The following is an 81,592-nucleotide window of genomic DNA, read 5'->3' as shown; positions in this document are numbered from 1 at the left end:
AAGAAGGTTCCGTTTGTTCAATGTAATGGACGATTTTAACAGAGAATCATTGGCTATTGAAGTAGATACGTCATTGCCGTCTCTTAGGGTAATCAGAGTGCTGGAAAGACTGATTGCACAAAGGGGTAAACCTGCAAATATCCGTTGCGACAATGGTCCTGAATTTATCAGTCATAAGCTAGAAGAATGGTGCAGTGATGAGCGTAGACAGATAACGATTCAATTTATTCAACCGGGGAAACCTACCCAAAATGCATACATCGAAAGAAAAAATGGAAGTATCAGAAGAGAAGTATTAAATGCTTACCTGTTTTATCGTTTATCGGAGGTAAGGGAACAAACAGAAGAATGGAGAATGGATTACAATACCGAGAGACCGCATAAGTCATTGGGCTATTTATCACCAATACGATATGCAAACAAATGGGAGGAAAAACAGAAAAATATTACCTTAGAAAACTCTAACTAAACGTGGCACTAAATTATGGGGAGCTTACAGCTGTATGATCAATATGGGTAGATGTTTTACCCAATATCATCAAATCATTTTTATCTTTTGTATCCAATAAATGGAGATTCATTTTGATGACAGATAATAGCGGACCCAGATCATCATGAAGATCAGAAGCGATACGCCCTCTTTCGGCTTCAAGCAATTCAACTTCCATTCGTAATCGGTCCTCGTATTGCCTTGACCTTTTTTTATGTTGTCGAATAACGGTCACAAGAAAAAAGGCGAGAATCGTACCAATTATCAGGGTGGTAATCAGTATCGTAAGGTAAATTCTTGCTTCGCTGGAATACATAGTACTGCTAATGTATATACCAAATGTGCTAAAAAATTCACAATAACCATGATATAATATACTCCTCTAAAGAAATCATTACTGAATTCCTGTTGAAAAAGGAATAAACTCTCAATAAAAATACGATAACTATAATAAACAATTGAAGTGACACAGATCAAAAAAACGGCATTTTTCCAGAGCGTAATATCATCCTGAAAAATCACTTTGTTGAGTTGATTGATAGAACAAAGAATAAGTACTGCAGAATAATAAATCCTATAATAAGAATTTATTTGAAAGATACTGTTCAGGATCAGATTATCAAATATCCAGATCACTACACCGGCTAGAAATAGTCCAATGAAAAAAATCTTATTGTTTCGGGAACTCCAATTATAAAAGAGCCATAAAAAAATGGGAAATTCAATTAAAACATAGCAATTGCTGATGAGTGGACTTTTATAGCCTAAGTGAATAATAGTCTTAATCAATAATTCAAATACAAATGCCACAATCATATAGACGTAAAACGGTCTATAATAGACCCCCATCCTTTTTTTGCGGATGATGGCATATATTACCCCTAAGGCCATCACAATTACTAAACCGTACGATATTATTTGTCTGATCTGGTCTGCCATTCAAATTAACCGTTCAATGGTGAAGACATAGGAGGACAAAACGGTGGGCAGCGGGCACCCTCCTCTAAAATAAGATCGGATGTTTGAATCATGTCTGCCCCTTGTTCATCAACGCCCACTAATATCGTATGGATCGTATCATCTGTTTGTTTACCATAATAAACTCTAAGAGATACACATCCGGGTTGACTTAATAAGGCTGAGACTGCTTCTTTATGAAATGTTTCTGAGTTCACCATACCTGCGGGAACATCTGCTTGGTATCGAGCAGTCATATCAATAGCTTCCTGTAAGGAAATTAAGTGTTGCATTTTCTCTAATTACTATGATTTGTAAATATATGGGAAGAGTAGATAAAACAGGAGCGGGCTGATCCCCCCATGAACCGACCCGCTCTTGAAATGCCCGGTTTGATGTCATAAACAGTTAGCCGGTATTTCAATAATATCCTGTTAGTTGATGAGTATTCTTCTGATGTCCTGGAAGAAATAGAAGCACTCTTTCAATACAATATTATTCCATAGTTAAAAAATAGCACTACGTAGAACTACGCAAAATGAGCGTATCTCTACGTTTTTTTGCATGATAACTACCAAATAATCAATAAATTAAATTAATTGAACATATAAATTGGGTGCCTCAGAAGTGAAATAAGCAACTTGAGATTGGGTTGGTCGCGTATGGTTCATGGCTTATGGTCCGTAGTCGATGATAAAACAAAGAGGCTGCATCCGATTTTTGATACAACCTCTTGATAAATTATGTGACTTGGTTTGATTAGAACGGCAAATCATCCATGGGCTCTGTTAATTCATTGGGTGAGGATACGACCGGTTGACCTCCATAGGCAGGTGTTTGTGGTGTATAACCACTGTTACCGGAGGCGGGGTTGCCACTAGCTCCTTCACCCCCTTTGGTTCCTATCAATTGAATACTCAACACCCGCAAAGTAAGAGAAGCTCCGTTTCTACCATCTTGAGTAGTATAGGTTCTCACATCCGGATTACCCTCTACATACACTTGCGTTCCTTTTTTCAGGTATGGAACTACACCTGTGCGGTCTGTCCAATAAGAACAATCCACCCATACGGTGCGGTCTTTTTGTACACCCTGAGCATCTTTATATTTTTCAGTATGTGCTACCGTAAAATTGATCACATTCTTTCCGTTCACATTGTTCAAAATGGCATCTTTTCCCAGATTGCCGATCACCAATAATTTTATCATAGCTTAATAGTTTCGGTAAATATCGGCAAAATGACTAATCGTGGATACCGTATTTACCGCAAATTTTCAACGTTGTTTAATCAGGTAAGGAATTTGGTTTAACAAGCTTTCCAATTATCAATACCTGATGATAAATTGTTTACCATATGCAGGGATTACAATTAACCATTCCAACCTTACAAGATCACGGCCCTATCGTTGAAGCTGAAATTCATACGGATGAAGAAACTTTTTTGAATGTCAAAAACTTCAATGGATTCCATACTTATATCACCACCCGCTTATTGATAGATACCGGTTCGAATATTTCCGGACTAGACAAATCCATCATCGAACGCCTACAATTGAATCGATATCGTGATGATGCTACAGTTGATGGTGCAGGAGGACGATATGAACTCAAACTATTTCGTGCGATCCTTTACCTACCCATTTTCAGGGAAAAAGCCTTACCGATTGATCTGGTAGAAGGCGATTACAGCAATGCCCCCTATGACGGTATTATCGGCAGAGATGTGCTTCGGTATTGCAGTTTTGTGTATGACGGGTGGAGCGACACTTTTAAGTTAATGGCGGTAGACCTGTGATTTTTCGTTATTCGAAACCCCGTTTGGCACTGAAAAGCCGCTACACACCCCTGAATTCCGGCGCTTACTGTATTTTTGCAGACTAATTCAAATTACATGAGCCGTAAAGGAAAAGTGTTGGTGGCGATGAGTGGCGGTATAGATAGTACCGTTACGGCACTCATGCTCCATAATGAAGGATATGAAGTGGTAGGTATTACCATGAAAACATGGGATTATGCCAGCAGTGGCACCAGCTCTAAAGAAACAGGTTGCTGCAATATTGATTCTTTCAACGATGCCCGTCAGGCAGCAGTACATCATGGATTCCCCCATTTCATTCTTGATATCCGTGAAGAGTTTGGAGATTTTGTGATTGAAAATTTTGTGGAGGAATATCTTGCAGGACGTACACCCAATCCATGTGTCATGTGCAATACGCATATTAAATGGCGCGCCTTACTCAAAAGAGCCAATGCTTTGAATTGTGATTTTATCGCAACAGGGCATTATGCAGAAATCAGACAACATACCAACGACCGCTATGTGATCAGCAAAGGCTTGGACGCTACCAAGGACCAGAGTTATGTATTGTGGGGACTGGATCAGGAACTGCTCAGTAGAACCATCATGCCTTTAGGTAAATACCACAAAAAAGATATTCGCCAAATGGCCATGGATCTGGGCTATCCCGAACTCGCTAAAAAAAGCGAGAGCTATGAAATATGTTTTGTTCCCGATAACGATTATCGTGGTTTCTTAAAAAGAAATGTAGATGGACTGGAAGAAAAAGTGAACGGCGGATGGTTTATAGATAAAAACGGGAAAAAATTGGGGCAGCATAAAGGCTATCCTTTTTATACCATTGGTCAACGAAAAGGTCTAGATATTGCTTTGGGGAAACCTGCATATGTAACGGCTATCGATCCTGATACAAATACAGTTGTACTAGGCGATGAAGAAGACTTGGAACAAAATGATATGTTGGTCACCAAAATGAATTGGATCAAATACGATGGTATCTCTGATGGAATGGAAGTAATGGCGAAAATCCGTTACAAAGATCAGGGTGCACTTGCCAACTTATACAACCATGAAAATGGAATTCGCGTTCGCTTTTACGAAAATGTAAAAAGCATTGCTCCCGGACAAAGTGCCGTATTCTATGAAGGGAATGATGTGATTGGTGGTGGGATTATTCAGCGGGGTGATTTGATTGCACTTTAATGCTTTCTTCTTAACAAAGCTGCAAACATCGTATCCGATTTTTGATGATACCCTGTCATCAGTTGCTGCACAACCAATTCAAGCGAATGATTCTGTTCTAGTAATTGTTTTACGATCTCTTCATTTTCTCTTCTGAACAAAGAACAGGTGATATACAACAGATATCCGCCGGGTTGTATTGTTGTTGCCACATTCTGCGTGATCTTTCTTTGCAGTGCTGTGTACAATGTTATTTTATCGGTACTGAAAAAAGCAAGTTGCTCCGGTGTTCTTGACCATGTACCACTGCCGGTACAGGGTGCATCACAAATGACTAGATCATAAGGTTCACCGGTATAAGTAAAAGTGGAGACTGATAAATCTGCAATAAAAGCATCATACTGATCAATACCTGCTCTTTCAAATCGTTGCTTCAGATTGTGGAGAATAGAAATCCTGGCATCTGATACAGTTAGTGACACATCTCGCAAGTGATCATACACTAAAATAGATTTACCCCCACTGGCAGCACAACAATCCCAAACCCGAACAGGTGATGGTAGCTGTGCCGGTAATAATAATTTTACTCTTTGGGAATTCAAATCCTGTATCACTACTTCCTTATCGATCTCAAGAATGGTATCCAGTTTTGTTCCATTGGATAATGCCAGTGTAGCATCAGATAATTCCTGAAAAGGAATGGCTGCATCACTCAGTTTTGTTCGGACAACAGTTTCAAATCCGGGTCTCACACGAATAAAAAGATCAGGTTGTGTAAACTCACCAATGCTTAATTCAGGAAGTTCTACTCCTTCACTCATTTCCTCTTTCCATGGATAAATATGCTGGATGCTAAAAACAGGATAGAGTTGTTCAATAAAACCGACTCTTTGCTCTAAATCTGCATTCCAATTTTTTATCCATTCAGGTTTATACAAGCCGGACCAATACCCGGGTGTTTTTTCTGCAAAGAATAGGGCGATTTTCAATCGCTCTTTTATCGTTAACTCTTTTAGTGCATGTCCGAGCCGATAGTAACTATAACAAAGGTGAGTGATGTATTTTCTATCCTTAGCCCCATGTTTTTTTTCTTGGGCAAAATATGCTTTCAGATAATGTACCAAAGGCTGCGATCCATTATACCCTTGAATTAGGGACACGGCAGTATTGAAGTATGACTGGAATCGCATCATAGGGTATGAGGTTACATCAGCGCACCTGGAAACATACCTCGTTTCAAGCGAGCTCTGTTTCCAGATGTGCCTTAATGAATTTACATTAAATTTTCGAAAACTATACTTCCAGTAATGTTTTCACCGGGTCTTTCCCGAAGAGCAACAATTCAGGATTTTCAAGCAGTTCCTTTACTCGTACAAGGAAGCTAACGCTTTCACGTCCGTCAATGATGCGGTGATCATAACTCAGGGCTAAATACATCATCGGACGAACCACCACTTGTCCGTTTATAGCCATTGGTCTTTCCTGGATTTTGTGCATTCCAAGAATTGCACTTTGTGGGATATTGATGATAGGAGTACTCATTAAACTGCCAAATACACCTCCATTGGTGATGGTAAATGTTCCTCCTTGTAATTCTTCGGCTGTTAGTTTGCTGTCGCGGGCCTTACCTGCTAATTCCACTACTTTCTTTTCGATATCAGCCATGCTTAGACTTTCTACATTACGCATAACAGGTACTGTTAATCCACGTGGAGTACTAACAGCGATACTGATATCCGCATAATCATGGTATACCAATTGGTCTCCATCAATGTACGCATTTACAGATGGCCATTCACCTAATGCAATAGCACAAGCTTTTGCAAAGAAGCTCATGAAACCGAGGTTCACACCATGCAGTTCTTTAAACTTGTCTTTGTATTGTTTACGCACGTCCATGATGCGTGTCATATCCACTTCATTAAAAGTGGTGAGCATCGCTGTTGTATTCTTGGCCTCCACCAAACGTTTGCTGATGGTTTTACGAAGATTGCTCATCTTCTCCTGACGTATATTTCTGCTGTATAACTCTCCGCCCGAAAATGCTTTTTTACCCGGATTGGCCAAAGCTTCCAATACATCGTGCTTTACAATCTTTCCTCCGGCACCCGTTGGTTTGATATTAGAAGGATCTACTTTTTTATCAGCGATAATAGCTGAAGCAACAGGTGTTGCTTTGATATCATTAGACACAGCTGTTACTGGCGCTTCATTTTTCACAGGCACTGCTGTTGCCGCTTCTTTGGGTGCAGGAGCAGCGGCGCCTTCCGGCTTAGCTACAGTTTCATCAATTTTTGCCAGCACATCTCCGATATTGAGTGTGTCGCCTTCTTTACCCACAGTGGTAAGTATACCTGCTTGTTCCGCATTTACTTCAAAAGTGGCTTTCTCACTTTCCAATTCAGCGATCACTTCATCACGCTCAACCCACTCGCCGTCTTTTTTCGTCCACTTTAACAAGGTTACTTCGTTAATGGACTCTCCTACTGTTGGTACTTTTATCTCAATCATCGGGGATACCTGTTTATTACTTTATAATGATAAGGTTGTAATTCAATTATTTAAATATCAAATGCTGTATTGATGATCTCTGCTTGCTCTGCTGCATGCACTTTTGCATAACCTGTAGCTGTTGCAGCACTTGCATTACGGCTGATCACTCCAAAATTGATATTTTTTAAATTCATTTGAAGGAATGATGCTGCTCCCATATTCAATGGCTCTTCCTGAACCCAGAACCAGGTAGCTTTATTGTATTTCTTGTGCAATGCTTCCAATTGCTTTTGTGGCAATGGATATAATTGCTCCAAACGAACGATCGCAATATCTTTTCTGTTTTCTTTTTGCTGTTTATCAGACATCTCAAAGAATAGTTTTCCGGTACACAACAACACTTTTTTCACTTGCGTTGGATTCTCAACGAATACATCGTCAATGACTTCCTTGAAACCGCCTTCCGATAACTCAGTAATGCTGCTATAAGTTGCCGGATTTCTAAGATTAGCTTTCGGTGAAAAATTGATCATCGGCTTACGGAAATTCCAAGCCAGTTGTCTACGGAATGCATGGAATAGGTTCGATGCAGTTGTGATATTGGTAATGACCATATTCAATTCTGCACACATTTGCAGAAAACGTTCCAGTCTTGCACTACTATGTTCAGGGCCCTGTCCTTCATAACCGTGTGGTAATAACATCACCACTCCATTTTGACGCTGCCATTTTTGTTCACCTGCAGCAATAAACTGGTCGATCATGGTTTGTGCACCATTACAGAAATCTCCAAACTGCGCTTCCCAAATGACCAATGCATTGGGGTTCGCCATCGCATAACCATATTCAAAACCTAAAACACCATATTCACTCAACAAAGAATTATAGATACGGAATGACTCTTGGTTTTCGGTAAAGTGATTCAAACGATTGTAACCTTTATTGGTATTCTCATCACGCAGAATCGCATGTCGATGACTGAATGTTCCTCTCTGAACATCTTGTCCGCTCATACGAACGATATTCCCATCCATTAAAATAGAGCCGTATGCCAACAATTCAGCTGTAGCCCAGTCTATTTTGTGTTCTGTCTCCAGCAATTTTGTTTTATCCTGCAATAACTTCTCTACTTTCTTCAGTGGTTTGAATTCAGCAGGCCAGCTCATCAACTTACCAAACATTTGCTGGATCTGTTCTTGGGGAACGGCTGTAACAGGCGACTGATCAAAATCTTCTTCTGTGGCTTTGCGCATACTTTTCCAAACCAATTCAGGGGTTTGGTATTTGTAAGGAAGCGGATTTTGTTTCACTTCATCCAAACGCTCTTGTAAATCGGCCCAGAATTTTTTCTCCATTTCTTTGGCCAATTGCTGTGCGTCCGGTTCTCCGTTCTGTATCAAATATTGCGTATAGATCTCGCGCGGATTCTGGTGTTTATCAATCAGCGCATACAACTGTGGCTGGGTATACTTGGGATCATCTCCTTCATTGTGTCCATGTTTGCGGTAACAAACCATGTCAATGAAAATATCCGAGTTGAACTCCTGACGATAACGTGTTGCGATCTCTGCACATTTTACCACAGATTCTGCATCATCTCCATTTACATGCAATACAGGTGCCTGCACCATCGATGCAATCGATGTACAATAATCAGCACTTCTTGCATCATCAAAGTCTGTCGTAAATCCGATCTGGTTATTGATGACATAGTGAATGGTTCCACCTGTATAATAACCACGCAGATTACTCATTTGCAACACTTCATACACAATACCTTGTCCGGCAACCGATGCATCACCATGAATGAGTATGGGAAGTATTTTATCAAAATCGCTGTTATACAATACATCTGCCTTTGCTCTGGCAAAACCTACTACTACCGGATCTACTGCTTCCAAATGTGAAGGATTAGGCATGAGTTTTAAGTGAATGGTCTTTTGATCAGGTGTCTGAATTTCACTTCCATAACCCATATGGTATTTCACGTCTCCACTGCCCATGGTTTGATCCATTACAGCGGTTCCTTCAAACTCACTGAATATTTGTTCATAGGTTTTACCCATGATATTCGCCAATACGTTCAAACGTCCACGATGCGCCATTCCAATCACTACTTCCTGCACTTCATGATTGGCTGCTACATTGATAATGGCATCCAATGCTGCAATCGTAGTCTCACCACCTTCTAATGAGAAACGTTTTTGTCCGATATACTTTGTGTGCAAGAATTTTTCAAACATTACCCCTTGGTTCAGTTTTTCAAGCACACGCTTTTTCTTATCAAGTGAAAGTGGCTGTACAAACTGCTGCTCCATTTCACGGGTCAGCCAATCAATTTTTTTCTGATCACTGATGTACTTGAATTCAATTCCTACATTCGAAGCATAACAGTTATTGAGGTGCTGTAAAATATTTTTTAATGTAGTAGCTCCCAATCCAATCAGATTACCTGCCTGATAGGTAGTATTCAAATCCGCTTCTGAAAGACCAAAGAATGAAAGATCAAGATTAGCCCCTCTGTCTTTACGCTGACGAATTGGATTGGTTTTAGCAATCAGATGACCTTTGTTACGATATCCGAGGATCAATCGATACACTTTGATCTCCTTCATCCAGTCAATACTCTCCGCCGCTGTGATTTGACCATTGCTACTCACAACAGTGCCGGAAGCATTGGACACAGCAAAATCAAAACCTTCGAAAAACTTTTTTAAGTCCGGATCAACAGACTCAGGATTCTGAACAAATTCCTGATAAAGACTCTCGATGTATGCAGGATGGGAGTTTGTGATATACGAAAAATCCTTCATGTGTAAAGATTGTACAACTGGTTTGATAAACAGGTTGGCAAATATCGGTCATTGAAGGCAGAAAAAATGTCTAAATTTTGACGAAAATCTATTGAGTACTTCGGCACAAGAATCAAGGTACCGGTGGGCAAGTTGCAGGGTGTATGGAGCTCAAAATGAGGCTTCTTGGAGTTTTTTTTATAAAAATTTCCTCTTTTGGTTTCAAGTCCTTACCTTTGCCGTCCTGAAAAAAAAGAACAATGGCAAATCATTCAGCTACTAAGAAAGATGTGAGACAAGCTGCTAAGCGTCGCGATCGTAACCGTTATTATGGTAAAACTACCCGTAACGCCATCCGTGACTTGAAAGCCGGTACTGACGTGAAAGCGTATACCGAAGAGCTGCCTAACGTTATTTCTATGATCGATAAGTTAGCAAAACGTGGTATCATCCACAAAAACAAAGCTGCTAACCTGAAGAGCAAATTAGCAAAGAAAGCAAACGTAACTGCTTAATTATTAAGCTTTTCGTTAGAAAATAGTAAACCAGCCATAGGCTGGTTTTTTTATGGGGTAGCTTTTGGTAGCGTAACAGTAAACCGATTTATCTGATTGGGCATGGGCGTATAGGTCAAACTGCCTTTATGCATATTCAGGATACGATGCACAATGGTTAATCCCAATCCCACACCGGAAGCTTTTTGACGTGCTTGCTGCCCCCTGAAAAAAGGAATCATTATTTTTTCTCGCTCTTCTTCACTGAGATGCTCTCCTCTTGTCTCCACATGCACCAGAATATCGTTTTGAACAAATTCGAGTATGATCTCTACTTTTTTATTCATGGAATAGAGATAGCCATTCCGAATAAGATTACTGAACATTGATTTTAGTAAGGCTTCATTACCTCGAACATTCAGGTCGCTATCTGATGAAGGTGTATTCTTAAAAACCAATGATATACCTATATCGGGGAACATTTTCACGCTGATACTGATCTTATCATATAATATCTCATCTACCCTGCAAACAGGCCATGCTTTATCAAAACTTTGTTGTTCAAATTGAGAGATCAGTAAGAGTGAATTGGTGAGTTCAATCATACGTTCTTGATCCTGTTGCAAGGAAGCCAATACAGTTCTATATTCCTCTTCACTCAATTGATTTTTTAAAGCCGACTCAGTATGAGATAACATGGTTGCCAATGGTGTCCTCAATTCATGTGAAGCGTGATGAACAAAACTTCGTTGAAACTCAAATGTCTTTTCCAGTCTAGCAAGCATCGCATTAAATTTTCCTGCGATCAAATTAACTTCTGCGATTTGAGCATTTTCCGGAATTCTTTTCTTCAAGTCACTACCAGTAATATCACCCATTTGTTTACCCAGTTCAAGCAGTGGTGCGGTGAACGACCTGCTCAACCAATAAGAAAGAATAGCCGTTACCAATAATGCCAGTGTAAACCCTAAAGCCAAAATCCAAATTAATCTAGATAATTGTTGCTGTCCCACCAGATCAATACCTGAAATCAGAACATTCACTTTGTCAGATGGGAAATATACGTTGGCATAAAATCTCTCTCCTATCATCCGTTCAAGTTCCTTATTGGCTTGAAGATCATTGATCATTTTTTGATAGGGGGCTAGCTGTATCGTGGTAGGGTAGGTAAATATGGCTTTTTGTATGGAATCCAATATCACAATTTCTTCTCCTGCAAGAATATTCTTCTGGATCTCATTAAAAAAAACCAACTCTACCGGTGATTTATACTGAATTTGTTTTTGATAAAAACCATAGAACTCCTCTCCTTCATGATGTAATCTCTTAGTAAATTCTTCTTGACGGAAGTTGGCATACAAAAAATAAATAGCGATAAAGCAACTCAGCAAGATGAATGCCACTACGGCTGTAAAACGAAGGGCAAAACGGAGTTTGAAACTCATCCTGGTATTTATTTGATGTAATAACCAAATCCGGGTTTGGTATGGATCAGTTTATGCTCAAAAGGCTTATCAATTTTATTCCGAAGAAAACTGATATACACCTCAATGGTATTGGTACCTGTATCAAATGTGAGGTCCCATACTTTTTCCAGAATTTCTTGTTTGGAAATCACCCTCTCTCGGTTTCGCGCCAACAAAGTAAGTAATGTAAACTCTTTAGCTGTAAGATTAATATTCATACCTGCCCTTACTACCGACTTATTTTTCATATCAATCGTAAGATCATCGACAATGATTTTTTCATCTTCCTGTCCTTTATCTGTTCTTTTGAGCAGGGCTTTAACTCGAACAAATAATTCTTCAAAATGGAAAGGTTTTACGAGATAATCATCCGCTCCCAGATCAAATGCTTCTACTTTGTCCTGTATTTGACCAATGGCAGTCAACATGATAATAGGAATCGTTTTATTAGCCGCCCTGAATTCTTTGCAGAGCTCCAGTCCGCTTTTGTAGGGAAGATTTACATCGAGTAAAACAATTGAATATAATTTGTTTTGAAATGCCTCTTCTGCTTCTTTTCCGTCTATTGCCAGATCTACCAAGTATCCTTGACGCCTGAGTTCATCCCTGATAATTGGACCAAGTTTGGCTTCATCTTCAACCAGTAGAATACTATGCGGGTTTTCCATTACTTTGAATAAATTTTCAAATTGAAAATAATGAAAAAATTACTGCTTCTCCTACAACTATTTATGTTTCAACAATTATTTGCACAGAAATGGCAAACAGTTTTTGAACAATCAGCAGGTAAACAGACCGTTACCTATGAAGAATGTATACGCTACTATACAGCATTGGATGCTGCTTTTCCTACCATCCAGATTAAAGAATTTGGACTTACAGACGCTGGATATCCCTTACATCTGGTGCTGTTCAGCAATGATAAAACCCATGACCCTTCCATCTGGCATAAAAAAAATAAACTGGTGATCATGATCAACAATGGCATTCATCCCGGAGAACCGGATGGTATTGATGCCAGCATGATGTTTTTAAGAGACTTGGCCACGGGTAAAATCAAAGCTCCTGATAATGTAGTATTAGGAATCATTCCTGTTTATAACATTGGCGGAAGTTTAAACAGAAATTCCTTTTCCAGGGTCAATCAAAATGGACCGGAAAGCTATGGCTTTAGAGGCAATGCTCAGAACCTTGATCTGAATCGTGATTTTATTAAAAACGATAGTCGCAATGCCAAAGCGTTTGCAAAGATTTTTCATTACTTGAATCCGGATATATTGGTAGACAACCATGTGAGTGATGGTGCCGACTACCAACACACCATGACATTACTGACATCACAACATAATAAGTTGGGCCCAATTATGGGTGCTTATCTACATGATGTTTTTGAGCCTTCCTTGTACAAAGGAATGGAACAGAAAAACTGGAACCTGATTCCGTATGTAAGTTTTGAAGGAGGAAATCCGGAAAGAAACTGGACTGCTTTTTATGATGCACCTAGGTACAGCAGCGGTTATGCTGCTTTGTTTCAGACAATGGCCTTTATGCCTGAGACACATATGCTGAAACCCTATGACCAGCGCGTGAAAAGTACTTATGATTTGATGCAAACATTTCTCGAAGAAGGATCCAAACAAGTTGTGGCTATTAAAGCAACCAGAAAAAAAGCCATTGAAGCTGTAAAACAGCAACAGGAATTTCCACAAACCTATCGAGTAGATACCACTCGATTCGATCAAATCAAATTCATGGGATATACTTCTGCTCAAAAAATCAGTGAAGTAACCGGAATGAACAGGATGTATTATGACCGATCAAAGCCATATACCAAGGAAATCAGGTACTATAACTATTTCACAGGCGAACAATTGGTGAGTAAACCTAAAGCCTATATCATTCCACAAGGATGGCATGAAGTAATTGACAGATTAGCCATCAACAACGTAGAAATGCAAAGACTGAAGAAAGATACAATAATTGAAGTGGAAGTATCTAGAATCACGGATTACAGAACAGCTACCAGATCATTTGAAAAACATTATCGCCAGTCAGGCATCCGTGTATCACAACAAAAAGAAAATATCCGTTTTCTAAAAGGAGATTACGTTATTAATACCGGACAACCTGCCGACCGATTCCTGATTGAAACCCTGGAAATTGGAACCGATGACAGCTATTTCTCCTGGAATTTTTTTGATGCCATCCTCCAACAAAAAGAAGGCTATAGTAATTACAGATGGGAAGATGTTGCAGCTACGTATTTACAAGCACATCCTGAACTCAGAGCCGAACTCGAAGCCAAAAAGAAAACAGATGAAAAGTTTGCTGCATCCGCCAATGCACAACTAGATTTTGTATATAAGAAATCACCTTACTATGAGCCTGCACATATGAGGTATCCGGTGTTTAGGTTGGAGTAGACCATAGTCGATAGACCATGGTCCATGGACTATCGACTATGGTCTATCGACTACTGCTCGTATCCCTTCAACTTCTTCGCAACAAAAACTGAAAAAAGTACAATCACTATGCTGAGATAACCTACCCAAGAGTAATGAACAATGGTATGATCAGGTTTGCTGATGACGATCATTCCTGCAATGAGTGAGGCAATTCCTGAGAATAATTGTTGAATAGAACCATTAAAGCTCATGAAACTACCTCTTTGCTCTGCCGGTACCACATTACTGATAATAGCTTGTGCAGGAATACCTCTACCTGTGCTTAATACAAACCAGACCCCGGTTACTATCAACACGTAGTAATATTTGATAGCAGGCATATTGGTGATCAGGAATATGGGAATAAGCGATACCAATGCAAAGAACATGAAAGTATTATGCTTTCCATATTTATCGGCCATCTTACCTATGAATGGAGAAGTAATGAAAGTAGCGATACCTCCTACCATATAGATCATATTACGTTGTGTATCTGTAAATCCTACATTGAATTCCATATAGGGATTCAAAAAAGGGATGATCAGAAAATGCCCCAGCATCAATGCAGCAGATAAACCCAATGCCACCAACTGCATTCTACTGGTCATCACATTTTTTAGCATCACGATGGGCTTTACCCTTTGCCCATGAATATGGGAAGACATGGAAGGCAGGTAACGCATCAACAGTACTGTTATAATGATACCCAAACCTCCAATGGATAAGAAGGGTGAATGCCATCCTAACCATCCGGCCAAATACAAAGCAGAAGGAACACCTACAATGGAAGCCAAAGAAAAAGCAGAGAATAATATACCCATGGCTTGTCCCCTTTTCTCGTAAGGGAAACTATCAGCCACGATACTCAATACCTGTGCACCGATCAATCCACCAAACAAACCGGCAGTGATTCTTGCAAGTAACAATAACAGATAAGAAGGAGCGATACCGCAGCAAAGCGTACCAATCGTAAATCCGATATAGCCAAATAGCAATACTTTTTTTCTATCGTAGCCATCTACATAAAAGGCAGCAGCAAAGCCTGATACAGCAGCACTTATGCTATAAGAAGCTACGATCACGCTGAATTGTCCGGGTGTAATATTAAAATAAGGCATCAAAAAATTACCCAATGGCATCATCACCATGAAATCGAGAATATGTGTAAAGTTGACGCTTGCCAGTAAGATCAATAAAATCCTTTCTTTCCAATTCATAATCAGCTTTTAAAAATTCCGGGAATAAGGTTAATAACCTTACATAAAAAAGGTAACCCGATTGAGTTACCTTTTTTAATTTATTACTGCAGCTTTTTCACTTCTCCGCTACCACTTACTTTTTGGGATACTACTGCTTCTCCTTTGTAATAAACTGATCCAATACCACTAATGGAGACATCCAATTTATTATCTGCAAATATTTTGACATCTCCACCGCCTGATATCTTTACAGAAGCATTCTCAGCCTTCAGCTCTTCTGCATTACAATCTCCTATACCACTGATTTGAATTTTCGCATCGCGGGTTTCACCTGAAAGTACAAGAGACCCACTACCGCTGATTTTCGCATCCAGTTCGGGGGTATTGGTTTCTAAACGCAGATCGCCCACCCCGGAAACACTTACTTTCAACCGATCAGATCCGGTAAATTTATTCATGCCAATAATGCTTCCTGAACCTGATAACTTTAACTGCTCGAGTTTAGGAGTGGTGATATATACTTTCAGTTTTTCACTGGTTATAAAGTTGATATTTCCTCTCATCTTTACTACTAGTTCATCTCCCTCCATTTCTGTAATAATATATTCCTGAAGATTTTCGTCAGCTTCTACTTTTACTATTGTTCCCTCTCCTTGGGTAAGTTCAACATCCATAAAACCTTTTAAATGAATTCTCTCTGCGGTAAGTCCCGATCTTTCCTCAACAGTAACATTTCCATTCCCTTTCACTCGTTTTGACCCGATAAATACACAGGAACCGAGCAGGGAAACAATGGCCACTGTGATGAAAAAAATTCTCATGTTGTTGGTTTAAGACTTCGAAATTATCAAAAAGGACCCTGAATCCATCACCATTCCTGTGGATTTTATGACCATTTATACGCTCCCAAGACCACCAAATTTCATTTACCTTCGCGCCATGACAGAAAAAATCCTCATTCTTGACTTCGGTAGTCAGTATACCCAACTGATAGCTAGGGCTGTTCGTGAAGCCAATGTGTATTGTGAGATCATCCCTTTTCATAAGCCCTTTCAATATGAAAAAGGCTTAAAAGGTATCATTCTAAGTGGTTCTCCTTTCAGCGTCAATGAAGAGAATGCTCCCAATGTTGATATCGCCAATATGATCAGCCAATTACCTGTATTGGGAGTTTGTTATGGGGCACAACTGACGGCTAAGAATTTTGGAGGACGTGTAGATAAATCAAATAAAAGAGAATATGGTCGTGCAAAGATGGAAGTGCTAAAAGAAGACCAATTATTGATGGGTGTGGCTAATGGATCACAAGTATGGATGAGTCATAGTGACTCGATTGTTGCGCTACCTGATGGCTTTGAAATCACTGCAGTAACAGAAAGTATTCCTGTGGCTGCATTCAAAAAAAATACTACAGATACCTTTCCCTTATACGGCATACAATTTCACCCGGAAGTATACCACTCAACGGAAGGCAAAAAAATCATCCGCAACTTTTTAGTCAACATCTGTGGTTGCACACAAGACTGGACGCCGGCTTCATTTGTTCATGAAACAGTGGAACAACTGAAAGAACAGATTGGCGACCATCATGTGATCATGGCGCTGAGTGGTGGTGTAGATAGTACGGTGGCTGCTACATTGATCAGCAAAGCCATTGGTAATCGATTGCATGGAATATTTGTAGACAATGGCGTGTTGAGAAAAGATGAATTCCAACAAGTTTTAGATACTTATAAAACGATTGGACTAAATGTTACTGGTATAGATGCCAGTCAGCGCTTCTATGATGAGTTCAAAGACAAAACCGATCCTGAAGCGAAAAGAAAAGTTATTGGTCGATTATTCATTGATGTATTTCAGGAAGAATCAAAAAAAGTAGCCGGTGTAAAGTTTCTCGGACAGGGCACTATTTATCCTGATGTGATTGAAAGTGTGAGTGTACATGGTCCATCTCAAACCATCAAATCGCATCATAATGTAGGAGGCTTACCGGATACCATGCATTTAGATCTGGTGGAACCTTTGCGTTATCTTTTTAAAGATGAAGTGAGAAAAGTAGGATTGGAATTGGGTATCCCTGCGGATATGATCAATCGTCATCCGTTCCCCGGACCGGGTTTAGCCATCAGAATTTTGGGAGAAGTAACAGCTGAAAAAGTAACCCTACTCCAAGCGGCTGATGATATTTATATCAAGGCATTGAAGTCTCATGGTCTTTATTCGCAAGTGTGGCAAGCCGGAGCCATTTTATTACCTGTTAAAAGTGTCGGTGTAATGGGTGATGAACGTACTTATGAATTCACAGTTGCCCTTAGAGCTGTTACTTCTGTTGATGGCATGACAGCCGATTGGGCCCATTTACCTTATGAATTCCTGGCACATGTTTCCAATGAGATCATCAATAACGTTCGAGGTATTAATAGAGTGGTGTATGACATCAGCAGTAAACCTCCTGCAACCATTGAGTGGGAATAGGCATTATTTTTGAATAGTTAAGATCACTTATGCGTATACTTAGAAAGTTCATACTTGTATTCATCATTCTGATCAGTCACTATTCTGCTTCTGCTCAAGAACAACCAAAAGTTTGGAAAGTAGCGGTATTTGCACCTGTATACCTTGACTCGGCTTATACACAGGATGGCGACTATCGTCTTGGTAACCAGATACTTCCTCGCTATATGATGCCGGGTCTCGATTTTTACAATGGTATCATGTTAGCCGTTGATTCCCTCAACGCAGAAAAATTACCGATTGAAGTCGTTTTCTACGATTCAAAAAGTATGAAAGGCAGCACTCAAAACGTGATCCTTGATTCCTCACTTGCAGATGTTTCATTGATCATTGCTTCTTTCAATAATAGAAATGAGATCAAGCCCTTGGCTGATTTTGCCTTGGAACATGAAATACCACTCATCTCAGCTACTTATCCAAATGACGCAGGGATTACTGAAAATCCCTATTTCATTCTGATCAATCCAACACTAAGAACACATCTGGAAGGTATCTATAGTTATTTGCAAAGAGTATACCCTACCAGCACTATGACGATGTTCAGAAGAAAAGGTGTAGTAGAAGATATGATTCAGAACAGTTTTGCAGAGATTGCTAGGAGTTCAACATCAGTTCCCTTAAAAATCAAAACTGTTGAGCTGACAGACAGCTTTACCACAAGCCAGGTTATCAGCTATTTAGATAGTAGTCGTCAAAATATTGTGATCTGTGGTACATTGAATGAAGTTTTCGGAATCAATCTTGTAAAATCATTAAGCGAATCAAAAAAATATAGGAGTATCGCCATTGGAATGCCTACATGGGATGCTTTGAGGGGTATTGATAGAAACGTAGAGATCGTATATACCACACCGTATCATTTCATTAGAACAGATAAGATTGGATTGGATATTACCAATACCTATCGAAACAAATTTTCCGGTAGACCCAGCGATATGGTTTTTAAAGGATTTGAAGCCATGTATCGTTTTACCAAACTACTGATTAAGCATGAGGGTTCTCTGATGAAAAATTTATCTGATAAAAGTTTGAAGCTTTTTAACGAGTTTGATCTACAGCCTGTAAAACCTTACAGCAATAACCCCAACGCTGTAGATTATCTGGAGAACAAAAAATTGTATTTTATCCGAAAAATGGATGGTCAGATTCGTTCAGTCAACTAAATGCCAACAAAATATTGGTCTACTTGTTAAGACTGCATGAAAGATTTCAAAGGCAACAAATCTTCCTTACCCTCAAAGATATGTGTCACCTGCCAACGACCTTTCTCCTGGCGTAAAAAATGGGAAAAGGTATGGGAGGAGGTTAGGTACTGCTCTGATAGATGCAGAAGAAAGCCACAAGCTTCAAGCAACAGGCTACAAGGAAAGAGTTGAAAGCCACAGGCTGCAAGAAGATATTTTTTTGATAATTTTTTTGATAAATATTCAAAGTAAGACTTGTAGCTTGAGGCTTGTGGCTTGAAGCTTACATCTCATCATGGCACTTATAACATTTACAGATCAAGGTCTCTATTGTGAAGCAGGACAATTTTATATTGATCCCTGGCGTCCTGTTGATCATGCTATTATTACCCACGCACATAGTGATCATGCAAGATGGGGATCGGGGCACTATCTCTGCCATCACGATACTTTACCGATTCTTCGTTTGAGATTGGGGAAAATACAAGCGCAATCTGTTGCTTGGGGTGAAGCGGTTTATAAAAACGGAGTGAAAATATCACTACATCCTGCCGGACATATTATTGGTTCTTCGCAAATAAGAATTGAGTACAAGGGAGAAGTGTATGTTGTAAGTGGAGATTATAAAACAGAACCGGATGGCATTAGTGGAAGTTTTGAGCCGATTCGTTGTCATACATTTTTGACAGAATCCACTTTTGCACTTCCGATTTACCAGTGGGAGCCACAGGAAACCATGTTTAACAAGATCGGTAAATGGATAACAAATAACCGGCAAGAAGGAAAAACCAGTGTATTAATTGCTTATAGTTTAGGAAAAGCACAAAGAATACTACAAGCTATTACACCTGTAACACAAAATATATTCGTACACGGTGCTATCTGGAACACGCATAAAACATTGCAGGATTATGGTATTCGTTTACCGAATGTGCAGAAAGTGACACCTGATATTCCTAAGGAAAAATTTCGTTCATCGGTAGTCATTGCCCCACCCGGCGCTATTGAAAGTACCTGGATGAAAAGATTTCAGCCTTATTCTACAGCAGTTTGCAGTGGATGGATGCAGGTTCGTGGCAACTTCAGAAGAAATAATACCGATGCGGGTTTTGCACTTAGTGATCATGCGGATTGGAAAGGATTACTCAGTGCCATTGAAGCAACCGGCGCCACCAAAGTTTTTGTGACCCATGGATTTCAATCTGTATTAAGCAGGTACTTGAATGAAAAAGGTATCGAAGCAGCAGAGGTAAAAACAGCTTATGGTGAAGAAGAAACAATATCGCTCACAGAAAATGCTGATGAGTTATGAAAGCCTTTGCTTCATTGGTTCAGTTATTGGGTAATGCTACCGGTACGCTCGAAAAACTACACGCCTTATCTCATTATTTTTCAACCGCAGATCCAAAAGACAGGGTTTGGGTGATAGCTATTTTTAGTGGCAGAAGACCAAAAAGAACAATTTCCACTTCGCAGTTAAAACAATGGTGTATTGAATCAACAGATTTACAAGAATGGCTTTTCGAAGAATGTTATCATACAGTGGGCGATCTCGCAGAAACAATCGGACTCTTACTTCCACCCACATCATCCACAACAGAAAACTTACCACTACACTATTATATTGAAAGATTAATTCAACTTCAAAATGAAGATGAAGAACAAAAAAAGAAATTCATCACACAAGTATGGCAAGAGTTGGAAAGAGATCAACTTTTTGTATTTAATAAGCTGATCACTGGCGGATTTAGGATTGGGGTTTCGCAAAAAATGATGGTGAATGCTTTAGCAAAAGCTACGAAACAAGATGCTTCTTTGGTAGCACATAAAATCAGCGGTAATTGGGACCCTCAAATAATTTCTTTTGATCAATTATTATTACATGACCATGGTAATAACGATGACTCTAAACCCTATCCTTTCTACTTAGCGCATGCACTTGATGGCGAACTGCATGAGTTAGGCGACCCCTCTGAATGGCAGGCGGAGTGGAAATGGGATGGTATTCGAGGACAAATCATTAAAAGAAATGACACACACTATGTTTGGAGTCGCGGTGAAGAACTCATGACCGATAAATTTCCCGAATACCTCTCTTTTATTGATTCCATACCGGATGGAACAGTCTTAGACGGAGAGATCATGCCGGCCAAAGACGGACAACCACTTCCCTTTAGTGTTTTACAAACCAGAATCGGCAGGAAGACCATTACAAAAAAACAATTAGTAGAAGCTCCCATTGCTTTTTTTGCATACGATCTCTTAGAGTGGGAAGGAAAAGATATCAGACATGTTACTACTGATGAAAGAAGAGCATTGTTAGAAGATCTTATCACTTCGATTCAATATCAACCCAATATATTTTTATCACCGTCAATTCGTTTCAATAACTGGAATGAACTCATTACCGCTCGAGAAAATGCACGGGAGAAACATGCTGAAGGATTGATGCTTAAAAGAAAAAAAGGACCTTATCAAGTAGGAAGAAAAACCGGAGATTGGTGGAAATGGAAAATAGATCCATTAACTATTGATGCGGTGATGATCTATGCACAGAAAGGACATGGTCGCAGAAGCAATCTTTATACCGATTATACTTTTGCGGTAAAAAATGGAGACAAACTAGTGAGTTTTACCAAAGCCTATTCGGGACTTACCGATAAAGAATTTGCACAAGTAGATGCTTTTGTAAAAAACAATTCAATAGAAAAGTTTGGACCTGTAAGAACCGTAAAACCGGAACTGGTTTTTGAAATCGCTTTTGAAGGAATTGCTGCTTCTAGTAGACATAAAAGCGGCGTCGCTTTACGTTTTCCCAGAATTAACAGATGGAGAACAGATAAAAAGCCTGATGAAATCAATACATTAGATGATCTAAAGCAGCTGTTGGCTGTGTATGGGAAATGAATATTACAGAAACGCATGGATATAAAGTGGTAACAAATTGGCTATCCTCGAAAGGATACAGTCCGTTTGCATTCCAGGCTGAAACATGGGAACATATTTTCCAACATCATTCGGGTTTGGTGAATGCACCCACCGGTTGCGGTAAAACTTTTTCTGTATTTCTGGGTGCTGTTATTCAATTCATCAACCAACATCCCGAAACATTCAGATCATCAAAGAAAAATGGACTTCAATTATTATGGGTTACTCCTCTACGTGCGCTCGCCAAAGACATTGGAAGGGCCATGGAAGAAGCGATCCATGAAATAGGTATATCCTGGCAAGTAGGTATTAGAAATGGAGATACTGATACTTCAGAAAGGCAAAAACAAAAAAGAAATATGCCTGAAGTATTGATCATAACTCCGGAAAGTTTACATCTGTTACTTGCACAAAAAGGATATCCTGAAACATTCAAATCGCTTTCACTCATTGCTATAGATGAATGGCATGAATTAATAGGAGGCAAAAGGGGCATATTGGTTGAACTGGCAGTATCACGTTTGGTAGCATTATCAAAACAAAAAGGAACCCATCTTTCCATATGGGGCATTAGTGCCACTATTGGCAATTTAGAACAGGCGATGGAAGTATTATTGTATGCTTCAAAAACGAAGGGGTATATCATTAAAGCCAATATTCATAAACCCATTGAAGTACTTTCAGTGATTCCTGATGAGATTGAAAAATATCCATGGGCAGGGCATCTGGGTATCAAATTAGCGGAGAAGGTAGTTCCCATCATTGAACAAAGCAATACCACACTAATTTTTATCAATACCAGAGGAATGAGTGAAACCTGGTATCAAACCTTGTTAAATGTTGCACCACAATTAGCAGGGGCGATTGCCTTGCATCATGGAAGTATTGAGCAAGAATTAAGACTTTGGGTAGAAGATGCTTTACATACCCAAAAATTAAAAGCAGTTGTTTGTACAGCGAGCTTAGATTTAGGTGTTGATTTTCGTCCCGTTGACACGGTCATCCAAGTGGGATCACCAAAAGGTGTAGCGAGGTTCTTACAAAGAGCCGGAAGAAGTGGACATCGGCCGGGTGAAATCAGTAAAATTTATTTCTTACCTACACATTCACTCGAACTTGTTGAAGCCGCTGCTTTGAAAAAAGCAATCGGTGAAACAGCCATCGAAACAAGAGAACCATTGTTGCTTTGTTTTGATGTATTACTGCAATATCTCTGCACACTAGCTATCAGCGAAGGTTTCAAAGCCATTGAAATGTTTGAGGAAATTAAAACAACACATTGTTTTAGTGACATGAATGAGCAAGAATGGCAAGAAGTGCTTTTACACATCACACAAGGAGGAACTGCTTTACAACAATATGATGAGTATCGAAAAGTAGAGATAGAGAATGGTATGTACAAAATTAAAAGTCGAAGAATTGCGATGCGTCATCGGATGCATATTGGCACCATTGTTAGTGACGCAATGTTAAAAGTAAAACTGATGAATGGAAAATTCATTGGTGTCATTGAAGAATGGTTCATTAGTAGACTAGAGCCCGGCACAGTATTCACACTGGCAGGAAGAAATTTGGAATTGATTGGCATAAAAGAAATGACCGTTACAGTAAAACCTTCCTCCTCAAAAAAGTCAATTGTACCCAGTTGGATGGGTGGAAGAATGCCATTGACTGCAAATCTGGGCTTGATGTTGAGAAAAACATTAGATGTAGCCTTAACCAAAAAAGCCAAAGAGCCGGAATTAAAAGCACTCACACCCTTGTTTGAATTACAAGAAACATTATCCCATATACCCAAAGAAAATGAGTTACTGATAGAGCATATTGAAACAAAAGATGGATTTCACTTATTCGTGTACCCATTTGAAGGACGTTTGGTACATGAGGCTATGGCGGCTTTATTAGCTTGGCGTATCAGCAGAAAAATACCTATCACCTTCTCCTTTGTTATGAATGACTATGGCTTTGAACTTTTAAGCGATCAGCCTATTCCGGTAGATGATAGTAATGTGTATGAACTATTCAGTATTGAAAATTTGATGAATGATATTACACAGAGTGTCAACTCAGTAGAAATGGCAAAAAGAAAATTTAGGGATATTGCTGTTATCGGGGGATTGATCTTTCAAGGATACCCAGGTGAACAAAAAAAAGCAAGACACTTGCAATCTTCTGCATCGCTTTTGTTCAAAGTGTTTTCAGATTACGAGCCTGATAATTTATTGCTTCGTCAGGCTTATCAAGAAGTATTTGATCAACAAATGGAAGAAGTGCGACTTAGAAATGCTTTATCGAGAATATTGAAAAGCAAGATCATCATTCAATTCCCACAACAATTAACGCCATTCTGTTTTCCCATCAAAGTAGACAGTATGCGTGAGAACATGTCGTCCGAACAATTGGAAGACCGTGTTAGAAAAATGCAACAACAATTACAATAGGTTTGTTGCCTTGATCAATATCTTTGCCCGTTATGACAGCTCCCATACTTCATCAACTTTTCAATCAACATTTCTGGTTATCACCGGAAAGGGTTTTGTTTTGGGAGCAAGAAAAAACATTGATCGTTTCAGATCTTCACTTTGGGAAAACGGGACATTTTAGAAAAAGTGGTATTGCTGTTCCTCAATCTGTATATAAAGAAGATCTTCAAAGACTGTTTGCTCAAATCAGTTTTTTCAAAGCCGAACAATTATTGATTGTTGGAGATCTTTTCCATAGTATCGTTAACAGGGAAATGGATTTTTTTTTGAAATGGAGAAAAGATATTTCACAGCTACCGTTTCTATTAATCAAAGGGAATCATGATATTTTACCAAGCAACTGGTATCAAGAAGCTTCGATAGAAGTCAAAAATGAATACCAAATACATCAGTTCAGTTTTATCCATGATCCAAACGAATCTGTGACAACTACAGAAGATAGATCATTTATTTTTTCCGGTCATCTACATCCGGGTATAATTGTAAGAGGCTTGGGCAAACAAAGTCTTCGCTTCCCTTGTTTTTATTTCACAGAAAAACATGCTATCCTACCTGCTTTCAGTCATTTTTCAGGTTTAGCCTCAATTGAACCAAAGAAAAAGGATCAGGTATACGCTATTGTGAACCAGTCTATTTTACAGATACAATGATTCGGATTGCCTTTGACCCTATTTATGCACATCCCCTACCGGAAGGTCATCGCTTTCCGATGTTAAAATATGAATTGATACCCGGACAACTATTACATGAAGGATCTGTTTCAAAAGATCATTTCTTTTCTCCAACTATGTGTGATGAAAACATTGTACTTCTTACACATGAGAAAACATATCTAGATAAACTCCTATTACAAACATTAAGTACATCCGAACAAAGACGTATTGGATTTCCGCAATCACCCGAACTTACCAAACGAGAACTCATCATCACACAAGGAACGATTGACTGTTGTGACTTTGCTTTTGAAAATGGTGTGGCTTTAAATGTAGCCGGCGGCACACATCATGCATTTGCTGATAGAGGTGAAGGATTTTGTTTATTGAATGATATGGCTGTTGCTTCCAATTATTTACTGCATCAAAAAAAAGTCAATAAAATCCTGATCATTGATTTGGATGTACACCAAGGAAATGGCACTGCTAAATTATTTGAAAAGAATCCGTCGGTTTTTACATTTAGCATGCATGGTGCACACAACTATCCATTTCACAAAGAACAATCTGATCTTGATATTCCATTAAAAGATGGCACTAGCGGACAGCAATATTTACAAATATTGCATGATACGCTCCCGGAATTAATCAAGAAAGTAAACCCTGATTTTGCATTTTATTTATCAGGTGTAGATATTCTTGAAACAGATAAATTCGGAAAACTTAAAGTAACACTTGAAGAATGCAAACAAAGAGATGCTTTTGTTTTTAGGACATTACAAAAGAATAATATTCCCGTCGTAGTAGCCATGGGTGGTGGATATTCTCCTGATGTACGTATGATTGTAGAAGCACATTGTAATACATTCAGACTTGCCGCTGACCTATATTAAATATCTTTTCTCTTTTTCTGTAAGGTGAGATAGTCAATAAAGTAAATGAGTCTAAATGTAATCTCATTACCCAATGGCTGCTGAAATACTTGTCGCAGGTTATCTACATAACTCTTGTGTGAAGTTCCTGATATCGGAAAATCTGTACCTAACCAATTCTTCCACCCAATAATAAACCGACTACCATATTTAAAATCCCAGGTATAGAACATATCCATATTGAAAGCATTGAAGTTTTGATCTCTACTCGAAATAAAAGGTCTTGGAGTAAGCCATCCATCGGATGTAACATCAAAAAAGCTGACGTATTGAACCTGACTCCAGTAATGGCGTGTACGTAAAGTGAGATTCATTCTGGGAGTAAAGTTGTAAACACCATTGATGAGCGTAGTAAAGTTGGTAATCTTTCTTCTACCTGCGACGGGTTCTCCATTGGTATCTCTGTAGGCATAACCAAACTGTCCGTTGTCACGATCACGCCTTGTTTCAATATCCAAACTAAAATGTTCATTAAAACGATATCGTTGCCCTATACCGGTCACAATAAAAGGATCATTGGGTATGGGCGATTCTGCAAAGCCGAGATTAAATCTGAAAAAATATTTTTTTCGACTATCGCTGCTTCCACTCACACCGGTATACCAATAAGGTGTTTTACGGATCATTCTTCCCGGGGTACGCAAGTCAAAATAATCGCGTTGCCAGTCGGGTTGCCAATTGAAGTTGATACTCAGGTCCCAGAAATTTTTGAAAAACCAGAAAGCCCTTGTTTGAATGATAAAATTGGAATAGGCATTGGGCTTATACAAATAAGTAGGAATCAGGGTAAGACTATAGTTGTAGCTCAGGAATTTTTTAGTAGGTGTAAATTGATTATAACTCAAACGTGCAGTAGCAGTAATTTCATTGGGTGCTTGCAAAAAGCCGAGATCATTGGGGTCATATCGATCGGATTCAATGACATTCTGAAACAGGTACTGAATTCTACCACTTACTTTTCCATACGATAATACATTCGTGAATCCATTGTAATTTTCCTTACCTGTAATATGACTGAACCTACCACTCCATTTGAAGTTCGTTCGATTATTTTTATCAAATAAGTTCACATCCATGGAACTCACATTCGAATTTCTACTACCTCCACTTCTCCATACATTGGCATTGGTAAACGTTATAGAAGATCGATTCGTCAATGCCTGATCCAGAACAAAAATATTATAGTTAGCCAACGGCTCAGTTTCAATTCTTGTTTGTTTACCGGTGGTCTTATCTTCAATTACAGCATGCATAGGCGCACCTATTGCATTGAATACACCGATACCCAATTTCTTTTTATTTCTTCCGGAAAATTTGGATGCATTGTACAACTGTGTAATCCCTGGATTAGAAATAATATTCAGGTTCGGATTATTGTTCACCATACTCCTGATTGCATTGTATCCCGCGGGAGTATTCCCTACCCTTCTGGAGTAAAATAATCCCGCCTTATTGAATAACTCGATTCCTTCTGTAAAAAAAGGTCTGTTCTCTTGAAACTGAACTTCAAATGCAGAAAGGTTGAGTACCACATTATCAGAGATCACTTGTCCGAAATCAGGGATCAGTGTTGCATCCAAGGTAAAGCTCTCATTGATACCGTATTTGAGATCCATTCCTCCATTTCGTAAAAATTCTGTTTTGGTTTTACCATTGGCATAAGGAACAATCCGCGTACCGGCAGTGACATAAGGAAGAAAAGATAATCGTAAGGGAGGAACAATATTTTTTATATCCTGTAAATTTCCAAATTGATTCACAAACCCGTTTTGATTGGGATCAATTTTATTCCAAAATGAACTCTCATTGTTTCGTCTACTGTATCGTTGAAAATTCACGCCCCAGTCTTGTATCTCTTTTTGTGAAAATCTAAGTGCAGAATAAGGTATTTTCATTTCTACCGTCCAACCATCTTTCTGTATTTGTACTTTACTTTCCCAAACAGCATCCCAACTATAATCTGAGGGAGGACCAAACTGAGAATTCAAATTCGGCAATAAACGACCATCTGATTGTACATTTCGTGATGTAACAAGGAATTGAAATCCGTTCTGATCATCATTGTATGTGTCAAAGAAAACACTGAAATAATCAACATCATTGCGTTGTTCTCCATCACGTGAGGTCAATTGTTTACGAATCAGAGATGGCTCATCATATAAATACGCCCCAACATAAATGGCCTGATCGCTGTACAGTACTTTGACAACTGAACGCTGACTGGCAGGATCACCAAATTTGGGACTATTCAAAATAAAATCTTCTGCTGCCGCTGCTTCTTTCCAGATGGATTCATCCAACTGACCGTCTATTTTAATGGGTACATCAATTTTTAAAGCTTTGAGACCTCGTTCCTGAGCGAACAAAAAACTAGTCAATGAGCAAGCAATAGATAGCAGCAATGTCTTCATGTAAATAAAAAGTGCCGCAAAAATAGCGGAATCAGATTGCGATGACATTAAAATTGTACAGACGGAACAAGAAAAGAGGAAGTCTCAAAAGTAAAAAGAAGGCTTTGAGAATCGCCTAAATGAAAACTTTCTCCATCAGGTACCCGAATAAAAAGAGGCTGTATCGGACTTTTGATACAGCCTCTTGAAAGCTATTTTAATTCAGTTTCTTTTTCAAAGTACTCACTTGTTCCTGTAAGTTATTGACCATACCTGCCAATTGATTAACGTCCCATCGAGGACCGGCATTGGCTTTTTGAAGAATATAGACAGCTTTCCATACTTCCAACACATCTTCTGAATTTACATTGTAGGGCTCATACTGTGGATTATCACTGATTAGCGTAATCTTATTTTTTACCCTATTATTTTTCATGATGCGTTTATATACGACCCCTTCATTTCTGGAAAGTACCACGTAGGTGTTACTGTTTTTCACATCTTCTAGGTCTTCCACTTTTTCTCCAACGATCACACTTCCACTCGGAGTAGGTAGCATACTATCTCCTACTATTTCAAAAGCACGGTATTGTCCAGGAGCGAGCATGGGTAAAGTGAAGGTATTCAACTCATCCACAAATTCAGGATCCGCATAGCCTGCCAAATAGCCTGCTGCCGCTTTAACCGGCACAAAACGAACTTCCGCTACTTCTGCCACCATTTTCATCTGACGTCTCTTCTCGAGATAAGAACCACCTCCCTTGGTAGCAGTAAGATCTTTAAGCAAGAAATCTTCTAGACTCAGCTTAAAAATATGACAGATCTCTTTCACCACTTCCAGCCTAGGCTCAGCACGTTCTTCTTCATACGCACCTACCAGTGATCTTTTGATCTTAAGCTTATTGGCGAATTCCTCCTGCGTCCAGCCACGTAGCTTGCGCAGGTGTCTTAAATTCTTTCCGGCGTTTGACATAGCTAATTGATTTAGTTGCAAAATACTAAATTTTTTAGTTCTGCCAAATTTATTTTATCTGCCTCCCCTTCCCCTCCCTACCAGGGAGGGGTGACGAGCGGTAGCGAAGTCGGGGAGGGTTCGTATCTTGCGTGTATGTCGAAATCAGTTAAAAAAGAAAACAAACCCGTCATTTTAGTGACCAATGATGACGGTATTAACGCACCTGGTATTCGTGCTTTGGTAGATGCAGTAAGAGGTCTGGGTAAAATTATTGTAGTAGCACCCGATAAGCCGCAAAGTGGAATGGGACATGCCATTACGATCGGACAATTGCTCCGTTTACAAAAGTCGAATGTATTTGAAGGTATTGAAGCCTATAGTTGTAGTGGCACACCGGTAGATTGTGTGAAAATAGCTGTAGACAAGGTTTTACACCGTAAACCGGATCTGTGTATCAGTGGCATCAATCATGGTTCCAACCATTCTATCAATGTGATATATTCGGGTACCATGTCTGCTGCACTGGAAGCATCTATTGAAAGTATTCCCAGTATTGGTTTTAGTTTAACAGACCTGAGTATTGATGCAGATTTCACAGCAGCAGGTAGATATGCACGTATTATTGTTGAAAAACTCTTGAGTGGAAAAGCATTGGATAAACATTTATGCCTCAACGTCAATATTCCTGCAGTGAGTGAAAAATTGATCAAGGGTATCAAAATATGCAGACAAGCATATGCCAAGTACCAGGAAGAGTTTGATGAGAGAAAAGATCCACATGGGAAGAAATATTATTGGCTCACCGGAGAGTTTGTAAATTTTGATAAAGGAAAAGATACCGATGTGTGGGCTTTGAAAAATAATTATGTGAGTGTGGTTCCTGTTCAGTTTGATTTGACCAATTATCAACTGAAGCAGCAACTGGAAACCAAATGGAAATTCTGATGCTGAAAAAAGACAATCTCAAACTAGGAATCATATTAGGCTTTCTAGCACCTGTATTGGGCTTCTTTGGTTATTACCTGATTAAATTCAGGCTTTTTAGTTTTCAAGAATTTTTGCATGTACTACGTGTACAGCCCTCATTGCTAACAGCCATTATAAGCTTGGCATTGATCGCCAATGCTGTTGTGTTTACAATTTATGTGAACCAGCAAAAGGATCAAACAGCAAGAGGCATTTTTATCGCTACTTGTATTTATGCATTGATTACTTTAACCATTAAGTGGTTATTATAAATATTAGCCACAGATTCGCAGATTAGTAATCTACGAATCTGTAGCTAACAATTCATATCATTCCATCTATTAATATCAGTGAAACAATCATACTATTCACTCTTCTGATATCGTAAAAGTTACTTTTCTTTCTACAAAGGAAGCAACTGTCTTTTGTTTATAGATAGCAGGTCGCCAATTAGGACCTTTTGTAAAAATTCTTGTCACTTCTTCAGCTGTACCAAAGCCAGGGTCCTCTTTTACTTTAAAATCTTTGATGACACCATTTGGCTGAACAATAAAAGTAACTTTTACAACATACTTACCGGGAGGTGCTCCTTTCTCAATGGGAATATTTAAATTAATATTCTTTTGCAAATATTTCTGCCATCCTATTTCTCCCCCGGGAAAATCTGCTGGGTGTTCGACCTGTGTTGGTAATGTACTTGGTTGTATATTTTGGGGTTCAGCTTTTGAAGGATAATAATTTGCTGCATCCTTAACAAGTTTGTCAACTCCTTGCTCACCTGCAAATTTTCTGGCAAATTCGTTCCTGCTTGCAGGATCTTTTAAATCATACCCTTCAACAGTTGGAGGATCAGTATGTAAATACAATACTTTTACCACATTATGAATTGGTTTAGTATGAGAAATTGTAATCACATAATTCGGTGATCCATTTTCTTGTATCTCAGCACTTTTAGTCGTTATTTGCACGATACTTTTTATCGCTTCATCTGTTAACGCTTTTATCGAAACAGGATCCTTAATCACAGTTATTTCTTGTATCATATCAGAATTCAATCTATTAAACTGATCATAGCTGATTCTTTTCCCATCTAGCAATAATAATAAGCCTTCCGATGATTTATAAATATCCCGAAATTTGAGATAAGGGTTGTCCACCAATTTTAGTGATTGAAGATTTCCTGCTTTGTCTTCTTGAACTTCCACTTTACTAGCTCCAAATTCAAAAAGAGGATTTACATTATTCAACGGATCTAAATCACCTTTTATTTTTTGATTCTTCTCTTTAGTAGCTAAAAATTGTTCAACACCCTGTAAAATGGATAAAGCCATTTTACTTTGATAAGACTCATCTTTTAATAATTTCAGTTCCTCTTTATTACTAATAAAACCAGTTTCAATTAAGACAGATGGGCACTTCAATTTTTGTAAAACATATACTCCTTTTTCACGCGATTTGATACCCAGAAAAGGATTAGCTACACTGCTCATCATATTGCCTACCATATTTGCGAACTGATAATTATTTTCATAATCATAGGCCTTATCTTTTGAAGCAATATACAATTCCGCTCCTTTTGAAGGGTTTTCCTTTGTTTTGCCATGTAGAGATTTTATAGGGGGTGCATTGTTCGCATGCACAGAAATAAATAGATCGGGAGAAAATTGTTCTGCTATTTCTGCTACCTTAACTACCGTGTTAAATACATCGGTCTCTCTTGTCAATATCACTTTAATATTCGGGTTTGAATTTAACTCCTTGATTTTCTTTGCAAAAGCAAGACTCAAATCCGATTCCTTGGTTCCATCATATCCTCTGGCTCCAACGTCTTCTCCCCCATGACCCGGATTGATCACGATAGTATATGTTTTATTGAAGAAAAAAGATTTAAAAGGTATAGCAGAGAAAGTCTTTTTGGGGTCACCAATAACATGGGCTCTAAAATCACCTACTACATTTTCAACCACCGATGCCACTGAAATAGGTTTATCGATCCTAGATTGTTTACTTCTAAAGGCGAATAGAACAATAAGTACTGCAAGCAGAGGTAATGCTACCAGTCTGCGTAGATAACTGAATCTTGGGTTTTTATGATTTGTCAACATTTGTAACCTCCTTTTGATGGGTGAAAAAAAGAATGGATGCGTTAGTGGAAATTGTTGCTGTGGATATACTGCCGTCAACAACATCTTCGCTAATGCCGCCGTATCACCATCACGTACCGATCGCTTATCTGCAATGAATTCGTGGATCATATCCATTTCCTTTCTCAATAACCAAAAGAAAGGATTGAACCAACCTGCAACAAGTATCAACTGTATCAGCATTTTGTCAACCGAATGACGTTGCTGTACATGTGTGAGTTCATGCTGCAGGATCTGCTTACCCGATGCGCTTCGGATATCGATCTCATCATTCCAGAAAATATATCGGAAGAAGGAAAAAGGCGTCCCCTTTGCCTGTGTGATGATCAGAAATATGTCTTCAATTTGTCTGCATGGATTCTTTTTCAATAACTGATAAATTCGATACAATGCATGTAGCATCGTGATCAATAAAAATCCACCTACAGAAACATACAGAATGGATAATAAACTTTCCGTACTCCAGTGAAATCCCTTTGATTTCACAACAGACTCTAACTCTGTGTTATTATCTGCTACTACTGTTAAAAAACGAATCACTCGCTCGTTGTCACTAAAACTACTGGTCCATTGAATTTTGATCAAGGGCACGATCCATGATAATAGGGCTACACTCAATAAATAAAAGCGATTGTACTGATGAAATTTTTTATTACGCAGCACTATCCAATAATAGCCCATCATAATAGCGCTACACAATAAGACTTGCAGAAAATAATATGCAGTACTCAGCATAAATTACTTTTTAGCGTTTTTAATTTCTTGCAAAAGCATTTCCAATTCACGAATACTAATATCTTTTTGCTTTACCATAAAGGATACCGCTTCACTAAAAGAACCTTCAAAATAGCCTTCCACCAATGTTCGTATCGTGCTCGATGAATACTCCTCTTTTGATACCAATGGATAGTAACGGTGCATACGTCCAACAGGAATGATGCCAACAAAACCTTTCTCTACCAGTATTTTTAAGATGGTAGCCACCGTGTTCGAATGGGGCTTGGGTTCGGGCTGCAGCTCCAAAATATCCTTCAGGAATGCTTCTTCCAGTTTCCAAATGCTTTGCATGATCTGCTCTTCCGCTTTTGTCAATGGTTTCATGGGGTAATTTTTAATGACAAAACAAACCTAAAACTAATTTTTTAGTTTTACAACTATTTTTTTAGTTATTCTAAAAAAATTGTCAGAATGCCTCAGGGGAATGTATTTTGTGTGCGTGAATGGTGAATGGTCAATGGTCAATAATGTTTTATATGATTATCCGATTCACAACTCACAATTGACAATTGACAAATCACATGAAATACTACCTCATATCCGGTGAAGCCAGTGGCGATTTACATGGCAGTAACCTTATTAAGGAGTTACAAAAAGAAGACGCGAACGCAGATATTCGATGCTGGGGTGGTGATTTAATGGCTGCCGCCGGAGCCACTTTGGTGAAGCATTATAAAGACTTAGCCTTCATGGGTTTTGTGGAAGTGATCAAAAATCTGCCTACCATTTTACGCAATATCAAATTTTGCAAAGAGGATATAGCAGCGTATCAGCCCGATGCATTGGTATTGATCGATTATCCCGGTTTTAATTTAAGAATTGCTGAATGGGCGCACAAACAGGGCTATAAAGTGGTTTATTATATCTCTCCACAAGTATGGGCATGGAAGGAAAACAGGGTAAAACAAATGAAAAAATGCATCGATCTATTGCTTTGTATTCTCCCTTTTGAAAAAAATTATTATAAAACCAAATGGAACTGGGAAGTTGAATATGTTGGACATCCTTTGGTGGAAGTGGTGGAGAGGAAGAAAAAGTTGACAGTTGATAGTTTACGGTTGACAGGGGGGGAAGAAAAGTTGACAGATGATAGTTTACTGTTGACAGGAGAGAATACAGAGATTTCAACAACACTGTCAACTGTCAACTATCAACTACCAACTAACATCATCGCACTCCTACCCGGTAGCCGAAAGCAAGAAATTGCCAAAAAGCTACCCATCATGTTAAGTGTGGCTTCACATTTTCCTGAATACACATTCATTGTGGCGAAAGCACCCGGATTGGAAGATGAATTTTATACTCCTTTCTTAGATACTGCAACCAATGTAACCAGCGTTCGTAATCAAACCTATGATCTACTGATGAAAGCTGATGCTGCACTGGTAACCAGCGGGACTGCTACGCTTGAAACAGCATTATTTGGTGTACCGGAAGTGGTTTGTTACAAAGGAAATAGTATCAGTTATCAAATCGCCAAACGATTGATCAACATCAAATACATTTCACTTGTTAATCTAATTATGGATAAACAGGTGGTAAAAGAATTGATTCAACAGGAGCTCACCACAGAAAATTTGGTGACGGAATTAGCACTCATTCTCAACAATCCATCACATCGGCAAAAAATACTGGCTGATTATTCAACGCTTACTCATCTGCTTACAGAAGGTGGCAATGCATCTGAACAAGCTGCAAAAAAGATTATTGAATTAGTACAATAATTACCCTTTGAATAAAGGCAAGATTACTAATTTGAAAATGATGATCAGAATTGCAATGATGAACATAATCAGGGATATTCTGTTCATGCCATGCATGTATTTCATCCACTGTGTGCGTGGCTCATTGGGATCTTTTTTTCTTAAATAAAGATATTCTGCCATTTGTTTTAGAATGCCCATAGCTCTAATTTAAACAAAAATAACAAGTCTAAATGGATTTGGTTCTCCAAACCTTAATCAGATAGATTTGTAATACCTCAGATGCTATTGCCATGAAAAAATCATTACTCGTCATCAGTTTGTGTGTTGTATCTCTTTTCTGTAAAGCCCAGTTTAACATCAACAAGATTGATATCGTTAGAGACAGCTTTGGCGTACCCCATATTTTCGCCCCTACCGATGCTGAAGTGGCGTACGGATTGGCATGGGCGCATGCTGAAGACGATTTCTCCACCATTCAACAGTCGTATATGGCAGGCAAAGCCATGTTAGGTGCTTATAAAGGAAAAGAGGGGGCCACCATTGATTATATCGTTCATCTTATGCGTATTAAAGAACTGGTGGAAGCTAAATATGAATCGGATATATCTCCTGCTTATAAAAAATTATTGGAAGGATATGCGGCAGGTTTTAATGCCTATGCCAAAGCTCATCCTAAAGAAGTTTTATTGAAACAACTTTTTCCTATTACACCAAAAGATATGTTGCAATACTCTGTATTACAACTATGTGTGTTATCAGGTGCAGATGGTGCTTTGAAATCCATATTCGGAGGCACCGTTCAGGTATTGAATGATATGAAACCCGGCGGCAGTAATGCTTTTGCGTTCAATTCAAAGAAAACCACCGATGGACAAACCTATTTGGCGATCAATTCACACCAACCCCTGGAAGGACCAGTAAGCTGGTATGAAGCACATTTGCAAAGCGAGGAGGGATGGAATATCATTGGTGCTAATTTCCCGGGAGCGCCTACTATTCTTAGTGGTGTCAATGAGTACTTAGGTTGGGCACATACGGTGAATGAACCTGATAAATTAGATGTCTATCAGTTGTCGATCCATCCGAACAACAAACTACAATACCTATTCGACGGAAAATGGGAAACACTGGAAGAAAAAACAGCGAAACTGAAAGTAAAAGTATCCGGTATTCGTATCGGTGTGAAACGAATAGTCTATTGGAGTAAATACGGTCCAACAGTGATCACCGAACGTGGCACATTCTCCATTCGTATGCCCGCGCAAATGGATATTCGCGGACTGGAAGAATGGTATTGGCTCAACAAAGCCAGAAACTTTACCGACTTCAAAAAAGCTTTGAACATGATGGCCATTCCCGGTTATAATATTGTATATGCCGATCGATATGACACTATTTATTACCTCAGTAATGGTCGCATTCCGGTTCGAGACAAATCTTTTAACTGGCGGGGAACCTTACCGGGGAATACTTCTAAGACTTTATGGACAGAGATACATCCATTGGATAAATTACCACAGGTATTACAACCCGCATCCGGTTTTGTGTACAATACCAATCATTCGCCCTTTCATGCAACAGAAGGACCGGAGAATTTCAAACTTGTAGACCCAACGATGGGATATGAAACTTTGGAGAACAACAGAAGTATGCGTTTTGCCGAGTTGGTAAAGCAATATGATAAAGTTTCGTATGAAGATTTCAAACGCATCAAATACGATGGAAGGTATCCTGAAAAATTTTCTTTTGCCATTGATATTGATAGTCTGTTCTTATTAAATGCTGATCAGTATCCTCAACTCGCAGCGCTCATTCAACAACTCAAACAATGGGATTGCAACAGTGATATCCAAAATACAGGGGCTACTATTTTTGCGCATATCAATTACCAAATCTATGCGCTTGCCAGACAAGGAAAAAGACCTCATGTACTCACCACTCCTATTTGCATTGCTTTACTCGAAAACACAAAGAAATATCTATTGCAATATTTCGGTAAAACCAGTGTGCCTTTAGGTGATTATCAAAAACATGTACGTGGCGATAAAGCCATTCCCCTACCCGGCTTACCGGATGTATTGACTGCGATGTATTCGGTAGCTTGGAAAGATGGAATGGTAAAAGGCAACCAGGGCGAGAGTTATATTGAACTGGTTCGTTTTACAAAAGAGGGGCCGATCATTGAAAGTATCAATACCTATGGAGCTTCTGCCAAAAAGGGAAGTCCGCATTATACCGATCAGATGGAAATGTTTGCAGAACAGAAAACGAAAAAGATGAGTTTGAAAAAAGAAGATGCTTATAAAAACGCCATTCGGGTCTATCACCCAAAATAACCACTATCAACTATACACTGTCAACTGTCAACCAGCTACTCAAATGATGACTGATTTGTGCAGTCTCAATAATAAATCCATCATGTCCATAAGTAGAATCGATTTCAACCAAGGTAGCATTGGGCATGTGTTCTTTCATGAATCTTTGTTCGTCTAAAGGACAAAGAATATCACTTCTGATACCCATAATCAGTACAGGTTGTTGGATGCTGTTTAGTGCTTTAATCAAGTCTCCACCTCTTCCTCTACCCAGATGATGCGTGTCCATAGATTTTGTGAGCAACCAATAAGAATAGGCATTGAATCGTTTCACCAGTTTCTCACCTTGGTAGTTGATATAGGATGAAGCCCTGAAATCATCGATCTTCTCAGGATCAGGATCTGTTTGTGCTTGCTGAAAAATTCCATAATTACGATAGGTAAGCATTCCAATAGCGCGTGCTGCTTTTAATCCGGCAGCTCCCGCTTTCTCATGTTTATCCTTCCAAGTAAGATCAGCTTCAATGGCTAATCGCTGAGCTGTATGTATGGCGACACCCCACGCACTCTCAGATGGTGATGTGGCTATAAGAAATATTTTCTGAATGCGTTTTTGTTCCATTATTGCCCACTCCAATACTTGATAACCACCCATACTTCCACCCATCAATAAAAATATCTGTTCAATTTGTAAATATTCACGCAACAGAATATGGGCATTTACCATATCGCGAATGGTAACAGCGGGAAAATCACTGAAATAAGTATCCTGAGTTTTTGGATTTACACTTAAAGGACCGGTAGTGCCATAGCAGGAGCCAAGGATATTTGCACAAACAATAAAATACTTTTCAGGGTCAATCAAACAATCTTCACCTACCAACCCCTTCCACCAATCTGCACAATCTGCACTCGCCGTTAATGCATGACAAACCCATATTACCTTGGTATCAGCACCTTTCCAAACACCATAAGTATGATAAGCAATGGTGATTTCAGGCAACACCACCCCACTCTCTAAAACAAACGGCTGTTTGCTTTCAAAATACTGTAGTTGATTATTCCGCATTTCAACAGCAAAATAAGGGCATGCATGAATTACATTTGTAAAAATCTTTGGATACTTTCTTTGATACCATAAATCCATTGCTCATGCCCCATAAAATAACAGATGCCATCCGCATACAAACAGACAAAACCAATGAGATGGAACATTCCACACCATTGTTCCTAACCAGTAGTTTTTGTTTTGATGATGCCGAATCTATGCGTGCTGCATTTGCTGATGAAACATCAGATAATATTTACAGCCGTTTCAGTAATCCGAATGTGCAAGAATTTATCGACAAAATCTGCGCGCTGGAAGGCGCTGAAGCTGGTTATGCCACTGCTTCCGGTATGAGTGCAGTATTTGGATCTTTTATGGCCTTGATGAAAAAAGGGGATCATCTATTATCGTGCAATTCCATTTTTGGAAGTACCCATACTGTTATCTCAAAATACCTGCCCAAATACGGAATCGATTATTCCTATATAGCTGCCAATGCTTCAGAAGCAGACTGGGAAGCAGCAATTCAACTGAATACCCGAATGATCTATCTCGAAACACCTACCAATCCCGGGTTAGATATATTGGATATGGATATGATCGGCAGGATCGCTCGCAAATATCAGATCATTTTAAACGTGGATAATTGTTTTGCTACACCGGTTAACCAACGTCCCATTGAATATGGAGCTGATCTGGTTGTGCATTCAGCTACCAAATGGCTAGACGGACAAGGCCGTGTATTGGGTGGTGTAATTGTAGGCAAGAAAGAACTGATCCAGGATATCTATTTGTTTTGTAGAAGCACAGGCCCAGCATTATCTCCATTCAATGCCTGGATACTGAGTAAAAGTTTGGAGACCTTAGATGTAAGAATGGAGAGACATGCATCCAATGCCTTGTATATCGCTCAAGCATTGGAAGCGCATCCAAAATTGAGTGGGTTGAAATATCCTTTTTTAAAAAGTCATCCACAATATGCTATTGCTACCCAACAGATGCAAAACGGAGGTGGTATTGTTTGTTTTGAGCTGAAAGGAGGTTTGGAAGCAGGACGCACATTTCTGAATCGCTTAAAAATGCTTTCCTTAACTGCCAACTTGGGAGATACCAGAAGTATTGCTTCTCACCCCGCGAGTACAACCCATGCAAAACTTTCGGAAGAGGAACGTCTGGCAGTGAATATTACACCAGGATTGATTCGTATTTCAGTAGGATTAGAACATAAAGAAGATATTTTGACAGATATCTTACAGGCGCTATCTTAGTATGCTTCTTTTCTTTAAAAGAAGCTGATTCAAAAATCTAAATATCTTTAAGCTCAATAATTGCAATAAGTAGAATGCGTTGGTATGCCCCCCTTTTTATTTTTTGTTGGATGATTTCTTTGCATGTCAATGCTCAGGAAAATTCGTCGGCTGCCACACTCATCAGAGATATTTATAGTAATTGGGTCAATGATCGTCCATTTGCTTATCAGGAATGTGATACTTTTTTTTATTCGGATAAAGTAGATACTGCGATCATCAGTAAGGTAAAGGCAAGTTTTCTATCAGACAAAGAATTCAAAGAATGGGATCCCGATCAGGCAGCCTATGTAAAAAGAAAAACAAGGTTCACCCTGGAAGAACGGAGATATATTGTTGCGCAGCTGGATTTGATTAAAAACATGAAATGGCCGGCAAAAATGTTCCCTTTTGCCTACATGATCCCTTTAGAAAAGGTAGACCCAATTCTTTCCAAAACAGATCAAAGCAAATTAAAACCGCAACAGAAGATTTGCATGGAAGTACATCATTTTTCATCTCCCATTTTTTTAAGAAACAATACACTCTGCTTTTTCTATTTAGGCAAGAGTAATATCTTCTCAAAAGAAGGTGCGTTTTGGATCTATGAAAAAATCGAAGGTGAATGGAAAAGATTGGCCAGCATTTACGAATGGTCTGTTGCCAATACAGGCAAATACAATAAAGAGATTGATTTCTTCAATACACCCTAATTCATTTTTGTATTGCCATTCCCGACATCACTTTTTTCATCACTTTGATCTTTCCCCAGCGAGGTAAAGTCATCAGAGAGTACACCAATAATTTCGTTAACCAACCCGGTAGCACAGTTACTTGTTTTCCCAACGCCTTTAAAATGGGTACGCCAACTTCTTCCGGTGTTAATGCTTTACCCATGTTCATATGGGCTCGACTGGCAAATCCACTTGATACGGGTCCGGGTGCCGCTGCCAATACAGCAACGTTAAAGGGTTGTAGTTCTTCTGATAATGCTTCTGCCAAGGATTGAACATAGGCTTTTGTTGCAGCATAATGAGCCGCATATGGTACCCCCTGAAAAGCTACCATTGAACTCAGGAATATCATACCACCTCTTTTTTGCTGTGAAAACCTTTGCGCATAATAATGCGACAATATCAAAACAGATTCGCAATTAAGTCGCAGCATATTGATTTCTGTATGCAGTGAGGAATGCTGTAATAGTCCGAAAGTTCCATACCCCGCAGCCAACACCAATAAGCCCACCTCTTTATATTGAATTTGCTGAATCAAAAGATCTGTATTTCCTTCTACCGATAAATCAATAGGAATAACTTCTACCTGAACATTGTATTTTACCTGAACGGTATCCCTTACTTCTTTTAATTTTTTCTCATCCCTTGCTACAATGACCAGATCAAAACCTGCAGAAGCCAGTTTCTCCGCCAATTCTTTTCCAATACCGGATGAGGCTCCCGTCACCAATGCAGTTGGACCATATTGATGATACAATCGTTTTTTTTCTTTGGGTGAGAATAACATAACAGCTTATTTTAACTATTAACGAAGTATGATTTGAATCGTAATGGTTTTACCGGCCTCAACAGTGATAGCCGCATCAGAAAAAGCAGGCGGCCTATTTTGGATGCGCTCATCATTGTAAAAACCGATCGGGTCTTGGGTAAATCCCAGTAAATTCTTTTTCAGGTCTTTGTTGGCATCCATATCCTGAAAAGCAACGACTCCATATTTTCCGGGTGGTACGTCTTTGAATACAATACTCATCTGCTCGGCATTCACGCGTACAGCTGTACCGATCAATTGTTTACGCGGTTTGGGGAAATTGGCTTCCAGAAAGAGTACTGCCGATAACTCTCCTCCCTTGGATACTGAGATACCCTTTACTTCAACAATGACAATGGATGACGATTGCTTGGAAGGATAAAACAACAACAGATGGGCGGTCACTACTAAAAAGTGAATCATACTGTAGATTTAATACAGCAAAAATGATTCAAGGATCAGTGAAGAAACGATAACAAATGTTTAGATTTTTACTTGCGCTGATTTTTTAAGCGACTCAAATGCACCGGTGTGATGCCCCAATAAGAAGCGATCATGTGTTGGGGAACCCTGTTATGGATATTCGGGAAAACCTCTGTTATGGAATCATACCGCTCTTTAGGGGTCAATGCAAACATGTTTTTGATCGGGGTATCCTGGTAGATAAAGTAATACTCAGCGATTAATCTTCCAAGTTTATCTCCTTCTTGTAATTCCTGATACCCCCATTCAATAATCGACTTAGGCATTACAATGACGAAAGTATCTTCCAAAGTCTGCAAGGAGTAAACAGAGGGTCTTTTCAGCATAAAAGCGGAGTAATCTGCAATGAACTGATTCTCCTGTGCAAAATGGATGGTATGTTCTACCCCTTCTTCATCTGTAATCAATACGCGAATCATGCCCTTTTGAATAAAAAATATTTCATTGGGTGTAATGAGGGGCTTACTGAGTATTTCATTTTTTTTAAAGCGTTTCTCAAGACAGTGACTCAGGAAATACTCCAGTTCCTTGTCTGATATCGCGATCATCGCTCTTATTGTGTTTACCAATGACTCCATGAAGCAGTAACTCTTTTAAAAATTTGATTGTTTCGCCCATAGAAACTGAATAATCTGTAAATTCATCACTTCCTATTGACCTTAAATCTAACGAAACCAACCAAAACAAAGCAATATGAATACCAAAACAGGATCACTACTTGCCTCCATGATGTTCTTTCAATACTTCATTTGGGGCGCCTGGTATGTTACCATGGGAACTTATATGGGCGAACATTTACAATCAACAGGGGTTGAAATTGGTGCTGCATACAGTGCCCTCGCCATTGCCACTATGATCTCTCCTTTTTTTGTGGGTATGATCGCCGATCGTTTTTTTGCCGCACAGAAAATCATGGGCGTATTACACCTGATCGGTGGAGCACTTCTTTTCCTAGCTACCCAAATCACAGATAGCAGTACCTTCTATTGGGTGATCCTTGGTTATTCACTTTTATATATGCCTACCATTGCACTAAGCAATAGTGTTGCCTTCTCCCAAATGACCGATCCCGGAAAACAGTTTCCCTGGATTCGCGTTTTCGGAACATTGGGTTGGATTGTTGCCGGCGTTTTAATCGGACAACTGGGTATCGAAAAAACCGCTTCTACGTTTCATATGGCAGCAGCTGTTTCTATAGGATTGGGCTTATTGAGTTTTGTATTGCCCAACACGCCTCCGAATGGTGCAGATGGCTCTGCATCTAAGGCTTTGGGAACGGAAGCATTTGTATTATTCAAAGAAAGACCTTATCTCATATTTTTTATCGCTGCTATTCTTGTTTGTATTCCACTTTCATTTTACTATGGCTTTGCCAATCCATTCCTGAATGAATTGAATTTTGAAAATGCAGCCAGTAAAATGACTTTAGGACAAGTATCTGAAGCCGTATTCATTCTCGCCATCCCATTCCTTTTCAATAGAATTGGCGTGAAGAATATGATCCTACTGGGTATGACTGCATGGATCCTCCGTTATGTTTTCTTTGCCTATGGTGATACCGGAAACAATACCTGGATGTTGTATGCGGGAATCGTATTACATGGTATCTGTTATGATTTCTTCTTTGTAACCGGATATATGTATACCGAGAAAAAAGCAGGCGCCAAAATTAAAAATGCCGCACAAGGTCTTTTTACATTTGCCACTTATGGTGTTGGTATGTTCATCGGAACCTGGTTCAGTGGTTATATCGTTGACATGTACAAAACAGGTGAAACCCATAACTGGCTCAACATCTGGTTCGTACCCGCCTACATTGCCATGGGCGTATTGATTTATTTTATTTTGTTCTTTAAAGAAAAGAAAACGGCTTAGTTGGTGAATGGTCAATTGTGAATTATGAATGAGGCTTGTTCTATTCACAATTGACCATTCACAATTGACCATTCACAATTCACATCTCTCAACCGCTCACTATGAAAAAAATTGCCATGCTTGGCTCCGGCTTTATTGGCCGATTTTATGCCGATTCATTACAAGGATACAGAAGTCGTGATAAAATTGTAAGTATCTATTCACGCAGAGAAGAAAGTGCTAAAAAATTTGCTGACGATTATCATTGCGATCATTGGACTACCAACATGGAAGAATCCATTGCACATCCTGATGTAGAAGTAGTATGTATTGCACTTCCCAATAATTTACATGAAGCTGCCGTGCTATTATGTTGTAAACATAAAAAAGCAGTGATCACCACCAAGCCATTGGGTAGAAATGCGGCAGAAGCCAAAAGAATGTTATTGGCAGTGGAAGAAGCCGGTATTTTCAACGGTTATCTGGAAGATCTGGTGTATACTCCCAAATTCATCAAAGCCATGGAAAGCGTGAAAAATGGGGCTTTGGGAAGAATTCTTTGGGCTAAATCCAGAGAAACACATCCTGGTCCGCACAGCGAATGGTTTTGGGATATTGAACAAGCGGGAGGCGGATGTATTCTTGACTTGGGTTGTCATTGCGTAGAGATCACACGCAGTTATATCGGAAAAGATATCAAACCCGTTGAAGTCATGTGTTGGGCTGATACGCAAGTAAAACCTATTGATGCGGAAGACCATGCCATTGGTTTGGTGAAATATGAAAATGGAGCCATCGGACAATTTGAAGTAAGCTGGACTTTCCGCGGCGGACTCGATCTCCGTGATGAAGTGATGGGTAGTGAAGGCACTATCTGGATCAATAGTTTTTTGAGAACAGGTTTTGATATGTTCACCACAGGAAAAGGTGCTGATTATGTTGCAGAGAAAGCAGAGAGCAATACCGGATGGCTCTTCCCGGTGGGCGATGAATTAAATGAACTGGGCTACAATCACATGTTCATGGATATGTTCAACGCCATCGAAAAAGGAATTGATCCAAAAGAAACTTTCTATGATGGTTATGTGGTGAATGCGATATTAGATGCCGCTTACAAATCAGCTAAGAGTAAACAATGGGAACCTGTGCAACTCGATATCTGGCGCGGACAAACAGGGCTCACCAAAGAAAGTCATTTGGTTGCTTATGATGATGAGCATTATCTGATCAAAGAAGAAATGACGCATTTTGGTACAAAGAAGTTAATCCTGAAACATAAAACAACAGGTAAGATCACTGAACGCATACTGGAATCATAAATAAAATAGAAAACAGGCTGCTTTCATACACTGAATACTCTTATCATTCAATCAACGCTTATGCGTTCTATACTATGTAAGATATTAGTAGTGATGGGAATGATTTCCTGTAACAATCGTTCATATGACGACTGGACAGTGTATGGAGGCAGTGCTGAAGCCATTAAATATTCTTCTCTTGCGCAAATAGACAGCACCAATGTTACAGATTTAAAGATTGCCTGGGAATACCATACAGGAGATGCTGATACTGCTAAATTTTCTCAGATACAGTGTAATCCCATCATCGTTCAAGGAACACTCTATGCTACTACACCAAAATTGCAGTTGATTGCATTGGATGCCAAGACTGGAAAACTGAAATGGAGTTTCAATCCCGACTCTGCTAATCGCAACAAAGAATTCTATCATTTTATTTTAAATAATAACAGGGGTGTTACCTATTGGGAGGATAAAGATGATACCCGAATTTTTTATACTGCAGGATCTTCTTTATACGCTGTACATGCACAAACCGGAAAGCTGATTGAATCGTTTGGAAAACAAGGAAGCGTTGATCTGCATGAGGGACTGGGAAGAGATGTAAAAGACCTGTATGTAGCAGCTACTTCACCGGGAATTATTTATAAAGATTTATATATTCTTGGTTCAAGAGTGGATGAAGGTCCTAATGCTGCACCCGGTCATATCAGGGCTTTTGATGTGAGAACAGGAAAAATAAAATGGATATTTCATACCATTCCTCAACCGGGTGAATATGGTTTTGACAGTTGGGAAGACCCCAATGCATGGAAAAATATTGGAGGAGCTAATAGTTGGAGTGGATTCAGTCTCGACAAAGAAAGAGGCATCCTGTTTGCTCCAACCGGGTCAGCTTCTTTTGATTTTTATGGCGGTATGAGAAAAGGCGCCAACCTTTTTGCGAATTGCCTACTTGCACTCGATGCAGCTACTGGAAAAAGAAAATGGCATTTTCAGTTCATACACCATGACTTATGGGATTATGATATTCCCGCTCCCCCGGTACTGGTAAACATTCTGCACAACGGAAAAAAAATAGACGCTGTTGCGCAAACCACCAAACATGGAATGGTGTACGTCTTCAATCGCGAAACAGGTGAACCCATTTTTCCGATCAATGAAGTGCCGGTTGATACCACAACCCATATCCCCGGCGAAAAAGTTTGGCCTACACAACCTATTCCTACACTGCCTAAACCTTTTGTGAGACAGGGTTTTACCGAAGCTGATATCAACCCCTATTTGGCAGACAGTTCAAAAGCAGCCATCAGCAAACAACTCGCCACCTATCGTTATGGAAAAATGTTTATACCCCCGGGTACACAAACAGCAGTTCAGTTTCCCGGTTTGGATGGAGGGGCTGAATGGGGCGGCCCTTCTTTTGATCCTGAAACAGGTTTTTTATATGTGAACGCAAATGAAATGCCCTGGTTGATGACGCTTATGCCTACGACTAAAAGAACGGAACAAAAAGAAACAGTTGCAAAAGCAGGCCAAAGATTGTACACACAGTATTGTGTAAGCTGTCATGGCACCGACAGAAAAGGAACAGGTAATAATCCATCCATACTGCATGTTGATAAAACTTACACCAACGATGGTTTAGATTCATTGATTCGTACCGGTAGAAGAATGATGCCTGCATTTACGCAACTACATGAGCAAGAACGAAAAGCCATCATTGCATATATTCTCTCACTGCAAAAAGAAAAAAATAAACCATACAGTGGACCCAAACAGCCCATTGACAGTTTCAGAAACCTACCTTGGACGATTACAGGTTATTACAAGTTTATGAAAGACGGCTATCCCGCCATTCGTCCACCTTGGGGATCTCTCACTGCTATTAACCTCAACAACGGTGAACAGGTATGGCAAACAGCTTTGGGAGAATACCCAGCGTTAAAATCCAAAGGCATTCCGGCAACAGGAACTGAAAACTATGGTGGCTCAGTGGTGACAGCAGGTGGACTTGTTTTCATCGCTGCCACAAGCGATAAAATGATCCGTGCGTTTCATAAAAGAACAGGAAAATTATTGTGGGAACATCCCCTTCCTGCGCCCGGATTTGCCACTCCTTCTATTTATGCGGTAAACGGTAAACAGTTTTTGGTGATTGCCTGTGGTGGCGGAAAACTCGGAACAAAATCGGGCGATAGTTATGTAGCCTTCGCACTACCCGATTAAAAATTGTTATCGATCGATTAAAGTTCTCCCTGTTTTCAATTGTTGCACTGAATAATTACTCAATATTACAAGCCAGCTTTACCAATACTTCTACTGCTTTCTCCATATCGCGTACACTCACCCATTCGTGTTTACTATGAATGGCCTGCATTCCCGTAAAAATATTGGCACAAGGTAATCCTATAAAACTCAGTCTGCTGCCATCAGTGCCACCTCTAATGGGTTCTTTTCGTAATACCAAACCAGCTGCTCGATATGCTTTTTCAGCTCTCTCATTTACCTGTGGGTGACGGTCAAGTACTTCTTTCATATTGCGGTACTGTTCCTTTACTTCAAAGCTGTAAGAAGTTCCGGGATATTGTCTGATGATTTGCTCACACATTTCACGCAGCTTATTTTCGTACACAGTGAGTTGCTGCGTTTTAAAATCACGTATAATAAACTCTATGGTTGCTCTTTCCGCAATACCATCCATATGAACCGGATGAACAAAGCCCTGTCTTTTTTCTGTTGCTTCAGGACACCATTCAGTGGTGGGTAAGGCTGTCAGCAATGAAGATGCCAATTTTAATGCATTCACTAATTTTCCTTTTGCATAACCCGGATGCGCACTGATTCCGTAAAATGTAATGACCACTCCATCAGCGCTAAAAGTTTCGTCTTCATAAGTACCCAGCTCTCCTCCATCCAATGTATAACCAAAGTCTGCCCCGAGTTTTTGCATGTCCAATTTTTCTGTACCCCTTCCCACTTCTTCATCAGGCGTGAATAATATTTTAATGATGCCATGAGGCAGTTCAGGATGTTGCATGAGATAATGAGCCATATCCATAATAATGGCTACACCACTCTTATCATCAGCTCCTAATAAGGTTAAACCACTTGCTGTAATAATATCTTTTCCGATTTGCTTTTCCAGATAGGGGTATGCTTCTGTACTGATTTGCTGCGAAGGATCATCAGGCAAAACAATTATCTGTCCTTGATAATTTTTATGAAGAATGGGTTTTACGTTCGTTCCACTACAATCAGGAGCTGTATCAACATGACTACAAAAACAAATAACTGGTAAAACTTCATTGGTGGTAGCGGGTATAGTGGCGTACACATATCCATATTCGTCAGTTTCAACTGCATCAATACCCATTGCTTTTAATTCATCAGCAAGCAGCTTGGAAAGTATCTTCTGTTTCTCTGTACTTGGAAAACTATTACTATGTGGATCACTTTGTGTGTCGATTTGAACGTAACGCATAAAACGTTCTGCTACGGTAAAAGAGTATGGATGAAACATCCTGCAAAATAATGAAATCAGTTACTGTATCGACGGATACTTGCAATTACCAATTCTGTTTTTTATTTTGTATGCAACCAAAAACAACCATATGAAAAAAACACTGATCGGCTCCGTTGTTGGAGCGATTATTCTGTTTCTCTGGCAATTTCTTTCTTGGACAATTGCAGAATTGCATAGACCTGCACAAGCGTATACACCCAAGCAAGATAGCATCTTACAATATCTCAGTACTCAATTTACAGAAGATGGCACTTACTTCCTGCCTACCTATCCTGATGGAGCAAGTATGGAAGAGCAACAAAAAATGGCAGATGCTGCTGTTGGCAAACCTTGGGCACAAATTGCATACCACAAGTCTATGGACATGAACATGGGTTTAAATATGGGAAGAGGTTTGGCCATCAATATTGTAATACTACTGATCGTATGTTGGATATTTAAACAAATGGGAAGTCCGTCGTTCGCTACCATAATTTCTGCCTCATTGTGTATTGGTTTGATCGGATTTTTCAATATATCCTACACCAATCACATTTGGTTTCAAACGCGCGACCTGATGGTAAATCTAATTGATGCTGTTGCCGGATGGGGGCTTACAGGTTTATGGCTGGGCTGGTGGTTGAGAAGAAATTAAGCTGAAGACAACAATAAAAAAGCTCCGGAAATATTTCCGGAGCTTTTTTATTATCGTTCCACTATCATTTATGGGGTGATGATGAGAGAACTACCTCCATTGATCGAAACCAATTCCAAATCAAAGATCAGATCTTCACCTGCCAAAGGATGATTGGCATCCAATACCACCACCGCTTCACGTACTTCTGTAATGACTACCGGAAAATTTTGTCCGGATCCATTACTCATATTCAATTGCATGCCTACCTCAGGAACCATATCAGCAGGAAAACGATCACGAGGGAATTCCATGATCATGTGTTCTTCTTTTTGTCCATAAGCCTGATCAGCAGGAATATGAATGGTTTTTTTATCACCAATGATCATACCGGTAACACCTTCATCAAATCCGGGAATCACCATGCCACTTCCTACTTCAAACTCAAGGGGTTCTCTGCCAGCAGATGAATCAAAAGTTGTTCCGTTGGTAAGTTTACCGTGATAATGTACTTTTACAGTATCACCTTTTTTTACTTGTTGCATATTCTTTTGTTGTGTTGAAAATTGACGGAACTTATCAAAGACATCTGTATCGGAGGACCAGAATAAAAAGTTAAGTTCAAATTAAATCATGTCGAACTGCAAAAGTACAATCTCTGAATCAAGAATCACCAAGTATTTTTCAGTAACTTTCGGGCTTCAAAAATGTCTGTATGAAGCAAGTTTTATATGTTTTACTGGTCTTGGCTTTTTCCTCTACAACTATTGCCCAGCCTAAATCCGGTATTGGAAACAAGCAAGAAAAAATAGAAGAGACCCCTGTAACACCAGCAGCTTTTCGTACAGAAGTGTATTTACCCCTTCTTCGAGGGAAGAGGGTCGGCATTTTCGCCAATCATACTGCCACCATTGGCAAAAAACATTTGGTAGATAGTTTATATACTTTAGGGATTAAGATCGCAAAAGTATTTGGTCCTGAACATGGTTTCAGAGGAGATGCTGATGCCGGAGAAAAAGTAGATACCTATACAGACCCTCAACTGGACATCCCCGTTATTTCTTTATATGGTAAAAAAAGAAAGCCCAGTGCCGAAGACCTAGCGGATGTAGATGTTTTACTCTTTGATATTCAAGATGTAGGAACGCGATTTTATACCTATATCTCTTCCTTACAAGAGTTCATGGATGCAGCATTTGAACATGGTAAACCATTGATGATATTGGATCGTCCAAATCCAAATGGATTTTATGTAGATGGTCCTGTATTGGATACAGCATACAAGAGTTTTGTAGGCATGCAGCCCATACCTATTGTTTATGGTATGACCATTGGAGAATATGCCATGATGCTTGCCGGAGAAAAATGGTTATCACCCAAAGCCAATGAACGCTATGACTATTATCGCAGAGCAGAAAATTCACGCGATACACTTTTTCATTTCATAGTCATCAAAAATGAAAATTATGATCATAAAAGCAAATACACATTACCTGTAAAGCCCTCTCCTAACTTACCGGATATGGCTTCTATTTACTGGTATGCCAGCACTTGTTTTTTTGAAGGAACTGTATTGAGTGAAGGACGCGGCACAGAACATCCTTTTGTAATTTTTGGTCATCCTTATTTACCCAAAAGCATGTACGCGTTTACGCCTATTAGTCGCGATGGAGCCAAAGAGCCAAAACTAAAAGACAAACAGTGTTATGGATGGAATCTATTTGGTACAAACGACCAAGTATTGAAGAATGTTGATAATAAAATCCAGCTGAAATACCTGTTGGAAGCTTACAAACTATTCCCTGATAAAGAGAACTTTTTCATTAAACCCAAGAGTGATCGTCCCACCGATTATTTTTTCAACAAACTCGCAGGATCTGATGCATTAATGAATCAAATCAAAGCCGGAAAAACTGAAAAAGAAATCAGAGACAGCTGGGCACCCGAAATTACCGAGTTTAAAAAAATCAGAAAGAAGTATTTACTGTATAGAGATTTTGAATAACAAAAATGAGTGAAAAGTGAAAGGTGAAAATACTGTTTCACCTTTCACTTTTCACCTTTCACTTATCACATTTCACACATGCGCATCATTTTCATGGGTACACCTGAATTTGCAGTAGCATCACTTGATGCACTTGTAAACAGAGGATATGATATTATAGCTGTTGTTACTGCTCCTGATAAACCTGCAGGTAGAGGGCTTAAAATGCATGAAAGTGCCGTGAAACAGTATGCTGTTGCGCATGGGTTACGGTTACTGCAACCGATCAAATTAAAAGATCCTGATTTTATCCAAGCACTTCAAGAATTAAAAGCCGATTTACAAATTGTAGTAGCATTTCGCATGTTGCCGGAAGTGGTATGGAATATGCCTCCAATGGGTACTATTAATCTTCATGGCTCTTTATTACCACAGTATCGAGGTGCTGCACCTATCAATTGGGCTGTGATCAATGGTGAAAAAGAAACCGGTGTTACCACTTTTAAACTAAAGCATGAAATTGATACCGGCAATATCCTCTTACAACGTTCATTTCCCATTGGTGAAGATGAGACAGCAGGCGAAGTGCATGACCGAATGAAACTTATTGGAGCCGACCTACTGTTAGAAACAATCAATGGATTCAAAAATGATTCCCTTAAAGAAAAGCCACAAGATGTTTTAAGTGAAAATGTCCTACTAAAACATGCTCCCAAAATTTTCACAGAAACTTGTGTCATTAAATGGGATCGTTCTACAATAGATATTCATAACCTGATCCGCGGTCTATCCCCTTTTCCAGGTGCTTTGACGAAATTGGATGGAAAGGTGTTAAAAATATACAAGAGTGCTACAGAACATGAACAACATCAACACACAGCAGGTACTGTATTTACAGATGGTAAAAGCTTTTTAAAATTTGCTACTGCTGACGGATATATCCATGTGTTAGATCTACAGCTGGAGGGAAAGAAAAGAATGTCGATCAATGATTTCCTGAGAGGATATCGTCCTCATTAGATATTACTGCACAAGTTTTGATTGTAGAACTTCCTTTGAAACAATCCCAAAATCTCTCCAAACCTCTTTTCCGTTCTTGTAAATGATAAAAGTAGGAAGTGCATCAGCTTTGATATGTTTCATTACTTCAATATCATTACCACCATCTACTTTTACCAATGTAAATTTGTCTGCAAGCTCAGTTTGTAGTTGATGAATCACAGGTTCCATCTTTTTACAAGGTGGACACCATTCTGCTCCTACATCAATCAATACAACACCTGATTGAATTTTTTTCTCAAATTCACTTATACTTAACTGAGTTACTGCTTGAGAAGCCTCTAGTTTTTTTCCAGACACTTGCCATGCCGATGTTCCACCTTTCAAATTATAGACTTCTTTGAATCCTTTTTTTAATAACCATTTCGCAGCCTGTTCACTTCTTACTCCTGAAGCACAATACACTAACAAAGGTTTCTGTGGATTCAAGTATTGAGTACGCTCCTCGAATTCCTTTTTATTGAGCCAATCTGCCTGAAGAGCTCCTTTCAAATAACCTGCTTTAAATTCTCCGGCAGTTCTCACATCGAGTATCTGATAATTATTGGAATTGAATTTTGCTTCAAATTCAGCAACGGATATACTCAGATTACCCTGTCCATTACTTTCACAAGCAAATAGTAATACCCACATAAAAAAGCAACAAAACTTAAGTAAGAAATCTTTCATACCAACATCATTTATTCAAAAAAAGTAAGTGTAACAGTAAACTTTTCATCTTTGATGCCCAATGCCGATGCTGCTGCATTATTCATACGTAATAGTAACCCTTCATCACCCTTAGTAACCGGCAATTGTGAAAGAACCCTAGCACAAATACTTTTATTATTGGATGCCGTAATCCGAACAATCGTACCGGGTTTGATATCATTGATCAATACATAATATTTTCTGTCTGTCCACCCACTAATGGTTTTAAAAGTAGCTGCATCACCAGAACGATACTGTTGTACCAATGTCAGATCATCTCTATCATAAAGAGAAGCAAAAAAACCTTCATCAGATAGTGAGGCATTATTAACGGACGAAGTATTATTTTTTTCATCAAGGTCTTTATGAAAAACAGGCTGCGCTTCCTTTTCTTTTATAAGAACTGTTTTGGATTGCTCAGATACTTGTGATTTTGTTGCCATATCTGTTACAACAGGAGTCTTAACTACTCTTTCCGTTACTGTTTCTTTTTGTGTTGATACGAGAGATGGCTGATCGCTGTTTGTTTTGATATAACCTACCACCAATTCCTGTCCATTTTTCACTCCCGCGGCACCTAATTTATTCCAAATTTTTAGTCGGCTTACAGGCACTTTGTTATACCGTTGACTGATCTTAAAAAAATTATCCCCTTTTACAACCGTATGATAAACAGGTGTTCCCGTTTTCTGCGAGATATCATCGATGCTTAAAGGTATCTTCAGTGTACTACCTTTTGACAATACCGAAGACGGACTTCTTCCATTAAAACGTGAAAGTTGAGAAGCAGTTAATCCATAGATGCGTCCGATGGATGACAAGGATTCTTTTTCGCCAACTTTATGTTCGATATACATAGCGTTGGACTTCCCTTTCAATACCAGTTTCTGCTGTGCAATTACACAAAAGCATAACAACAGCATTCCAATAAAAATGAATCCTTTTTTCATAGCCATTTGCATGTACAAAGAGTGGCAAATGTAAGGATTTAAGGCTTTACAAGTCATTGAAAGTCGTATTAATCAATGTTGATTATTGTTTTAAAATACGCCACTCTTGTGGATAGTAGTTATTGATGCGATTGGGAAGTGATTTGATCCAACCCAATGGCAAACTTTCATACATGACCAGATTCCACCCTTTTGAAGAGTCGAGGTAAAGGTCTTGTCTTCTTAAATATTTAAGTGCTTCTTCTGTATTTACAGATACCTGATTAAAATGATGCAAAGGCAGCGTACTCATGGTCAACTCATGTGCAGGAATCATATCTTTTCCTTTGAGTTCACCTACTCCTACACCGGCTTTACGTATGTATAAATTACTTGCTAATTGTTGGAGATCATGATGCCACTTCTCATCAATGAATCGAAACTGATCGCCCTGTTTAAAAACAAAAAAACTTTCTGCAATCGATAAGAAAGCCCGTACTTGTTCGAGTTCTTGCTTTTGTGGCAATTTCAATGATGCAGATTTGCCTTTACCAACCGCAGTGGCAGGACTTTTCTTTCTAAAAGCAGCGATGAAAAAACCTTCTCCTTTGAGTTGATCCGGATAAAAACGATAACATGGCGCATTGTTTTTTTCTGAAAAAGTTTCAACAATATTCCAGTCTTTGGGAATATTAACAGCTAATGCTTCAAATTCTCCGGAAGACATTAACCAATCTACAATCATTTCATCCTCTTCTTGAGAATAAGAGCAAGTTGCATAAATCAGTAAACCATTTTCATTTAATGATGGAATGATATCATTCAATATTCTTTGTTGACGCAGACTACAATGTTGCACATGATCTAAACTCCACTCTGCAATGGCATCCGGATCTTTTCGAAACAACCCACTACCACTACAAGGTGCATCTACCACAATTACATCAAATGTGATTCCAGCTTGAGTAAAATGAGCAGGATCATTATTCGTAACTATAACATTACTATTCCCCCATTTGGTTAAGTTTTCGACCAAAATACTGGCTCTCGATTTAATGACTTCATTACTTACCAATAATCCATCTCTAAAATAAGAAGCAAGTAAAGTAGACTTTCCACCCGGTGCAGCACAAAGGTCTAACACTTTTTTATTTTGAGGATCCGGCACCGATTGAGCAATTACTTCCCATAAAAACATGCTACTTGCATCCTGAACATAATAAGCCCCTGCATGAAAAGAGGGATCTAATGTGAAGGATGGTCGTTCATCCAGGTAAATGCCTAAAGGACACCAAGGAATAGGTTGGCCTATAAAAGAATGACTTGTAGATGATTTCTTTGCCGGATTCAACCGAATAGCTGTTACCTGCTCGCCGGATTCATGAACCCCCTTGAAAGAAGATTCCCGAAATCCTTTGACAGATTGAAGCGATTGAATCAAATCAGGCGGTAAAGTCATGTTGCAAAAGTAAGCAAGCCATCATAAATCCTTACAATGACTTTATCTCAGCAACCAGTTTTTGCAATGCTGCTTTGGCATCACCAAATAACATAGAGGTTTTAGGCTGAAAGAATAATTCATTTTCGATACCCGCATAGCCGGGTTTCATACTGCGCTTATTGACGATTACAGTTTTTGCCTGTTCCACTTCTAATATAGGCATACCATAAATAGGTGAAGCCGGGTCTGTCTTAGCAGCAGGGTTCACTACATCATTGGCTCCCAATATCAGTACCACATCGGTCGTTTTAAATTCGTCATTGGCTTGTTCCATTTCTTGTAGTTTATCATAACTCACATCTGCTTCAGCCAATAAAACGTTCATGTGTCCGGGCATACGGCCGGCCACCGGGTGAATGGCATAACTGACATTTACTCCTTTTTCTTCCAATAATTTCTCTAACTCATGACAAACGTGCTGCGCCTGTGCAACTGCCAATCCATAACCGGGCACTATGATGACTTTGTTGGCATAACACATGCACACAGCGGCGTCAGACAATGATATTTCTTTGTAATTACCTTGAGGACCTTTGGCAGTACCGGCTCCTGATGCAGATCCACCAAATGAACCGATCAATACATTGGTCAGACTCCTGTTCATGGCTTTACACATCAGGATCGTCAATAAGGTACCGGCTGCACCAACAAGGATGCCACCGGTAAGCATTACTTGATTATCATATAAAAAGCCCCCACAAGCAGCAGCTACACCTGTGAAAGAATTCAATAAAGAGATCACAACAGGCATATCAGCACCACCAATAGGCAGTACAAATAGTATTCCATAGATCAATGCAGCTGCAGCAATCACATAAAACAGAAAAGTATTATTGGGATGCAAGTTAAAGACCAAATAACCTGCTGTTATCAATGTAGCTGCTAATAGTACCAGGTTAAAAATTTGCTGTCCGGGAAATGCGAAGTCTTTTATTTTTCCATTGAGCTTGCCCCAAGCAATCATACTTCCGGCGAAAGAAACTGCACCAATAATCAAACCCAGAAAGATTGTGATTAAAGTACCAGCCATGCTAAGGGGTATAACGGTTGTATGCCATCCCGGAGTATCTATTACTGGAACTGCGAACATATCAGAGATATGTCCAAACTCGTTTACTGATATCAAAGCTGCACAAGCTCCACCCATCCCATTAAATAGACTCACCATTTCCGGCATAGCAGTCATTTTCACTTTTTTGGCTGCCAAAACGCCAATAATGGTTCCCAAAAAAAGACCGCCGAAAATCCAGCTGTAATTACCCAATTTTTTTCCTTCTTCCTCATACAAAAAGATGGTTCCGAAAATGGCAATGGTCATACCAACTGCCGCTACGAGATTTCCCTTTCTTGCAGAATCGGGATGTGACAACATTTTTAGACCAATGATAAAGGTCAGAGATCCAATGAGGTAACAAACTGTAAGCAGACTTAATTCCATGGCATCTATTTTCGTACTGTTTTAAGAACAGTATTATTTTTTCTTTTTAAACATTTCTAACATTCGGTCTGTCACCACAAAACCTCCTACCACATTCAATGTACCTAAGACAACTGCTAAAAATCCAATGATCAATGCAACATAATTACCTGGCTCTACTTTTCCCATTACAATAATGGCCCCAATAATCACTACTCCGTGTATTGCATTGGCACCACTCATTAAAGGTGTATGAAGAACACTGGGTACTCTTCCGATTACCTCAATACCCAAAAACACAGATAATATCACGATGTAAATAATATCGATGTGAGATTGTATCCAGTTTAATATTGTTTCCATGATTATAATTTCATTTTTAACGGTTGTTGAGTCTGTTGTGAGTAGTCAGTAGTGAATAGTGAGTGGTATAGACAATCAAAAAACTTACTCACTATTCACTACCGACTATTCACTACTCATCACTCGCTCATTCACTATACTCCCGGCATGTGTAATACAACATCCTTTCACAATATCATCTTCAAAATTCAATGTTATATTCCCTTCTTTGGTAATGATGAGTTGTAAGAAATTCAACACATTTTTTCCATACAGTTTACTGGCATCCCATGGCATATCCGCTGCCAAATTACTATTACCCATGATAGTAATACCATTGTGCATAATGGTTGCATTGTTTTGGGTAGCAAATACATTACCTCCGGTTGCAGCAGCTAAATCAATGACTACACTTCCGGGTCTCATACTATTCAACATGGTTTCATTGATGAGTAGTGGCGCTTTTTCCCCGGGTATCTGTGCAGTAGTTATGATGATGTCAGACTTAGCAACGGATGCCGCTAATCTTTCCTGTTGTCTTTGTTTATATTCCTCAGATTGTTCAACGGCATAACCGCCGGCTTTAGAAGCATCTGCAGCGCCTTCTATCTCTATGAATTTAGCGCCTAAACTCATTACTTCTTCTTTCACAGCAGGTCTTGTATCAGATACTTCCACCACTGCCCCGAGTCTTCTTGCGGTAGCTATGGCTTGCAATCCTGCCACGCCTGCCCCAATGATTAAAACCTTTGCCGGAGGAATACTTCCGGCAGCCGTCATGAACATGGGAAAATATCGAGGGGAAAGTGTTGCAGCTAGTAATACTGCCCGATATCCTGCAATATTGGCCTGACTACTCAACACATCCATGCTCTGTGCACGGGTAGTTCGAGGTATCATGTCGAGACTAAAGACAGTGATCATTTTCGAAGCCAGTTGCTTCATTAGTGCCACATGAAATAAGGGTTGAAATACACCTACCAGAATAGCACCTGATTTTAGCTGCATGATTTCTTCTGAAGAAAGCGGATGAATCGTCAGAATTAGATCGGCTTGTTGTAAAATTTCTGCTCTTGCTTTCAGCGAAGCATTTTTAGCCACATAGTTATTGTCATCAGCAAAAGCTTGTATTCCGGCACCCAATTCCGTCCATACAGTAATTGCTTGCTTTGTTAGCACTTCTGCTTGTTCAGGTAAGAGTGATACCCGTTTATCATTTGTTTCATTGAGTATACCAAGAATCATGTTTCAATTTAAGCTATTTTTTAATTAGTGGCAAACGAGGATTTCCATACCTCAATTTGTGAGACCGTTTCGTCTAAAAGATAGCTGCTTTTAAAAACGGATCGCCAGATGCTGTTTTACTTTGAACTCTTTACGAAAGAAAACAATTCCAATAAAGAATAGATCGATTGTTAAGGTTACGACCGGATGTTGCTGAATCTCATCCCATGCTTTTTCCATTTCAGCACTCCCATGAATATGATCAAAAATGAGCATACTATATTCATGCGTATGGTCAAGTAACTGGTAAAAATAATGGATGGTAGACGCGTACCGGAGATTTATATCTATCAATGCAAAATCAATGATAGGTTTATTTTCAAGCCACGCTGGTAATGTATGATCAAAATCACCCTCAATGAGGCGAATATTTTTTATGCCCAGTTTTTGAAAATTCTCTTTTGCAACAGCAGCAATAGCAGTAGACCCTTCCATAGTTGTTAATGTTGCCGAAGGATTGGCCATGGCTAAATACGCACTCGTAATTCCTAAAGAAGTGCCCAATTCAAGTAAATATTCGGGTGCATAATGATCGATGATCCTGAATAATAATTGTCCGAATTTAACAGACTTCAATGCAGACTTTGCAAAGTAAGAAACAGTTCTTTGATTGGTTACACCAGTTCTTGATCCTGTAGCAAAATCTTCCACAGATAAAACTCGAGTATCATTCAGCATCAACTTTCTAACGTTCTCAATGGGCTGATACGCATAAAAATATCGATCATCATTTAAAACATGCTGAATGAAATCAAACACAAAAGGAGAATGTACACCATGACCTTTACCATTTTTGGCTGTTATATAGTAATACAGATATTTACTTGCCCGTTGAATAGGTGAATACATAGATCAGGAAATTTTATGGAATCTCTTCTTCCTCCTTTTTTGAAAAGGCAGTTCCTTAAGCAACCAAAGTAAGGCATAAACAGCACAAAGAAGACATAGATAATGCAGCACTTTAAAAAGTAAATTATAATTGTTCCATGATCCTGTACCTCCGGAGAAAATTACTACTAAGAGAATAATGGCCAACCAAGGTGTATTTCTACACTTACGAATGAGAAATAACCAAGGCAGAATAATCATACTCATCAATCGATAAAAAAATGCATCCGGTTCTACCGGTGGCAGATCCTCCATTTTGATTCCTGATTGTTTGATGAGTTCTTGCGCTAATTGTGCCATATCTATCAGTTGCTGCACTAAAAAAACAGCATACCCAATGGTGATGAGACAAGTTGCAGCGAGCAGTGCTTTTGCATAAGCATGATAAGGAAATTGTTTCCACCAAGACAACAAGATCAAAAAGGGTGCAGTAACAGCAAATGCAATTTCAATGAAAGCCATGCTGTTCAATTTTAAGATCGCTCCCAGCGTTGAAAGGTAAAAGCAAATGCATGTTTAGCGTCTGCAGGATAAGGTTCATCAAATACCAATTGCCAATCTGCAGATAGTTCCGGAAAAAAAGTATCCGCTTCAGGCTCAGCTTGAACCCTGGTAAGGTATACTTTATGTGCCATGGGTAAAGCTTCTTTGTAAATCTCACCACCACCGACTACAAAAACTTCCTTATAATCAGCCGATTGGGCAACAAATAAAGCATCCTTCAAAGAATGTACTACTACGATCCCTTCGGGTTTCCAATCTCTTTGTCTTGTAATCACAATGTTCAAACGACCGGGTAATGGCTTACCTGATAATGACTCAAAAGTTTTTCTACCCATCACCACAGGCATCCCCCAAGTGATCTTTTTAAAGAACTGAAGATCCTTCGGTAAATGCCACAACAATTGGTTGTTCTTACCAATCCCATGATTGGTAGCAGCTGCAACAATGATAGAAACGATCATGATTAAAGATAGTACCTTTTATGGTGGATGGCAGATATCAGATTGACACTACCGTTTATTTAATTGCCTTCTTTATTTTTTATTTATTATTCAATATTTCTCTTTTTTCTAGACCGCTACCGGTGCTTTAATATGCGGGTGACACTGGTAATTTTCCAATGTAAAGTCTTCAAATTGGAAACTGAAAATATCTTTCACGGATGGGTTCAACTTCATGGTAGGTAAATCATAGGGAGTTCTGCTCAATTGTAACTTGGCTTGTTCGATGTGATTGTTGTACAAATGGGCATCACCAAAACTGTGAACAAAATCACCATATTGTAAATCACAAACCTGTGCAATCATCATAGTAAGCAATGCATAAGATGCAATATTGAATGGTACACCTAAAAATACATCCGCACTACGCTGGTATAACTGACAACTCAGTTTGCCATCCGCTACATAAAACTGAAATAAAGTATGACAAGGCATTAAAGCCATCTTAGGAAGATCCGCTACATTCCACGCACTGATGATCAATCTTCTGCTGTCCGGATTTTTTTTGATTTGTTGAATCAGATCTGAAATCTGATCAGTAACTTTTCCATCAGCTCCCTCCCAGCTTCGCCATTGTTTTCCATACACAGGTCCTAACTCTCCTTTCTCATCAGCCCACTCATTCCAAATACTCACACCATGATCATTCAGGTATTTGATATTAGTGTCTCCTTGTAAGAACCAAAGCAATTCATAAATGATACTTTTTAGGTGCAGTTTTTTGGTGGTGACCAACGGAAACCCTTTTTGTAAATCAAATCTCATTTGATAACCAAAACAACTGATCGTACCTGTTCCGGTTCGATCGGTTTTTTGGGTACCATGATCAAGAATATGCTGGAGTAATTGATGATATTGCTGCATGAGCGCAAAATACGTCATGGCAGACTACGATATCCGGTAAAATTAGGAATGTTGAGAAGCTGTGAATTCTACGCTGATTTTCTGCGTGCCAACTCTCTTTTTATCAATGACAATTCGCGACCTGTTTGTCCACTAACACTACTATTTTCCTGTGCACGACGCATCAAATAGGGAATAACATCTCTAATAGGACCAAAAGGCAGGTATTTGCTCACACTAAACCCCTCTTTGGCAAGGTTAAATGTGATATTATCGCTCATCCCATATAACTGAGAAAAATGTATATGTGGATGGTTATGTGGTATATTTTTTTGATCCAATAATTCAGCCGTCAATAAGTTACTAGCTTCATTATGTGAAGCAATAATTACAGCAATTTGATCTAAATGATCAATACAGTAACGTACTGCCAAATCATAATCTTTATCTGAAGCTTCTTTATCGGGTTGTATAGGAGAAGGATAACCCATTTCTTTGGCTCTTGCCCGTTCTTTTTCCATATAGGCACCACGAACCAACTTAACCCCCAGCTTAAACCCTTTTTGTTGTGCGATCTGATGAGAAAGTTTCAGGAAATGTAAACGATCGTGACGATACAATTGAATGGTATTATACACCACTACTTTTCCCTTATTAAAGATCTCCATCATTTCCATGGTAAGTCTATCGATTGGATCTTGTATCCAACTCTCTTCCGCATCTACCAATACACCGATATTTTTTTCAGATGCAATCTCACAAATGGCATACATACGTTCCCGAACCCTGTCCCATTCATCAATTTCGGCTTCATGATCATGAATACCACTGCGTAAACGAGGAGCTTCATTGAGTGTTTGTAATAAAGCGAAACGAGCGAGTCCGGTAACTTTTATACTGATAAATGGAATATTGGTTTGCGTAGCAGCATAATTGATGACGCGAATAAATTCTTCAGTGGCATGATCGAAACTGTCTTCTCCTTCTTTTCCTTCCACCCCATAATCTAAAATCACCTGAACACCATATTTTCCCAATACAGCTCCCACACCTGCTGTTTCTTCCAGTGTTTCTCCACCTACAAATTGTTTGAAAATTGTTTTACGGATGATACCATGTACGGGCAATCCTGTTTTCATGATAAAGGGTGTTAGCCGCGTACCCAATTGTACAAACCAGGGATAACCCATGGTACTGAATAGGAATTTTGCACTTTTCAGTTCCTTGTTCGATTTGTATTCGAAAGCATTCTCGGTATTGTCAAAAGAGATATTCATTGCTAACATTCGTTCGTACTGCGAATATCGGTGCTGTAACGTTTAAAAAAAAGATTTTATACAGCAAAAGAAGAACTGACGATTAAATAGCCTGATGGTTGAACGGCTGTAATACCATTTCGCTAACTACTCCACTGGCCGGCTGCTGACAAAGGAACCATATGGCTTTGGCTGCCTCTTCGGCTACTACCATCTTATCACGTTGAACCCGAAGATCAATGGTATCCCAGAAAGGACTATCCACACCTCCTAAAAATAAATTGGTGATACGTATTTCTGTCCTTTTCAGCTCCTCACGAATACTTTGCATCATCCCCACAAGTCCATATTTACTGGCACTATAGGCGGCAGCACCGGCCATAGGGACTTTTCCCAATACCCCGGGAATATGAATGATCAACCCTTTTTTCGCTTCTTTCATAGCCGCCAAAACAGCCTTGGTTACCCAAAAACTGCCAATTAAGTTCACCTGAAGAGTGTTGATAAAATCCTCAGTGGTTAGTGTATCCATCGACTTAATAATACCGATTCCTGCCGCATTGATCAGGATATCTATCGGACCATCTTGTTGAATGACACCAATGGTATCATAGACAGCTGCTTCATGAGTTAAATCCATCTGAAATTGTCTGTTCGAAGGAATACCCGCCTGCTCACCGGCTACCGCTAATTTTTCCCGGTTTCTTCCTGTTATGAATACGATAGCACCTGAGCCGGTCAGTAATTTGGCCAATCGCATACCAATGCCTCCTGAGGCGCCTATCAACAATACTTTTTTGCCTTTCAGTGATTCCATAACAAGAATTTATGGGTTTATAAACAATAAGCGGCTCATTTTGTTTTGGATACCAGTATGAATGCCGAAATATCACTGCTGTTTCCACATCAATTATTCGAAAAAAACAAAGCACTTGCTACAAGAAGAGAAGTGTACCTCATAGAGGAATTTCTTTTTTTCAACCAATATTCATTCCATCAACAAAAACTCATTTTACATCGGGCTTCAATGAAAGCATATGCCGAAGTGTTAATCAAAAAAGGATTTACAGTATCTTATATTTCTGCAACCGACCCCAATGCCGATATCCGTCAATGCATTCCTGTACTGGCACAAAAAGGCATCCGTACCATACATGTTACAGACCCAACAGATGAGTGGTTGCTGAAACGAATACAACACGCTTGTGAAAAAAATGATATTGAATTGTTCCTTTATCACAATCCCAACTTCATTAATACCCCAGAAGCAATCAATGAATATTTTGTCGGTAAGAAAAGCTATTTCCAGACTGATTTTTATATCCATCAAAGAAAACAAAGAAATATACTGCTAACAGATCAAGGACAAGCCCTCGGTGGTAAATGGACTTTTGACACAGATAACCGAGAAAAATATCCCAAGAATACACCGGAACCCTATCACCCATTTCCCTCTATCAATCCATACGTAGAAGAAGCCATCCATTATATTCAAAAACATTACCCGAATAATCCGGGTAATGCAGGAAACCCTTTTGGTGATTCGCCTCACTTTTATCCTGTTACACATTCCGAAGCACAACAATGGCTACAGGCTTTTTTTAAAGATAGATTTGCATTGTTTGGCCCTTATGAAGATGCCATGGTGAAAGGTGCTTCTATTTTACATCATAGCGTTCTTACCCCAATGTTGAATATTGGCTTACTGGATCCGAATACCATCATCGAGTCTGCTTTGGAAACCGGTAGTCAACAAGACATCCCTCTAAATTCTTTGGAAGGATTTATCAGACAGGTACTTGGATGGCGGGAGTTCATTAGGGCCGTGTATCAACGTGAGAATGTGAAACAAAGAACTCGTAACTACTGGGGTTTTACAAGAAAAATACCTGCATCATTTTGGACAGGAACTACCGGCATAGTACCTGTTGATGACGTCATCAAGAAAGTATTAAAAAGTGGTTATGCCCATCATATTGAACGTTTGATGATCTTGGGAAATTTTATGTTACTCTGCGAGTTTGATCCCGATGAAGTATATCGCTGGTTTATGGAGCTCTTTATTGATTCCTATGATTGGGTGATGGTTCCGAATGTATATGGTATGACGCAATTTGCTGATGGCGGACTCATGACTACCAAGCCTTATATCAGTGGCAGTAACTACATCATGAAAATGAGCAACTATGAAAAAGGAAATTGGCAACAAGTATGGGATGGATTGTTCTGGCGTTTCATGCATGTGCATCGAGATTTTTTTTTACAAAATCCCAGGCTGGGAATGCTCGTTAAAACTTTTGATAAAATGAAAGAAGAAAAAAAGCAGGAACATTTGAAAACAGCTGAAATATTTCTGGCTTCTCTTGCTTAATCACTACTCAAAAAATCATGTATGCCAAAAAGACCCTGGAATCGAGTGAATCTTCCTGTTTATTCCATCTCTAGCAAGGATGGGAAAGGGAATTTCAATATGCATATCATTACTTACGCCAACCAGATCAGCATGAACCCAAAACGTTTTGTTTGTGGTATTTATGAAGGCACTAAGACATTGGAGAATGTTGTAGGTCATAAGGAGTTTGTTCTACAACTGCTATCCGAAAAACAATACCGACTGGTAGATTTATTAGGTAAAAAATCGGGACATCAATTCAATAAGATAGAGCGATTAGAAAAAAGAAAACTCATCACAGAATGGAATGGATTTCCTGTTTTAAAAGATGCTTTAGCAGTCATATTATTGAGCACTATCAGCAGTTTTCCCGGTGGCGATCATACCGGATTTCTGTGTAATGTAGTACAATATAAAAATCTCAATGAAGGAGACCCATTGACACTAGACACCCTTAGAGCGCATAAACTGATTAGAATATGAGTAATCAAACATTCCCTACAGAATTATCAGTTATTCAAAACCATATTGCAGCAATCAATCCCATAGCTTACGCCAAGACAAGAAATTTCTTAACGGGGGCTGTTACAAGACTGTCTCCTTATTTATCAAGAGGTGTCATTTCTTTATCGCAAATTCAATCATCCATATTAGAACGACACACTGCCTATCAATCAGAAAAACTATTACAGGAACTGGCTTGGCGAGAATATTATCAACGTGTATGGCAAGCTAAAGGCGATCTTATCTTTTCAGATCTTAAACAAGAGCAGCCTCAAGTCAATCATTTTCAAATGCCTGTTGCTGTTTTAAAAGCTGCAACAGGAATACAAGCAATAGACAAGGGTATTGAAACTTTATATGCAACCGGATACATGCACAACCATCTTCGTATGTATACTTCCATGCTGAGTTGTAATATTGGAAAAGCACATTGGCGATTACCATCACAATGGATGTACTATCATTTATTGGATGGAGATCTTGCCAGTAACGCTTTAAGCTGGCAATGGGTAGCGGGAAGTTTTAGCAGTAAAAAATATGTGGCAAATCAAGAAAATATCAACAAGTATACAGGAACCAATCAAATGAACAGTTTTCTTTCTGTACCATATGATGCTTTTGAAGATTTAGAAGTCCCGGAAATACTAAAAGAAAAAAATACACTATCCTTAGCAACCGTTTTGCCTGAATCTGATCGGATCGATGAGCATGAAAAGAATGTCTTTGTTTACAATGGTTATCAACTGGACCCTGAATGGCATCAGGGAGAGCCCGGACAAAGAATTCTTTTATTAGAACCTACTCATTTTGAGAAATATCCTGTCAGCGAAAAAGTATTATCATTTATCATCGATTTGGCGAAACAAAACATCCCTCATATCAAATTATTTACAGGATCATTTCAATCATTACAAGAAAAATTTTCTAACGCCACAATTTATTACAAAGAACACCCAATCACCCAACATTATAAAGGAATTCAAGAACCCAGAAAATGGATGTTTCCTGAAGTAACAGGATACTATCCTTCTTTCTTCGCTTATTGGAAGAAATGTGAAAAGTATTTGCGATAATTTCAGAAATTCGCAAATGACCATTACAGAAACAGAGATTTATAAGTATTCTATTCCCATGGTGCCCTTTACGATCGCTACAGGCACCATGCATTATGCGCAGAATATTTTCATAAGAGTACATACCAGTGAGGGTATCACTGGAGTGGGTGAATGTTCTGCCTTTCCCATGATCGCTGCAGAAACGCAAGCCACTTGCTATGAAATGGCAAAAGATTTTGCCAAACTTTGGAAAGGAAAAGATCCATTATCAATAGATGAGCGTTTGCATGAATTAGACCTTTTTACAGCCGGCAATTACACTGCCAAAAGTGCTTTTGATCTAGCACTGTATGATATCTCAGCAAAACATGCAAAACAACCACTCTATCAGTTTTTAGGTGGTCAGCAAAAAAGTATTGAAAGTGATCTTACCATTGGTATTGCTGATCCGGAAACAATGGCTGAAACTGCTCTTTCCTTTAAGCAAAGAGGTGTGCATATGATCAAAGTGAAATTGGGTAAAGATGTTGCTACTGATATAGAACGTATCAAAAAAATAAGAAATGCTATTGGAGATACCATTATTCTAAGAATCGATGCCAATCAGGGTTGGTCTTTTGAGGATGCAGTCACTGCTTTGACTTTAATGGGGCAATACGATATTCAGTTCTGTGAACAGCCCATGCGAAAATGGAATGATCACTTATTGCCTGAGCTTTGTAAAATATCTCCCATACCCATTATGGCTGATGAAAGCGTGTTTACGCATCATGATGCAGCAAGAATTATTAGAAACAATGCTTGTCATTATATCAATATCAAATTTGCAAAAAGCGGGGGCATCCGAGAAGCGATACGTATCAATGAAATAGCTGAACAGCATCATATTCAGTGTATGTTAGGAGGCATGTTAGAAAGCAGAATAGCACTCACCGCTAAAGTACATTTTGCAATGGCTATGGAGAATATTAAATTCTATGATTTAGATACCTGTTTACTAGGACATCAAGAAGACCCTGTAAAAGGAGGCGTCTCATATGCAGGCATGGAGCTGCAACTAACTGATGCTTACGGAATTGGCGCTGATGTTAATGATCAATATCTATCAAAGTTAGCATACATCATTATCTAGTAAGCGCATACACATCATTCACAGTCCTTCTTCAAGGACTCCCCCTTCTACCTTATCTTTGACGAAATTTAAACAATCATGGAAGGGAAAAAAGTGAGTGAGAGTTTTACCATCATGAACGAATTGGTACTCCCGAACGATACCAATACTTTCGGAAATCTAATGGGTGGTCGTTTGATGTACTGGATGGATATTGCTGCGGGTATTGCTGCAGGCAGACATTGCAATACACCTAGTATGACCGCATCTGTAGATAACTTAAGCTTTAAAAATCCTATCAAATTGGGAAATGTGGTACATATTGAAGCCAAGGTTTGTCGCGCATTCAATACTTCCATGGAAATCCATATCAAAGTATGGGGAGAGGATCTGCTACATCAATATAAATATGAGAGCAATGAAGCCTTCTTCACTTTTGTTGCATTAGACCCAAACGGAAAACCAAGGAGAGTGCCTGAATTGATTCCTGAAACAGAGGAAGAAAAGCGATTGTTTGATGGCGCTTTAAGAAGAAGACAAATTCGCTTGATCCTAGCCGGCAAAATGAAGCCTGATGATGCCAATGAACTGAAAGCACTCTTTATTAAAGATTAGTGCTCATTACTTATCCAGAACGCTTAATAAATGGTGCCTTCCCTTGAGCATATAATCTTTGCTTTGTTCTATCGCGTCCATAACTTGGTCTAGAATAACATCAATGGGTTGGGTATAATCAATGATCATGGGTTCCTTGAATCGAATGGATAACACAGAGCCTTTTTTCTTGAATGCCAATCCTTTTTTATTAAAAGCTCTCCAAAATCCATTAATAACAACAGGTACTACTACCGGTTGGTTGTTTTTGATAATATGGGCTGTTCCTTTTCTTCCGGGAGCAAAGGGTTTTGTAGTACCCTGAGGAAAAGTGATCACCCAACTTTTATCCAATGCCTCATCAATTTTCTGCGTATCAGACTCATCACGATTTCTTTGAACCTCTTTTCCCTCTGCTCGCCATGTTCTTTTAACAGTAAGTGCTCCACCTAACTTAAATAAACGACTTAACCAGTTCCCGTTCATGGTTTCTTCTGCTGCCACAAAGTATACATTGGTAAACGGGTTCAATAAATAAAAAGGAAGTCCGAGTTTATTCTGTTTCCTCCATTTTACTGCACAAAAAATATGAATGAAGGCAATGACATCTGCAAAATAAGTCTGGTGATTGCTGACAAACAATACATTTTGTCTGGGTAAACGCTCCAGATGCTCTGTTCCTTCGATCTTTATCTTATTAACGATAGCTAGACCAGGGTAAGAAAAGATTCCTACAACAGCGTATACAATCGAACGGATAACTTTAATATGCTTTAGGCGTTCAGTTAATCGCATAGGGTTGATAGTTGGCAAGTCGTGCAAAATAAGAAATGTAATCAAATTGTTAAGTGATTGTTCAAAAAATGAGCTCCAGAGGTTCAAAAAATAGAAGTGGAAAGATACTTTTGCGCTGTAAAAGCAAATTATGGAATTGAATACGGTGATTTTTGACATTGATGGACTTTTGATCGACAGTGAACCGCTTTGGAATGAAGCCGCTACCGAATTGTTTCAACAGTATGGAGTGAATATGACGGAAGAGCAGTATAAAAGTACAACTGGACTTAGAACCAAGGAATTTGTTCAATGGTGGTTTCAGTACTTTAATATTGGTGAACCCGAAATGAAACGTGCGGAACAAAAAATAGTGGAACTGGTATTACATAAGATCGAAAAGAAAGGAAAAATCATGCCCGGAGTAGATTATATTTTCGACTTTTTCCAGCGCAAATCATTTAAAATTGGTCTCGCTACTTCTTCTCCCCCTTCTTTGATTGATCTGGTTGTCAAAATCGCGGGAATCAGCAAATACCTTCATGCTACAGCTTCTGCAGAAGATTTAGCATATGGAAAACCACATCCTCAAGTATACCTGAATTGTGCAGAATTATTGGGTAGCACGCCTACAAATTGTATTTGTTTTGAAGATTCTTTTAATGGACTGATTGCAGCAAAAGCTGCCCGCATGAAATGTGTCATCGTACCACATGTGTCTCAACTAAAGGATGAAAGATGGGGGACTGCTGATTTGAAATTATCATCCCTACAAAATTTTGGAGAGCTTCATTTTGATTTAGTCAATAGACCATAGTCCATGGACCATGGACTATGGTCTATTGACTAAAAAAAGAGGAGGAAGTCTCAAAAGTAAAAAGAAGGCTTTGAGAATCGCCTAAATGAAAACTTTCTCCATCAGGTACCCGAATAAAAAGAGGCTGTATCGGACTTTTGATACAGCCTCCTCTTTATATAGATAACTAACTAATGATTAGTTTCTGCTTTTCAAATTTGGATGTGGGGCAGGTACTGTATTTGGACCAGCTTCCAGTGTACCTTGAAGATCAACTGTATTAGCATCGCCATCTTGACCATAAGTGAAGATGAAACGATTTTCAGAAACACCCTGCTTTTCAACCAAGTATTTAATCACTGCATTTACACGATCCCAGCTCAACTGCTGAGCAGCTTTGCTTGATGCACCGTATCCGATTACTTTAATATTACAAGCCGGATTAGCATTGATTCTTGCAGCCACACCAGTCAGAATGTTTTGAGCATCCTTAGAAAGTGTTGCTTTTCCTTTGAACTGAATGCTTGGTAAGCTACCGATGTTACACTGAGGTGTAGCTTCTGCAGGCTTCATGTTAGCGATCATGTCTTTGATCTCTTTGCAACATGCAGGCTCAGGACAAGTACCGATACCATCATTGTTTACAGGGAAACATTTTTGAGCAGTCAACAGTTCCTTGTCTTTGTAATCAGGAACACCGTCACCGTCAGTATCTTTCGCACGACCATGTGTATCAACTGGAGCACCAGCAGGTGTGTTAGGCTCAAGATCAAACTGATCAGTAACACCATCTTTATCGGCATCAGGAAGAACCACTTTAGGCATCTTCATGTGAGATGGAGAATTCAACTCGCTATAAACGAAGTTGTTTGGATTGAGCCACCACAAAGGCTGAACTTTCTTAGAAGAATTACCGATGTTTACATTCACACGTGCACTGGTAAAGCCAAAATAATCATTATTGTTACCGGCTCTAACTCCATCTAAAAAGTCATAACCAGGAACTGTGAAAGTGTATTTGTGTTCAAGACCAATATTCACTTTTTTGCTCATTTTGAAAGCAATACCAAAACCTAAATTAAGACCATGGTAAAGAGTATATGCTTGTCTTCCGTTAATAGTAGCGCCACCAAATGTTGTGATGGTACCTGCTTGACTATTGGGGAAAACCTCATTTTGGTTGTACCCGTAGAAGAAGCTGTAACCACCTGGCTGTGCACCCCCAGGTCTTCTATACATTACGTTAGAAGCACTTAATGCATAACCTGCTAAAACGTAAACATTGGTTTTAGGGTTGCCGCGATAATGACTGGCAGCGTTTAATGATGCAATTACATCAACACCTAACTGGTAAGTTTTGTTTTTGTAATCAGGACGACCTACTGCTGCCTGAAAAGCATTTGCTGTACCTGAATTCCACAAACCAGTCAAGCCGGTTCTTACAGAAAAGGTATGATTCAATGCTTTACGCAAAGAAACAGTAGCACCAAACCCTGTTTTAGATTTGATATCTCCTGTAATAGATGAAGCACCTACACCAAATCCTAATTCCCACTGATTACGTGGAGCTGCCGGATAAGGGTACTGGTTATTCAGAAACTCATTATGCTGGGGTAATTTCTTTACAGAAATTTTGGAAGTATCTTTCCAATCCCATCCCCAATCTGTTTGAGCCATACCGATCGACTGTATCAGAACGATCAGTGCCAGTGTTAAAATGTTCTTTTTGCTTGCCATAATTATTGATTGATATTTAATAAGAACTTCTTTTACTTCGAGAAACATTGCAAATTTACATATTATGAAACAAATCGGCAATATTTATACAAATATATTGTTTAATCTTTTCACTAACAATATTCATACCAGACTCAATTTCAACGCAGAACGCTGCATCCGGCAACCGATTGTTGCTTACGATGGCTATATTGCAACTTATTAAGAACGATGGAATTAGCTAAAAAAGTAATATCAGAGGAACTGGTTCAATTTGAAGGGCATTTCCGAGAAGCTGTCAAAAGCAGGGTGGCTTTATTAGACCGTATTATGCAGTATATCGTAAAACGGAAAGGTAAGCAGTTAAGACCCATGTTCGTATTGCTAAGTGCCCGATTGGGCGGTGAAGTCAATGATAGCACTTATAGAGCTGCCTCTCTGGTAGAACTTCTCCATACCGCCACCTTGGTACATGATGATGTGGTTGATGACGCTATGGAACGTCGTGGTTTCTTTTCGATTAATGCACTTTGGAAAAACAAAATTGCTGTTCTTGTAGGCGATTATCTGCTCTCAAAAGGACTTTTATTATCGTTGAATAATAAGGATCATGAAGTACTTAGAATTTTATCTGAAGCAGTAAGACTCATGAGTGAGGGTGAATTACTCCAGATAGAAAAAGCCAGAAAACTAAACCTACAAGAATCCATTTATTACGAAATAATTAATGGAAAAACCGCCTCTCTTTTAGCCTCCGCCTGCGCCGCAGGGGCATCCACTACTTTTACCAATCAACAAGACGTAGAAAAAATGAGACTCTTCGGTGAAAAAGTAGGGATGGCATTTCAAATCAAAGATGATCTCTTTGATTATGGATCGGATGATATAGGGAAACCTACAGGCAATGATATTAAAGAGAAAAAACTAACCCTACCGCTGATCTACACCCTCAATCAATGCTCAGCAGATATCAGAAGAAAGATCATCTATATCATCAAAAATGAGAATACACAAAAAGACAAAGTAAAATTTGTAATTGACAGTGTGATTGCGACAGGAGGTATTGCATACGCTACGCAAAAAATGTTTGCCTTCCGTGATGAGGCTTTAGAAATATTGTATCAATTCCCCGCTTCTCCTTTCAGGGATGCATTGGAAGAACTGGTTCGTTATACAACAGACAGGAATTATTGATGACCAAAAGATGGAACATATTAGATACCAATGCCGAGAAAACTTCATCTCTTCATGAGGTATTGAAAATCAATAAAACACTTTGCGCGATTCTGGTTCAACGAGGCATTGACACTTACGAAAAAGCAAAAGATTTTTTTAGACCACAGCTATCGCAACTGCATAGTCCATGGATGATGAAGGACATGGATAAAGCTGTATCCAGAATACTTAACGCTTTTCAACAGCACGAAAAAGTGCTTGTTTTTGGAGATTATGACGTCGATGGTACAACAGCTGTTGCATCCATGTATCAGTATCTGTCTTCTATTTATGACCAGGTTGATTTTTATATCCCCCATCGTTATCGTGAAGGATATGGCGTTTCAAAAATGGGGATTGATTATGCAAAAGAAACCGGTGTTTCACTTATCATTTCGCTTGACTGTGGTATCAAATCAGTTGATTTGATTGCTTATGCAAAAGCACTTCACATCGACTTTATTATTTGTGATCACCACTTGCCTGATCAGGAATTACCTCCTGCTGTCGCCATTCTGAATCCTAAACAAGTTGATTGTACATACCCCTACAAAGAATTGTGTGGATGTGGCGTAGGTTTTAAGTTAATGACAGCCATTAGTGAAAAATTGTCCCTACCGGAGACGACACATTTCGCATACCTAGATCTGGTGGCAACGGCCATCGCTGCTGATATTGTTCCGATTAATGGAGAAAATCGAATACTTGCTTATTACGGTCTGGAGAAAGTAAATCAAAATCCTTGTGCGGGTATCAAAGCTTTGATGCAGCTGGCTGCTGTTCAGAAAAAAATGCATATCACCAATCTGGTTTTCATAATTGCACCAAGGGTGAATGCTGCAGGCAGAATGGATGATGCAAAAAAAGCAGTTCAGCTCTTTATTGAAAAAGATCCTGTTAAAGCCATGGCTTTTGCTGAAATGCTACACAGTGATAATGCAGATCGCAGAGAAGCAGATAGCACTATAACAGAAGAAGCATTAGCTTTAATTGAAGCCGATCCAACATTTGCAAATAAAAAAACTACAGTTGTTTATCAAGAACATTGGCATAAAGGTGTAGTAGGAATCGTTGCCAGTAGATTGATTGAAAAACATTATAGACCAACAGTCGTATTGACCAAAAGTGGAGATTATATTGCCGGTAGTGCTCGCAGTGTTGCAGGATTTAATTTGTATGAAGCCATTCATGCTTGCCGAGAACATCTCCTAGGATATGGAGGACATTTTGCTGCAGCCGGTATGACTTTATTACCAGAGAAAGTGGATGATTTCGCCGCCGCTTTTGAAAAAGCTGTACAAGAACAAATACAACCGGAACAACTCATCCCTGAAATTATTATTGACGCACCTATTCACTTTGAATCGATCACACCTATACTTTATAGTATACTTACGCAAATGGAGCCATTTGGTCCGGATAATATGCGACCTATTTTCATTGCAGAGAAAGTATACGATACCGGTTTTTCAAAAATTGTAAAAGAACAGCATATCCGATTCGTTGTAAAACAAAGAAACATTACCCTTACAGGTATCGGTTTTAATATGGCGAATAAATTCGAATTACTACAACGGCAACAACCCCTTGACCTCGTTTTTACACTCGATGAAAATGAATGGAATGGAGAAAAAATAATTCAACTGAAAATGATTGATCTGAGGCTAAGCAACTGATATAACCTTTATGTTAACATCTACATCAATAGTATAATCAGTGTATGTCAGCATGCTAATATTAGTAATCTCATGTTATATGCGATTACCATCATTTCGGATAAGTATATAGGTAAAAATAAACGGTCAGCATACGCTGACCGTTATAAGATTGCATCGTTATACTATCAAGCTTTGACTTGTTCAGTTTGTAACAACTCAACACTTCTATTGATAAAATTGGTAAGATCATTGCCTTTAAGTAATCCTTGTGAAAGCAACGCCAGATCTGCAAGGTTACGAACCTGTTTTTGCTGTACATCCGTATTCGTTTCTTTCAGCAATTGTTGATATATAGGATGATTACCATTTACTGTGAGTGTTACTTCATCAGGCATCTGAGCATAAAAGGCGGTCATTCCACCGCCAACACCTGCCATATCTTTCATACGACGCATGAATTCAGGACGTGTAGCAATAACCGGAGCTGTTTCCGGACTCAATCCTTTGATCTCAGTTGTCACATGTAAATCTGGAATTGTCAAAGTGAACAGTTCTTTTAACTTATCTGACTCTTCTTGATTTAAAACAGATTGATCAGACTCCTGTTTATCAATCAAGTTATCTACGATATCAGCATCCACTCTTACAAAGCCTACATTTTCCCATTTCATTTCCATGGTATTAATGAAAGCTGCATCCACCAGTGTTTCCATTTTCACAACAGCATATCCTTTCGCCTTACATGCTTGAACATACGCATCTTGCTGAACAGGATTGGTGGTATATAAGATGATCTGTTTTCCTTCTTTATTTTTTTGTAAAGCCTCAGTGGCTGTTTTATATTCTTCCAATGTGTGGAATTTTCCTTCCACATCTTCCATGATGAGAAACTTATTGGCCTTTTCCAAGAATTTATCATCAGTCATCATACCGTACTTCACAAACAATCCTAGGCTCTCCCATTTTTCTTCAAAAGAATTTCTTTCGTTTCGGAAAATTTCCTCCAGTTTATCAGCTACTTTTTTGGTGATATGTGCATTGATTTTTTTCACATTCGGATCACCTTGTAAATAACTTCTACTTACGTTCAGTGGAATATCCGGACTATCGATCACACCATGTAACAACATGAGGAACTCAGGAACAATATCTTTTACTTCATCCGTAACAAATACTTGATTACAGTACAACTGAATCTTGTCTTTTTGGATCTCATAACTCTGTTTGATCTTAGGGAAGTACAAAACACCCGTTAAATTGAATGGGTAGTCTACGTTGAGATGGATCCAGAAAAGTGGTGTTTCTCCAAAAGGATATAGTTCACGGTAGAATTTTTCGTAATCTTCTTTAGATAATTCCGAAGGTTTTTTGATCCAGATCGGCTGGGTATTATTGATCGCTTTTTCTTCCTCTTCTTTTTTCTCCCCTACTTCAGAGAAGTAAATGGAAATGGGTAAAAATTTACAGAATCGTTCCAGGATACCTTTGATACGCGAAGCCTCTAAAAATTCTCTGCTCTCTTCATTGATATGCAATACAATTTTAGTTCCGCGCTCATTATAATCGGTTTCATACAATTCATACTCCGGACTGCCATCACAACTCCAAAAGACCCCGCTTCCATCTTTAAAACTTTTTGAATGGATATCCACTTTATCACTCACCATGAATGCGCTGTAAAAACCCAATCCAAAATGACCAATGATACTCGCGTCTTTGTACTTATTGACAAATTCTTCTGCGCCACTAAATGCCACTTGGTTGATATACTTATCTACCTCCTCAGCGGTCATCCCCACACCACGGTCTATGATACTCAATGTTTTTTCTTTTGCATCAAGTACTACATCGATACGCAATTCACCGATATCGCCTTTTGCTTCTCCAATAGAAGAAAGTGTTTTTAGCTTTTGGGAAGCATCTACGGCATTACTCACCAGCTCACGAAGGAAAATTTCATGATCACTATACAGGAACTTTTTGATAATAGGGAAAATATTCTCCGTTTGTACACGAATCTGACCTTTTTGCATGGCTCACTTGTTTTGTCGCAAATGAACAAAGAAAATACCAAAACAGCAGAAACTGACAGGTTGACAAGTTATCCACAAAGAGAAAAATGAGTAATGTTTGATAGAACGAAAAATTGTCATTATAGCCTGATTTATCTTTTTGGCGCCTGATCTTAGATGGATCTTTAAGCATCAGCGTTGATTTTCGTCTTGCAGGGGCAATTCAAAATCAGAGCCTATAAAATTACTTCTAATGGAGATCATTCAATAACCCACACAAAAACTCTTCCCATTAGAACGATATACCAATTTATTAAATGACATAATAATGTCCCATAAATGATACAAATTTGACATTTTATAATGTTTTAACCTAACAAAAAGCACTATCTACGAGCAAATAGAAGCCGTCTCAATGACTTAACCGATGAGTTTCTTTAATTGCCTGTTACAACAACATTATCGATTCTAAAAGTTGTTGTAAGCTTGGCATTCTGTACGGGGGGATCATTTCCTTCATATCGAAATGCAATGTGTACTTTTCCTTTCAGATGATGTAAACTTACATCTCCTGAATTGATCCATTCTTTGGGATAGCCGTTCATTGAACCTTTTGCAATGACTGCCGGCAATACTGTCCATTTAGCTTTCCATGGTGTATCACCTCCGTCGTAGTTGGCTGAAACCAGTACTTGTAACACTGCTCCATTATCAAAACCATCTTTTGTAGAAAATCGCAACACTTCATTACTGGAGAAATCAAGGTTGATAATCGGAAGCACCAGCCAACTAATCACTATTGGCTCTCTTGTTGCAAATGCACTTATTTCTGCACATGAATTTCCTGATACAACTTTAGAAAGAAAGAACTTTCCACCGATTTCACTAACATTCTTAATATTAGGAATAGATATCAGACTATCGGAAATTTGTGTTGAAAAATCTTCAGCATAGATTTGTTTAGGTCCCGTTGCTGTACAACGCAATCCATTCATCTGCACATCACTTGTATCTCTAAGCAATAACTGTTTTTGTGTTCTGAATACACTATATATTCCAGTGATATCACCTTGTCCTCTTGCTGTAAGCACTGTTGCGAATTTTGCAAATCCACTCGTACGAACATAAACACTTCCTATACCACAAGTTCTAAGCGTGTGAGCAATCGTCTGTTTATTGACCGCATCAGCATAGGGCTTAGCTGTATCAGAATGATCAAACTCAACTTGTGTAAGCGTTACCAACATGCTCTGAAGTGAATCATTTAGGTCTTGTATTTTCAGTTTAATCGGTAATACATTTTGATTAAGATCTCCTTTTATAATTACCCGGTCGAACAAAGGTTGTGGAATGGGTATGAGTTCAGGAAATTGAGGATTGGATCGATTCACCCCTGCACCCAACTGTATCATTCCACCATAATCTCCCAACCAAAGTCCTTTTAAGCGAATAAAAATCTTTCTCCCGATCGGATAAATATTAAATAAAGAAAACCCATCTAACCGAACAGTAATTCCTGCAGTACTATCTTGTATCACAATCGACTTATAAAAGTTGTCTGTTCTGTCATTGGCAGTAACAATTCCTTCAATAATCAGGTCATCATTAATTTTTTCAAAATTATTGGTGATATGTAAGCGTTTAATTTCAGTAATCGAAATATTCGCTTTGACCCTTGGTCCTGAATATTCAGGTGGCTCATCAAAATGACGTTCGCAATTAATACTGCCCACAATGAAAAACAATGCTATTAGAAATAAATAAAAAGATTTCATGGGTGTCATTATTTATAAATTCATGGTAATAGATACACTATAATTTAGCCCCGGGGAAAAGAAGAGTTTGGGAGGAAACTTTTCTACATTTTTGGTTTCCTGATCAAAGCGAAGCTGTTCATATCCACCGGAAATTATTCCTTGTTCGTTCAAAAGATTTTGTATGCTTAACGAGCAGAAATAGCGAAGCCGTTTACCTGAAGAACCCGTCTTAATAGAAAAGCCTTTTCCGATAAATGCATTAAATAGAATTACCGATGGCAAACGTGTTTGATGAATAATCCTATTCCAATGATCAGATCGATACACAACGCTTTGCAAAGCATCATAAGTTCGCCTAACAGGATTAAAGTCTAACCAGCGCTGATCAAAATAATTCCAGTTCAACCGAACAAAAAAAGCTTGCTGGTTTCGGTACTGAATCCCCGAACCCATTACCATTTGCGGAGAACCTGCTACTCGAAAATTTTTTGCATACACATCCATTTTATCCAGCAGAAACTCATTGTTATCTAATGAAACGGTAACCTGCTGCCGACTGATATACCGATGATGTCCTATGCACGCAGCAATATCTATTTGCCAATTTTCATTGAGCATGTATGCCATACCTATCTCTATACCCGTATGCCGCTTATCAATACCTCGGATCGCATAGTTTACAAAATTCCGGTACCCATCATGATAAAACGTCAATACATTCATACCATCTTGCATCAATGTATGGTAAGCACTTATCCTGAAATGAATTTTTTTTGAAACAAAGCGATACATCCATTCAGCAGATAATATTTTTTCTGACCGAATAGTATCTTGTTTGGTATGACGCATGCGTGGTGACAAATAAATATTTTCAGCAAGTGGCGCCCTTGAACCTATTGCAATAGAAAAAAGTAATGAATGATAGGCTGAGAATTTTCGGGTTAATACCATCTTGAACATAGGATTAAAAAAATGATCTGCCTTTGCATCCCCTTTGGAATGATCAGGAAATAATCCATTTCGGATCAACCCTTTTCTGTAAAAGCTTTGCTTAGAAAAATGCATACCTGCAATCAAGTCCAGTTTCTTACTTTTTTTTTCAGATTGAATCCATGCATCTGCTGCTGAATACAACATTTTATAATCATAACCATATCGATCTCCTTTGTGTACGATCTGATCAGGTTTTTCTAAGTTGTATTGTACAATGGATGGATCGGCAGGAAGATCAGTTTCAGCAAACTGATTATGGTTGACATAAAAATCGGCTCCCAGCAAGTCTTCGACAATTTTATAATGATGATTGATCTGAACCTTGAGATGAACACCTGTAGATAACTGCCATTGTGAATTCAATCTATTCCTGTAATGACTACTGATGATAAAAACATGAGAGCCCTTTATTCTTTTTTCCAAAAGATAATGTGCTCGTTTACCAGTTACAAGATTCCCTTGAATTCCATTGGCATTAGCAACCTGATCAAAACTATTCCGATTGATGGTATATAATTTTTCCCAATCGATTTGTTGCAATGCTACCTGTTCTTGCAAATTCATTTTCACCATTTCTCTCAGTAAACTATCTGTTTGATAATCCGGTAAGTACCGATAATAATCAGGTCTGGGATCTGCTGCCTGAAACCAATCCAATCCTGTGTCCGATCGCTTACCTGTCATCAACCCTAAACTGGTTTGCCATGAACTATGATTATTGGGTTGCCATTCATGTGTCAAAATCATTACAGGCTTATGTTGTGCACCAATGGCTGCATTTCTTTTCACACCATTTTGATAACCCCAGTTAGGGTTGTACCTGTTTCCAAAAAGCAACATTACCGGAATGGTAATGGCTGCTTGTTTTCCATTGTGCGTTTTATTACCAAATAATACAAGAGATAATCTATGTTGATGAGTAAATTGTTTATCTACTGCGAAATAATATCCAATAGAAGAATAGTGTGTACCTGTATTCCAGGATTCCTTCGCTAATCGCATGGCCAGAGTACCGGAAAAGGTCCAACCACGACGATTAGGAATGGTTGTGTACCCAAACTGATAACGATGCGTATACGTTCTGTTTGACAATCCATATACCCATTGCCATTGTGGTCTTTGTGATGCGGCACGCATATCTATAGATGTACTGTTACCTGCATAACTCATCCAGTTATCCTGAAAACGAACAGGCATGTATTCAATACTATTTTTCATCACGGATTGTAATCCACTCCATAATAACCAAGCCGGATTTCCATCATCCAATTGATTTATGTTAAGACCATTGATCAATACTTGATTAAAACTGGCTTCATATCCTCTTGGTCTGAAGCGAAAAGCGCTGAATTGAAAAGCAGCCATTTGATGAAACACATCTTTTTCCGCATACAATGGTGAAGCATGACCTACCGAACCGGTAAGAGCCCGATCCTGTTCATTCATCAGTATCGCTTCATTTTCTACTGATTGTTGTTGATCTAAGAGTAAAAGCAATACGCTATCAGTATGAATGGGAATCGTGTCTGAAAAATGATGATGCTCCATACAGACGACCGATCCTACAGAACAAAAAAGAATCAATAGTAGAGGCATGGTATGAATTTGAATGAAAGTAAATCGTTAATAAGTAGCCTAAAACACCACCAGTCATTTTTGCGGGAAATACGGTACGTAAAAGCTGTATTTAGCGAATGATATCAACTCTTTTCTATGAAAAATCTACTATTGGTATGGCTGTTGCTTTGTTTATGTACAACTGCACAAGCACAACTAAAACGTTATCAGGTTGCCATCATTGGTTTTTATAACCTAGAGAATCTGTATGATACTATTGATAATCCGATCACCAACGATGATGAGTTTACACCCACCGGTGCAAAAAAATATAATACGATTATTTTTCGTGATAAGCTCAATAAACTGGCATCTGTTATCAAAGATATCGGAACCGATTACCATGAATCAGGTGCAGCTATTTTAGGAGTTGCGGAGATAGAGAATGATACCGTACTGCAATTTCTGATTCAACATCCTTTATTAAAAAAAAGAAATTATCATATCGTGCATGCTTCGTCAAAAGACCTCAGAGGCGTGGATGTTGGATTGTTATATCAACCATCTTTTTTTGACCCGATAGAAGCTCAAAAAATATTTGTTCCTCTTCCGGAAAAAAGTAAAAACGTCTCTTTCACCAGAGATATTCTTTATGTGAAAGGAATCATGAGGACAGATACTTTTCATCTTTATGTGAATCACTGGCCTAGTAGAAGAGGGGGAGAGGAAAGAAGTTCATCTGCAAGAATGGCCGCTGCAACTATTTGCCGAAAACATATGGATTCTATTCAGGCCATTACACCCGATGCTAAGATGATTGTGATGGGTGATTTGAATGATGACCCGGAAGACAAGAGCATCGTTCAAGGATTGCGTACCAATTCAAAGCCTGATAAAGTACGTCAAGGTGAGTTGTATAATCCATGGGTGGAACAGTTAAAAAATGGAAACGGCACATTGGCTCATAAAGACAATTGGGGGCTATTTGATCAAATACTGGTATCTAAATCATTACTGGATCGGAAGATGGGGGAATTTTTCTTTTTCCGGGAATACATCTACAATAAATCCTATCTGACAGAATACACCGGTCGTTTTAAAGGCTACCCTATGCGAACCTGGGAGGGAAATCAATATCGGGGTGGTTATAGCGACCATTTCCCTGTATACACGGTCTTTTTGAGGCAAATAGTTGATAATCAATAATTTTAATGCATTTTACATCCCCATTTATATGAGCTGATACCATCAATAAGGCTATAATTCAGTCCTTGTCCGTATATAAAAAAGGTTGACCAAAAAAGGAGGTCAACGTTATGAAAAAGGGCAAGAAAATCGCACCGAAAAG

Annotated in this window: 74 protein-coding genes; 35 read left to right on the top strand and 39 right to left on the bottom strand. The window is 38.9% G+C overall.

Features of this window, described 5'->3' with window-relative positions; genetic code table 11:
* Positions 1-469: integrase core domain-containing protein (locus ACTIEV_RS08425; RefSeq protein ID WP_439516348.1), on the top strand; the 469-nt coding region annotated here is incomplete at its 5' end.
* A gap of 13 nt (positions 470-482) precedes the next feature.
* Here ACTIEV_RS08425 and ACTIEV_RS08420 read toward each other — a convergent pair.
* The 4 genes from ACTIEV_RS08420 to ACTIEV_RS08405 form a co-directional block, all read right to left on the bottom strand.
* Positions 483-668 (bottom strand): histidine kinase, encoded by a 186-nt coding sequence (locus ACTIEV_RS08420; protein ID WP_439516347.1) that lies wholly within the window; start codon positions 666-668, stop codon positions 483-485.
* Positions 669-766: 98 nt separating this feature from the next.
* Positions 767-1,306, bottom strand: coding sequence for a hypothetical protein (locus tag ACTIEV_RS08415; protein WP_439516346.1), 540 nt, complete (start codon positions 1,304-1,306; stop codon positions 767-769).
* Positions 1,307-1,434: 128 nt separating this feature from the next.
* The gene (locus tag ACTIEV_RS08410) at positions 1,435-1,740 is read right to left on the bottom strand and encodes a hypothetical protein (protein WP_322197199.1); all 306 of its coding nucleotides are present in this window, start codon (positions 1,738-1,740) and stop codon (positions 1,435-1,437) included.
* Between the two features lie 466 nt (positions 1,741-2,206).
* The gene (locus tag ACTIEV_RS08405; RefSeq protein WP_322197200.1) at positions 2,207-2,656 is read right to left on the bottom strand and encodes a single-stranded DNA-binding protein; all 450 of its coding nucleotides are present in this window, start codon (positions 2,654-2,656) and stop codon (positions 2,207-2,209) included.
* Positions 2,657-2,802: 146 nt separating this feature from the next.
* Here ACTIEV_RS08405 and ACTIEV_RS08400 point away from each other — a divergent pair, with 146 nt between their 5' ends.
* Both ACTIEV_RS08400 and mnmA read left to right on the top strand, forming a co-directional pair.
* Positions 2,803-3,243 carry an aspartyl protease family protein gene (locus ACTIEV_RS08400; protein ID WP_250687638.1) on the top strand — a complete coding sequence of 147 codons (441 nt, stop codon included), beginning with the start codon at positions 2,803-2,805 and terminating at the stop codon, positions 3,241-3,243.
* 96 nt (positions 3,244-3,339) lie between these two features.
* Positions 3,340-4,449, top strand: a complete 1,110-nt coding sequence (gene mnmA / locus ACTIEV_RS08395) for a tRNA 2-thiouridine(34) synthase MnmA (protein WP_322197201.1) — start codon at positions 3,340-3,342, stop codon at positions 4,447-4,449.
* Here mnmA and ACTIEV_RS08390 read toward each other — a convergent pair.
* The 3 genes from ACTIEV_RS08390 to ACTIEV_RS08380 all read right to left on the bottom strand — a co-directional run bounded on the left by ACTIEV_RS08390 (position 4,446) and on the right by ACTIEV_RS08380 (position 9,734).
* Positions 4,446-5,588: a hypothetical protein gene (locus ACTIEV_RS08390; protein ID WP_439516345.1), complete on the bottom strand. Its 1,143-nt coding sequence runs from the start codon at positions 5,586-5,588 to the stop codon at positions 4,446-4,448. The genes mnmA and ACTIEV_RS08390 overlap by 4 nt on opposite strands.
* A gap of 133 nt (positions 5,589-5,721) precedes the next feature.
* Entirely contained in the window at positions 5,722-6,939 is a 1,218-nt protein-coding gene (gene odhB, locus ACTIEV_RS08385) for a 2-oxoglutarate dehydrogenase complex dihydrolipoyllysine-residue succinyltransferase (RefSeq protein ID WP_322197203.1), read from the bottom strand.
* A 50-nt stretch (positions 6,940-6,989) separates the two neighbouring features.
* Positions 6,990-9,734, bottom strand: a complete 2,745-nt coding sequence (locus ACTIEV_RS08380) for a 2-oxoglutarate dehydrogenase E1 component (RefSeq protein ID WP_439516344.1) — start codon at positions 9,732-9,734, stop codon at positions 6,990-6,992.
* Positions 9,735-9,973: 239 nt separating this feature from the next.
* On the opposite strand from ACTIEV_RS08380, the gene rpsT reads away from it, so the two are divergent.
* On the top strand, positions 9,974-10,228 hold the full coding sequence (gene rpsT / locus ACTIEV_RS08375) for a 30S ribosomal protein S20 (protein WP_178887223.1): 255 nt from the start codon (positions 9,974-9,976) through the stop codon (positions 10,226-10,228).
* A gap of 50 nt (positions 10,229-10,278) precedes the next feature.
* Here rpsT and ACTIEV_RS08370 read toward each other — a convergent pair whose 3' ends face one another.
* Both ACTIEV_RS08370 and ACTIEV_RS08365 read right to left on the bottom strand, forming a co-directional pair.
* Positions 10,279-11,652: an ATP-binding protein gene (locus tag ACTIEV_RS08370; protein WP_439516343.1), complete on the bottom strand. Its 1,374-nt coding sequence runs from the start codon at positions 11,650-11,652 to the stop codon at positions 10,279-10,281.
* Positions 11,653-11,660: 8 nt separating this feature from the next.
* Positions 11,661-12,341 carry a response regulator transcription factor gene (locus ACTIEV_RS08365; protein ID WP_250687632.1) on the bottom strand — a complete coding sequence of 227 codons (681 nt, stop codon included), beginning with the start codon at positions 12,339-12,341 and terminating at the stop codon, positions 11,661-11,663.
* A 30-nt stretch (positions 12,342-12,371) separates the two neighbouring features.
* On the opposite strand from ACTIEV_RS08365, the gene ACTIEV_RS08360 reads away from it, so the two are divergent.
* Positions 12,372-14,096 carry a M14 family metallopeptidase gene (locus tag ACTIEV_RS08360; protein ID WP_439516342.1) on the top strand — a complete coding sequence of 575 codons (1,725 nt, stop codon included), beginning with the start codon at positions 12,372-12,374 and terminating at the stop codon, positions 14,094-14,096.
* A gap of 50 nt (positions 14,097-14,146) precedes the next feature.
* On the opposite strand, the gene ACTIEV_RS08355 is transcribed toward ACTIEV_RS08360, so the two are convergent.
* Together ACTIEV_RS08355 and ACTIEV_RS08350 are read right to left on the bottom strand one after the other, a co-directional pair.
* Positions 14,147-15,334 (bottom strand): MFS transporter, encoded by a 1,188-nt coding sequence (locus tag ACTIEV_RS08355; RefSeq protein WP_439516341.1) that lies wholly within the window; start codon positions 15,332-15,334, stop codon positions 14,147-14,149.
* 83 nt (positions 15,335-15,417) lie between these two features.
* Positions 15,418-16,137 carry a head GIN domain-containing protein gene (locus ACTIEV_RS08350; RefSeq protein WP_439516340.1) on the bottom strand — a complete coding sequence of 240 codons (720 nt, stop codon included), beginning with the start codon at positions 16,135-16,137 and terminating at the stop codon, positions 15,418-15,420.
* Positions 16,138-16,255: 118 nt separating this feature from the next.
* Between ACTIEV_RS08350 and guaA the strand changes: the two genes are divergently transcribed.
* The 8 genes from guaA to ACTIEV_RS08310 all read left to right on the top strand — a co-directional run bounded on the left by guaA (position 16,256) and on the right by ACTIEV_RS08310 (position 25,971).
* Positions 16,256-17,791, top strand: coding sequence for a glutamine-hydrolyzing GMP synthase (gene guaA / locus ACTIEV_RS08345; protein ID WP_439516339.1), 1,536 nt, complete (start codon positions 16,256-16,258; stop codon positions 17,789-17,791).
* A 29-nt stretch (positions 17,792-17,820) separates the two neighbouring features.
* Positions 17,821-18,993 (top strand): ABC transporter substrate-binding protein, encoded by a 1,173-nt coding sequence (locus ACTIEV_RS08340; RefSeq protein ID WP_322197210.1) that lies wholly within the window; start codon positions 17,821-17,823, stop codon positions 18,991-18,993.
* A 36-nt stretch (positions 18,994-19,029) separates the two neighbouring features.
* Positions 19,030-19,206 (top strand): DUF2256 domain-containing protein, encoded by a 177-nt coding sequence (locus ACTIEV_RS08335; RefSeq protein WP_416194692.1) that lies wholly within the window; start codon positions 19,030-19,032, stop codon positions 19,204-19,206.
* Positions 19,207-19,309: 103 nt separating this feature from the next.
* Positions 19,310-20,326, top strand: a complete 1,017-nt coding sequence (locus ACTIEV_RS08330) for a ligase-associated DNA damage response exonuclease (protein ID WP_439516338.1) — start codon at positions 19,310-19,312, stop codon at positions 20,324-20,326.
* Positions 20,323-21,921, top strand: a complete 1,599-nt coding sequence (locus ACTIEV_RS08325; RefSeq protein WP_439516337.1) for an ATP-dependent DNA ligase — start codon at positions 20,323-20,325, stop codon at positions 21,919-21,921. Before ACTIEV_RS08330 ends, ACTIEV_RS08325 begins: the two co-directional genes overlap by 4 nt.
* Complete coding sequence (locus ACTIEV_RS08320; protein WP_439516336.1) at positions 21,918-24,383, top strand: ligase-associated DNA damage response DEXH box helicase; 2,466 nt, start codon at positions 21,918-21,920, stop codon at positions 24,381-24,383. The genes ACTIEV_RS08325 and ACTIEV_RS08320 overlap by 4 nt, the downstream gene beginning before the upstream one ends.
* A 32-nt stretch (positions 24,384-24,415) precedes the next feature.
* On the top strand, positions 24,416-25,075 hold the full coding sequence (pdeM, locus tag ACTIEV_RS08315; RefSeq protein ID WP_439516335.1) for a ligase-associated DNA damage response endonuclease PdeM: 660 nt from the start codon (positions 24,416-24,418) through the stop codon (positions 25,073-25,075).
* Positions 25,072-25,971 carry a histone deacetylase family protein gene (locus tag ACTIEV_RS08310; RefSeq protein ID WP_322196858.1) on the top strand — a complete coding sequence of 300 codons (900 nt, stop codon included), beginning with the start codon at positions 25,072-25,074 and terminating at the stop codon, positions 25,969-25,971. Before pdeM ends, ACTIEV_RS08310 begins: the two co-directional genes overlap by 4 nt.
* Here the strand turns inward: ACTIEV_RS08310 and ACTIEV_RS08305 are convergent.
* Together ACTIEV_RS08305 and ACTIEV_RS08300 are read right to left on the bottom strand one after the other, a co-directional pair.
* Entirely contained in the window at positions 25,968-28,421 is a 2,454-nt protein-coding gene (locus tag ACTIEV_RS08305) for a DUF5916 domain-containing protein (RefSeq protein ID WP_322196857.1), read from the bottom strand. The genes ACTIEV_RS08310 and ACTIEV_RS08305 overlap by 4 nt on opposite strands.
* Positions 28,422-28,617: 196 nt before the next feature.
* Positions 28,618-29,373 (bottom strand): LexA family transcriptional regulator, encoded by a 756-nt coding sequence (locus tag ACTIEV_RS08300; protein WP_322196856.1) that lies wholly within the window; start codon positions 29,371-29,373, stop codon positions 28,618-28,620.
* Between the two features lie 135 nt (positions 29,374-29,508).
* On the opposite strand from ACTIEV_RS08300, the gene surE reads away from it, so the two are divergent.
* Together surE and ACTIEV_RS08290 are read left to right on the top strand one after the other, a co-directional pair.
* Positions 29,509-30,300, top strand: coding sequence for a 5'/3'-nucleotidase SurE (surE, locus tag ACTIEV_RS08295; protein ID WP_322196855.1), 792 nt, complete (start codon positions 29,509-29,511; stop codon positions 30,298-30,300).
* Positions 30,300-30,593, top strand: coding sequence for a hypothetical protein (locus ACTIEV_RS08290; RefSeq protein WP_439516334.1), 294 nt, complete (start codon positions 30,300-30,302; stop codon positions 30,591-30,593). The genes surE and ACTIEV_RS08290 overlap by 1 nt, the downstream gene beginning before the upstream one ends.
* 96 nt (positions 30,594-30,689) lie before the next feature.
* Here the strand turns inward: ACTIEV_RS08290 and ACTIEV_RS08285 are convergent, their stop codons facing one another.
* Both ACTIEV_RS08285 and ACTIEV_RS08280 read right to left on the bottom strand, forming a co-directional pair.
* Positions 30,690-33,200, bottom strand: a complete 2,511-nt coding sequence (locus ACTIEV_RS08285) for an N-acetylmuramoyl-L-alanine amidase (RefSeq protein ID WP_322196853.1) — start codon at positions 33,198-33,200, stop codon at positions 30,690-30,692.
* A gap of 3 nt (positions 33,201-33,203) precedes the next feature.
* Positions 33,204-33,566 carry a BlaI/MecI/CopY family transcriptional regulator gene (locus ACTIEV_RS08280; RefSeq protein WP_322196852.1) on the bottom strand — a complete coding sequence of 121 codons (363 nt, stop codon included), beginning with the start codon at positions 33,564-33,566 and terminating at the stop codon, positions 33,204-33,206.
* Between the two features lie 197 nt (positions 33,567-33,763).
* Between ACTIEV_RS08280 and ACTIEV_RS08275 the strand changes: the two genes are divergently transcribed.
* A complete protein-coding gene (locus ACTIEV_RS08275) occupies positions 33,764-34,966 on the top strand; it encodes a lipid-A-disaccharide synthase (RefSeq protein WP_322196851.1) in 1,203 nt (400 codons plus the stop codon).
* Here the strand turns inward: ACTIEV_RS08275 and ACTIEV_RS08270 are convergent, their stop codons facing one another.
* Positions 34,967-35,146, bottom strand: coding sequence for a DUF6728 family protein (locus ACTIEV_RS08270; RefSeq protein ID WP_250687618.1), 180 nt, complete (start codon positions 35,144-35,146; stop codon positions 34,967-34,969).
* 92 nt (positions 35,147-35,238) lie between these two features.
* On the opposite strand from ACTIEV_RS08270, the gene ACTIEV_RS08265 reads away from it, so the two are divergent.
* Entirely contained in the window at positions 35,239-37,284 is a 2,046-nt protein-coding gene (locus ACTIEV_RS08265) for an acylase (RefSeq protein WP_322196850.1), read from the top strand.
* Positions 37,285-37,294: 10 nt separating this feature from the next.
* On the opposite strand, the gene ACTIEV_RS08260 is transcribed toward ACTIEV_RS08265, so the two are convergent.
* Positions 37,295-38,332, bottom strand: coding sequence for a homoserine O-acetyltransferase family protein (locus tag ACTIEV_RS08260; protein WP_322196849.1), 1,038 nt, complete (start codon positions 38,330-38,332; stop codon positions 37,295-37,297).
* A gap of 83 nt (positions 38,333-38,415) precedes the next feature.
* Between ACTIEV_RS08260 and ACTIEV_RS08255 the strand changes: the two genes are divergently transcribed.
* Positions 38,416-39,579 carry a trans-sulfuration enzyme family protein gene (locus ACTIEV_RS08255; RefSeq protein ID WP_322196848.1) on the top strand — a complete coding sequence of 388 codons (1,164 nt, stop codon included), beginning with the start codon at positions 38,416-38,418 and terminating at the stop codon, positions 39,577-39,579.
* Between the two features lie 110 nt (positions 39,580-39,689).
* Entirely contained in the window at positions 39,690-40,310 is a 621-nt protein-coding gene (locus tag ACTIEV_RS08250) for a hypothetical protein (RefSeq protein WP_322196847.1), read from the top strand.
* Between the two features lies 1 nt (position 40,311).
* On the opposite strand, the gene ACTIEV_RS08245 is transcribed toward ACTIEV_RS08250, so the two are convergent.
* From ACTIEV_RS08245 to ACTIEV_RS08235, 3 genes are all read right to left on the bottom strand, one after another.
* On the bottom strand, positions 40,312-41,118 hold the full coding sequence (locus tag ACTIEV_RS08245; RefSeq protein WP_322196846.1) for an SDR family NAD(P)-dependent oxidoreductase: 807 nt from the start codon (positions 41,116-41,118) through the stop codon (positions 40,312-40,314).
* 18 nt (positions 41,119-41,136) lie between these two features.
* Positions 41,137-41,562: a DUF2141 domain-containing protein gene (locus ACTIEV_RS08240; protein WP_439516333.1), complete on the bottom strand. Its 426-nt coding sequence runs from the start codon at positions 41,560-41,562 to the stop codon at positions 41,137-41,139.
* 68 nt (positions 41,563-41,630) lie between these two features.
* Entirely contained in the window at positions 41,631-42,170 is a 540-nt protein-coding gene (locus ACTIEV_RS08235; RefSeq protein WP_322196844.1) for a Crp/Fnr family transcriptional regulator, read from the bottom strand.
* Positions 42,171-42,315: 145 nt separating this feature from the next.
* Here ACTIEV_RS08235 and ACTIEV_RS08230 point away from each other — a divergent pair, with 145 nt between their 5' ends.
* From ACTIEV_RS08230 to ACTIEV_RS08220, 3 genes are all read left to right on the top strand, one after another.
* Positions 42,316-43,497, top strand: a complete 1,182-nt coding sequence (locus tag ACTIEV_RS08230) for a nucleoside permease (protein WP_322196843.1) — start codon at positions 42,316-42,318, stop codon at positions 43,495-43,497.
* 101 nt (positions 43,498-43,598) lie between these two features.
* On the top strand, positions 43,599-44,795 hold the full coding sequence (locus ACTIEV_RS08225) for a Gfo/Idh/MocA family protein (protein ID WP_322196842.1): 1,197 nt from the start codon (positions 43,599-43,601) through the stop codon (positions 44,793-44,795).
* Between the two features lie 60 nt (positions 44,796-44,855).
* Positions 44,856-47,003: an outer membrane protein assembly factor BamB family protein gene (locus ACTIEV_RS08220; protein ID WP_322196841.1), complete on the top strand. Its 2,148-nt coding sequence runs from the start codon at positions 44,856-44,858 to the stop codon at positions 47,001-47,003.
* Between the two features lie 55 nt (positions 47,004-47,058).
* On the opposite strand, the gene pepT is transcribed toward ACTIEV_RS08220, so the two are convergent.
* Positions 47,059-48,297, bottom strand: a complete 1,239-nt coding sequence (gene pepT / locus ACTIEV_RS08215) for a peptidase T (protein ID WP_322196840.1) — start codon at positions 48,295-48,297, stop codon at positions 47,059-47,061.
* 91 nt (positions 48,298-48,388) lie between these two features.
* Here pepT and ACTIEV_RS08210 point away from each other — a divergent pair, with 91 nt between their 5' ends.
* Positions 48,389-48,934 (top strand): hypothetical protein, encoded by a 546-nt coding sequence (locus ACTIEV_RS08210; RefSeq protein WP_322196839.1) that lies wholly within the window; start codon positions 48,389-48,391, stop codon positions 48,932-48,934.
* 68 nt (positions 48,935-49,002) lie between these two features.
* On the opposite strand, the gene ACTIEV_RS08205 is transcribed toward ACTIEV_RS08210, so the two are convergent.
* Positions 49,003-49,458, bottom strand: a complete 456-nt coding sequence (locus ACTIEV_RS08205; protein ID WP_322196838.1) for an FKBP-type peptidyl-prolyl cis-trans isomerase — start codon at positions 49,456-49,458, stop codon at positions 49,003-49,005.
* A gap of 170 nt (positions 49,459-49,628) precedes the next feature.
* Here ACTIEV_RS08205 and ACTIEV_RS08200 point away from each other — a divergent pair, with 170 nt between their 5' ends.
* Positions 49,629-50,918, top strand: coding sequence for an exo-beta-N-acetylmuramidase NamZ family protein (locus tag ACTIEV_RS08200; protein ID WP_322196837.1), 1,290 nt, complete (start codon positions 49,629-49,631; stop codon positions 50,916-50,918).
* A gap of 78 nt (positions 50,919-50,996) precedes the next feature.
* On the top strand, positions 50,997-51,917 hold the full coding sequence (fmt, locus tag ACTIEV_RS08195; protein WP_322196836.1) for a methionyl-tRNA formyltransferase: 921 nt from the start codon (positions 50,997-50,999) through the stop codon (positions 51,915-51,917).
* 3 nt (positions 51,918-51,920) lie between these two features.
* Here the strand turns inward: fmt and ACTIEV_RS08190 are convergent, their stop codons facing one another.
* The 12 genes from ACTIEV_RS08190 to ACTIEV_RS08135 all read right to left on the bottom strand — a co-directional run bounded on the left by ACTIEV_RS08190 (position 51,921) and on the right by ACTIEV_RS08135 (position 62,927).
* Positions 51,921-52,625: a rhodanese-like domain-containing protein gene (locus tag ACTIEV_RS08190; protein WP_322196835.1), complete on the bottom strand. Its 705-nt coding sequence runs from the start codon at positions 52,623-52,625 to the stop codon at positions 51,921-51,923.
* Between the two features lie 11 nt (positions 52,626-52,636).
* On the bottom strand, positions 52,637-53,596 hold the full coding sequence (locus tag ACTIEV_RS08185) for a lytic transglycosylase (protein ID WP_322196834.1): 960 nt from the start codon (positions 53,594-53,596) through the stop codon (positions 52,637-52,639).
* An 82-nt stretch (positions 53,597-53,678) separates the two neighbouring features.
* Positions 53,679-55,034 (bottom strand): methyltransferase RsmF C-terminal domain-like protein, encoded by a 1,356-nt coding sequence (locus ACTIEV_RS08180; protein WP_322196833.1) that lies wholly within the window; start codon positions 55,032-55,034, stop codon positions 53,679-53,681.
* A gap of 31 nt (positions 55,035-55,065) precedes the next feature.
* The gene (locus tag ACTIEV_RS08175; protein ID WP_322196832.1) at positions 55,066-56,514 is read right to left on the bottom strand and encodes an NAD(P)(+) transhydrogenase (Re/Si-specific) subunit beta; all 1,449 of its coding nucleotides are present in this window, start codon (positions 56,512-56,514) and stop codon (positions 55,066-55,068) included.
* Between the two features lie 33 nt (positions 56,515-56,547).
* The gene (locus tag ACTIEV_RS08170; protein ID WP_178887283.1) at positions 56,548-56,856 is read right to left on the bottom strand and encodes an NAD(P) transhydrogenase subunit alpha; all 309 of its coding nucleotides are present in this window, start codon (positions 56,854-56,856) and stop codon (positions 56,548-56,550) included.
* A gap of 105 nt (positions 56,857-56,961) precedes the next feature.
* Positions 56,962-58,080: a Re/Si-specific NAD(P)(+) transhydrogenase subunit alpha gene (locus tag ACTIEV_RS08165; protein ID WP_322196831.1), complete on the bottom strand. Its 1,119-nt coding sequence runs from the start codon at positions 58,078-58,080 to the stop codon at positions 56,962-56,964.
* Positions 58,081-58,170: 90 nt separating this feature from the next.
* A complete protein-coding gene (locus tag ACTIEV_RS08160) occupies positions 58,171-58,968 on the bottom strand; it encodes an O-methyltransferase (protein WP_439516332.1) in 798 nt (265 codons plus the stop codon).
* Positions 58,969-58,971: 3 nt separating this feature from the next.
* Positions 58,972-59,469: a hypothetical protein gene (locus ACTIEV_RS08155; protein ID WP_322196829.1), complete on the bottom strand. Its 498-nt coding sequence runs from the start codon at positions 59,467-59,469 to the stop codon at positions 58,972-58,974.
* A gap of 11 nt (positions 59,470-59,480) precedes the next feature.
* Positions 59,481-59,972, bottom strand: coding sequence for a dihydrofolate reductase (locus tag ACTIEV_RS08150; RefSeq protein WP_322196828.1), 492 nt, complete (start codon positions 59,970-59,972; stop codon positions 59,481-59,483).
* 108 nt (positions 59,973-60,080) lie between these two features.
* On the bottom strand, positions 60,081-60,893 hold the full coding sequence (locus ACTIEV_RS08145) for a thymidylate synthase (RefSeq protein WP_416194688.1): 813 nt from the start codon (positions 60,891-60,893) through the stop codon (positions 60,081-60,083).
* Between the two features lie 50 nt (positions 60,894-60,943).
* Complete coding sequence (locus ACTIEV_RS08140; RefSeq protein WP_322196827.1) at positions 60,944-62,131, bottom strand: proline dehydrogenase family protein; 1,188 nt, start codon at positions 62,129-62,131, stop codon at positions 60,944-60,946.
* Between the two features lie 82 nt (positions 62,132-62,213).
* The gene (locus ACTIEV_RS08135; RefSeq protein WP_322196826.1) at positions 62,214-62,927 is read right to left on the bottom strand and encodes an SDR family oxidoreductase; all 714 of its coding nucleotides are present in this window, start codon (positions 62,925-62,927) and stop codon (positions 62,214-62,216) included.
* A gap of 57 nt (positions 62,928-62,984) precedes the next feature.
* Here ACTIEV_RS08135 and ACTIEV_RS08130 point away from each other — a divergent pair, with 57 nt between their 5' ends.
* The 5 genes from ACTIEV_RS08130 to ACTIEV_RS08110 all read left to right on the top strand — a co-directional run bounded on the left by ACTIEV_RS08130 (position 62,985) and on the right by ACTIEV_RS08110 (position 67,787).
* The gene (locus ACTIEV_RS08130; protein WP_322196825.1) at positions 62,985-64,481 is read left to right on the top strand and encodes a cryptochrome/photolyase family protein; all 1,497 of its coding nucleotides are present in this window, start codon (positions 62,985-62,987) and stop codon (positions 64,479-64,481) included.
* A 21-nt stretch (positions 64,482-64,502) separates the two neighbouring features.
* The gene (locus tag ACTIEV_RS08125; RefSeq protein WP_322196824.1) at positions 64,503-64,985 is read left to right on the top strand and encodes a flavin reductase family protein; all 483 of its coding nucleotides are present in this window, start codon (positions 64,503-64,505) and stop codon (positions 64,983-64,985) included.
* On the top strand, positions 64,982-66,079 hold the full coding sequence (locus ACTIEV_RS08120) for an FAD-binding domain-containing protein (RefSeq protein ID WP_322196823.1): 1,098 nt from the start codon (positions 64,982-64,984) through the stop codon (positions 66,077-66,079). Before ACTIEV_RS08125 ends, ACTIEV_RS08120 begins: the two co-directional genes overlap by 4 nt.
* 16 nt (positions 66,080-66,095) lie before the next feature.
* Positions 66,096-67,193 (top strand): mandelate racemase/muconate lactonizing enzyme family protein, encoded by a 1,098-nt coding sequence (locus ACTIEV_RS08115; RefSeq protein WP_322196822.1) that lies wholly within the window; start codon positions 66,096-66,098, stop codon positions 67,191-67,193.
* A gap of 78 nt (positions 67,194-67,271) precedes the next feature.
* Positions 67,272-67,787, top strand: a complete 516-nt coding sequence (locus tag ACTIEV_RS08110) for an acyl-CoA thioesterase (RefSeq protein WP_178887301.1) — start codon at positions 67,272-67,274, stop codon at positions 67,785-67,787.
* Positions 67,788-67,793: 6 nt separating this feature from the next.
* Here the strand turns inward: ACTIEV_RS08110 and ACTIEV_RS08105 are convergent, their stop codons facing one another.
* Positions 67,794-68,561, bottom strand: coding sequence for a lysophospholipid acyltransferase family protein (locus ACTIEV_RS08105; protein WP_322196821.1), 768 nt, complete (start codon positions 68,559-68,561; stop codon positions 67,794-67,796).
* Between the two features lie 130 nt (positions 68,562-68,691).
* Between ACTIEV_RS08105 and hxpB the strand changes: the two genes are divergently transcribed.
* Positions 68,692-69,357, top strand: coding sequence for a hexitol phosphatase HxpB (gene hxpB, locus ACTIEV_RS08100; protein ID WP_322196820.1), 666 nt, complete (start codon positions 68,692-68,694; stop codon positions 69,355-69,357).
* 177 nt (positions 69,358-69,534) lie between these two features.
* Here the strand turns inward: hxpB and ACTIEV_RS08095 are convergent, their stop codons facing one another.
* Complete coding sequence (locus tag ACTIEV_RS08095; protein WP_322196819.1) at positions 69,535-71,073, bottom strand: OmpA family protein; 1,539 nt, start codon at positions 71,071-71,073, stop codon at positions 69,535-69,537.
* 64 nt (positions 71,074-71,137) lie between these two features.
* On the opposite strand from ACTIEV_RS08095, the gene ACTIEV_RS08090 reads away from it, so the two are divergent.
* Genes ACTIEV_RS08090 through recJ form a run of 3 tightly spaced genes read left to right on the top strand, consistent with a single transcriptional unit; the run spans position 71,138 to position 73,943 of the window.
* Entirely contained in the window at positions 71,138-71,278 is a 141-nt protein-coding gene (locus ACTIEV_RS08090; RefSeq protein WP_178887305.1) for a hypothetical protein, read from the top strand.
* Between the two features lie 5 nt (positions 71,279-71,283).
* A complete protein-coding gene (locus tag ACTIEV_RS08085; protein WP_322196818.1) occupies positions 71,284-72,246 on the top strand; it encodes a polyprenyl synthetase family protein in 963 nt (320 codons plus the stop codon).
* Positions 72,246-73,943: a single-stranded-DNA-specific exonuclease RecJ gene (recJ, locus tag ACTIEV_RS08080; protein ID WP_322196817.1), complete on the top strand. Its 1,698-nt coding sequence runs from the start codon at positions 72,246-72,248 to the stop codon at positions 73,941-73,943. The genes ACTIEV_RS08085 and recJ overlap by 1 nt, the downstream gene beginning before the upstream one ends.
* Positions 73,944-74,110: 167 nt before the next feature.
* Here recJ and htpG read toward each other — a convergent pair whose 3' ends face one another.
* The 3 genes from htpG to ACTIEV_RS08065 all read right to left on the bottom strand — a co-directional run bounded on the left by htpG (position 74,111) and on the right by ACTIEV_RS08065 (position 80,283).
* Complete coding sequence (gene htpG / locus ACTIEV_RS08075; protein WP_322196816.1) at positions 74,111-75,958, bottom strand: molecular chaperone HtpG; 1,848 nt, start codon at positions 75,956-75,958, stop codon at positions 74,111-74,113.
* A gap of 416 nt (positions 75,959-76,374) precedes the next feature.
* Complete coding sequence (locus tag ACTIEV_RS08070; protein WP_322196815.1) at positions 76,375-77,712, bottom strand: DUF5689 domain-containing protein; 1,338 nt, start codon at positions 77,710-77,712, stop codon at positions 76,375-76,377.
* A gap of 12 nt (positions 77,713-77,724) precedes the next feature.
* The gene (locus ACTIEV_RS08065) at positions 77,725-80,283 is read right to left on the bottom strand and encodes a hypothetical protein (protein WP_322196814.1); all 2,559 of its coding nucleotides are present in this window, start codon (positions 80,281-80,283) and stop codon (positions 77,725-77,727) included.
* Positions 80,284-80,400: 117 nt separating this feature from the next.
* Here ACTIEV_RS08065 and ACTIEV_RS08060 point away from each other — a divergent pair, with 117 nt between their 5' ends.
* On the top strand, positions 80,401-81,450 hold the full coding sequence (locus ACTIEV_RS08060; protein ID WP_322196813.1) for an endonuclease/exonuclease/phosphatase: 1,050 nt from the start codon (positions 80,401-80,403) through the stop codon (positions 81,448-81,450).
* The last annotated feature ends 142 nt before the right edge of the window (positions 81,451-81,592 follow it).

The organism is Sediminibacterium sp., from assembly GCF_051861365.1.
Lineage (GTDB): Bacteria > Bacteroidota > Bacteroidia > Chitinophagales > Chitinophagaceae > Sediminibacterium.
The sequence above is the reverse complement of the archived record's forward strand: the minus strand, read 5'-3'. Positions and strand labels throughout refer to the sequence as shown.

What these genes read in the sequence shown, in the direction of transcription:
- ACTIEV_RS08190 (WP_322196835.1), bottom strand. Translation starts at nt 52,625, where the DNA reads ATGAAAGATTTCTTACTTAAGTTTTGTTGCTTTTTTATGTGGGTATTA.
- ACTIEV_RS08175 (WP_322196832.1), bottom strand. Translation starts at nt 56,514, where the DNA reads ATGGAATTAAGTCTGCTTACAGTTTGTTACCTCATTGGATCTCTGACC.
- ACTIEV_RS08185 (WP_322196834.1), bottom strand. Translation starts at nt 53,596, where the DNA reads ATGAAAAAAGGATTCATTTTTATTGGAATGCTGTTGTTATGCTTTTGT.
- rpsT (WP_178887223.1), top strand. Translation starts at nt 9,974, where the DNA reads ATGGCAAATCATTCAGCTACTAAGAAAGATGTGAGACAAGCTGCTAAG.
- ACTIEV_RS08360 (WP_439516342.1), top strand. Translation starts at nt 12,372, where the DNA reads ATGAAAAAATTACTGCTTCTCCTACAACTATTTATGTTTCAACAATTA.
- ACTIEV_RS08340 (WP_322197210.1), top strand. Translation starts at nt 17,821, where the DNA reads ATGCGTATACTTAGAAAGTTCATACTTGTATTCATCATTCTGATCAGT.
- ACTIEV_RS08085 (WP_322196818.1), top strand. Translation starts at nt 71,284, where the DNA reads ATGGAATTAGCTAAAAAAGTAATATCAGAGGAACTGGTTCAATTTGAA.
- ACTIEV_RS08330 (WP_439516338.1), top strand. Translation starts at nt 19,310, where the DNA reads ATGGCACTTATAACATTTACAGATCAAGGTCTCTATTGTGAAGCAGGA.
- ACTIEV_RS08125 (WP_322196824.1), top strand. Translation starts at nt 64,503, where the DNA reads ATGCCAAAAAGACCCTGGAATCGAGTGAATCTTCCTGTTTATTCCATC.
- ACTIEV_RS08095 (WP_322196819.1), bottom strand. Translation starts at nt 71,073, where the DNA reads ATGGCAAGCAAAAAGAACATTTTAACACTGGCACTGATCGTTCTGATA.
- ACTIEV_RS08130 (WP_322196825.1), top strand. Translation starts at nt 62,985, where the DNA reads ATGAATGCCGAAATATCACTGCTGTTTCCACATCAATTATTCGAAAAA.
- ACTIEV_RS08280 (WP_322196852.1), bottom strand. Translation starts at nt 33,566, where the DNA reads ATGAAACCATTGACAAAAGCGGAAGAGCAGATCATGCAAAGCATTTGG.
- ACTIEV_RS08290 (WP_439516334.1), top strand. Translation starts at nt 30,300, where the DNA reads ATGCTGAAAAAAGACAATCTCAAACTAGGAATCATATTAGGCTTTCTA.
- recJ (WP_322196817.1), top strand. Translation starts at nt 72,246, where the DNA reads ATGACCAAAAGATGGAACATATTAGATACCAATGCCGAGAAAACTTCA.
- ACTIEV_RS08380 (WP_439516344.1), bottom strand. Translation starts at nt 9,734, where the DNA reads ATGAAGGATTTTTCGTATATCACAAACTCCCATCCTGCATACATCGAG.
- ACTIEV_RS08420 (WP_439516347.1), bottom strand. Translation starts at nt 668, where the DNA reads ATGGAAGTTGAATTGCTTGAAGCCGAAAGAGGGCGTATCGCTTCTGAT.
- htpG (WP_322196816.1), bottom strand. Translation starts at nt 75,958, where the DNA reads ATGCAAAAAGGTCAGATTCGTGTACAAACGGAGAATATTTTCCCTATT.
- ACTIEV_RS08410 (WP_322197199.1), bottom strand. Translation starts at nt 1,740, where the DNA reads ATGCAACACTTAATTTCCTTACAGGAAGCTATTGATATGACTGCTCGA.
- ACTIEV_RS08210 (WP_322196839.1), top strand. Translation starts at nt 48,389, where the DNA reads ATGAAAAAAACACTGATCGGCTCCGTTGTTGGAGCGATTATTCTGTTT.
- hxpB (WP_322196820.1), top strand. Translation starts at nt 68,692, where the DNA reads ATGGAATTGAATACGGTGATTTTTGACATTGATGGACTTTTGATCGAC.
- ACTIEV_RS08200 (WP_322196837.1), top strand. Translation starts at nt 49,629, where the DNA reads ATGAAGCAAGTTTTATATGTTTTACTGGTCTTGGCTTTTTCCTCTACA.
- ACTIEV_RS08220 (WP_322196841.1), top strand. Translation starts at nt 44,856, where the DNA reads ATGCGTTCTATACTATGTAAGATATTAGTAGTGATGGGAATGATTTCC.
- ACTIEV_RS08285 (WP_322196853.1), bottom strand. Translation starts at nt 33,200, where the DNA reads ATGCTGAGTACTGCATATTATTTTCTGCAAGTCTTATTGTGTAGCGCT.
- ACTIEV_RS08320 (WP_439516336.1), top strand. Translation starts at nt 21,918, where the DNA reads ATGAATATTACAGAAACGCATGGATATAAAGTGGTAACAAATTGGCTA.
- ACTIEV_RS08065 (WP_322196814.1), bottom strand. Translation starts at nt 80,283, where the DNA reads ATGCCTCTACTATTGATTCTTTTTTGTTCTGTAGGATCGGTCGTCTGT.
- fmt (WP_322196836.1), top strand. Translation starts at nt 50,997, where the DNA reads ATGCGCATCATTTTCATGGGTACACCTGAATTTGCAGTAGCATCACTT.
- ACTIEV_RS08325 (WP_439516337.1), top strand. Translation starts at nt 20,323, where the DNA reads ATGAAAGCCTTTGCTTCATTGGTTCAGTTATTGGGTAATGCTACCGGT.
- pepT (WP_322196840.1), bottom strand. Translation starts at nt 48,297, where the DNA reads ATGTTTCATCCATACTCTTTTACCGTAGCAGAACGTTTTATGCGTTAC.
- ACTIEV_RS08155 (WP_322196829.1), bottom strand. Translation starts at nt 59,469, where the DNA reads ATGGCTTTCATTGAAATTGCATTTGCTGTTACTGCACCCTTTTTGATC.
- ACTIEV_RS08115 (WP_322196822.1), top strand. Translation starts at nt 66,096, where the DNA reads ATGACCATTACAGAAACAGAGATTTATAAGTATTCTATTCCCATGGTG.
- ACTIEV_RS08225 (WP_322196842.1), top strand. Translation starts at nt 43,599, where the DNA reads ATGAAAAAAATTGCCATGCTTGGCTCCGGCTTTATTGGCCGATTTTAT.
- ACTIEV_RS08240 (WP_439516333.1), bottom strand. Translation starts at nt 41,562, where the DNA reads ATGATTCACTTTTTAGTAGTGACCGCCCATCTGTTGTTGTTTTATCCT.
- ACTIEV_RS08160 (WP_439516332.1), bottom strand. Translation starts at nt 58,968, where the DNA reads ATGTATTCACCTATTCAACGGGCAAGTAAATATCTGTATTACTATATA.
- ACTIEV_RS08250 (WP_322196847.1), top strand. Translation starts at nt 39,690, where the DNA reads ATGATTTCTTTGCATGTCAATGCTCAGGAAAATTCGTCGGCTGCCACA.
- odhB (WP_322197203.1), bottom strand. Translation starts at nt 6,939, where the DNA reads ATGATTGAGATAAAAGTACCAACAGTAGGAGAGTCCATTAACGAAGTA.
- ACTIEV_RS08400 (WP_250687638.1), top strand. Translation starts at nt 2,803, where the DNA reads ATGCAGGGATTACAATTAACCATTCCAACCTTACAAGATCACGGCCCT.
- ACTIEV_RS08205 (WP_322196838.1), bottom strand. Translation starts at nt 49,458, where the DNA reads ATGCAACAAGTAAAAAAAGGTGATACTGTAAAAGTACATTATCACGGT.
- ACTIEV_RS08405 (WP_322197200.1), bottom strand. Translation starts at nt 2,656, where the DNA reads ATGATAAAATTATTGGTGATCGGCAATCTGGGAAAAGATGCCATTTTG.
- ACTIEV_RS08310 (WP_322196858.1), top strand. Translation starts at nt 25,072, where the DNA reads ATGATTCGGATTGCCTTTGACCCTATTTATGCACATCCCCTACCGGAA.
- ACTIEV_RS08110 (WP_178887301.1), top strand. Translation starts at nt 67,272, where the DNA reads ATGGAAGGGAAAAAAGTGAGTGAGAGTTTTACCATCATGAACGAATTG.
- ACTIEV_RS08300 (WP_322196856.1), bottom strand. Translation starts at nt 29,373, where the DNA reads ATGTCAAACGCCGGAAAGAATTTAAGACACCTGCGCAAGCTACGTGGC.
- ACTIEV_RS08350 (WP_439516340.1), bottom strand. Translation starts at nt 16,137, where the DNA reads ATGAGAATTTTTTTCATCACAGTGGCCATTGTTTCCCTGCTCGGTTCC.
- ACTIEV_RS08120 (WP_322196823.1), top strand. Translation starts at nt 64,982, where the DNA reads ATGAGTAATCAAACATTCCCTACAGAATTATCAGTTATTCAAAACCAT.
- ACTIEV_RS08150 (WP_322196828.1), bottom strand. Translation starts at nt 59,972, where the DNA reads ATGATCGTTTCTATCATTGTTGCAGCTGCTACCAATCATGGGATTGGT.
- ACTIEV_RS08235 (WP_322196844.1), bottom strand. Translation starts at nt 42,170, where the DNA reads ATGATCGCGATATCAGACAAGGAACTGGAGTATTTCCTGAGTCACTGT.
- ACTIEV_RS08245 (WP_322196846.1), bottom strand. Translation starts at nt 41,118, where the DNA reads ATGTTATTCTCACCCAAAGAAAAAAAACGATTGTATCATCAATATGGT.
- ACTIEV_RS08170 (WP_178887283.1), bottom strand. Translation starts at nt 56,856, where the DNA reads ATGGAAACAATATTAAACTGGATACAATCTCACATCGATATTATTTAC.
- ACTIEV_RS08335 (WP_416194692.1), top strand. Translation starts at nt 19,030, where the DNA reads ATGAAAGATTTCAAAGGCAACAAATCTTCCTTACCCTCAAAGATATGT.
- ACTIEV_RS08090 (WP_178887305.1), top strand. Translation starts at nt 71,138, where the DNA reads ATGAAACAAATCGGCAATATTTATACAAATATATTGTTTAATCTTTTC.
- guaA (WP_439516339.1), top strand. Translation starts at nt 16,256, where the DNA reads ATGACAGAAAAAATCCTCATTCTTGACTTCGGTAGTCAGTATACCCAA.
- ACTIEV_RS08105 (WP_322196821.1), bottom strand. Translation starts at nt 68,561, where the DNA reads ATGCGATTAACTGAACGCCTAAAGCATATTAAAGTTATCCGTTCGATT.
- ACTIEV_RS08275 (WP_322196851.1), top strand. Translation starts at nt 33,764, where the DNA reads ATGAAATACTACCTCATATCCGGTGAAGCCAGTGGCGATTTACATGGC.
- surE (WP_322196855.1), top strand. Translation starts at nt 29,509, where the DNA reads ATGTCGAAATCAGTTAAAAAAGAAAACAAACCCGTCATTTTAGTGACC.
- ACTIEV_RS08415 (WP_439516346.1), bottom strand. Translation starts at nt 1,306, where the DNA reads ATGATTGTGGCATTTGTATTTGAATTATTGATTAAGACTATTATTCAC.
- ACTIEV_RS08305 (WP_322196857.1), bottom strand. Translation starts at nt 28,421, where the DNA reads ATGAAGACATTGCTGCTATCTATTGCTTGCTCATTGACTAGTTTTTTG.
- ACTIEV_RS08140 (WP_322196827.1), bottom strand. Translation starts at nt 62,131, where the DNA reads ATGAATATCTCTTTTGACAATACCGAGAATGCTTTCGAATACAAATCG.
- ACTIEV_RS08070 (WP_322196815.1), bottom strand. Translation starts at nt 77,712, where the DNA reads ATGAAATCTTTTTATTTATTTCTAATAGCATTGTTTTTCATTGTGGGC.
- pdeM (WP_439516335.1), top strand. Translation starts at nt 24,416, where the DNA reads ATGACAGCTCCCATACTTCATCAACTTTTCAATCAACATTTCTGGTTA.
- ACTIEV_RS08365 (WP_250687632.1), bottom strand. Translation starts at nt 12,341, where the DNA reads ATGGAAAACCCGCATAGTATTCTACTGGTTGAAGATGAAGCCAAACTT.
- ACTIEV_RS08265 (WP_322196850.1), top strand. Translation starts at nt 35,239, where the DNA reads ATGAAAAAATCATTACTCGTCATCAGTTTGTGTGTTGTATCTCTTTTC.
- ACTIEV_RS08270 (WP_250687618.1), bottom strand. Translation starts at nt 35,146, where the DNA reads ATGGGCATTCTAAAACAAATGGCAGAATATCTTTATTTAAGAAAAAAA.
- ACTIEV_RS08145 (WP_416194688.1), bottom strand. Translation starts at nt 60,893, where the DNA reads ATGACGTATTTTGCGCTCATGCAGCAATATCATCAATTACTCCAGCAT.
- ACTIEV_RS08260 (WP_322196849.1), bottom strand. Translation starts at nt 38,332, where the DNA reads ATGCGGAATAATCAACTACAGTATTTTGAAAGCAAACAGCCGTTTGTT.
- ACTIEV_RS08230 (WP_322196843.1), top strand. Translation starts at nt 42,316, where the DNA reads ATGAATACCAAAACAGGATCACTACTTGCCTCCATGATGTTCTTTCAA.
- ACTIEV_RS08165 (WP_322196831.1), bottom strand. Translation starts at nt 58,080, where the DNA reads ATGATTCTTGGTATACTCAATGAAACAAATGATAAACGGGTATCACTC.
- ACTIEV_RS08180 (WP_322196833.1), bottom strand. Translation starts at nt 55,034, where the DNA reads ATGACTTTACCGCCTGATTTGATTCAATCGCTTCAATCTGTCAAAGGA.
- ACTIEV_RS08255 (WP_322196848.1), top strand. Translation starts at nt 38,416, where the DNA reads ATGCCCCATAAAATAACAGATGCCATCCGCATACAAACAGACAAAACC.
- mnmA (WP_322197201.1), top strand. Translation starts at nt 3,340, where the DNA reads ATGAGCCGTAAAGGAAAAGTGTTGGTGGCGATGAGTGGCGGTATAGAT.
- ACTIEV_RS08355 (WP_439516341.1), bottom strand. Translation starts at nt 15,334, where the DNA reads ATGAATTGGAAAGAAAGGATTTTATTGATCTTACTGGCAAGCGTCAAC.
- ACTIEV_RS08060 (WP_322196813.1), top strand. Translation starts at nt 80,401, where the DNA reads ATGAAAAATCTACTATTGGTATGGCTGTTGCTTTGTTTATGTACAACT.
- ACTIEV_RS08135 (WP_322196826.1), bottom strand. Translation starts at nt 62,927, where the DNA reads ATGGAATCACTGAAAGGCAAAAAAGTATTGTTGATAGGCGCCTCAGGA.
- ACTIEV_RS08370 (WP_439516343.1), bottom strand. Translation starts at nt 11,652, where the DNA reads ATGAGTTTCAAACTCCGTTTTGCCCTTCGTTTTACAGCCGTAGTGGCA.